Source organism: Actinomycetota bacterium, assembly GCA_040881665.1.
Taxonomy (GTDB): Bacteria; Actinomycetota; UBA4738; order UBA4738; family HRBIN12; genus JBBDWR01.
Genome location: JBBECT010000005.1, coordinates 115,343 through 230,685, shown reverse-complemented (window position 1 = coordinate 230,685; position 115,343 = coordinate 115,343). Strand labels below are relative to the sequence as shown.

The following is a 115,343-nucleotide window of genomic DNA, read 5'->3' as shown; positions in this document are numbered from 1 at the left end:
GCCGATGCAGGGGCCCCTGGTCCCTCCGACCGTCACGCCGGGAGGACCGCCGATCTGGATCGGAGGAACCGCGCCCGCCGCGATCCGGCTCGCCGCACGGGTCGCCGACGCCTGGAACGGATGGGGGTTGGACCTGGAGGGGTTCCGCGAGCGGGTGGACCGACTCCGGGCGGCCGGCGTTCAGGCCGGACGCGACGTCCCGCCGACGTGGGCGGGACTGGCCCTCGTCGGCCGCGACGACGACGAGCTGGCCCGGCTTGCGATCGAGCGCGAGGAGCGGGGTGCGCCGGGGCAAGGGGTCTGGAAGGGGACCGCGGAGGGATTCGGTGCGCATCTGCGCGGGATCGCCGAGACGGGGGCGACATGGGCCATCGTGATGGCGGCCGGTCCCGCGGACCGGGTTTCGGTGATCGCCGAGACCGCCCGAGCGGCGGGGGTGCTGGCCGGATGACCGATGTCGGCGCACCCGGATCGAACCCCACGGATCTGAAGAAGGAGAAGAAGCGGCTGCGCCGTGCGGTGCTCGAGCGACGCGACGGCGTATCGACCCTCGATCGCGATCTGGCGGCCGCGGAGATCTCCGGGCTGGTGCGCGAGATCCTCCACGACCGGGGGGCCCGGGTCGCGATGGCGTTCTGGGCGTTCGGCTCCGAACTCCCGACCGGACTCCTGATCGACGAGCTGCTCGCCGAGGGGGTGATGGTCTGCCTGCCGCTGATCGCAGAAGGGGAACTCGAAGCGAGGAGCTACCGTCCCGGTGACCCGGTGCTCGAGACCTCGTTCGGCGCCAGAGAGCCCGCGGAGGGCGCGCTCGTCGAGCCCGATCAGGTCGACGCCGCGCTCGTTCCCGCGGTCGCGTTCGACCGGCTCGGATACCGGATCGGGTACGGGGGCGGTTTCTACGATCGATTCCTCACGAAGGTGCGCGACGACACCCTGCTGATCGGCATCGGCCTTGCCGTCCAGCGCGTCGAGGAGGTTCCCCGGGGGCACTTGGACCTGCCGGTCGACCTGCTCGTGACCGAGGACGGCGTCGAGAACGTCGCTGCTCGGCGGGCCTCGACTTGAACCGTCAGTCAAATCCCTGGTAGAACCCCTCTGCACGTACCCGATCCGTTCCGTCCCGCAAGGAGGTCCACCCGCGATGGCCGACGAACACAAGTCCCCCCTCCACGCGATCCAGGAGTCGATGGGCGCCACGTTCGTGCCCGAAGGCGGGTGGCTGTGGACCGAGTCGTTCGGCGACACCGATGCCGAGTACCGCGCTCCACGCGAGAACGTCGGGATGTGGGATCTCGCACCTTTGAACAAGTGGGAATTCACCGGCAAGGACGCGACCACCGCGATCCAGCGGATCCACAGCAACGACATCGCCGGCATGTCGGTGGGACAGGTCAAATACGGAGCGTTCCTCGACATCGACGGTCTGATGGTCGACGACGGGACGGTCTACAAGTTCGCGGGCGACCACTACTGGGTGATGACCAACGGCATGGAGCGGCGCGAGTACTTCGCGGGGAACACGCAGGGCCTCGACGTGAACATCGAATACCGCTCGTTCGAGCTGCCGAACCTGCAGGTGCAGGGGCCGCGATCGCGCGACTTCCTCGCCGTGCTCACCGACGCCGACCTGTCGAGCCTGAAGTACTTCACGTTCCTGCCCGAACAGGTGAAGGTCGGGGGCGTGCCCGTCACGCTGTCGCGGACGGGCTTCTCGGGCGAGCTGGGCTTCGAGCTGTTCGTTGCGGCCGAGAACGCCGAGGACCTCTGGAAGGCCGTCCACGGCGCCGGCGCACAGCCGTACGGGGTCGGGGTGATCGAGCCGATACGCATCGAGACCGGCATGATCGTCACCGACTACGACTACGAGCAGAACACGCGAACGCCGTTCGACTTCAACATGGATCGGCTCGTGGCCACGGGGAAGGCGGACGCGGCGTTCAACGGCAAGGCGAAACTGTCCGAGATCGCCAAGAACCCCCCGAACCGCTTCAAGACCGTGAAGTGGGATGGTGACCTCACGCCCGAGTACGGCTCGAAGTTGACGTCGGGCGGAGCCGAGGTCGGCGTGCTGACGAGCCCGTGCCAGTCGCCGACGTTCGGCGGCATCGGGCTGGCGATCCTGGCAAGCGATGTCGCATCCGACGGGGAGAAGGTGGAGATCGCCCACGAGAGCGGTGCGATCCCCGGGACGGTCGACGTCCTCGCGATCTACGACCCGAACAAGACCAGACCCCGTAGCTGAACGGGGTCACCCGACCGAGGGGAGCAGCATGGCCGGATCGGTGAAGTCACCGCTGTACGACGTCCAAGCCGCCGCCGGCGCCGAGTTCGAGGACTTCGACGGGTTCTGGTGGACCGCGCATCTCGGCGACGTGATGGGCGAGTACGACGTGATCCGCAAGGGCGCCGGGCTCTGGGACGTCTACCCGCTCGTGAAATGGGACTTCTCCGGCCCCGACGCCCTCCGCGCCGCGCAGCGCGTGTTCACGAACGACGTGGTGAATCTGCAGATCGGTCAGGTGCGCTACGGAGCCTTCGTCGACGAGACCGGGAACATGGTCGACGACGGGACGATCTACCGGGTCGCCGACGACCACTGCTGGGTGATGACGAACATGCCCGGCTACGACGAGTACTTCGCGGGCGCGATGCAGGGTCTCGACGTTTCGATCGTCGACCGGACCGCCGAGATGCCCCTGATCTCGGTGCAGGGCCCGGAGTCGCGCACGGTGCTCTCGAAGGTGACGGATGCGGATCTCACCGGGCTCGGGTACTTCCGGTTCCTCCCCGAACGGGTGCAGGTCGCGGGGATCCCGGTGTGGCTGTTGCGCACGGGGTTCTCCGGCGAGCTGGGCTACGAGCTGATCCCGGACCGCGATCGCGCGGTCGATCTGTGGAACGCCCTCCAGGATGCCGGCGGCCGGCCGTTCGGAACACACGCGGTCGAGATCGCGCGGATCGAGGCGGGTCTGATCGTCGCGGGGGTCGAGTACGAGCCCGGCGCCCGTTCTCCCTACGACCTGTCCTTCGACCGGATGATCGCGATCGACACGCCGGAGTGCGACTTCCTCGGGAAGGACCGCCTGCGCGAGCAGGCCGCCGATCCGCCCAATCGCTTCAAGACCCTGCGGATCGCGGGAACGGCTGCTCCCGAGTACGGCACGCCGGTCCGTCGCGGCGGTGAAGAGGTCGGAACGCTCACGAGCGCGGCCGAGAGTCCTCTGTTCGGCGTGATCGGGCTCGCGGTGCTCCGCACCGACCAGGCGACGAACGGCACGGAGCTCGAAGTGGCCGTCGACGGCGGGACCGCGAAGGCCACGGTCGACGACCTTTCGATCTACGACCCGAACAAGCGCAAGCCGCGCGCCTGACCGACCCGCCCGGTCACAGCTGATCTGTTCGGTCGGGCGGCCGAACGCTCAGAAGAGGCCGACGGTCGTACCGTTCGCGTCGATGTCGACGTTCTTGAACGCGGGCGTCTTGCCGAGCCCCGGCATGCGCTGCATGTCGCCGCAGAGCACGACGACGAAGCCCGCGCCGGCGCTCGGCACCACCGAGCGGACCGGGAGCCGGAAACCCCGGGGGCGATTCAACATCTTGGGGTCGTGCGACAGCGACAGGTGGGTCTTCGCCATGCAGACGGGGAAGGTGCCAAACCCGAGGGCGTCCATGCGTTCGATGTCCTTCACCGCCTGGGGGAGGAAGTCCACGCCGTCCGCTCCGTAGAGCTGCGTGGCGATGGCCTCGACCTGCTCCTTGATCGGGGTTTCCGGGGGGGTGAGGTATCCGAAGGTGTTCGGTCGTTCGCACGCGGCTACGACCGCCTCGGCGAGCTCGATCGCTCCATCGCCTCCCTCGGCGAACGCGTTGTTCACGACGACGGTCTCGGCACCCGCCGCGGTCGCGAGCTCGGAGATCAGCGCGACCTCGTCCGCCGTGTCGGTGGGGAAGCGGTTGATCGACACGACGCACGGCAGCCCGTAGCGCTTCACGATCTCGATGTGGGCCGTCAGGTTGTCGATGCCGCCTCGGAGGGCGGTGAGGTCCTCCTCCCCGAGGTCCTCGAATCGCTTGCCTCCGTGCGACTTCGTGGCGCGGATCGTCGTGACGAGTACGGACGCGCTCGGAGCGAACCCGCCGGTTCGACAGACGATGTCGCAGAACTTCTGGAAACCGAGATCGGATGCGAAGCCGGCCTCGGTGATCACATAGTCGGCGAGCTTGAGCGCGATCCGGTCCTCGATGATCGAGTTGTTCGCGTGCGCGATGTTGCCGAACGGTCCCGCGTGCAACAGGGTCGGCTGGTGTTCGAGGGTCTGAACGAGGTTCGGCTTGATCGCCTCCCGCATCACGACGGTCATCGCACCCGCGACCTCGAGGTCCTCGGCGGTGACAGGCTTGCCGTCGTGGGTCTCGGCGACGACGATCCGTCCGAGCCGGTTGCGTAGGTCCCGCAGGTCGCTCGCGAGTGCGAACACGGCCATGACCTCCGAGGCCGCCGTGATCACGAAGGAGTTCTCCCGCGGCACGCCGTGCGCCCTGCCACCGAGTCCGACGACCGTGTAGCGGAGCTCGCGCTCGTTCATGTCCATCGTGCGGGGCCAGGTGATCGTCGCGGGATCGATGTCGAGCGGATTGCCGTGGTACAGCGAGGCGTCGAGCGCCGCGGCGAGCAGGTTGTGCGCGGTCGTGACCGCGTGGAAGTCGCCGTTGAAGTGGAGGTTGATCTCCTCCATCGGAACGACCTGCGCGTAGCCACCCCCGGTGCCGCCACCCTTGATGCCGAAGACCGGTCCCATGCTCGGCTCGCGGAGACAGAGCATCACGTCCTTGCCGATCTTGCCGAGCCCCTGTGTGAGGGAGACGGAGGTCGTCGTCTTCCCTTCGCCGGCCTTCGTCGGGGTGATCGCCGTGGTGATCACGAGCTTGCCGTCGGGTCGTCCTGCGAGACGCTCGAGGACCGACAGCCGGATCTTGCCGCGGTGAGCCCCGTAAGGCTCGATCTCGTCGGGCAGCAGGCCCGCGGCCTCCGCGACCTCGGTGATGGGGCGGAGCTCCGCCTCCTGTGCGATCTCCAGTCCGCTCTTCATGCTCGGGCGTCCCTTCCGTCTCCGGCGTCGTTCTCTGCGCGGCGCGGCGTCGTGCGCTCGGGTGGCCGCGCCTTGAATGCCCGTTCAACCCCACGTCGGACGATACAAGCCTGCCGGACGGCCTCCAAGCCCGACAGGCCTATCCTCGACCGACGGTCATGTCGCTCGAAGCGGTCGGAGGCCCGAGCGGCCCGGACACCGTGCTTGGATCGCGAGTCGATGGACCTTGGGCGCGGGCCGGTCCTACCCTGGGGGCATGACGACCACCGAACCCGTACGCAGGAACGTAGTCCGGCGACCGATCGTCGCGGTGAAGGGCGGCGAGCGCTCCGAGCGGCCCGACACTCTCGCCGCGGAGGAGCCGATGGAGATCCGGGTCGGGGGGCCGGGTCAGGAGGCGGGTTCGGTCGCGGTCACGATGAGGACGCCGGGAGGCGACTTCGAGCTCGCGGTCGGGTTCCTGGTCACGGAGGGGCTGATCGCCCCCTCCGGGGATCTGGAACGCGTCGCGTACTGCGAGGACGTCGGTCCCGACGACCAGCGATACAACATCGTGACGGTTCGTCTTACCCGCCCGTTCGACGCCGACCTCGTGCGCAGGAACTTCTACGCGACATCGAGCTGCGGCGTCTGCGGGAAGGCATCGATCGACGACGTGCAGGTCCACTGCGCGCCGGTCGCGTCGGGGCCTGTCGTCGAGGCATCAGTGATCGGGACTCTGCCGGATGCCCTCCGCCGCGCCCAGCGGGTATTCGATCGAACCGGGGGCTTGCATGCCGCCGGTCTGTTCGATCCGGAGGGCACGCTCATCAGCCTCCGCGAGGACGTGGGGCGCCACAACGCGGTCGACAAGGTGGTGGGGGAGCAGGTGCTCGTCGGTGGCCTTCCCCTCGCGGACCGGATCCTGCAGGTGTCGGGCCGCGTGAGCTTCGAGATCGTGCAGAAGGCCGCGGTGGCCGGTATCCCCGTGATCGCCGCGGTCGGCGCCCCGTCGAGCCTCGCGGTCGAGACGGCCGAGCGGTTCGAGATGACCGTGCTCGGGTTCGTCCGCGACGACCGGTTCAACATCTATTCGGGGGCGGAGCGGATCCGGTCCTGACCAGCGGTCGGCCGGTCGCTCCGGTCGGAGTTTGAACCGGGGTTTAGGATAGGGGCACGGCCGGACGATGCCGGTTGTACGCACCGTCGAAAGGAGCGCCGATGCCGAACGGGCTCGCGCGACTCACCGAGCCGATGGTTCGCGAGAACGGCGAGCTGCGGGTCGTTCCCTGGGAGGTGGCCCTCGATCGGGCCGCGCAGGGATTGACCGCGGCCACCGAGGCGAACGGCGGCGACGGGGTCGGCCTGTTCAGTTGCTCGAAGGCCACGAACGAGATGAACTTCGTCGCTCAGAAGTTCATCCGTCAGGTCCTTCACAGCAACAACATCGATAGCTGCAACCGAACCTGACACGCACCTTCGGTCGTCGGTCTGGCGACCGCGTTCGGGGCCGGTGGCGGTACAAGTTCATACGAGGAGGTCGAGAACACCGACCTCGTCATCATGTGGGGATCGAACGCGCGGGAGACGCATCCGATCTTCTTCCACCACGTCTTGAAGGGCATCCGCAACGGCGCGCGGATGTTCACGGTCGACCCGCGGCGTTCGACCACCGCGGAATGGGCCGACCTGTGGCTCGGTATCGACGTGGGCACCGACGTGGCCCTGTCGAACACGATGGCTCGGGAGATCATCGCGAACGATCTGCACGACAAGACGTTCATCGAGCGCGGGACCGAGGGGTTCGCCGACTACGCCGCGAGCGTGGAGCCGTGGACGCTCGAGCGCGGTGCGCGGGTGACCGGGGTGCCCGCCCCGGCGATCCGCGAGGCGGCGCTCGCGTTCGCGCGCGCGGATCGGGCGATGATCTGCTGGACCCTGGGGATCACCGAGCACCACAACGCGGTGGACAACGTCCTCGCGTTGATCAACCTCGGTCTGCTGACCGGCCACGTCGGGACCTACGGCAGCGGTCTGAACCCGCTGCGCGGGCAGAACAACGTCCAGGGCGGCGGCGACATGGGCGCGATCCCGAACAAGTTGCCGGGGTTCCAGGACATCGAGACCGATGCCGCCGCGCGCGAGAGGTTCGAGCGAGCCTGGGGCGTGCCGGTCCCCCCTCGGTACGGCTGGCATCTCACGCAGATGTTCGATGCGATGGAACGCGGCGACCTCACGGCCGTGTACGTGATCGGCGAGAACCCCGCGAGCTCCGAGGCCGACCTCCATCGGGCGCGCAAGCTGCTCGGGAACCTCCACACGCTGATCGTGCAGGATATCTTCATGACCAAGACCGCGGAGCTCGCCGACGTCGTCCTGCCGGCCAGCGCCTCGTGGGCCGAGACCGAGGGCACGGTGACCAACTCCGAGCGGCGTGTCCAGCGCGTGCGCAAGGCGCTGGAGCCACCGGGCCGGGCGCGCGACGACATCTGGATCATCGGCGAGATCGCGAACCGGATGGGCGCCCGATGGGGCGAGCTCACTCCCGAAGAGGCGTGGGACGAGCTCCGCGCGCTCAGCCCGATGCACGCCGGCATGAGCTACCGCCGTCTCGAAGAGCTGGGTGGTCTGCAGTGGCCCTGTCCCGACGAAGAGCACCCGGGAACGCGGTTCCTCCACGAGCGTCTGTGGTCGGAGGATCCCGAGGAGCGCGGCATGCCCGCTCCCTTCAGCATCACGCCGCAAGCCGATCCCGTCGACCGGCTGACCGACGAGTACCCGTTGCGGTTGACCACCGGGCGGCGGCTCACCGACTACAACACCGGGGTACAGACCGGCGGGTTCTCCTCGCCGCTGCGACGGGGCGAGTCGGTCGACGTCTCCCCGGAGGACGCGCGCGACCTCGGTGTCGCCGACGGTGAGATCGTCCGCGTGACCTCACGGCGTGGATCCCTGGAGGCGCCGATCCGGATCGACCCGACGCTGCGCCGGGGGCTGACGTTCATGACGTTCCACTTCCCGGAGGAAGTCGAGACGAACCGGCTCACGATCGACGCCACCGATCCCAAGTCCGGCACCGCCGAGTTCAAGGCCTCCGCGATCCGGATCGACAAGCTCTCGGTCGCAACAGCCGCGGGCGCCTGATGGAGGCTCGTTGGACCTCCAGCTGACCGAGGCGCGTCCCACAGATGAGGAACGCGCCGCCGTGGACGACCTGCTGGGCCCACCGCGCGGACGGTGGGACGGAGGCGAGCGCGGCACCGAGGACTCCCGCATCTCCCGCGCGGGCCACGAGGTGCGCGAACAGCGCCATCTCCTGCTGCCGGCGCTGCACGCGGTCCAGGACCGGATCGGGTGGATCAGCGAAGGTGCACTGAACTACGTCTCGATGCGGCTGACCGTGCCGCCCGCCGAGGCCTACGGCGTGGCGAGCTTCTACGCGCTGTTCGCGACCGAGGAGCGCCCGCCCACGGTCGTGCACGTCTGCGACGACATCGCCTGTCTGCCGGCAGGTGCCGAACGCCTCTGCGCGGAGATGGAACGGGTGATCGGGCCGGCCGGGACGCCGACGAGCGACGGCTCGACGACCTGGCAGCGGAGCCCGTGCCTGGGCATGTGCGAGCAAGCGCCGGCGGTGCTGCTCCAGCGCGCGGGACACGGCGCCCGGGACCGATCGATCGGCGGCGCGCGGGCCGAAGGCGTCCTGTCCGAGCTCGCGGGCGGTGGGGGATCGGAGGCGCCCGGCGCCGACGCGGGGACGGTCGCTCCTCAGACCGCGAGCGCCGAGGGACGTGCTGAGCTCCGGCTGCTGCGCCGGGTCGGGGTCGTCGATCCGGAGAGCCTCGACAGCTACCGGGCCGAAGGTGGATACGAGGCGCTGCGTCTCGCGGTGCAGATGGGACCGGCGGGTGTGATCCGCGAGCTGAAGGACGCGAAGCTCATGGGGCGTGGAGGAGCGGCGTTCCCGACCGGCGTGAAGTGGGAGGCGGTCGCCTCGCAAGGGACCCGGCCCCACTACTTCATCTGCAACGCCGATGAGTCCGAGCCCGGAACGTTCAAGGACCGCGTCGTGATGGAGCACGACCCGTTCGCACTGATCGAGGCGATGACGATCGCCGGGTACACGACCGCATCCGAACGTGGGTTCATCTACATCCGGGGTGAGTACCCCCTGGCGGAAGCCCGCCTGCGACACGCGATCGACGAGGCGCGGGACCGCGGGTTCCTCGGCGAGGACGTGATGGGGGAGGGGTTCTCCTTCGACATGGAGGTCCGTCGTGGCGCCGGCGCCTACATCTGCGGCGAGGAGACCGCGCTGCTCAACTCGCTCGAGGGTCAGCGCGGTGAGCCGCGGAGCAAGCCGCCGTTCCCCGTCGCGATCGGACTGCACGGCAAGCCGACGGGCATCAACAACGTGGAGACCTTGATCAACGTCCTCGAGATCCTGGCGATCGGCGGACCCTCCTACGCGGCGATCGGGACCGAGGGATCGACCGGTCCTCGACTGTTCTGTCTGTCGGGGGCGGTCGAGCGTCCCGGCCTGTACGAGGCGCCCTTCGGTCTCACGCTTCGCGAGCTCCTCGCATCGGCGGGCGGGGTGCGCGGCGGCGGACCGCCGAAGGCCGTGCTGCTCGGGGGCGCGGCGGGCGCATTCGTCGGACCGGGGGATCTCGATCTACGGCTCACCTTCGAGGACACACGGGAGGCGGGCGTCACGCTCGGGTCGGGCGTCGTGCTCGTGTTCGACGACGAGACCTCGTTGCCCGAGGTCCTCGTGCGGATCGCCGCCTTCTTCCGCGACGAGTCCTGCGGCCAGTGTGTGCCCTGTCGTATCGGGACCGTGCGCCAGGAAGAGGCGCTCCAGCGGCTGGTGCGCGAGCGCCCGATCGGCTCCCGGGAACAAGAGCTTGCGCTGCTCGACGAGATCGCCACCGTGATGCGCGATGCGTCGATCTGTGGGCTCGGCCAGACGGCCGCGGACGCGATCGCCTCGGCGATCTCCCGCCTCGAGGTGTTCGCGCCCCAGGGCGCGGCACAGACGGAGGTCCTCCCCACGCGGACCGAGGAACAGGAGTCCTGACACGATGGAACCGGTGATGCTCGCTCCGCCCAAACGCCTGATCGACGTGGAGATCGATGGCGAGACCGTTCGCGTCCCCGAGGGCGCCACGCTGCTCGACGCCCTGCGGGCGAAACGGGTCGACACTCCCACCCTCTGCTACTCGGAGAACCTCACCCCGGTGAACGCATGTCGCGTCTGTGTCGTCGAGCTCGAGGGCTCGCGCACGCTCGTGCCCTCGTGCGCCCGGAAGGCGGAGGGGGGGATGCAGGTCGCCACCGATTCCCAGCGGGTGCGCACGAGCCGGCGGATGGTGCTCGAGTTCCTGGCCTCGAGCGTGGATCTCTCCCTCGCGAACGACGACGTCCGCCGGTGGATCTCCGACTACGGGGTCGACGCGGAGCGCTACGGGGAGCAGGCGGCCCCGGCACCGCTCGGCGAGCGGGACACCCGGCACGCCGGACACCACCACGAACCCGACGGAACGCGGGCCGAGACGGTCGCCCAACCCGTCAAGGTCGACAACGACCTGTACGTGCGCGACTACGAGCGCTGCATCCTCTGCTACAAGTGCGTCGAGGCGTGCGGCGTCGACGCACAGAACACGTTCGCGATCGCGGTCGCCGGTCGCGGGTTCGATGCCCGCATCTCCACGGAGTTCGATGTGACACTCCCGGACTCCGCGTGCGTGTACTGCGGCAACTGCATCGGTGTGTGTCCGACGGGTGCCCTGATGTTCAAGTCCGAGCACGACATGCGAGAGGGTGGGACGTGGAACGAGGAGGCGCAGACGGTCACCGAGACGATCTGTCCCTACTGTGGCGTCGGATGCGATCTCGAGCTCCACGTGCAGGACAACGAGATCGTGAAGGTCTCGAGCCCGCTCGATAACTCGATCACGAGCGGGCACCTGTGCATCAAGGGGCGATTCGGTTTCCAGTTCGTGCAGAACCGCGGGCCGAAGGACGCCGACGCCGCCGCGCGAGGGCTCGGGATCGTCGAGGGCCCCGCCGACCGGATCGCACGCGACACGGGGGACCCCGACGCCTGATCTCGTCGCGACGGGGATCGTCCTCGCGGGAGGAGCATCCACTCGGTTCGGCTCGGACAAGCTCGCGGCGATCTACCGGGGGATGCCGCTGTTGCACCATCCGGTGTTGCGCCTGATCGAGGTCTGCAACGAGGTCGTCGTCGTCCTCTCCGCGGAAGGTCCCGAGCCGTCCTTGCCGCTCGGGGTCCCGGCCCGGTTCGCGCGCGACGCAGCCGAGGGATCCGGTGACCGGCAGGGGCCCTTGGCCGGCCTGCTCGCCGGTCTGAACGAGACGACGACCGATCTCGCTCTGGTCGTCGGCGGCGACATGCCGGAGCCGTCGACCCCCGTGCTCCTGGAGATGCTGGCCGTGGCGGGTGAAGCGGGGACGGACGCGGTCGCGCTGCAGGACGGCGATCTCTTCCGGCCGCTGCCGATGCTGGTGCGCGCCGATCGCGGCCGTCACGTCGCTCACGCGCTTCTCCACGACGGAGAGCGGAGGCTGCGCGGGTTCCTCGATGCGCTGCGCGTCGGGGTGATCGACGAGGCGACCTGGACGTCGCTCGATCCGCAGCGGCGGAGCCTTCACGACATCGATGTCCCCGGAGACCTCCAGATCTGACCGGTCACCGAGCCCGCGGTCGCCGAACCGGCAGCGGGTATCCTCGGACCCTTCCCGAGCTGGAGGAGGGATGCGGGTGGAGCGGGTCGTCGTGGCCCTCGGTGGGAACGCGCTGCTCAGACGCGGCGCCGACGACACCTTCGAGGAGCTGTATCGATCGGCCCGCAGCGCCGCGGAGAAGGTCGCCGATATCGCAGCCGCCGGCTGGGAGGTCGTGCTCACGCACGGGAACGGTCCCCAGGTCGGGCGGATCCTGTTGCAGCAGGAGGCGGCGCGCGGCTGGGTGCATCCGATGCCGCTCGATGTGTGCGGGGCCGAGAGCCAGGGCCAGATCGGCTATCTCCTTCAGGTCACGATCGGCGACGTGTTCTTCGAGCGGGCGATGGAACGTCCTGTGGTCACCGTGCTCACGCTGACGCGGGTGCGTGCCGACGACCCCGCGTTCGAGGATCCGACGAAGCCGATCGGCCCCTACTACGAGGAAGAGGAGGCGCAGAGGCTTGCGGACGAGCGAGGCTGGACGGTCAAACCCGACAGCCACGGCGGGTGGCGCCGCGTCGTTCCCTCGCCGGCGCCGTACTCGATCGTCGAGACCCCGGTGATCGCGAACCTGATCGGCGACGGTGCGATCGTGATCGCGTCGGGCGGCGGCGGCGTGCCGGTGATCGAAGACGGCCCCCGCCTCGTCGGGGTCGAAGGCGTGATCGACAAGGACCTCGCCGCCGGGATCCTGGCCACGGAGCTGCAGGCCTCGACCCTGCTGATCCTCACCGACGTCGCTGGGGTCCAGCGGGATTTCGGAACCGAGCACGCCGAGCAGATCCGCGACCTTCCCGTCGACGAGGCGCGACGGATGCTCGCAGCGGGGGAGTTCGGCGCGGGGTCGATGGGGCCGAAGGTGCGGGCGGCGGTGGAGTTCTCCGAGCGGGGGAACGACCGAACCGCCGTGATCGCCGACCTCGAGGACGCCTTGCCAGCGCTCCGGGGCGAGGTCGGTACGACGATCCACTGACAGCTCGCTGCGAAACGGCCACCCTCTCGGAGCCACCTCCCTCGCGATAGGCTCGCGTCGTGCGCTGCCGGGTCGTCGTCTACAACCTCAAGGGGTTCCGGCTCGGGCGGGAACCGATCGCCGAGGTGCTCCACGACCTCGCTCCCGATGTCCTGTTGGTGCAAGAGTCCGGTCCACGCCGGTACCTGCGCCGGCTGGGTGAGCGGCTGGGGATGGAGGTGGCTTCCGACCCCTGGTCGCCGCTCCGCCGCCGGGTGAAGAACGCCGTCCTGGTTCGGACGCCGCTCACCATCGCCGGCCACCGTCTCGATCGGTTCCCCGGGACCGAGCGCTTCTACCCGCGAGGAGCGTTGCTCGCCGACGTGCGCGCCTGGTCCGTGCGTCTGCGAGTGGTGTCGGCGCACTTGGGGCTGGTCCCGGCCGAGCGCGCCGCGCACGCTGAGATGCTCGCCGATCTCGCGCTCCCGCTCGACCCGCCGACGATCCTCGGGGCCGACCTGAACGAGCGGCCGGGTCGCGGCGCGGCGGCGCGTCTGGCCGAGGCCCTCCGGGATGTCCGGCCCCAGGATCCCCTCCCCGCCGACACCGGACACGATCAGGGTGCGACGTTCCCCTCGGACGATCCGTCGGCGAGGATCGACTACCTCCTGGTTTCTGAGGGTGTCGGGGTTGCCTCCGCCCGGGTCGCCGTCGAGGCGGGGATCGCGTCGGATCACCTTCCCCTGGTGGCAGACCTCGAGATCGGGTAGCTAGATCCGCCGGCGCCCGCCGCGGGCCGGGTTGCGGAACAGCTGGATCACGATGAAGACGCCGAAGAGCCCCGCCGCACCGACGAGGCCGACGAGCAGGATCGCGAAGAACCACTCCAGGAACCCGCTGATCGCAAGGATGGGCTGCATCGCGCGAGATGCTACCGCACGCCGCGGACCTCATTTCCCGCCCGCGCCCGGCCCGCGCCCGGCCCGCGCCCGGTCCGCGCCCGCCGCCCGGCCCTCGGCGCATAGGATGACGCGGTGCGACTGGGCCTGCTCACCGGCGGGGGCGACTGCCCCGGACTGAACGCGGTGATCCGCGCGGTCGTGCGCGACGCGGTCGGCCGGCGGGGGGACGAGGTGGTGGGGTTCGCCGACGGATGGCTGGGCGTCCTCGACGACGACGCCCGGACCCTCGATACGGCCGCGGTGCGGGGGATCATCCATCGGGGCGGGACGATCCTTGGGTCATCGGGTACGAACCCGTTCAACCACGATCGTGGGCCGGAGCGGATCGAAGAGACGCTCGCGCGTCACCGTCTCGACGGATTGATCGCGATCGGCGGAGAGGGAACGCTCACGGCTGCGACGCGTCTCGCGGATCTCGGTGTCCATGTCATCGGAGTGCCGAAGACGATCGACAACGATCTGTCGGCCAACGACTACACGATCGGGTTCCACACCGCGGTCGGCGTCGCGACCGAGGCCGTCGACCGGCTGCACAGCACCGCGGAGAGTCACAACCGCGTGATGGTCGTCGAGGTGATGGGCCGCCACGCGGGATGGATCGCGATCTCCGCGGGTATCGCGGGCGGAGCGGATGCGACTTTGATCCCCGAGCGGCCGTTCGATCTCGATGAGGTCTGTGCTCTGCTCCGTACGCGCCATATGCGCAGCGCCTCGTTCTCGATCGTCGTGGTGGCCGAGGGCGCTCTTCCGGTCGACCACTCGATGCCGCTGCCCGCCTACGAGGTCGATGAGAACGGGTTCCCGCGCCTCGGGGGGATCTCCGCGGTGCTCGGACCCCAGATCCAGGAGCGAACGGGCTACGACACCCGGGTGACGATCCTCGGCCACACCCAGCGCGGGGGCTCGCCCGTGCCGTTCGACCGGATCCTCGCGACGCGGCTGGGGGTGGCAGCCGTCGCCCTCGCCACCGCGGGCGGATGGGGCCGCATGGCCGCGTTGTCGGGTGGGGAGATCGTCGACGTTCCTCTGGCCGACGCGGTCGCCGAGCGCAAGGTGGTGCCGGACTCTCTGATCCGCACGGCCGAGGTCTTCACCGGCTGACCATATACTGACGCTTCTGTGCGCTATCGCGTCGACCTGCGTTCGGACACCGTCACGCGTCCTTCGGACGCGATGCGGCGCGCGATGGCCGACGCGGAAGTCGGTGATGCCTGGTACGGCGACGACCCGACGGTGAACGCGCTGCAGGAACGTGCCGCTGCCCTCGTCGGCACGGAGGCAGCCCTGTACGTGCCGACCGGCACGATGGCGAACCAGATCGCTCTGCGACTTCACGTCCGGGGCGGCGGACATCTCGTCGTGTGCGCGGAGGGCGCGCACGTCGCCTCGACCGAGGTCATGACCTCCGCGGTGCTGTCCGGGATCTCCTATCGCCAGATCGAAGGGCCGGACCGGGGCCACCTGACGGCCGAGGCGGTCGCCGACGGACTCGCGGAAGACTCCTACTACGACGTGGAGATCGTGGACCTCGTCGCCGTGGAGAACACTGCCGGATACGCCGGTGGAACATGTCTGCAGCTCGATCGGCTGCACGCGATCCGCGAGGCGGTGAGCGCCCGTAGCCTCCCGCTCCACCTGGACGGCGCGCGGCTGTTCAACGCGGCAGCGGCGACGGGGATCGATCCGGCCGAGTTCGGCGCGACCGTTGACACCCTGATGTTCTGCGTGTCCAAGGGTCTCGGCGCTCCGATCGGGTCGCTGCTGTGTGGGCCGATCGAGGTGATGGCCGAGGCACGGCGGCTGCAGATCCTGTTCGGCGGTGCCTGGCGGCAGGCGGGGATCATGGCTGCGGCCGGCCTGCTCGCCCTCGAGCGCGGGCCCGGGCGGCTCCACGAAGACCACGAGCGCGCGCAGCGACTGGCTCACGGTGTCGAGGCGGCGCTGCCCGGGACGGTGGATGTTGCGGCCGTCGAGACGAACATGGTGTTCGCCGACATCGCTCGGATCGGACTGGATCCGCTCGAGGTGATCGATCGCCTCCGTGACGCCGGGATCGGGGCGACGCCGACGAACGGTGTCGTGAGGATGGTCACGCACTGGGACGTGGACGACGACGGGATCGATGTCGCGCTCGAGGCATGGCGCGCGATCGCCTCCGCGTCGAGGCTCGCGACGACGTCCATCCGGGCGGAGGAGGCATGATGGGGTTGTTCTCGCAGAAGCTCTCTGATGAGGTCGCGGCCCGTGTGCCGCCGGGGCAGCGACTCGTGAAGACCTGGCCCGTGCTGCATGTCGGTTCGATCCCCGCGTTCGACCTCTCGACCTGGGATCTCCGGTTGTTCGGTGAGGTCGAGCAGGAGGTCGTCCTGACCTACGAGGAGTTGCGGGCCCTGCCGATCACCACGCTCACCGCCGACATGCACTGCGTGACCGGGTGGACGACCCTGGACAACGCGTGGACCGGGGTCTCGTTCCGTACCCTCGCCGAGCGCTGCCATCCCACGGGCGGGGCGAGATGGGTCGTGACGCACTGTGAGCAGGGCTACACGTCTGACCTGTCGATGCAGGCGATGGATGATGGCGACGTCCTCGTCGCGTGGGCGCACGCGGGCCACGATCTGACCCCCGAGCACGGATATCCGCTTCGGCTCGTCGTCCCGAAGCGGTACGCCTGGAAGAGCGCGAAATGGCTCCGGGGGCTCGAGTTCCGAACCGACAACAAGCGCGGCTTCTGGGAGGAGCGCGGCTACCACGTGCACGCGGATCCCTGGCCCGAGGAACGCTACAGCTATCAGGAGCACGGGCGGGCCGACCTCGAGCCCTGAGCCCCTCTCCTCGCCCGACGAGGGGCCGGGCGGGGGTAGCTGGGAGCAGCGGGGGAGCAGGTAGTAGCCTCCCCCGTTCAAGCCTGCCGGCGCCCCCGCCGATGGGCAGGTGGGGGTTCCCTTTCGTCCATGGCCGTGTCCACACTTCCTCGTTCCGCCCGGCGCCGCGCTCCCCGCGTGCTCGTCGCGGTGCTCGCGCTCTCCGCGATCGTTCCGGCCGCGGGCGTCTCGGCGGGCGAGAACGACGACCGTCTCGAGCAACGGCAGCGGCGCACCAAGGTCGAGATCGGCGACGTCGAGCAGCGCCTCGTCGAGCTGCGCGAAACGATCGCCGCCGAGCAGCGAGCGTCGACGACGCTCCAGGTGCAGATCGCCGAGGCGGCGCGGGCTCTGGGTGAGGCCCAGAGCGCGTTCGATGAGACCCAGCAGCAGCTGATGTCGCTTCGCAGCGAGCTCGTCGTGATCGAGGCGGAGCACGCGGAGATCCAGACCCGCCTCGCCGATCGCGCCCTCGTGGCCGTCGAGCTCGCCGAGGGACCGGCGGCGCTCGAGTTCGTCCTCGAGTCCCAGTCGCTCACCGAAGCCGGTGACCGGCTGGAATTCCTCAACCAGATGCAGGTCGCCGACGACGCCCTCGCCGACGAAGCCGCAGTCGCCGCCGAGATGCTGGATCGCAAGCGGCGGCTCGAACAGGCCGAACTCGCGCGGCAGGTGGAGCTCGTCGAGGTGCTCGACACCGAGGAGGAACGGCTCGCGGCCGCCCTCGTCGACCAGCAGTGGCGCCTGGACGCGATCGCCGACGCGAAGCAGGAGGCGCAGCGTCTCCTGTCGCAGCTCAGTGCCCATGCGGAAGAGCTCGCGGAGAGGGAGTTCTCGGTGCCGGCCGGCGGCGGGGCGACGTTCGGGACGTGGGCGAAGTCGTTCCTGCAGTACATCGACGCGCCGACCTGCTCGGATAACGTCGTGATCATGGTGACCTGGCAGGTGGCCGAGTTCACCGAGGCCCGCTGGAACCCACTGGCGACAACCCTCGACATGCCGAACGCGACCGTATTCAACTCACATGGGGTTCGCAACTACGTCTCGCTCGAGCAGGGCCTGGAGGCGACCCATCAGACGCTCCTCCGCGGGGCGGAGACCTACGGGTACGGCGCGGTGCTCCAGGGTTTGAAGAGGTGCGCCGACCGGATGGTCACCGCGAACGCGATCCGCGCGTCGTCGTGGTGCGCGGGCTGCGCGAGCGGCGCGTACGTGACCGGCCTGGTCCCGATCGTCGAGCGGTACTGGGAGCGATACGCGAACGAGAGCGCCTGGGACTGATCCGGCATCAGCCGATGAAGATCGTGATCGTGTCGCCGGCACGGACGATCGTCCCCGGTTTCGGATCCTGGCCGCGCACGACGGCTCCCTTCGCGTTGGGAACCCGCTGCACGTCGGCGGCGAGCCCCCGGGCCTGGATCGCCGCGACGGCCTGCACCTCGGTCATGCCCCGGTAGTCGGCGATCGCGAACCGCTCCGGGCCCTCGGAGACGGTGAGCGTGACGAAGGAATCGAACGCGCGCTCGGTTCCCGCCAGCGGGGACTGGCCCATGACGATCCCGATCCGAGCGCTGTTGCTGAACTCCTCGACGACCCGGACCTGGAACCCGCCTGCTTGCAGCGCCGCGGTGGCATCGTCGACCTCGCGACCGACGACGGCGAGTACGGCCCGCGGCGGAGGGCCCTTGCTGATCACGAGGCTGATCTCGCTGCCGAGAGGCGCTCGTGCGCTGCTCGGCCGCTGCCGGACGACCTGGCCCTCGTCGATCCGTTCGGAGAACGCCTGGGTCGTCCTCCCGACGACGAGCTCTGTATCTTCGATCGCCGCCACCGCCCGGGCTCGGGGCATCCCGACGACGTCGGGGACGTGAACTGGGGGAGGGCCGGCGGACGGCACGATGAGGACCTGCTCGCCTTCTTCGAGGCGCTCGCCGGCGGGAGGCTGCAGCTGCAGGACGCGACCGGCAGCGATGTCGTCGGAGTGGCTCGCTTCGCCGATCGCGACCGTGTAGCCGAGGGAGCTCAGACGGGAGCGCGCTCGATCGAGGTCGCTGCCGACGAGCCTCGGGATGTCGTGGTAGTGGGGGATCAGGTACTCCCACGCGCCGTACGCGGCGCCGCCGAGCAGACCGAGCAGCAGGACGAGGGCGACCACACGCTTGGGCCATCGACGTGCGCGGCGCTCGCCGCTCGCGGTCTCCCGTTCGATCGTCACGGTCTCGGCCCGCTCGGGGCCGGCCTCGGGGAGGATGAGCGGAGCCTCGGCCTCGACGATCCCGGCCAGCGCGGGCGCGACGGGAAGCATCGCGGACTCGCGTGACAGGTCGCGACGCATCTCCTCGGCCGACTCGGGTCGCAGCTCTCGGTCGCGCTCCGTAGCGGAGGTGACGAACCCGTCCATCCCGGCCGGCAGGCCCGGGATGATCCTCGAGGGCGCCGGGACACGGTTCGAGAGGTGCTTGTAGGCGATCGCCATCGCGGTCTCACCGGTGAACGGGAGCTTTCCGGTGAGCAGTTCGAAGCTCACGATGCCGAGCGAATACAGGTCGGTGCGGGGATCGGCGGGCTCGCCGCGGATCTGTTCGGGCGCGAGGTACTGCACCGTTCCGGTTACCGTGCCGGTGGAGGTCTGTCGGCCGTCGGCGTAGGCACGGGCAAGGCCGAAGTCCGCCACCTTCGCGATGCCCTCCGGCGTGACCATGATGTTCTCCGGCTTGATGTCGCGGTGCACGATGCCCTGTCGGTGCGCGTGGCCCAGCGCGGCGAGCACCTGGTCGAGGACCTCGGCCGCCTGCGCGGGCTCCAGGCGTCCGCGGGCGTTCAGGAGCTCCCGCAGACTCTGACCACGGATGTGCTCCATCACCATGAAGTAGATGCCGTCGACCGCGCCCCAGTCGTAGACGGCGACGATGTTCGGATGGTTGATGCCGGCTGCCGCGCGTGCCTCGCGACGGAACCGCTCGATGAATCCCGCGTCGCCCGCCAGCGACCGGTGGAGAACCTTGATCGCGACCTGGCGGTCGAGCACGGTGTCGTGGGCGCGGAACACCTCGCCCATCCCTCCGGCGGCGATCCGCTCGACGATCCGGTACCGGCCGTCGAGGGTGGTCAGGCGAACGCCTGTCGCGGCCGAGGCGGGCGCCGTGGCCGGGACGGGTTTGGCAGAAGCGCTTGATCGTGCCGTGATGCCGCCCTCCGCATGGTGGGGGCCGCGCGGTGGGTACCGGTCATTGTAGGGGGCCGAGCAGGCCGAATCCCGCAAGCGCGGGGGTCCCGGCGCTGTGCTATCATCCGCTCGACCAGGGGAGCTCGGGCGGAACCGGGCTGAGAGGCCGGCTGCAGGCAGCGTCGGCGACCCGACGAACCTGATCCAGGTAATGCTGGCGGAGGGACGCTCAACGCATGGAAGTGCACCCGGACGTCTACGTATTGACCTCGGACGGCCTCGTGCCCGGCCGGGGCCACCTCGACGTCGTGCGGGCGGCGATCGAGGGCGGCGCGACGATGCTCCAATTGCGGGCGCCCGATCTGCCCGATCCTGTGCTGCAGGTCACGGCGCGCGCGTTCGCGGAGCTGTGCCGGACCGCGGGGATCCCGGGGATCGTCAACGACCGCATCGACGTTGCGATCTCCAGTGGCGCGACGGGCGTGCATCTGGGGCAGGAGGACGGGCCGCACGGTGCGCGCCGGATGCTCGGTTCCGAACGGATCCTCGGGATCAGCGTCAGCGACGTCGCTCAGGCGCGGGAGGCCGAGGATTTTGACGCGGACTACCTCGGCGTCGTCGTCTGGTCGACGGGGACCAAACCGCAGGCCAAGCCGGTCGGGGTGGCCGGATTGCGGGCGATCGCGGCAGCAACGAAGCTGCCCGTGGTCGGGATCGGCGGGATCGATGCCACGAACGCCGGTGAGGTGCTCGGTGCCGGTGCCGCCGGGATCGCCGTCGTGTCGTCGGTCGGGGCGGCCTACGACCCGGTCGCCGCGACCCGCTCGCTCGTCCGGGTGGTCGCAGCGCGGTCGGGCGGCGGCGCCTCGCGCCCGGACGGCGCCGGCCCGGCGCCGTCCGGGGAGCAGGCGCGGACGTGATCGACGAACAACGCACGGGCAAGGCGACCGCCGAGCTGTTCGAGCAGGTGATCCTGCGCCGCCTCGGGGCCCTCGATCGGGACGTGCTCGTCGGACCACGTCACGGCGTCGACGTCGGTGTGGTGCGGGTCGCCGACGGCGTGGCGATGGCGATGACCGCGGACCCGATCTTCATCGTTCCGGCCTATGGGTGGGAACGCGCCGCATGGTTCGCCGTCCACATCCTCGCCTCGGACGCCTCGACGAGCGGTCTTCCGATCCGGTGGATGTCGGTCGACCTGAACCTGCCCCCGGAGGTGAGCGATACGGACCTGACCCTGCTATGGGACGCGTTCCACCGGACCTGCGAAGCGCTCGGTATCGCCGTCGTCACCGGCCATACCGCGCGCTACGACGGGTGTTCGTGGCCGATGGTCGGAGGAGCGACGTGCATGGCCATCGGGCCGGACGACGCGTTCGTCACGCCGACGATGGCCGTTCCCGGCGACATGGTCGTCGTCACGAAGGGGGCGGCGATCGAAGCGACCGCACTGTTCGCGGCGACGTTTCCCGACCGGGTCGCAAAGGGCGTCGGCCACGACATGATGCGAGCGGCCGACGCCTTGTTCGAGCAGATGACGGTCGTTCCCGAGGCGAGGGTCGCGGCGGCGTTCGGGCTCCGCCACCGGGGAGTGACCTCGATGCACGATGCGACCGAAGGCGGCGTGCTCGGGGGGCTCCTCGAGGTCGCCGACGCCGCGGGGGTCGGGATGCGGATCGACCGCTCGGCGATCCCGGTGCGGCCCGAGGTTCTCGCGGTCTGCGACCACGTCGGGATCGATCCGTACGTGTCGATCTCCGAGGGAACACTCCTGGCGACGGTCACGCCGGGGCGAGCGGACGCGTTCGTCGCTGCCCTCACCGGCGAGGGGATCGATGCCGCGGTCGTCGGGGAGATCACCGAGCCCGCCTCGGGGCGGGTGCTCGAGACCCCGCAGGGCGCCCAGCCGCTCCGTCACCCCGGCCTCGATCCCTTCTGGGGCGCGTTCGGAAGCTGGGCGGCCGAGGCGGCGGGAGGCGCCGGAGAGTCGACCGGAGCCTGAGAGCTCCTGCACCGCCGAACCGCCGAACGCCGAACCGCGTCAGACCATCGGCCTACGGAACTCGCTTGACCCTCCTCCCCATCTGTCCGTACCCTGGGGAGATGCGGCGGGTGCGGATACGGAGAGCATCGGTTCCGATCGCCTCGCTGTGCGTGGTGGCGTTGATGCTCGGGGGGTCTCCGGCGATCGGGCCGGCCGCCGCAGGCACGGGGTCGACGTGTCGGACGACTTCCGCCGGGTCGGCGAACGTCCAGGTCTGCCTCCTCGAACCATCGGACGGGGAGGCCTTGTCCGGTCTCGAGCGGGTGCGTGCGACGGTGTCGGTCTCGAACGACACGCCGGTGATTGGTCTGCAGGCGTCGATCGAGGGCGTCACGGTGATCGACGACGGCGAGGAGCCCTGGGAGTTCCAGATCCCCACCGACCGCTACGCAGACGGCTCCTATCGCCTCCGTGCCCGAGCGGTCATCGGCACGACGATGCACCCGGTGCTCTCGGGATGGACGCGCATCGGTGTGGGCTTCGACAACGGCAACGCAAGCACGCCGGGTCCGACCTCCGGGTTCGACCCGCCCACCGTCCACGGCTCGCGGATCGTCGTGGGGAGCGTGGGGGACGGAGCCGATGGAGGTTCGCGGGCCCAGCGCGTGATCGACCGCATCGCCACATGGGATCCGGACCTGTTCCTGTACACGGGCGATGTCTACGACGACGGGTCGCGTGAGGAATTCGCAAGCTGGTACGGATCGAACGGCCAGGCGTGGTCGGTCTTCCGGGACGTGACGGCCCCGACGCTCGGCAACCACGAGTACCTCACCGAGAACGCGCAACCGTATTTCGACTACTGGAACGGGGTTCCCCACGCCTATGCGTTCGACGCGGGAGCGTGGCGGGTGATCGTGCTCGACTCGACGAAGGACTTCGGACAGTACCTCCCCGGATCGCCGCAGTTCGAGTGGCTCCGCGCGGAACTCGAGGGCGGCACGCCGGCGTGCACCCTCGTCTCGGCCCATCATCCGCGGTACTCGGTGGGCAAGTACACGGGCTCACCGTGGCTCCAGTCGATCTGGTCGCTGCTGACCACCCACGGCGTCGACGTGCTCCTCACGGGCCACGATCACAACTATCAGCGTTGGAAGCCGCTGGGAAGCAACGGCACGCAGAGCAAGGACGGCGTCCGGCAGTTCATCGTCGGGACGGGTGGACACGAGACGTACGCGATCCAGCGCAACGATCCACGGACCGCCTTCGCGGTCGGGAACACCGACGGTGCGCTTAGGCTCGAGCTGCGGGCCGACCGCGCGTTGTATTCCTTCGTCAAACCGAACGGCACCGTGCTCGATTCCGGGAAGTTCCCGTGTTCGGTCTCGGACCAGTTGCCGCCCACGGCGCCGGCCGACGACGCTCTGATGGCCGAGAGCTCGCCCGGATCGGGGGGTCGTTGAACCGGGGTCGGACCGCGCCACCCCGGTCGCGCAGGCTCGTCACCGCGCTGGTGCTCGCGTTGGCGGCAGCCGGGATCCCCGCGGCGGCCCTCGGCGGACAGGCCGCGTGCCGCACGAGCGGTCCCGGCAACGGCGTCACCGTCGAGGTGTGTATCACCTCTCCCGAGTCCGAAGTCACGGTGTCGGGTGCCGTGCCGGTCCAGGTCACCGTGGACGTGTCGGACGGGGCCAACGTGGAACAGATCCGCGCGTTCCTCGGCGGACAGGCGATCATCATCGATCAGGTCGCACCGTACCGGTTCGTGCTGCCGACCGATCGCTATCCCGACGGGTCGAACGAACTCGGCGTGTCCGCCGACGTCGACACCTCCGGTTCGTTCACGAGCGCTCGCGCCCGCGTATCGCTGACCTTCGACAACGGGAACGCCGGTGACCCGGGCCCGTCGGTGACCTTCGAGGAACCGAGCGTCCCGCCGACCGGCGAGCCGGTGGTTCTCGCGGCTGTCGGCGACGGCGCCGGGAGCCAGACCGCCGCCCCCGCGGTGCTCTCGTTGATCGAGTCCTGGGATCCCGACGCGTTCCTCTACTTGGGGGACGTGTACGCGACGGGAACGCACGCGGAGTTCGCGAGCTGGTACGGGCCTCCCGGCAAGAACTTCGCCCGCCTGCACGACATCACGGCTCCGACTCCCGGCAACCACGAGTACCTGTCGAACGACGGAGAGCCCTACTTCGAATACTGGGGGGTCGAGCCCTTCTACGCGTTCGACGCAGGGGATTGGCGCGTGATCAGCCTCGACGCGAACAAGGACTTTCACGGCCACGAGGTCGGTTCCGCTCAGTACGAGTGGCTGCGGGACGAGTTGACGACGACCCGCCGCGCCTGCACCCTCGCGTTCTGGCACCAGCCGCGGTTCACGGTCGGGAAGTACACGCCCGGCGCCGACTGGATGCAGCCGATCTGGCAGCTGCTCGCCGAGCACGGCGTCGACGTCACGCTCCACGGCCACGATCACGGCTACCAGCGATGGCGCCCGATCGGTCCGAGCGGTGCGCTCGACGCCGACGGGATCCGCCAGTTCATCAGCGGAACCGGCGGGCACCCGACCTATGCGTTCCGACGCACCGATGCGCGTATGGCCTTCGGACTGGAACACACACGCGGCGCACTGCGGTTCGAGCTCGGCGCGACGGGAGCGGACTGGTCCTGGCGCCGCACGGACGGCACCGTCGCCGACTCGGGCAGCTTCGCGTGCTCACCGGTTCCCGACGAGGAGCCTCCGTCGTCGCCGGCGGATCTGACGGCGACCGCGTCGGGTCCGAGGTCCGTCCTGCTGGATTGGACGGCGTCGACCGATGACGTGGGCGTCACCGGCTACCGGATCTACCGCGACGGCGAGCAGATCGACGAGGTGCCGACCTGGCCGACCGCCGCGACCGACGCAGGCCTCGAGTCGGAGACGACGTACGCCTACCGGGTCCGTGCGCTTGATGCGGCCGGCAACCTGTCGCGGTCTTCGGACCGTGTCTCGGTGACGACGCCCACCGACGACGCACCTCCATCGATTCCCGGTGGCCTGCGGGTCTCGGTCGCCGACCGGTTCCATGCGGAGCTGGCGTGGAACGAGGCCACGGACGACATCGGGGTGGTGGGCTACGACATCGCCCGCAACGGCATCCTGCTCGGAACCGGGGCTGCCTCGTCGTTCGCCGACGAGACCGTGGTCCCGGGTGAGACGTACCTCTACACGGTCCGCGCGCGGGACACGGCCGGGCACACGTCGGCCTTCGGTGCACCGCTGGAGGTCTCGATCCCGGCCGCGCTCTTCGCCGACGGCTTCGAGAGTGGGGGGTTGGCGACATGGACATCGACGACCGGTGGCGTCGTCGTCGACGGTGGCGGCAGCCGAGGGACGCGTGCGGTGCGCTTCGATGTGAACGGCGCCGCCCGCGGCTACGCGTATCGCGATCTCTCGGCGCCGGAACCGGATCTGGTGACCGAGGCGACGTTCCGGCTTCTTGATCACGGGAGCAACGCCGTCGATCTCCTGGCCCTCCGCGCGGCGTCGGGCGGGGCGACCGGCGCAACCCTTTTCGTCACGCAGGCCGGCTACCTCGCCCTCACGGAGCAGGCGAACGGCAGCCAGACCGTTTCGCGCCGGCTGGTCGACGACGGGAACGCGCATGTGCTGCGCGTCCGAGCGAGGGTCGACGGCACGGTGAAGAAGCTCGTGACGAGGCTCGACGGCGTGAAGGTGGGAGCGCTCTCCGGCAAGAAGGCCCTGGGCCCCAGCGCGATCGGTCGGATCCGGATCGGCGACGGCACGATCGGGCGCGCCTACGACATGATCGTCGACGAGGTGGCCGCCTGGCGCGGCTAGGGACTCAGCGCAGCCAGGTCTGCAGGATCGCCTTGCCGAAGTGGTAGCCGTACTTCAGCGACTTCGGCTTCTTGGACTTGCCACCCTTGCGCGCCTCGATCGTCACGGGGACCTCGACGATCCTCGCTCGGTGCCGGAGTGCCTCGATCAGGACCTCGCTCGTCCAGAACTGATCTTGCTCGAGCACGAGCTTGCGGAGGAGGTCTGTCGTGGCCGCCCGGTAACCCGACGAGATGTCGGTGATCCGCTGGCCGGTGAGGATCGTGGTCAGCCACGAGAAGAAGTGCACGCCGATGTGTCGGATCGTGCTCTCGGACTCGAACTCTCCGAGCAGTCGTGAGCCGTTCACGTAGTCGGCCCGGCCCGCGAGGATCGGCTCGATCATCACGGGCAGCTCCTCGGGCATGTGCTGTCCGTCGGCGTCGACCGTCACGACGATGTCCGCTCCGAGCTCGATCGCGATGTCGTACCCCACGCGCAGGGCCAATCCACCACCTCGGCGGATCGGGTTGCTCGCGACGAGCGCCCCGCCGGCACGAGCGACCTCGACGGTGGCGTCCTCCGAACCGTCGTCGACGACGATCGAGATCACCTGATAGCCCTCCAGCTCCCGGGGGATCCGCCGGAGTACCTCACCGAGGTTCTCTTCCTCGTTGAACGCGGGGGAGACGGTCGCGATCTTCCTTCCGGGAAGGAGCGCTCGCGCCGCGTCCCAATCGAACTCCTTCTGGGCGAGGGCTTCGACGAGCAGACGGATGCTGCGTTCGTTCGAGTCGGCCTGGGCCTGGGTGCGAAGCAGGAGGGCGAACAACACGGCGACCGCGACGAGGAGTACGGCGTCCAGCCGTCGGCCGCTCCCCGGTTGGAAGTTGAAGGTGTCGAACAGCGGATTGAAGAGGTTCGGGTCGAGCGCGAGCAACACGACGCCCGTCGCGATGATCCAGCCGATCACGAGGCTGAGCCGGGAGATCTGGCGCCGGCGGTAGCGGACGACGGAGATGAAGAACAGAGCGACCGCGAGGATCGCACCGAGGATCCGGAGCGCGCTCATACGGTCACCGCCGACGGGCTGCGGGGCTCAGCCCGCAGGCTGTGCCTCGCGCGCCGGGGGCTTCCAACGGGTCCTCGGGTCGATCCGGTCGGGGATCACGCGCTCCTTGTAGGTCGCGAGCACGTCGAAGAGGTGTTCGATCAGGGTCTCCGACAACTTGTGCGGCTGCAGCCCCAGGTCGAGCAGCTTCGTGTGCACGGGGTTGTAGTAGTGCTCTTCGAGTTCGACGCGCGGGTTGGTGACGTGGTCGACCGTGACGTCGAGTCCGTGCAGCGTCCCCGCCTCGCGGACCAGCTCGGCGAGTTCGGCAACGGAGAACTGCTCGGTGAACTGGTTGAAGACCCGGAACTCGCCCGGCGCCGCCGGGGTTAGGGTCGCGAGTTCGACGCACTGGAGCGTGTCGACGATGTTGAGGTAGCCGCGGGTCTGGCCGCCCTTGCCGTACACGGTGAGCGGGTGGCCGATCACGGCCTGGAGGCAGAAGCGATTGAGCGCGGTGCCGAAGACCTCGTCGTAGTCGAAGCGCGTCAGCAGGCGCGGGTCGAGCTTCGTCTCCTCGGTTTCGATCCCGTAGACGACGCCCTGGTTCAGGTCGGTCGCGCGCAGCCCCCAGATCCGGCAGCCGAAGTGGATGTTGTGCGAGTCATGGACCTTCGACAGGTGGTACATCGAGCCGGGGAGCTTCGGGAAGGGAAGGGTGTCCTTCCGTCCATTGTGGTCGATCTCGATGTAGCCCTCTTCGATGTCGATGTTCGGCGTCCCGTACTCGCCCATCGTCCCGAGCTTCACGAGATGCGCGTCGGGGGCGAGATCCCGCATCGCCCAGAGGATGTTGAGCGTGTTGACGACGTTGTTCGTCTGCGTCGAGACCGCGTGCTCCCTGTCGATCATCGAATAGGGGGCGCTCGGCATCTCGCCGTAGTGGACGATCGTCTCCGGGCGGAACTCGGTGAACAGCCGCTCGACCACATCCCAGTCCGTAAGGTCACCCTCGGTGACGCCGATCTCGCGGCCGGTGACCTCTCTCCAGGCCGTGGCCCGCGCCGGGAGGGATGCCGCGATCGGGGTCAAGGACTCGGTGCCGGCCTCCTCGTGACCGCGCCGACGGAGGTAGTTGTCGACGACATGCACCTCGTGGCCACGGGCCGAGAAATGCATCGCCGTCGGCCAGCCCAGGTAACCGTCGCCGCCGAGGATCAGGATCCGCATGTCCAGGTCGTCCTTTCGCAGGGAGTTCCCGTGAGCCGCTCCGTGGGGAAGTCGCCGTATGGTAGCAACACATCATGGCTCGCTTCCTCCTTCGATGACCCGGATATCCCGGACGGGCGGTGGGGGTGCGATGGCGTTCGCCGGAGTGGACGGCGGAACCTCCTGACACACACGAAAGCCGCCCCACGGCACGGGACGGCTTTCGAGCGGACCGGTCAAGGGTCCGGCCAGGGAACGTCAGCGGCCGAAGCGGGTATCTCGTTGGCGGTCGCCCTCGACGACGCGATCCTCGCGGAACGGGTCGACGTCCCGGACGGGGTCTCGGGCGCGATCGACGAGGTATCGATCGGCTTTCCGGTGGTAACGCTCACCCCAGAGCCCGCCGAGGATGCCGCCGGTGAAGACAGCCACGATCGCGACGATCCCGCTGATCACCGCACCGGTCGTCACTTCGTCGGTGTTGAACCAGCGATCGAACCAGTTCGGCAAGTCTGCAGCGACCAAGACGTTGTACTCGACGGCTGCCCACGCGCCGAGAGCGGCCAGGATCGCGCCGAGCACGAGGAACCAGACCGCGGTCATCGCACCGTTGCGGATCCCGTCGTAGCGCGCGATGCGTCCGGCGACCCAGCCGCCGATCGTGAACGCTACGAACAGTACGAGGATGCCGACGATCACGGCGCCGATCGACAGCTCTTCGCCGTCCGCGTTCTCGAGCCCGGTCTCGAAGGCGATCCCTCCGATCGCCGCGCCGATGATCCCGCCGATCAAGAGTGTCGCGGCGATCGCGGCGAGCATGCCGGCGAGCGATCCGGCGAACGAGATGCCACCGAAGCGGTCACGCGCCTCAAGGCGGACGAGCCGCTCATCGCGCGCGTCGTCCGGCTCCCGGTACGCGCTGCGCGCCTGTGCGGGTGGCGTAGCATCCTCGCCGCGCCGCCCCACCGGCACGGGCGGCGGAGGAAGCATCGCGTCCTCGTCGATCGAACGGTGGCGAACGTCTCCCGTCACGGGATCGCGGTAGGTCTCGGTGCGCACGTCGTCGCGTGCCATCGCGGATCACTCCCCTCGGATCGTGAAGGTCGTGCGTATCGTCGGTCCCCCTCGAGAACCGACCGTGTCCATGTCTACCCACCGTTCCGGGGAGGGAAACGTCCCCATGGCCGCGTCGGTGGCGCATGTCACGGGTTCACTGGTCGATCAGGGGAGCGTGGCGAGTTCGTCGAGCACGCGATCGACCTCGTCGGGGGTCGAGTAGTGACAGAAGCCGATCCGTACCGCGCCACCGAGGTCCGGCTCGAGCCCGAGCCGCTCCATCAGTTCGAGTGCGTAGTAGTGGCCGTCCCAGGTGAAGATCCCGCGGTCGCCGAGGGCCCGGGTGGTCTCGATCGGTGGCTGTTCGCCGACGCGGACCGCGAACGTGGGCGTACGCTCGTCGAGGCGAGCTCGATCGCCGATCCCGAAGAGCCGGACGTGTTCGATGGCCTCGAGCCCGGAGAGGAACCGGTCGGACAGCTCGCGCTCCCACGCACCGATCGCGTCGAAGCCCCTGCGGATGCGCTGGCGCCGGTCGCCGACGTTCGCCTCGCGGGCCCCGAACGTGTCGCCGATCTCGGCCAGGTAGTCGACGGCGGCGACGAACCCGGCGAGTCCTTCGTGGTTCAGGGTGCCGGTCTCCCACCGGTCGGGGACCGCGTCGCTCGCGGGTCGGACCTTGTAGGGCTCCCACGAGGCGAGGAGCTCCTCGCGGGCCCACAGCATGCCCAGGTGAGGGCCGAAGAACTTGTAGGGCGAGCACACGGCGATGTCGGCGCCGATCGCCGCGACGTCGATCGAGCGGTGCTGGGCGGCATGGACGCCGTCGACGCACACGAGCGCTCCCGCCGCGTGCGCGCGGCGAGCGACCTCGGTCGCGGGGGCCACCGTGCCGACCGCGTTCGATGCGAGCGTCACCGCGACCAGACGGGTCCGGTCCGACAGCGCCGCGTCGAGCGAGTCGAGATCAAGGTTGACGTCGTCGTCGTGAACATCGACCCACCGCACGATCGCTCCCGCGTCCCGCGCGGCGAGCACCCACGGACGGATGTTCGCGTCGTGATCGAGGCGCGTCACGACGACCTCGTCTCCGCGTCCGAGCGTACGCCCGAACGATCTGCTCACGGCGAGCAGCAGCGACGTGGCGTTCTGCCCGAACACGATCTGATCGGGATCGGCACCGAGCAGATCGGCGCCCGCCACGCGTGCCCGGGCGATGAGTTCGTCGGTCTCCTCGCTCGTCACGAAGGTGCCGTGGGTGTTCGCGTTCGAGCCGACGAGATAGTCGCGCATCGCGTCGAGCACCGCCTCGGGCATCTGCGAACCGCCCGGTGCGTCCGCGAAGACGCACGGGCGTCCGTCCATGCGGCGCCCCAACGCCGGGAACCGGCTTCGCAGCACGGACAGGTCGGGAGCGGCCATCACCTCAGGGTGGCGCAGGGGTCGCGACCCTGACAACCGAACCCCCACGCCGGTCCTCCCGAGGCCCTAGGCTTGCGTGCCATGACCGACCATCCGGCGAGAGTCGCGGCACGCGGAGGCATCACCGGCCTCATCACTCGGGTCCGAGGCGAGGACAGCTACGCGCTCGTGCTGTTGATGACCGTGTTGACCATCGCGTTCCTCGCGGGTACCTCGGATCAGGGGTGGGAGTGGATCGTCGGCATCTCGCTGTTGTGCATCACGCTGCTCGTCGCGCTCCACACGTCGAACGTCCATAGGCGGACGTTCCGGCTCGCGCTGGTCCTGTGCGTGTTCGCCTTGCTCGGCGCCGCGGCGGGCAGCACGAGCGAAGGGACGGTCGCGACGACGGGCCTCGCGGTGATCGGCGCGGTCCTCGTGTTCGTGACGCCGATCGCGATGCTCCGACGGGTTACGCAGCACCTCACGATCAACGGACAGACGGTGTTCGCGGGGATCACGGTGTACCTGCTCGTGGGGCTGTTCTTCTCCTTCGTCTTCATGGTGATCGCGCGGGCCGATCCCCAGCCGTTCTTCGAGGCGACGTCGACCGGGGCGGCGAGCGACGGCGGGACGAGCGACTACCTGTTCTTCAGCTATGTCACGATGACCACCCTCGGCTACGGCAACCTCGTCCCCGAGCAGGACCTCCCGCGGATGCTCGCGGTGCTCGAGGCTCTGCTCGGACAGATCTATCTCGTGACCGTTGTCGCGATGATCGTGGCGGGATTCGCGACGACGGCGCAGGAGCGTCGTAGCGAGCGCTCCGAGGAACGCGACCGCCGGTAGCTTCAGGCCGAAGCGCTTGCAGGAACGACGGAACCGGGGGATGCTCGCCCGGATACACCGGCGGCACGCGCTCCCGGCGCGAGACCGAACGGCCGAGCCAAGCGGAGGGACGACCGTGGGAGGCATGCAGACCAAGGTCCGGATCGACGCGGCGCGCCTGTGGGCGGCAGGTGTTGCGACCTCGGTGATCGCCGCGCTCGCGGGTCTGGTCGTCTACCTGTTCGCCGAAGGCGTGTTCGACGTCGATCTCCGGGTCAAGGACCTCTCCGGCGGGGGCCTGACCGACCTCACGTGGGTGCCGGTCGTGGTGACGGCGTTCCTGGCGGGGATCGTGGCGACGGCGGTGCTCCATGCGTTGCTCACGCTCGTGCCGCGTCCGACGGTGTTCTTCGGATGGCTCGCCCTCCTCGCGACGGCGGCATCGTGCCTGGTGCCGCTCACGACCGACGTCGACGCAGAGGTGAAGTACTGGCTCCTGGGCCTCCACCTGGTCGTCGGCATCGTGGTGATCTCCCTCCTGCTCGCGATCGCCCGCTGGGTCTCGGTCGAGGAACCGGCCCGGACGACGGACGCCTCGCCGCCCCCGCCCCCTCCGACGCAGCCCATCGGCTGAGCCCCGACCGGCGCACGAGGGTGTTCGCACCGGGGTACGGAGCGCACTAGGCTCGTCCCGTACCAGCACGGCCGAGGTGGCCGGTGCGATGGGCCGGCCCGCGCGGCGGCACACGAACGGAGGGAGCGACGGATGCAGACTGCCGACCAGGCACCCGAGGGGGCACCCCCCGCAGAGTTCCGGCGGGCGATGGCCGAGGCGGCCGACCGGTGGTGGCTGTTCCTAGTCACGGGGATCGCATGGGTGATCTTCGGTTTCATCGTGTTCCAGTTCGACCTTGATTCGGTCGCCGCGATCGCGATCTTCACCGGCGTGGCGTTCATCGTTGCGGGGTTCAACGAGTTCCTGATGATCCCGATGGTCGAAGGATGGAAGTGGCTGCACGCGGTGATGGGTGTGATCTTCATCGGGGCGGGGATCATGGCCCTGGTCTGGCCCGATCGCACGTTCTTCATCCTCGCGTCGATCGTCGGATGGTTCCTGGCGTTCAAGGGGATCTTCGACATCATCCTGTCGATCGGCACCAGGGAGGATTTCGAACTGTGGTGGCTGCGCCTGATCGCGGGCGTGATCGAGCTCCTGATCGGCCTGTGGGCCGTCGCCTACCCCGGTCGCTCGATCGTGCTGCTGATCGTGTGGGTCGGGGTGGCCGCGTTGATGCGCGGGATCACCGAGATCATCTTCGCGTTCGAGCTGAAGGGCGCGAAGGACCGCAACCGTCGGGGCGGTGGCTCCGTGTCGCCTGCCACCGTCTGAACCTCCTCACGTGCGGTTCGGGCTCGATACCGCCCAACACCAACTGACGTGGGACGAGCTCCTCGGCCGGGTGCGCCTGGCCGAGGAGCTCGGCTTCGACGGCGCGTGGGTGTTCGACCACTTCAAGCCCTTGTACGCCGACCCCAACGGGCCATGCCTCGAAGCGTGGACCCTCCTGGCGGCGCTCGCGGCCGCGACCGAACGGATCCGCCTCGGGCCGTTGGTCACCGGGATGACCTACCGCCACCCGTCGATCCTCGCGGCCGAGGCTCTGACGGTCGACCACGTTTCCGGCGGACGTTTGGAGCTCGCGGTGGGAGCGGCGTGGTGCGAACAGGAACACCTCGAGCTCGGCATCCCGTTCCCTCCGACCGGTGAGCGCATCGAACGGCTCGGGGAGGGCGTTCAGGTGCTTCGCCAGTTGCTCACCGAAGACGAGGTGAGCTTCGACGGCCGCTACTACCGATTGCGCGGCGCCACGCTGCACCCGCGCCCCGTGCAGCGGCCGCATCCACCGATCTGGATCGGCGGAACGGGCCGGAGGCGGATGCTCCCCCTCGTGGGCAGGTACGCCGACGTGTGGCACGGCTTCGGTGATCCCGCCGAGCTGCGTGAGCTCGGGTCGATCGTCGATGCCGCGGCCCGGGAAGCCGGACGAGACCCGAGCGAGATCGTGCGCTCGACGGATCTGTCGATCGAGGACCTGGATGCCGCCGCGCGCCGGACGGCCGAGCTCGAGGCGATCGGATTCTCCTACCTCACGGTCGGCTGGCCCTCCCAGGGCCGGTCTCGGGTCGAGGAGTTCGCGGCCCGCTTCCTGGGCTGACGGTGTGCCCCGGAGGGGGTCCGTCCCCCAACGGAACCTCTACGGGTTCTCGCGCGTCGGGAAGCGTGAAGAGAACCGAACCCCCATCGGACAAGAACGATGAAAGGCCCGCGCCCGCGGGCCCGGTTCGCGATCGAGCCGGGAGGGCTTCGAGCTTGACGACGACCTACTACGTGCGCAGGCAGGGAGAGGACTGGCATCTCGAGCTGGAGGATCGACGCCTGGAGGTGGCGGGAACGCGCGCGAGCGTTCTGCGAGCCGCACGCACGCTGGCGTTGCTGAACGCCGGCCGGGTGGTCGTCGAGCAGGACGACGGCTCGTGGGAGGACCACGAGGTTTCGCCGTTCCAGTGACCTCCTGAGGAGGCGACGCGTACCTCGCGACCGCCGGGCAGGTTGTGAGCAGCCGGGTGTTCATTCCGACCTCCGAAGCTTCGCGCGCGGGAGTTGGTCGACTTCGAACGCGAACAGTGGATCGGTCACAACGCTGGACGGATCCTCGCGGTTGGTGAGCGCGATCGCCTTCGTGAACAGCGGGTGGTCGGCTCGATCCACGCCCGGTCCTCGATCCGCGGCGGCGCTCCCTGACCGGGCCACCCCCGTGGCGGACGTGCGATGGCGCATCCGCCAGAGAACCTTTTTCATCCCTCGCGGCAATACAGGGGGACGAGCGGCTTCAGCGAGCCCCTGTGGACGAGCCCCTGTGGAGAGGAGCGAGGGAGTGGTGGTGCGAGAGCGGGCGACGATCTATGTGCGGGTGGAAGGGCGGAAGTGGCGCCTGCACGACCATGAAGGCAAGTCCCAAGGGGTGTTCGGCAACCTCGATGCGGCCCTGACGGCAGCGCGGTACATCGCGCGGGATCACATGCCGAGCTGCGTCAAGGCCCAGGACGCCAACGGTGCGTGGATGGTCTTCGAGAGCTTCGAGGGTCCCGAGACGGCCGAAGACCAGGCCGTCTCGACCCTCAACGGCCGCCGGCGCCGGAAGTGGTTCGTGTGAGGCCCGATCGGCCCCCGGACACCGGCCCGGTCATCGTGGATGGGTCGGGCGTCCCGACCGTGTTGCTCGTCGGTGAGCACGCGCTCGATCAGGCCCCGGCGTTCCTCCGGCTGGGAGCGGTCGTCGTGGTTGCTCCCGATCGCGGATCGCTGGATCGGTGGCAGTGCGAGCAGGGGGGCGGCGATGGGCGTGCCCGTGTCACCGCCGCCGACGACTCGATCGTCGTCGATCTGCGCAAGCACTCGATCGAGTGGCGCGACGTGGCGCTCGACATCACCGAGCTGGAGTTCCGGGTGCTTGCCGCGCTCGCCTCCGAGCCCGACCGGGCGTGGTCGTTCCCGGACCTGCGGGCGACGGGCTGGGGGCCGGCCACTCCGACGCGCGACGATCTGGTGACCGTCCGGTCGGTCGTCCAGCGTCTTCGGAACAAGCTCCGTGTGGCCGGCGTCCTCGCTCGGATCGAAACCGTTCGCGGGTTCGGGTTCCGTCTCACGATGCAACCCCCGGCACCGCGCAGTGTCCCCGACCTGCGACGTTCCGGATCGGTGACAACCTGATGAGAACCTGCACTCGACCCCCTGCCGATCGCACCCGTACCTTCCGCCCCGGCGTGTCCCCCCCAATCGACTACGCACGCCGGAGGAGAGACCGATGAGCAAGCGACGCACGGGTGTCGCGACGGCAGCACTCCTGGCTGTCGCGGTGATGTGGACGGTGCCGGCGACGGCGGACGACGAACCGACGGAAACCGAGCAGCACTGTGCGGTGATGCTCGATCGCTCGATCGACGATCCGCAGACGAACCCGGTCGAGACCGAGTCGGTCGACCTCGGATGTTTCGACACCCTGACGCAGGCGGTCTCGGTCGGAACGAACGGAGCCGTCGCTCCCGTGTCGGGCCACATCGTGAAGCGTGTGAGCTTCCGGGAGGCGATGCGCCAGCTGATGACCGAGGAGGACCCGGAGAAGACGTTCCTGATCGGCATCGAATGGACCCTCGTAAATCACGACGGGGGAAGTCGCTCGTACTACTTCGACCGCGCCTGCAACAGCAACCCGATCGAAGTCAACATCGGTGCGACGTGGAACGACAAGTTCGAATCGGGGAAGGGATTCAGCGGCTGTGGGAACAACAGGAAGTTCGAACACGTGAACCAACAAGGCGACGTGAAGATCTGTTCGCCCAACTGCTCCAGCTACCATGCACTCAACAACAACGTGTCCTCATTGCGCTGGAAGGAATAGCGCAAACGGCGGACTATCTCCCGGACGCTGACTCGATGCAGGATGGCAAGCGTGGCACGGCGAAGCGACGCGGATCTGATCGCGGAGTCCCTTCAGGATCCCGCTCGCTTCTCCGCGGTGTTCGAGCGGCACTTCGTCTCCGTGCATCGCTACTTGTCTCGCCGTGCCGGGACGGATGTTGGAGATGAACTGGCCGCTGAGACGTTCGCGCAGGCTTTCGCCTCTCGCTCCGGATTCGACAGGGCGCGCACCGATGCACGTCCCTGGCTCTTTGGAATCGCGACGAATCTGCTCAGGCATCACCGCAGAGCGGAGCGTGCACAGCTGGATGCCTACTCGCGTCAGGCGGGTCGCGAGGAGAGGCGTGTCGAGCCCGCATTCGATGAGAGGGCAAGCATGGCATTGGCTGTGCCTCATGTGGCGAGAGCCCTCCGCTCGCTTCGTGTCGAGGACCGAGATGTGCTGTTGCTTGTCGGCTGGGTGGATCTCAGTTACGGGGAGACGTCAGAGGCCCTTGGGATTCCGATCGGAACGGTCCGATCACGGCTGCGGCGAGCCCGAGTCCAGATGCGCGAGGAGCTTGAGTCTGTCGCAGAGATCCGAGGTATCGGCGTGACGTGGGCTCCGGAAGAGGAGGGATCCCCATGAAGGCTCTAGACCTAGTTCGCCTGGTCGGCACCGATGTTCCCGAGGCAACACAGACTGCGCGAGGCCGCGCCGAGGCGCGACTGCTCGAGATGATCGAGGCGGAATCGAACGGAGGGGGGAAGCGTTCGCCGGAACGGCGTGGTCGAACGCTCGCTCGGCGAGCCCTGCTTCCTGTTGCGGCCGTCCTGGTGGCGACGCTGGTGGTTGTAGTCGTCCTTCCGCGAGGTGGTTCCCCGGCGTCGGCACAGCAGTTCCTACGCGACATGGGTGTCGTAACCGGCCAGCAGCCCTCCTCTGCGCTCGGCTCAAGCGAGTTCGTCTACACGCGCCAGTTGGAGGTATTCAGACAGGGGACGCGCGCCGAAGGGGAACAAGGGACGTCGGAACTGGTCGAACAGACTCGTGAGCAGTGGATCTCACCGAACGGGGCAGGACGGATCGTCGACGTCAACGGTGACGAAGGGTATCCGCGAGGCTATCTGACGTTCCTCGACCCTTCACAGTTGCCGACCGATCCGGTGGCCCTGGCGCAGACCCTCCGTGAGGAAGAGTCATTCGGGAAGGTGAACACCGATGCGCAACTCCTGAAAAAGGTCGGATCGCTTCTCGGCGGGACGCTGGCCCCTTCGGGTGTCCGCGAGGCGCTGTACGAAGTCGCTGCTCAGGTTCCTGGGATCCAGTTGATCCCCGATGTCATCGACCCTGCCGGACGAGAGGGGACGGCTGTAGTTCTGGACGACGGCGACGTGCGGGTGAGGCTCGTCATCGATCCATCGAACGCTCAGATGCTGTCGCGCTCCGAAAGCACTCGGAGTCCCGACTCGGGCGACCAGGTCCTCGACCACGAGATCACCTACCTCGCCGTGGGAGTCGTGGACTCGGTCGATGAGCGACCGCGAGGATCGGCTCCATCCGTCAGTTCGTAGTCAGGGTGCCTTCCATGCCGCCGTGGAGGGTGCAGGCGAACCCCGTCGCGGCATCGATCGCCGGGACCGTCACCGTGACGACGTCGCCCGGGGCGACGGCGCCCGTGCTCACGTCGAGGTCTTCGATCGTGAAGTCGTGAACGGAGTTGCCACCGTTCGTGAGTTCGATCGTGACCTCCTCGCCCGCCGGAACCGCGACTTCGGCCGGTGCGAACGTGTTGTCCTGCATCTCGATCCGTGCGGCGTCTCCGTCGGCGGGACCCTCTTGGATGTCTCCGGAGCGGGCGGCGCCGGAGCAGGCGGCCAGCGTCAGCGCGAGGGCGGCGACCGAGAGCACCAGCCATCGTGCCCGGGTGCGGGCGACGCCGGGGGATCGACGCGCGGGCATCCTTTTCTCCGTTTCGGTCGGGGGAGCGCCGAGTCCTCCCGGCGCGGCAGATCGATGGTCGCAGCGATCGCGACCGGCGCCAACCCCGAGCGCGGCGAGCGGGGATGCTCTCGACCAGATCCTGACTCTGGCGATCCTCCCCGAAGCTCCGTCAGGCCCGGTCACGGACGAAGAAGCGGGCTCCGGTCTCCAGCGGCTCGGCGTCCAGGACGGCGTCGGACAACGCGGGGGCAAGTTCCGGTGCGACGTAGACGTCGACGTTCTTCGCCTCGGTAGAGGCGTCTTCGATCCCGGGGCCCTCGACGGGTTGGAGTGAGATCGAGGTCTGGCCGTTCTCGGCGGGCTGGGGCGTCAGGCGGATCGCGTTCCCTTCGACCCCCTCGCTCGCGAGGATGTCGCGGAACACGGCCGCGGCGGTGTCGGTGACCTGCAGCATGAAGATCCCTCCTCAGGATCGGGTTCCGAGCCGATACCCGCGGCAACAGGGTCCGAAACCGCCGGCCGCCGTGCGACGTGCCCCATGGGCGGGTGTGACGCCCTCAGGCTGCGAGCAGGCCGATCCCCAAGGTGATCACGCCCACCGCGAGGGAGATCGCGCCGATCCACAGCAGGAGGATGAACCCGTTGGGTCGTTCGGCGCCCTTGGCCATCGACGAGAAGAAGAACCCCATCGGCATCAGGATCGCGGCGACCGGGATCGCCGACGATGCGAGCGCGCGGGGAAACCCGCTGAGCGTGGTCGCCTCGACGAACAGGAGCGCCACGAGCGACAGGAACAGGATCCCCGGCGAGCGAGCGTGCGCCGTCGGAGAGTTGCAAGGTTGTTTCCATCGTGGCCTCCCCCGTAGGTGCCGATCCCGATCGTCGGGAGCGTACTCCCGGTCAGCCGCCCTCGTTCTGCTGGAGGAACCGTTCGATCTCGGCCGCGATCTCGTCGCCCGACGGAACACGCTCCTCGTCGTCGGCGACCGTCTCGAGCTGGGCGACGTAGTCCTTCGTCTCGGGCCGGTCGGCGAGCAGTTCGTCGAGCCGGGAACGCTCGGAAGAGGCTTCGTCAGCGAGCTCGCCGAGGTCGATCGGCACGTCGAGGTGGGACGCGAGCTTGTCGAGCAGCGTGATCGTCGCCGCCGTGAACTCGCCCCCGATGTAGTGGGGAACCTGGGCGAAGAACCCGACCGTCGGGATCCCGCTCCCGGCGACCGTCATCTCGACCACCGAGAGCGCGGCGGCCGGAACCCGCAACAACCCCTCGGTCCGTTGCTCGCCGTCGGCGAGCAAGCCGTCCTGGGACTCGGTCGCGATCAGGCCGGTGGGGCGCGTGTGGGGGACGGCCTGCGGGATGGCCCCGATCGAGATCCACTGCGAGACGCCGAGACGCACGCAGAGCTCGAGGACCGCGTCGGCGATCGACCGCCAGCGGTAGTCGGGCTCGGCTCCGGCGAGCACGAGGATGTCACGCCCTGCGAGGGTGACCCGCCGCACGACCAGTTCCGGCCACGTGAGCTCGTGCAGTCGCCCGTCGACGATGTCGAGCACCGGCCGCCGGGAGCGGAAGTCGTAGAGAACGTCCGGATCGAACCGCGCGACGAACTCGCCCTCGCCCGCCAGATGCGCCGCCGCGGCGGTGGCCGCCCCTGCCGCGTCCACCCAGCCGTCGAAGGCCGCGATCAGCACGGGGGCCGCGAGCGGACGCTCGGAGGTGAGCTCGTAGAGAGGTGCCATGCGGCCCAGCTTAGTCGGGCCCGCGCGGAGCGCCGAGGCGTGCCCGCGATCGCGGGATCGTTCAGGCGCGAGCCTCGTCGAGCACCGTGTCGACGCGCGCCAGGCCCTCCATCGTGTGGTCGATGTCGTACCCGAAACCGAAACGGATCCCATCGCCGATCCCGAACACCTCGCCGGGAACGAGGAGCACGCTCTGGTCCTCGCGGATCCGGTCGATCAGCTCGCCGCTCGGGATCGGCAGGTCGTACTCGGCGTAGGCGATCGCTCCAGCCTTCGGTCGTGCGTACCGGAACACGTCGTCTCGGGCGAGTACCCACTCCTCGAGCCGCGGGAGCTGGCGTCGGATGATCCTCCGCGTTCGCGCTAGGATCGCATCGCGCTTGGAGGGCTCCATCGCGAGGGCGCACAGGCGGTCGCTCAGCATGCTCGGCGTGAGGGTCGTGTAGTCGTGGCGCACCCAGAAGTCGTGGACGAACGCCTCGGACCCGACGGCCCAGCCGATCCGCAGCCCGGGCATGCCGAAGGCCTTCGAGAGGCCGCCGGTGATCACGACCTTCTCGGTGCGGCCCCAGAAGGTCGGCGACACCTCGTCCGTGTCGACCTCGGCGCCGCGATAGATCTCGTCCGCGACGATCCAGGCGTCCACCCGCTCGGCGGCCGCGACGATCGCGTCCATCTCGGCCTCGGTCAGCACGTGCCCGGTGGGATTGTTCGGGTTGCAGACCATCACGACGCGCGTGGCGTCGGTGATCGAGGCCTGCAGTTGGTCGGCGTCGAGCTCCCAATGCCCGCCGTGGAGCCGGAGAGAGAACGTGTCGGTTCCGTCGCCGAACGCGCGTCCGAGCCCCCAGCCCTCCATGTAGTTCGGGACCATGAACGCCAACCGGGTTCCCGGTTCGAGCAGGGTCCAGCACGTGAGGAAGTTCGCCTCGGATCCTCCGTTCACGACCGTCACGTTCTCGGTCGTGGCGCCCGGGTACCACGCTGCGATCCGCTCCCGGGTCTCGGCCGATCCCTCGGACAGCGGGTAGCCGAGCGCCGTCGAGAGGAAGCCCTCCGACGAGAGCGCGGTGCCGTCGAGGAGCTCGTCGATGCGCAGCGGCTGGACACCCGACTCCGACAGGTCGTAGTCGACCTGATGCCAATAGAGCGACTGCATCCGCTCCATCTCGAACAGATCGATGTGCATGGGCGGATCAGTCCTGGTCGACCTCGAGGTCGCCGGCGCCGAGATCCTCGAAGAGGGCCCGCGCCTCGGCCTCGCGGTCGGCCGGCACCCACAGCTGGATCGCTCCGACCGGGTACATCTGGCCCAGCTCCTTCGCGATCACGGGGATGCCCTCGGCCTCGAGCCGGCTCTTGGCGACGTCGCCGAGGGGTTGCGTGGAAGCGTCGAAGACGTGGACGAAATCGGTGTCGGGTTCGTGTTCGTCACTCATGTGGGCATCCTCGCACGCCCGCCCGCCGGCCGTCAGCGGGTGAGCTCGGCGACCAGTTCGCCGTAGGCGCCGACGTAGCGGTCGATGTCTTGATCGGTGCCGGCGGCGCTGACGGTCGGACCGGCGCCGGCGATCGCCTCCCACACACCACGATTGGCCAGCCAGCGCCGGAACAGCTTCGTGAGCGTGGGGTCACCCATCGCGCGCGCGTCTTCCGCATCGCGGGGCATGCGCGGACCGAACGTGGTCCCGCTGCGCGCCCAGAGCCGGTGGACCGTCCACTCGAGCCCGGCATCGCGAACGACCTGCTCGATCCCGTCGGCGAGACGAGCGCCGAGAACCGCGGTGCGCTCGTAGGTATCCTCGGTGAGGATCTCGGTGAGCGCCGCCTTGGCGGCCGCCATCTGGAGCGGATTGCCGAAAAGCGTCCCGCCGGTCGCGAGGTCGTGTCGTTGCGGATCGAAGAGCTCCGCGAGCTCTGCGGTCATGCCGTAGGTGCCCATCGGGATGCCCGCGGCCACCGACTTGCCGGCCGTGACGATGTCGGGCTGCAGCGCCCACCTCTCGATGAGCCCTCCCGGGCCGGTCACGAGCGTGTGCGTCTCGTCGAAGCACAGCAGGGTGCCCGCATCACGTGTGAGTGAGCGAAGGGCGTCGTGGAACCCCGGTGCGGGAACGAGGAGACCGATCGTGTTCGTCAGCGCGGGTTCGGTGAGGACCAGCGCCACGTCTCCCGGTGCGAGCGCTCGCTCGAGCGCGTCCGGATCGTTCCAGGGGACGATCCGGACGCGATCGGGGTTGTGGCGGGGCAAGCCCTCCTGTTCGTTGACGACCCGGTCGCCCTCGAGCGTGACGAGAGCATCGTCGAAGTGCCCGTGGTACTTCCCATCGAACCACACGACCTTGTCGCGGCCGGTCGCCACGCGCGCGAGGCGGATCGCCTCGACGTTGGCCTGGGATGCAGACAGCGTGAACTGCCACTGGGGGAGCGGCCAGCGCCGGGCGAGCTCGGTCGCGACATCGATCGCGTCGGGGGAGGGGAGCAGGAACTGGACGCCCTTCGCCACCCGGTCGGACACCGCCCGGACGATGGGCTCGGGCGCATAACCGCAGAACATGCTCATGTCGGCGACGTTGAAGTCCACGTACTCGTGCCCGTCGACATCGCGGAACCGGCTGCCGCGGCCTTCGGCGACGTAGATCGGCGGGTCGTTGTCGGTCGCGTGCCACGACATCGGCACGCCGTTCGGCATCACGGCGCGACCCAGCCCGAGCAGGCGCATCGTCTCCGGGCGCTCGGCGACGTACCGCGCGTCCTCTTCGCTAAGGAGCTTCTCCACGCGCTGAGGATCGATGCCTGAGAACGATGTCATGCGCCGATGTTCCCGGTCCGCGCGAGGACCGTCAAGGATCAGACCGGGAATGAAGAACGGCCCCGGGATGTTGACCCCGGGGCCGTTCGATGCGACGGCGTCGTTCTCAGACGGCGCTCGAACGCATGTCGTTCTGCAGGGTTGCCACGTCCAGGTTCTCCTTGCGCACGCGCAGATCGAGGTACATCACGATCAGCACGAGAGCGGTGAACGGCAGGACGATGATCTGTGCGACCGAAGCTCCCAGCCCGGCGAGGAACCAGTTGTCGCCGAAGATCGCGGTGATGATGCCTGTGACGATCCCGGCGAGGATGTAGGTCACGATCAGGATGCCGAAGACCTGCCATCCGTACCCTTTCGTGAGGTTCCACGAACGGGACATGGCTTCGGTCCCTCGCTTGTTCTCCACGACGAGGGCCTGCACCGTTACCGAGAGCTTCACCCAGATGTAGATCCCCGGGATGATCAGCAGGATGAATCCGCCGAGGGTCGCGAGCCCGACGAGGATGCTGATCCAGATGATCGGACCGAGTCTGGCGAGTCCGAACTTGTAGACAGCCTCGGTCGAGATCGACTCGCCGATCGCTGTTCCCGCCGCGGCGCGCGCGATCGCTCCGTTCAGGATCGACTGAACGATGACTCCGATCAGGACCGAAACGCCCAGAACGGCCCACCATTCGCCCCATCCTGTCGTGGTGATCGTGCCGGACTCCAGATCCAGAACGGCGTCCTTGACCAGCACTTCGTTCGTGAGGAAGTACTGGAGCAGCGTCAGGGGGATCACGACGATCGCAACCAGTCCGATCAGCTTCGTGAAGTTCTCCTTGTACAGCTCGAACGCCGCGCTGAAGATCTCCCCGAAAGTACGGCTGGGGATCCCTCCCGAGCCCGGCGCCGCGCCGCCACCAGGTGGTGGCGGCGGAGGTGGCGGTGTGGCCATACGACCTCCCTCTTTCCATCCGCTCGGATGGGCCCGCTCCGGACCCGGTCATTCGTTCCGAACCCTAGACCCGCTGCTGGGACGTTTCCAGCACCGTCGCCGCTGGTGGCAACCGCTGGGCTAGGCTGCAGCGGATGCCGCGCGAGGTGCTTCTGTTGCGCCGTGAGGAGGTCGGTCGGGTCCTCGACATGGCTTCGTGCATCGATGCGGTCGAGGCCGCGTTCGCCGCGTATTCGCAGGGCCGGGCCGAGCTCCCCTCGGTGATCCACCTGGACGTTCCCGAGCATCAGGGAGAGATCCACGTCAAGGCCGGGCACCTGCACGGCGTTCCCCACTATGCGGTGAAGGTCGCCTCCGGGTTCTATGAAGCCGACCTTCCCGCGATCGACGGGCTGGTCCTGGTCTTCGATGCGACGACGGGGGCCCCCGAAGCGTTCCTGCTCGACGACGGGTTGATCACCGACGTCCGCACCGGTGCCGCGGGTGGAGTCGCCGCCCGGTACCTCGCGCCGTCGACCGTGGGCCGGGTCGCGATCGCGGGTACCGGACAGCAGGCGCGCCAGCAGCTCGAGGCACTCGCCTGCGTTCGCCCCGGATTCGGATCGGTCGCCGTCTGGGGACGGAACCCGGAGCGGGTGCAGTCCTGCGTCGAGGACCTGCGGGTTCGTTCCTGGCTCCCGGAGGGATGTCTCGTCGAGGGCGCGGAGACGGTGCAGGCGGCACTCGAGGGTGCGGACGTGGTCCTGACATGCACCGCGAGCAGGGAACCTCTGGTCCGCGCGGAGTGGCTGGCCCCCAGCGTGCACGTGACGGCGATCGGGTCGGATGGCGCCGACAAGCAGGAGTTGGATGTCGGGGTGCTCGGTGGCGCCGACCTCGTCGTCGTCGACGGCCGCACCCAGGCGACCGCGATAGGGGAGCTGCATCACGCGGTGAACGCGGGCCGGCTGTTGCCCGAGGACACCGTCGAGCTCGGTGAGATCGTGGCGGGGGAACGCGTGGGCCGCACCGACGATCACCAGCGCACGGTCTGCGACCTCACCGGGATCGGCGTCCAGGACGTCGCCGCAGCGGCCGTGGTGCTCGAACGTGCTCGATCGCTCGGACTCGGCGAGACGCTTCGGCTCTGAGTCGAGTGGCTCGACCGGAGCGTCAAGGGCCTGACAGTCCGGTCCCAGGGGTTGTCGGAAGGGGTCTCACCATGTGAGACGGCGTCTCGATAGATGGACCCTCGAGAGGACCTTCCCGGCCTCAGGGCTGTCAGGCAGCCGACCCGCCCCCGTGTCCGTCTTGACGTGTGTCACACCCCCGGCGTACCGTGACTCCCCTCACATCGAACACATGTTCGAGCGGCGGGATCCGCCCGCCCGGTCCGAGGCTTCCGGGGAAGGGGTCACGGACCGGGCCGGCGACCCTCGCCGCGGGACTCCCTCGAGAGGAGCATCGCGCGACGAGGCAGGCCGAGATGTCGAAGCGGTACGACGAACAGGTTCTGGTCGAGCGCGATGCGGGCATGCCCTCGGTCTTCGTCTGGCGCGACCGGCGCTACGAGGTGATCGACGTGATCGGCCGCTGGCGGATCGAGGGCCGCTGGTGGGACGACGGTCGCGATCGCGAGTACTGGCGTGTCGAGGCACGCGGTGGCGCCGTCTGGGATCTCTACCACGATCGTGCCCACGACCGGTGGCACATGGAGCGCCTCTGGGACTGAGCTCGCGGTTTCGTTGAGGTGCCCCTCACCCCGTGGAACAATCCGAACGTCCGCGGCCCGCGCGGGCGCGGGGATGAGAGGGCCCACGGTCTTGCCACGCTTCCAGGGGCACGTACAGGTGCGCGCACGGGTGCGGGCGCCTGGCGTGCCGGCGCCGGCGCCAGCGCCAGCGCCCGACGACGTCCCGCCGGCGTCACGGCGCGATCGCCCGTCCTCCGGCAGCGCGCGTACCGTTCTGATCGTCGCGTTGCCGGCGCTCGCGGTCGCCGTGCTGTTCCTCGCGCCCTATCTGCTGCACGACCACGTCGTTCCCGTGGGCAGTGACACCGCGCAGGGGATCTGGCGAGCACGGGTCGTGACCGAGCTGGGGTTGGACGGGCTCCCACCCTCGGGGCCGGCTCTGCTCGATGCCAGCACCGAACGTCCGGGGTTGCCCGTCACGATGGCGCTGCTGCATGCGGCGACCGGGCTCGATCCGTTCGAGCAGTCGTTCGTGCTCCCCGCCGTCGTCGCGGCCGCGATCGCGCTCGCAGCCGGAGCGCTGGCCGTCGCCGCGTTCAGCGAGCCACGGTGGTCCTTCCCCGTGTACGCGCTGCTCGTCGGCGCCTCGCTCAACGTGGAGCTGATGGCGGCCGGCTACTTCGACAACCTCTTCGCGGCGACGGCCGTCCTCGCCGCATGCCTCACTGTGCTCCTCGCCGTCGACGGGAGGCGGGGGATCGTCCTGTCGATCGTGCTCTTGGGGGGCGCGGTGCTGTTCCATTGGATGTTCGCGATGCTGTTCGCGGGCCTGCTCGCGCTGCTGTGGATCGGGCTGCTGCCTTCGAGCCTCCGCTCCCGGAGCGCGGGAACCGGAGCGCTCGGCACGCCGGCTGGACGGCTCGCAGCGATCCTGGGTGGCGCCGCGCTGGTGGGTGGGGCCGGACTCGTGGCGGCGCCGAACGCCCTGACGCTGTCGTCCGGGCCGCCGCGGTCGGAGGTCCTCGACAAGCTCGGCCGCCTGCTTCCGGTGGGTGCGTTCGTTCCCGCGGGGATCATGGCGGCGGTCGGCGGGTGGTTCCTCGAAGGCACGTCGCGCCGGCGGTGGGGGCGGGTGTTGCTCGTGCTGTGGACCGCGTCGGCCGTGGTGGCGGGGATCGCGGTCGTGCTCGGCGTGCGGGTTCCGGCGCATCGGATCGCCGCGTTCGCGCTCGGATTCCCGGTCCTGGTGGCCGCGGGCGTCGTCGGACTCGGGCGCCTGGGCGCCTGCAGGTTCGGCTCATCGCGGCGCCGAGGGCTCGGCGTCGCGGCCGCCGCCGTCATGGTGGCGGCGGGGATGGCCCTCACCGCGGCGTCGTGGTCCGCGCGACCTCCGTTCGTGAACGCCGTGCGGCTCGCACAGGTCGAGGAGATCGCTCGGATCGTCGATGGTGTCGAGCCGGGAACGCCCGTTGTCGTGGTGGCGGACGCGCCGTCGCTCCCGGGCTACGGCGCGACGCCGGCGATCCGGAGGATCCGCGCCGTGCTGGATCCGTCGAGGGTCGGTGACGTCCACGCGTTCCTCGGCGAACCGGACGACCTGCTCGCGGGACGTCCCACGGTGCGCATCGGGGACCCGGCGTTCACGAAGGCCTCCCGGGAGTTGTGGGCGGCGACCGGTCCGGCGATCGCGGCCGCTCCGGTGATCGTGCTCTCGCGCCTGTACTACAAGGACTTCGATGCGACCGCACTCGCGCATCCCGAGGCCGCGGTCGGTGACGGGCTGCTCGTGCTCGGCTCGCCGCTCCCGCCGGCAGCCATCACCGCGCGTTCCGCCCCGTCGGTTGCGTTCCTGGCGTTCGCAACACTCGGTTTGGCGCTGGTGATCGGGATCGCGGGGATCGGATGGAGCTGGACCCTGCTCGCGGCTCGCGCCGCGGACCGGATCGCGCTCGCGCCGGCGGTCGGACTCGCCGTCCTCGCGATCTCGGGGCTCGTGGCGGATCGGGTCGGTATCGCGATCGGGTCCGTCGGCGGTATCGCGATCGTCGTGGTCGCCGCGGTCGCGGGGTGGGTCCCGCTCGTCGGAAGGCGGTTGCGGTAAACGCGATCGCGATCCTGCTGGTCGTCGTCCTGGTCGCGGTTCCGGGGTTCGGGATCTCCCTCGCGTTCGCGGGCCCGTCGGCTCTGCCGCTGCTGTCGCGGATCGCCCTCGCCCTGCCGCTCGGTTTCTGTCTCGTCGGGATGGTCAGTCTCCTGCTGGCGATCGTCGGGATGCATCGCCCGGCCCTGCTCGCACCGATCCTGCTTGCACTCGCGGTGGGGGCGTGGGCGTTCGGACTCCGGCGGCACGGCCTCAAGGCGTTCAGCTCGGCGTGGCGCGCGGAACTAACTCGGTTGCGGTGGACCTACCTGGTGCTCGGCGTGCTCGTCGTCGGGTTCGCGATCGTCCGCTCGACCTACGGTCCAGAGGGCCAGGTCGCCCCGACGGCCTTGCGGTATTGGGCGGACGGCCTCGAGATCGCCGACGCGCACGGGATCCCCGAACAGACCCTGCACTGGAACGCGCTCGTGCCGCCGACGGTGAGCAAGGTCGTGCTCAACAGCTTCCACGCCACGGTCAGTCTCGTCCTCGGTCGCGATCCGCTCCGCGCGCTTTCTACGATGCTCGCGGTCGTCTCGGTCGGGTTGTTCGTCGCGCTGTTCGCCGTCGCGCGCAAGCTCGGTCTCCGTCGCACCGCGGGGCTCGTCGCGGTGTTCTTGCTCGGGAACCTGCTGATCGGTGGCTCGGACCTGACCGCGGACCTGAACCACTACCACGCCGAGAACTGGGGACGGCTCGTCGTGCTCGGTGGGGTCCTGCTCGCCGTCCGCGCGATGCGATCGGAGGTCCGGGCGTGGCACCTGAGCGAGTCAGCGGCCGCCGCCCGGCCGTTGCGGGAGGAGCGCAGCGGCGAACACCGGACCGCCGCGCGCAACGCCGCCGTCGCCGGGGTGATGTTCGGCGTCGCGGCGGGAACCCACCTCGTCGCGTTCGCCGTGGGCGCGCTGTTCCTCGTCTGCTACGGCATCGCCGTCGCGATGGCGGACCCGGGGTTCCGCCGGCGTCCGCTGAGGATCGGCGCGACGCTGTTCGCGTGTGCCGTGGTGATCGGTGTGCTCGTGCTGTTCCTCCCGCGCGGCGACATCGGGTTCCAGGGCGCGGCGGGGCGCGAGGTCTACGCGTCGGCGCTGGAGCAGATCGAGCTGCCCTCCCGCTTCGATCCCACGCTGTACCTGGCGACGGGGGAGTTGGAACAACCGGAGCACGAGCCGGTCCTCGGGTTCTACGACCCGCCGGGTGACGAGTACGGATTGCTCGTGTCCGCGATGCTCGGGCTGCCGAATGTTCCTGCGCACGGCGCGGCCCTCATGATCGGGCCGGGGCTGTTGCTCGCCGCCGCCGTGCTCATGGTCTTCGGGACCCGGATCCTTCGTGCGCTCGCGGTGGCGAGCTTGCTCCTGGCGGCGGGACTGCTCACCACCGGACTGCTGTTCCTGTGGCGCTACGATCTGTATGCGCTCGCCCATTTCGGCAAACGCCGTTTGTTCGACTACGCGGCGATCCCGATGGTCCTGATGTTCGCCGGAACGTTCGAGCTCGGCTTCGCACGCTTGCAGGAACGCTGGGCTTCCCGGCCACGGTTCGTCCCGGCGATGGCGGCGGCGGTGACCGTCGTCGTTGCGGCGGTCGTGCTGCCGTCGGCGGTCGAGGCCGATCGTCCCGGCGACGCGACGTCGATCGAAGGCCTCTCCTGGATACGGGAGAACACATCGTGCGACGGACGGATCCTGGCCGACCGCCGCACCCTCGCGACCTTCGAGACGATGACGGGCCGCGCGGCGGTGCTCGAGGGGATGGGTCCGCATGTACGGCCGGGGCTGCTCGCGATCGCGGTCCAGGAGATGCTGCAGGCGCGACAGTTCCTGCTCTATCCGCGACTGCATGAGGAGTACCTGCGCAGCCGCGGGATCGAGACGGTGGTCGTCACGCAGAATGCGAACCGGCTCGGCGGCTGGTACAAGGTCGCGCCGGAGGTGCGGCCCCCGCGTTTCCCGATCGATGCGCAGACCACGTCCGGGTCGGGCATCTCCCCGGCCTTCGAGGGCCTGCTGCAGACCCCGTTCCTGGAGCTGGTGCACTCGACGCCGTCGCTGGCGGTGTTCCGCGTGGAAGACTTCGATCCGTCGACCGTTCCGGGACCCGACGCCGGATCCCTGCCCGGCTTCGCGTGCGAGGAGGGGACCCAAGCGCTCGCGGACCGTCCCGGGAAACAGCCTCTCGACAGGGACACGCTCTCCGCCTAAGCTTCGAACGTATGTTCGATACCTTCCGCACCGATCCCTCATTCGTGCACCTTGACGTGCGCTCCTTCTTCTCTTTGAAAGAGGGGGCGTTCTCTCCCGAGCAGCTCGTCCGGGCCGCCGCCGGGCTGGGGATGCCGGCGGTGGCCCTCACGGACCGGGACGGGCTCTACGGAGCGGCCCGTTTCGTGGCCGCGTGTGAGCGTGAGGGGGTTCGGCCGATCCTCGGGGCATCGTTCACGCTGGCGGACTCGACAGGAGCTCCCGGACGGAGCGCCGGGTCGCTCGTGTTGCTGGCGACCGACGACACCGGGTACGCGAACCTGTGCCGGCTCGTGACCGACGCGCACATGACCGGGGAGCGTGGTGCCCCGTCCTTGGAGCCTGCACAGCTCTGCGCCCACGCAGGAGGTCTGCTCGCTCTCGCCGGTCCCGCCTCTCCTGCCGGCCGTTTCGCGATCGCCGGCCGCTCCGGGGCGGCGCGACGGTGGCTCGATCCGTTGCGTGAGGCGTTCGGTCGCGAGCGGCTGTTCGTCGGGATCGAGCACCGGCTCGAGCGCGGGTCCGACACCGAGATCCGTACGTTGCTGCAGCTCGCCGAGACGGCCGGGGTGCGAGCGGTCGCGACGAACCCGGTGCGCTACCTCACGGCGGAGGACGCGTTCCTGACCGATGTACTCGAGTGCATGCGCGAGATCGTGCCGCTGGCCGCGCACCACGTCTCGCGCCGCAACGCCGAGGGTTGGTTGAAGCCGGCCGCGGTGATGTGCGAGCTGTTCGCACAGCGCCCCGATCTCTGTGATGCGACGCTCGAGATCTCCGAGCGGTGCCGGTTCGATCTCGGGCTGCGGCGTCTGCACTTCCCGTCGTTCCCGGTCCCGGCCGGGGGCAGCGCCGACGCGATCCTCGCCGAGCGGTGCCACCGAGGGTTCGACGACCGCGGCGTTCCCCGCACCCGAGAGGCCACCGACCGACTCGCGCACGAGCTGTCGATGATCCGCCGGATGGGCTACGCGTCGTATTTCCTCACGGTCGCCGATATCGTCGCGGACGTTCGTGCGATGGGGATCGGATGCGCGTGCAGGGGATCGGCAGCGGGCTCGTTCGTCTGTTACCTGCTGCGGATCTCCGACGTCGACGCGTTGCGGCACGACCTCGTGTTCGAACGGTTCCTGAACCCGCTGCGCGACGAGCTGCCCGACGTCGACATCGACGTCGAGTCCGCTCGCCGCGGGGACGTCTACGACATGGTGCTCGCGCGCCACGGCGAGGAGCGCACCGCGTGTGTCGCGATGATCGACACCTATCGCGCTCGGTCGGCGCTGCGCGAGGTCGGCAAGGCGCTCGGGCTGCCGGAGGTCGAGGTCGGCACGATCGCGAAGGCGTTCCCGCACATCTCGGCACGGAACCTGTCCCGCGCGATCGCCGAGCTCCCCGAGCTCGTGGGGGAGAACGTGAAGGTGCCGCAGCTCGAGCTGCTGTTCCGCGTCGCGGAGCGGCTCGACGGGTTCCCGCGCCACATCGCGTTGCACCCGTGCGGGATCGTGCTGTCCGACGACGCGCTGATGGACCGGGTGCCGATCGAGCGGAGCTTCCGGGGCTATCGGACCGTGCAGGCCGACAAGGACGACGTCGAGCTGCTCGGCTACCTCAAGCTCGACGTGCTCGGTGTACGGATGCTCTCGTCGATGCGGCATGCCCTCGGGGAGATCGCACGCACCGAGGGGGTCAAGGTCGATCTCGACGAGATCCCGTACGACGACGAGGCGACCTTCGAGCTGATCCGCGCCTCGGACACGATCGGGTGCTTCCAGATCGAGAGCCCGGGCCAGCGCGAGCTGTTGCAGCGGTTGCAGCCGATCGTGTTCGACGACCTGATCGTCGACATCTCGCTGTTCCGTCCCGGCCCGGTGAAGTCGGACATGATCCGGCCGTTCCTGCGCCGGCGGCATGGGGAGGAGCCGCCTCGCTACGACCATCCTTCGCTCGAGCCGGCGCTCTGCGAAACCTGGGGGGTGATCGTCTACCACGAGCAGGTGATGCGCACGATCGCAGCTCTCGCGGGCTACGACCTGTCCGAGGCCGATCGGATCCGCCGCCAGCTCGGCGTCGAGGAGTTGCTCCCGGTGCTGGGGGAGGAGTTCCTCGCGCGGACCGACGCTCGCGGTATCGACCGTGCGGTGGCCGAGCGGGTCTGGGACGACCTCAGTCAGTTCGCGAGCTTCGGGTTCTGCAAGGCGCACGCGGCGGCGTTCGCGGTGCCGACCTACCGCAGCTCGTGGCTGAAGGCGCACTACCCGGCGCACCTGCTCGCCGGGATCCTCACCCACGACCCGGGGATGTACCCGCGCCGGCTGATCGTCGAGGATGCCCGCCAGCGCGGGATCGAGATCCTGCCCTTGGATGTGAACGTTTCCGAGCCCGACTACGTGGTCGAGGAGGTGGGTACCACGCCCGGGCGGCGGTGGGGGATCCGGCTCGCGCTCCAGGATGTCCACGGGATCTCCGAGGCCGAGATCGGCTCGATCATGGCGGCGCGGGTCGATCGTGCGTTCCGCGACGTCCCCGACTTCCTGCGGCGCACCTCCGTCGCTCGGCCGATCGTCGAGGCGATCGCACACGCGGGCGGGTTCGACGCCCTGCGGGTCGAGACGGGGACGCGCCGCAACCGCTTGTTCGAGGCGATCACCACGCCGGCCGAACGCGAGGGCGATCAGCTCGATCTGTTCTCGGCGGGGCACGCAGCCCTCGCGGGCGAGGCGCCGCTGCGCGACTACACCGACGCCGAGGTCGTCCGTGCCGAGCTCGAGGTGCTCGGGGTCGACGCGACCCGCCACCTGATGAGCTTCTACGAACCGCTGCTGATCGATCTCGGAGCCGTCCGCGCCGCCGACCTGTGGAAACGTCGTGGAGGCCGGATGCTCGTCGCGGGGGTGAAGGTCGCCTCGCAGACCCCCGCGGTGCGCAGCGGGCAACGGATCATCTTCCTCACGCTCGACGACGCGACCGGACCGGTGGACATCACGGTGTTCGAGTCGGTGCAACCGAAGGTCGCCCGGACCGTGTTCCACGGCTCCCTGCTCGCCGTCTGGGGTCAGCTCCGGCGATCCGGTGTGAAGGGCGTCAGTATCATCGCCGAAGAGGTGTGGGACCTCACCGATCTGGCCCGCGCCCGCGGGGAGGGACGCCTCGAGGAGGCGATCCGCTCCCCGCGGCGCACCGGCACGACCACGACCGGATCACCGGGGCCGAGCCTTTCACGCCTGCGGCACGCGAGCGGGGGATCGGCCGGGTGATCGCGGTTCCGGAGCGAGCGGCCGGGGATCGGCACGGCATCGGATGTACCGGAGAGGAGGGCGATGGGGGGTCGCGACGAACGCCGCGCTCCCGGACCCGACCCGGGAGAGGAGCCCCGGCGCCTCGACGAGAGGGGTCTCGTCGAGGAGGGACTGCTCGATCCGTCGATCCTGCACGGCCCGGCTCTGCCGCCGCACGTGCTCACGATCCGCCCGTTCCTGTGGATCGTGGTCGGATGGACGGTCGCCCACACCGCGTTCTGGGCCTACTTCGGCACGCTGTTCGCCGACGCTGCGTTCGGCTACGACGCGTCGGCCGCGCAGATGGCGCTGCTTCTCGGCACGTTCTCGCTGCCGTTCGTCGTGGTCACCCCGTTGCTCGGGATGCTCGTCGACCGGTGGAGCCCGAAGTGGCTGCTGCTGATCGGTTTCGCCGTACTCGCTGCCGCGATCCCGGTCGCGGCGCTCGCGACCTCGCTCGTCTGGCTCGGAGCCTCGATCGCGGTCGTCGGGATCGCGGCAGCGGCGATCGACCCCGCTCGCTCGTCCCTCACCGGCCTCCTGGTGCCGAAGGACCAGCTCGTCCAGGCGAACGGGATGATGTCGGCGTCGACGCATTCGGCGTTGCTCGTCGGGACGATCGGCAGCGGGCTCCTGCTGGGTGCGACCGGCAACGCCGACGTCGTCTACACGGTGGCTGCGATCGTCGCGGTGGCCGGACTGCCGTTCTTCTTGCTGATCCCCGACCTTCGGCAGTCGGGGGAGCGGCCGGCGATGAGCTTTCGCGACCTCGGCCAGGGCGTGGTCACGTCGTGGCGCCACCCCGAGCTCCGGCTGCTGCTGTTCCTGGCGCTGCTCGGCTACGTGATCATGAATCTGCTGTTCTCGCTCGAACCGATCCTGATCCGAGACGTGATCGGGGGTGGACAAGAGGGCGTGCAGTTCCTCTGGGCCGCGAACGGGTTCGGGGCGATGGTCGGCGCTCTGCTCGTGTCGCGGATCCGCGAGGGTGTCGGGCTCGAGCTGTTGCTGATCGCGGGCGGGTTCGTCCTGGCCGGGCTCGGGATGATGGTGTACGCGGGCCTGGCGATCTACGCGGTCGCGGTCGTGGCCACGATGCTGATCGGCGCCGGATTCTCGCTGTTCTTCTCGGCGGCGCTGGCCCTGGTGCAGCGAGCGGCCGGTGAGGAGGAGATGGGTCGGGTGACGGCGGTGCTCGGCGTGCTCTCGGAGGGGACGGGATTGCTGTCCTCGATCGTTCTCGCCGGTGTCGGCACGTTCGTCGCGGTGCAGCCGGTCCTGGTGGGCTCGGGGATCGTCCTGGCGCTCGGTGGGCTCGGGGGTCTCCGACGGCTCCGGCGTCTGCAGGCGGCGGGGCTCGCCGAACCCGCGCCACCGGGTGCTCCGATCGCCGGGATCGGCGCCGGACGCCGCCGCCGGGAGCCCTGAGGAGGGATCGGGCCCATGTCCGCAGACGACTCGGTCCCCGGCGGTTCGGCCCCGGACGCGAACACCCCCGCGGGCACGCGACCTTCCGAGCCGATCCTGCACGTGGATCTCGACGCGTTCTACGCGGGGGTGGAGGTGTTGAAGGATCCGTCGCTCGTCGGCAAACCCGTGGTCGTGGGCGGCGTCGGGAACCGCGGGGTCGTTGCCTCCGCCTCGTACGAAGCTCGCGCGTTCGGGGTACGTTCGGCGATGCCGATGGTCCGTGCGCGGCGGCTGTGTCCCGATGCGGTCGTGCTGCCGAGCGACTTCACCGCGTATCGCGCGCATTCGAACCGGTTCCGCGAGGTGCTCCTCGGCTTCACCCCGGCGGTGGAGCCGCTCTCGCTGGACGAAGCGTTCCTCGATGTGGGCGGGGCGACGCGCCTGTTCGGGTCGCCCTCGGAGATCGGGCGAGCGATCCGTGCCGAGGTCGCTCGGGAGGTGGGGGTGACCTGCTCGGTGGGGGTCGCGCCGACGAAGTTCGTCGCGAAGCTCGCTTCGGACGAGCGCAAGCCCGACGGCATGCACCTCGTTCCCGTCGGTGGGGTGCGCGCCTACCTGGAACCGCTGCCCGCCGAGCGTCTCTGGGGAGTGGGCGCCAAGACCCTGGAGCAACTGCACCGGATCGGGGTGCGCACGATCGGCGAGATCGCCGCGACCCCTCGGACGATCCTCGCTCGCCTGCTCGGCGACGCGCAGGCGTCCCACCTGACCGAGCTGTCGCACGGCCGGGACGATCGGGACGTCGTGCCTTACGAGGCGCCGAAGTCGGTGAGCCACGAGGAGACCTTCGAGCGCGACCTCGACGCCGAGCAGGATATCCTCCGCGAAGCGCTCCACCTGGCCGGTCGGGTCGGTCACCGGTTGCGTACCGAGGGCTTCCGGGCGCGGACCGTCACCTTGAAGGTGCGCCTCGCGACGTTCCAGACCCTGAGCCGGTCACGCACGCTTCCGGACGCAACTGATATCGCGGCCGACCTGTACCGGGTTGCGTGCGAGCTGTATCGGGCTCTACCCGGGCAGCGACGCCGGGTGCGCCTGCTCGGGGTTGCCGCGACGGGGCTCGAGTCCGCGGGAGCCGAGCAGCTCGCCCTGCTCCACGGCGACCGGTGGGGGGATGTCGAGCGCGCGCTCGATCGGATCGAGTCGCGATTCGGCACCGGGAGCGCGATGCCGGCTGCGTTGCTCGATCGCGGCCGCGACCTGCGCTGAGGCCCGCCCCTTCCCGAACAGGCACGCCTCCCTATACTGTGACCAGACGGCGCCCGGCCGTGTCGGGATCCCACCGGGTGGAGGCCATGCCACTCTCCGACCACGAACAGCGCATCCTCGAGGAGATCGAACGGCGCCTCGTCGAAGACGATCCCCGTCTGGCGGAACAGGTCTCGACGACCTCGCTCTATACCCACCTCTCGCGCCGGATCCGGTGGGTCTCGCTCGCGTTCCTCGCGGGGTTCGTGCTGCTGTTGTGTTTCGCGCTGTCGCTGGAGCTCGCGGTGGCGGGCTTCGCGATCATGCTGGTGTCGGCGCTGCTCGCGTACCGCTATCTCCGTCAGATGGGACACGACCAGCTGCGAGCGCTGCAGGAGGGTGACCGCTTCTCGTTCGCGTCGTTCCTCGCGCGGATGTCCGGCCGGTTCCGCGACGGCCGCCGTTCGCCCGAGGACTAGTCATCGTTCGATCCCCGCGGGCACCGACGATGACGTGTGCGCTTGTCATGGTCGCTCGGCCTGCGGTACAAACAGCGTCTCTTCTCCAAGGGTGCATGACCGTCGACGCGAACGTGGCCTTCCCCCCTCAGGCGCGATGACGAAGGTGCACCCGCTGGCAGACAGTTCGGGGATCGGTCGAGGGGGAGCGTTTGTCGACGGAAGGATTCACCGCGCACCAGGCGTGCAAGTTCACCGGGTGCTCGCCCCGGCAACTTCGGTACTGGGATCAGATCGGACTCGTGGAACCGTCGGTCCAGGCCACTGGTGGTCGGCCGGGCGTCGCGCGGTTGTATTCGTTCCGCGATCTGGTCGCTCTCAAGGTCGTCCGGTCATTGTTGGATGGCGGGATGTCGTTGCAGCGCGTGCGAAGGGCGTGGACCTACCTCAACAAGACCGCGGGTCTCGAGGAGCATCTGTCCGAGGTCAAGCTCGTGACCGACGGTGTGAGCGTGTTCAAGGTGTGCCGTCGTGACGGCGAGGTGCTCGACGCCTTGCGGGAGGGCCAACTCGCCTTCTTCGTCGCGATCGACGAGATCGTGACCGGGGTCGAGGCCGACGTGGCACAGTTCCGCGACGACCGGAGCCGGTTCATCCGGGCCCTCCGCGACGCGGCCGCGGACGTCTACGCCACGCCCTGAGCTAGGCACGCCTGGCCGACCGACCGGTTCAGAGGCCGCGCCTCCACACCGATCCCAGGTGACGCAGGCGACCCCGACGTTTCCGCAGGTCGTGGAGGGCGCTCCGGGCGCTCCGCCGAGCGTGACGAGCCTCCTGCGGTTGGACGGGACCCGCGCCGAACGCAGCCCGTTCGGCGAGCGTCGTGAGGCTGCGCAGTCCGAGGTCGTCGGAGGCGTTTGCGCGGCGCGGGCCTCCCGTCGGTGCCGCCGCGAGCCGGACGCGCGCACCGAACTCCTCGAAGGTCTCGTTCGGCTGCCGCCGCAGACCGAGATCTCCTGCCCGCGCCGCGAAGACGTCGTAGGTGGCCAGGACGAGCTCGCGCGGATCCTTCGTCCTCGCGCGGGCGAGCCGGACCTGTCGGCGGAGCGCCTTGGCCGGGGGAACCAGGGCCAGCCCGATCGCGAGGAACAGGGCCACGAGGCCGAGCGTGGGCGCCACGTACCGTCGCCAGCTGGGCTCGGGAAGGGGCGCGGGTGGCAGAGGGGCGTCGTTGGCGATCCGGTCGGCGCGCGGTCTCGCCCGGTCGCCCGTGCCGCCGGCTCCGCTGCGCGTGCCGCGGTCGCCCCGGCGGGGCCCCGTCTCGCAGTTGCGCCCGGTGCACGGGGTGAGGGTCGTCGGCGCCAGGTAGCTGGCCGCCGCGAGATTGTCGCGGCTCGGCGTCGGCTCGAACGCGAGCCACCCGTAGTTGGGGAAGAAGACCTCGACCCAGGCGTGCGCGTTATCGGTGCTGACCTCGTAGCGACCCACCCCGATCGCCACGCCCGTCGTGAACCCGACGGCGACGCGTGCGGGGATCCCGATGCTTCGTAGCATCACCGCCATCGTTCCGGCGAACTGCTGGCAGAACCCCCGCTTGCTCTGGCTGAGGAAGTCCACGAGCGGGTCCCGGCCGTCGGGCGTTTCGTACCCGTCGTCGTAGCGGAAGCCGCTCGTGGGGCTCCGGAGTCGTTCCTGGATCTCGAACGCTCGCTCGTAGTCGGTGGACAGGCCCTGGGTCCAGGCCGCCGCGGTGTTCTCCACCACCGTGGGGACGTCCGAGGGAAGCGCCACGTAACGCTGCTCCAAGCCAGGATCGGCCCCCGGCTCCAACTTCAGCTCCTCGGGAGAGGGCGCGGGCAGAAGGGATGCGGCCGTGTACTCGGTGCCGCCCGCGAGCGGCTCAGGCGCGACGATCGTGCCGAGGTCGGGGTCGAACTTGAACGAGGTTCCCCCCAGGTCCAGGGAGGTCGTGGGGTAGGCGGCCGGTACCCACGTGAATCCGAGATCGTCGATCACGGTGAAGGATTGACGCGACGGCGTCGCACCGGCCGGGGGGTTGACGGGCAGCGCCGAGCCCGACTGCAGGTCCATCCCGTCGAAGGCCTGGAGATCGTCCGCTCGCCAGGTGGTTCCGTCGAAGGTGTCCAGTGAGAGCAGGCGCCAGTAGGTGGGTTCGTCCGATTCGACCCGGAACAGTTTCACGGGCGTCTCCCGGTTGAGGCTGTCGCCGATCGACACGAGCGGGTCGAGGTTCGGATCGCCCGACGCGGAGCTGCGGACGGCGATCAGACCTTCCCCTCCGTACCCGGGGAGCAGTCCCGGCGCGAGGACGGCGATTGCCAGCGTCAGCGCGGCCGCTCCGCCCGCGCGCCGAGCGAGCGCCCCCGCGCTCCGCGCTCGGGGACCCGCATCGATCGTGTCCTGCGGGTCTGCGTCGTGGGGGTCCGGTGTCCCGCGCGTGTGGACCGGCCCCCATTCCCGGATCCGGCGGACGCCGTCGGCCAACAGCAGCAGCACCGCCCCCCCCAGGAACAACGCGGCGAACGGCAGTGTCCCCTCGCCCCGGAGCGCGGCATCTGCGAAGGCGATCAGCGCGACCGAAGGAGCCAGCGCGAGCGCAGGGCTCGCCGCCCGGACGGCGAGCGCGTGCGCGGAGAACGCGGCCGCGGAGACCGCGGTGATCGAGGCCAGCAGCAGCGGCGCGATCGGCGCGGTCGGGGAGACCTGCCGACGCGCCTGGGGACCCACCTGAGCGAGCGCCTTGCCCGCGCGTCCGAAAGTCTCGCTCGTGGGCAGCCCGAACCACAGCGTGTCGGGGAACACGAACCAGGCGATCGACAGGATGAGGATGCCGCCGGCCGCCACCGTGGCGAGCCAGAGCCCTCGCCGCTCGAGGAGCACCCCGACCGCGATCGCGAGCCAGGCGGCGAAAACGAGCTTGAGCGCGGCGCCCTGCGTGAACACACGGGAGAACGCGAGCGCGGTCGCACCCGTGATCGTCGCCAGAGCGACTACCGCGAGGAGACGCCCGCCGAGCGGGGTGTGTCGTTCGTCGTCCATACGTCCTGCAACCTCATGGTCGGAGTGAGCACCACCGTGTCCCAGCCGGAGCGTGTCAGTGCCGTGTGCGCCTGCGATGCACGTGTCTCGAGCTGGGTCCGTCGATCGGCAGGCAGCGATGCGGGCTCGACCGGGTGAACGAGCACCGCGAGCTTCGGGCCGAAGCCGGCCCCGGTGCGGAGCAGTGAGGGAAGTTCCCCGGGCACCGGGGGAGCGGTAACGATCACGAGCGTGGAGTCGGAGGCCGCCGCCGCACGCACCCGTGTCAATGCCGACTGCGGAGATCGCGTGGGGTCGTCCCCGACGTCGGCGAGTGCGTCGAGGAGCGCCTCCTCGTTGACGAGCCTGGGAGCGAGCGCAACCGTGGCGAGCCGGACGCCGAAACCGGTCCGGCACAGGAGCACGCCGACCGACGCGGCGCTGCTCACGCAGCGCTCGAAGGATGCATCGCGACTGCGTCCCACGGTCGCCTGCCGCGTGTCGAGCAGCAGCACGGCCTGACCCCGCCGCGTCGACTCGTCCTGACGGATCATCAACTCACCGGTACGCGCCGTACTGCGCCAGTGGATCCGGCGCAGGTCGTCGCCCGTCTGGTATTGACGCATCGTGAAGAACTCGTCCCCCGTCCGCAGCAAGCTGCGGGTGCGCGAGGACCCCGCGCCGTGGCCGAAGGCGGCTCCGGCGCGCCCTGTGAGGTCCTCCACCTCGGGCATGACGACGAGCTCGTCGAGATCGTCGACCTCGAGGCGTCGGCGGGTGAGGGCGAACGGGTCGGAGAGATCGGCCGTGATCGGTCCGATCCGGAACCGTCCGCGGGCGGTGGCGGCGATCGAGTACCGAACCCGCTGTCGCGAGTGCGCGTGCACGCCGGGGAGCACGAGCCGTGCGCTCGGCCCGAGTGCCGAAGGCATCCGGTCCTCCAGCAGGACGAGTGAGCTCGAGACCGCGGAATCGTTCGTCACGTCGATCTCCACGCCGACGCGCCGGCCGGGCTGCACGCGGACCTCGGTCAGGTGGCGGCGGACCTGCAACCGGTGCCGGGTACCGCGACCGAGGAGCGCGGTGATGATCGGAAGGGCGAGGACACCGATCGCGATCACGTGCACCGAGGGTGATCCGAGGAGGACCGCGAGCACCCAGAGGCCGATGCCGCAGGCGCCGACGAGGAGTCCGCGGCTCGACGGCATCAGGGGTCTCCGGACATCCGGTCTCAGCGCCCGGTCACGGGTACGGGCACGTCTGCGAGCAGCCCCGTGAGGATCGCCGCGGCCGAACGTCCACCCATCACGGCGTCGGCGCCGACGATCAACCGGTGGGCGAGTACCGGGACGGCCAGCTCCTTCACGTCGTCGGGAACGACGTAGTCGCGGGCCTGAGCCGCAGCGAGGGCGCGCGACGCACGGAGCACGTGGATCGATGCGCGCGGGCTCGCGCCGAGGTACAGGTCCTGGTGCTGGCGGGTCGCCTCCACGAGGTCGACGATGTACCGGCGCACCGACGGAGCGACGTGCACGGCACCGGCGAGCCCCACCATCTCGGCGACGCCGCGTGCATCAGCGACGGGAGAGATCTCCTGGAGCATGGAACCCGTTCCGTGTGTGGCTCCATGCGAGGCGAGGATGTCGGCCTCGACCTCGGGCGCGGGATAGCCGATCGCGAGCCGCAGCATGAACCGATCGAGCTGCGCCTCGGGCAGGGGATAGGTGCCCTCGTGCTCGATCGGGTTCTGAGTCGCGATCACCATGAACGGCGTACCGAGTTCGTAGGTCTCGGCATCGACGGTCACCTGGCGCTCTTCCATCGACTCCAGCAGCGCGGACTGGGTCTTCGGGCTCGCGCGGTTGATCTCGTCGGCGAGCACGATGTTCGCGAAGATCGCACCCGGCCGGAACTCGAAATCGGCTCGTTCCTGATTGAACACGTTCACGCCGGTGACATCGGTGGGCAACAGGTCGGGCGTGAACTGGATCCTGCGGAAGCTGCAGTCGACCGATCGGGCGATCGCCTTGGCGAGCATCGTCTTGCCGACACCCGGAACGTCCTCGATCAACAGGTGTCCTTCGGCCATCAGACACACGAGCGCGAGACGGATCTCCCGATGCTTGCCCTGGACGACGCGTTCTACGTTGGCTTCGATCTGCTGGAAACGCTCGGAGAACGCTTGCCACTCTCGAGGATCGTTGTCCGCTTGCACCGTGCCTCCGAGCTCCGTCGGGGTGTGAGGACCACAATCGTAGCGTGGGTCCGCGAAAGGGGAACCCGTCGGAGGAACGAAGAGGAACGACGGAACGCCGGGTCGAGAACGAACCTCGGACGCCCCGCGCGGCCCCTTTTCGCTACTCCAGGCGTTCGATGCCGTTCCGGCCCGACGATCCGCCGTTCCTGAGGCGGATTACACCGTTGTGATACGGCCGATGCAAGCACCTTCGTGAACCCGTCTCGCGCCTGGGGCGTTGTATGCTCGCTGCACCCGGGCGTCTCCCCGGGCCCGGCCCATGGGAAGATCGCTCGTTCTGAACGTCTCGAACCAGCCCCTCGCGGTGGTCACAGCGCAGAGGGCGGTTGTGCTCGTCCTCAAGGACAAGGCCGAGGCGGTCGCACAGAACGGAGCGATCTTCCGGTCGGAGCGCTACGCGATCGAGGCCCCCTCCGTGGTGCGTCTCCGGTACTTCGTGAGGGTTCCCTTCCGCCCCCGCGCCCCGCTGACGCGCCGAGCTGTGTTCGCTCGCGACGGACACTCGTGCCAGTACTGCGGGGCGCCGGCCGAGAACCTCGATCACGTCGTCCCGCGTTCCAAGGGTGGACCCCATAGCTGGGAGAACGTGGTGGCCAGCTGTCGGCGCTGCAACTCCAAGAAGGAGAACCGGATGCCCGAGGACATCGGGTACCGGCTGCGCCGCCAGCCGTTCGTTCCCTCGGATGGGTTCCGTCTGTCGCTCGGGCGTGTCGAACCCGAGTGGGAGGCCTACCTGATCTAGGCTCGGCCGGCCCGGACCGTCCCTCTCTGCTGCGTCGTCGACCCCTCTCCCTTCCATCCGGTCCCCTGCGGCGCTCCCGTTCTCCAACTGTCGTGACTTTCACAGCTGTAACTAGCTGCATGTTCTTGACCAGGTGGAGTGCAGGTGGCATAAAGGTGGCCCAAAGTGGAGGAGCTGGGAAGCGCGTCGTTCGCGCCTCCCAGGAGGAGAGGGGGGCGCGCCGTTCGCGCCTCCCAGGAGGAACGGGTGGGCGCCGCGTGCGCCTCCCAGGAGCAGAAGGGGAGGACGCGTGGCCGAGCTCCTCGGCACGCATAGCTACAACCTCGACCCGAAGGGGCGGATCTCACTGCCCGCGCGGTTCAGGGAGGCGTTCGGGGATGGTGCCTTCTTGACGCTCGGACAGGACGGCTGCCTCTTCTGCTTCCCCAGGGTCGAGTGGGAACAGCGTGCCGACGAGGTGCGCTCCGCCCCTCTCTCCGACACCGAGGGCCGGGCCTATGCCCGGATGTTCTTCGGGAACGCCGAGGCCGTGGAGCTCGATTCCCAGGGCCGACTCGTCGTGCCGAACCGCCTGCGACAGCAGGTCGGCATCGCGAAGGAGGTCGTGGTGGTCGGCGTCATGGATCGGATGGAGATCTGGGATCGGGGGGCCCACGAGCGCTACACAGAAGCGTTCGGTGGTTCCTACCAGGCGGGAACGCTGTACCCGTCTCGGTCCTGACCGACGGAGGGAGACGCATCAATGGAGCCACCCAACGTGCCCGACCCACGCCAGATCGCTCGCGAGCTGCGCGAGAGCCTGTCCCTGTTCGGGTTCCTCGTTCTCGCATTGATCGTGCCGGCCGTGGCAGGCCTGGCGCTCACGGTCGCCTGAGACCGATGTCGGACCGACGTCACGTTCCGGTGATGGTCGACGAGGTGGTGCGGTTCCTTGGGGACCGCGGCACCGTGCTCGATCTGACGCTCGGGCTCGGCGGTCACGCTGAGGCGCTCCTCGAGGCGGGGGTCGGTTCCGTCGTCGGCGTCGACCGAGATCCCGCCGCGATCGCGGCGGCGACCGAACGGCTCACGCCGTTCGGGGAGCGGTTCCGTGCGGTCCGGGGGCGCTTCTCGCAGGCCGATCCGGGAGCGCAGGTCGACGGCGTTCTGATGGACCTCGGCGTCTCGTCGATGCAGCTGGACGATGCCGATCGAGGGTTCGGGTTCCGAACGGACGGACCGCTCGACATGCGGATGGGCGGCGAGGGCGAGGAAGGGACGCGATCCGCGCTCGAGCTCGTGAACGAGCTGTCCGAGAGCGAGCTCGCCGACCTGATCTACCTGTACGGAGAGGAACGACGCGCGCGTCGCGTCGCGTCGGCGATCGTGCGGGCGCGCTCCCGCAGCCCGATCGAGACGACCGATGAGCTCGCGCGCGTGGTCGCGGGTGCGCTGGGGAAGCGTCCGGGGGGCCCCCACCCCGCACGCAGGACCTTCCAAGCGCTCCGCATCGCGGTCAACCGGGAGCTCGAGGAGCTCGCCGCCTCCCTGCCTCAGGCGGTCGGGTTCCTCGCTCCCGGTGGCCGCATCGTAGCGATCGCCTACCACTCTCTGGAGGATCGCGAGATCAAACACTTCTTCCGCGACAGCGAGCAGCTCCGCGTGCTGACGAAGAAGCCCCTGCGTCCGACCGAGTCCGAGACCGTCGCGAACCCTCGGGCACGCGCCGCCAAGCTGCGTGCCGCCCAGCGGGAGGCCGCGTGAGTGTCCCCGCCCGCGTCCAGTCCGGGGCGATGCGCGTTCCGGCGACCCGGAACCACACCGCCCCCGTCCCGGCGACGCGACCGATCCGTCGTCGCACGCCGGCGCCGGTCGTTCGCCGCCGCGTGCGCCACCACGTGGGGTTCACGGTGTTCGCGTCGCTGATGGTCGGTGCGACGGTGATCGGTCTGGTCGCGTTGAACGCGATGCTCGCGCAGACCTCGTTCAGCATCGACGACCTGCGGTCGAAGGCGGACGGCCTGGCGGACCGGCACACCACCTTGACGCGCCAGGTCGCCGATAGATCCTCCCCCGGTCGGATCGCCGACTGGGCTGTCCGGCACGGTATGCGTCTCCCCGACGACATCCACATCCTCCACGTGCCGGAGGGCAGCATCGGTCGGCCGGATCCGGCCGGGGGACGGACCCTCGACACCGCCGGGCCCGAGCTCGAACCCGTCGCGGACGGGATCGTGCGGTGAGCTCGGTCGCCCGCCGGGGAACGGTACCGCCGATCACCGCGCGGCGCCGGTCGGTGGCGCTGGGTGGCGCCCTGTTGGTCGCGATCCTGCTGCTGGCCGCCCGCCTCGCTCAGCTGCAGATCGGCGAGCACGCGGAGTTCAGTGCCCTGGGCGAGGCGCAGCGTGTCGCGACGATCGAACTGCCCGCCTCCCGCGGACAGATCCTTGATCGGACGGGCGTGCCGCTGGCGATGTCGCTGGAGGCGAAGGACATCTACGCCGATCCTCGCTACGTCGAGGACCCGGCCGCGACAGCGGCCACGTTGTCGGAGGCCCTCGGGCTGGAGGCTGCGGCCGAAGGCGCTCTCGCCCGCGACCTCTCCGAGGAGGGATCGAGCTTCGCGTACGTCTCCCGGCAGGTGGGCGCGGCCCTTGCGACGAAGGTGGAGCGCCTCGAACTCGCGGGCATCGGGATGTTGCCGACGACCAAGCGGACCTATCCCGCCGACGATCTGGCCCCGCAGGTGTTGGGCGCGGTCGGGTTCGGCGACGACGACCTGCCGAGGGGACTCGCGGGGCTCGAGCTGCAGTACGACGATCTGCTGTCGGGATCTCCCGGAGAACGGGTCCTGGAGGTCGCGCGTGACGGCCGTCCGATCGTCTCGGGTGAATCGACCGAGCGCACGCCCGTGCCGGGCAGCGATCTCGTCACCACGATCGACCGTCAGTTGCAGTACGGGGTGCAGGCCTCGCTCGCCCAAGCCGTGGCCCGCAACCACGCGAAGGGCGGAACGGTGATCGTGTTGGAGCCCGACACGGGAGACGTGCTCGCGATGGCCACCGCTCCGTGGTTCGATCCGAACCGATTGGACCGCGCGACCGAGGCGCAGATGCGAAACCGCGCTGCCCTCGATGCGTTCGAGCCCGGGTCGGTGAACAAGGTGATCACGACCGCCGCCGCGGTCGAGGAAGGAGCGGTCGGCCTCGAGGAGCGGTTGATGGTCGCCGATCGGATCTACGTCGGCGACGAGCTGATCCGCGACTCGCATCCGCATCCGACCGAGCAGATGACGATCGGCGACATCATCGCGCAATCGAGCAACGTCGGAACGATCCAGGTCGCGGATCGACTCGGATCGGGTCCGCTCGCGACCTACCTGGCGAGGTTCGGACTCGGTCGTCCGACCGGGATCGACTTCCCGGGCGAAGCCTCCGGGTCGTTGCTGACGCTGTCCCAATGGAACGAGACGAGCCGAGCCACGATGTCCTACGGTCAGGGGATCTCCGCGACCCCGCTGCAGATGGCGGCGGTGTACGCGACGATCGCGAACGGCGGCGAGTGGGTCGCCCCCCGGCTCGGAAGGGCGACCGTCGGCGCGGACGGAGAGCTCACCGAGGCGGCGGACTCGCCACGCCGGCGCGTCGTCTCCGAGCGGACCGCAGAGCTCGTGGCGCGGATGCTCGCGTACGCCGTCGACGAGGGGACGGGCTCGGCGGCGAGGATCCGCGGCTATCAGGTCGCCGGCAAGACCGGGACCGCTCGCAAGCCGTACGAGGATCGCGCGGGGTACTCGAAGCGGTACGTGGCCTCGTTCATGGGATTCCTCCCGGCGTCCGACCCGCAGGTGGTGATCGTCGCGATCCTGGACGAGCCCGCCACGGTCTACGGCGGGATCGCATCGGCCCCCCTGTTCCAGGAAGTCGCCCGGTACGCGATCCAGCGACTGGGCATCGCGCCCGGACGGCAGGTTCCGTTGCCGCCGAACGAGCTCGCGACGGACTGAGGTTCACCGCGAGCGCACGCCGAGGGGGAGACGGCTTGAGGCCAAGGACGATCGAGGGGAGCGGGGACCCCGGGATCCGCGCGTCCGCCGATGGCGGAGGAACCGGCGGCGGGGCTACCGCCGGGTCGCACCACGACCCGGCGGTAGGCTCTGTGGCGCCCGTGGCTGCGAAGACCCCCCCTGCCCGGCCCCTCAGTGATCTGGTTGCCCGTCTCGCCGCGTACGGAGGCGCCGGGCACGAGATCCGCGGCGATGCCGTCCACGTCGTCGATGTCGCCGACCGATCCGACCGCGTCCTGCCCGGCGCGCTGTTCTTCTGCGTTCCGGGCGCGACGGCCGACGGCCACGCGTTCGCGCCGGAGGCCGTGGCGCGCGGGGCGTCGAGCCTCGTCGTGGAGCGGTGGCTCGAGGACCTTCCCGTGACCCAGGTTCTCGTCGGATCGGTCCGCGCCGCGATGGGCCCGATGTCGGCTGCGTTCTTCGGGTCGCCCTCGGCACGGATCTCGCTCGTCGGCATCACCGGGACGAACGGCAAGACGACGACCACCTACCTGCTGGAATCGATCTTCGCGACCGCCGGACGCATCGCCGGATTGATCGGGACCACCGGCGCCCGCGTGGCGGGAGCCCCGGTTCGGTTCGAGCGCACGACCCCCGAGGCGCCGGCGCTGCAGCGGGTGCTGTGGGAGATGGCCGAAACGGGCGTCAACGCGGCCGCGATGGAGGTCTCATCCCACGGCCTCGAGCAGCATCGGGTGGACGGCACACGCTTCGCGATCGCCGTATTCACGAACCTCAGCCAAGACCATCTCGACTACCACGGATCGATGGAGTCCTACTTCACGGCGAAGGCCCGGCTGTTCACGCCGTCGTTCGCCGACCGGGCCGCGATCGATGTCGACGATCCGTACGGGCGGCGCCTGGTGGAGACCTCGGTCCCCGCACGAACCTTCGGCACGATCGAGGAGGCGGAGCTGCGAGCGACCGACATCCGAGTGGAAGTCGGTGGCATCCGGTTCCGGGTGGACGGGATCGACATGCATTCACCGCTGCGCGGCGCCTTCAACGTCGGGAACTGCCTCGCGGCGATCGCCGCGGCGCGGGAGTTGGGGATCGACGACGCCGCGATCGCGCGCGGCATCGCGACGATGCCCGGTGTTCCGGGTCGGGTCGACCCGGTCGACGAAGGGCAGGACTTCCTCGTGCTCGTCGACTACGCGCACACACCCGATGGCGTCGAGAACGTCCTGCGGGCGGCGCGTTCGCTCGCCGACGGCCGCGTCGTGATCGTCGTGGGGTGCGGCGGGGACCGAGACCGTGAGAAGCGCCCCCTGATGGGTCGCGCGGCGACGAGCCTGGCCGACCTGACGATCCTCACCAGCGACAACCCCCGATCTGAGGACCCTCTCGCGATCCTGGCGGAGATCGAACCCGGTGCGAAGGCCGGGGGAGGCGCGTACGAGGTGGAGCCCGACCGACGCGCGGCGATCCGGCGCGCCGTTCGCTCTGCATCCACCGGAGATGTCCTCGTGGTCGCGGGCAAGGGACACGAGACCGGCCAGGAATTCGCCGACCGAACCGTTCCGTTCGACGATCGATCGGTCGCCGCCGAAGAGCTCCGCGCGCGCCTCGACCCTCGGGGAGAGCCGAGGTGAAGGCGCGTGCGCTCTCGCAGATCGCGGAGCTCGTCCATGGCACGCTGGAAGGGCCCGACGTCATGGTCGATGCGGTGACGACCGATAGCAGGACGGCCTCGGAAGGGGCGCTCTTCGTCGCGATCCGTGGCGAGACACACGACGGCCATGCGTTCGTCGGTGCCGCCCTCACCGGCGGGGCTGCCGCCGCGCTCGTCGATGCCGACCCGGGGCCGATCGGTGCCGGGGCCTCCCTCGTGCGGGTTGCCGACACGGGGCGGGCGCTGCTCGACCTGGCCGCCGCCCGGCGCGGGGAGCTCGACGCCCGCGTGGTCGGCGTGACGGGTGCGAACGGGAAGACCTCGACGAAGGACTTCGTGACGGCTGTTCTGGCCACGCGGCTGCGCATTCATGCCAGCCCGCGGTCGTTCAACACCGAAGTCGGCGTGCCCCTCACCGTGCTCGACGCCCCGGACGATACCCAGGCGCTCGTCCTGGAGCTGGGCGCGCGACGCCGGGGCGACGTGCGTCTGCTGTGCGAGATCGCCCGTCCCGACGTGGTGATCGTCACGAACGTCGGTGTTGCGCACATGGAGATCTTCGGGTCGTGGGAGGCGATCGTCGAGGCATCGGCCGAACCGATCGAGGCGCTGGGTGAAGCGGCGACCGCGATCCTCGCCGCGGACGATCGGGTCGTACGGGGCTTCGAGAGGCGGACACGCGCCCGCGTGCTGACCTTCGGGCGCGCGCCCGGCGCAGACGTTCGGGCGGTCGATGTTGAACTGGATCGCCTCGGGCGAGCGAGCTTCACGGTCGAGGCGGGGTCCGATCGCGGTCGGACGCGGCTCGCCGTCCCCGGGGAGCACATGGTCCAGAACGCGCTCGCCGCGATCGCAGCCGGGCGGGCCCTCGGGATCCCGCTCGCCGACGCTCTGGTCGCCCTCGAGCATGCGCACGTGTCGGCGTGGCGTATGGAGACGTTCGAAACCCGCGACGGTGTCGTCGTGGTCAACGACGCCTACAACGCCAACCCGGAGTCGATGGCGGCGGGCCTGAAGGCTGCCCGATGGATCGCCCGCGAGAAGCGACTGATCGCCGTCCTCGGGCACATGGCCGAGCTGGGCCCGATCTCCCTCGAGGAGCACGAACGCCTGGGCGACCTCGCCACGCGCTTGCGCGTCGACGTGCTGATCGCCGTCGGCGACGGGGCTCGGCCGATCGCGATAGCGGCCGTCCGCGAAGGTCTGGAGCCCGGCGACGTCCACGTCGTCGGATCACCGGAGGAGGCAGCGACCCTGCTGTCGGGGATCCTGCAACCCGGGGACGTGGTCTTCCTCAAGGGTTCGCGCGTCGCGGGTCTCGAGCGGCTCGCGACCGCGTTGCGCGAGGGGGTGCCTGCATGACCTCGATCCTGATCGCGGCGGCGATCGGTCTGTTCGTGACGCTGCTCGGCACGCCGCTCGCGATCCGCTTCTTCCGGGTCCACGGCTGGGGCCAGCGGATCCGGGAGGACGGTCCGCACACGCATCTGGAGAAGATGGGGACCCCCACGATGGGGGGAACGGTGATCGTCGCCGGTATCGTCGCGGCGTACCTGGCGACCCGGGTCTTCCGCGGCTTCACGTGGGAGGGGCTGGCTGTGCTGGTCGCTCCCGTGGGGTTCGGGATCGTGGGGTTCGTCGACGACTACATCAAGGTTCGCCGACGTCGCTCGCTCGGCCTCTCCAAGCTCGGGAAGATCGCCGGGCAGGCGATCGTCGCGGTCGCGTTCACGTGGATCGCGGTCGCCCTCGCCGACACCTCGACGGAGCTGTCGTTCATCCGCGGGACCGGGGTCGACCTCGGCGTCCTGTTCTTCCTGTGGGCCTTCCTGATGCTGATCGCGACGACGAACGCGGTGAACCTGACCGACGGGCTGGACGGGCTCGCCTCCGGATCGGGGATCCTCGTGCTCGCCGCGTACGTCTTCATCGCGTTCTGGCAGTTCCGTCACCCGTGCAGCAGCGGGTTGCCGGCCTGCTACCCCGTCGACCTGAACGGGGCGCTCGACACCGCGATCGTCGCGGCCGGCGGAATGGGTGCAGCCGCCGGGTTCCTCTGGTGGAACGCGGCACCCGCGCGGATCTTCATGGGCGACACCGGCTCGCTCGCCCTCGGAGGCCTGCTCGGGGCGCTCGCGATCGTGACGAACAGTCAGATACTGCTCATCATCTTGGGCGGGCTGTTCGTCCTCGAGGCGTTGTCGGTCATCATCCAGGTCGTCGCCTTCCGGATGTTCCATCGGCGTGTCTTCCGCATGGCGCCGATCCATCACCACTTCGAGTTGCTCGGCTGGCCGGAGTTCACGGTGATCGTGCGCTTCTGGATCGTGAATGGGCTCGCGGTCGCGTTCGCCCTCGGACTGTTCTACGCGGACTTCCTCGCACGCGGGGGGATCGGATGAACGCCTTCGCGGGGGAGAGGGCTGTGGTGGTCGGCGCCGGAACGAGCGGGCGGGCGGCCGCGCGGGCGCTCGCGGAGGAGGGCGCCCGAGTCCTGGTCACCGAACGCGGATCGATAGCCGACGACGACGCCTTGAGGGCGCTCGGCGTCGAGATGGCAACGGGAGGGCATCGCCCGGAGCACCTGGACGGCGCGAGCCTCGTGGTCACGAGTCCCGGGGTTGCCCAGAGCGCCGAGGTCCTCGGATGGGCGCGCGAGCGCGGGCTGGCGATCTGGAGCGAGCTCGAGCTCGGGGCCCGGTTGTGCACGGTGCCGTACGTGGGGATCACCGGAACGAACGGCAAGACGACGACGACCGAGATCGTTGCCGCATCGCTGCGTGCGACGGGGCTGGACGCGATCGCCTGCGGCAACATCGGACATCCGTTCTCCCTCGCGGCGCGCGAGGCGCGGGACGCGCTCGCCGTCGAGGCGTCGTCGTTCCAACTGCACTTCTCTCAGACCTTCCGCCCTCGCGTTTCCGCGCTGCTGAACGTTGCGGACGATCATCTCGACTGGCACGGTTCCCGCCGCGCCTACGTCGAGGCGAAGGCGCGGATCTTCGAACTGCAGGCCGGGGACGACGTCCATGTGGGCAACGCCGACGACGAGGAGGCCGCGTGCGTCTCGCGAGCCGCGCGGTGCCGCGTCGTTTGGTTCCGGCTCGGCCCTCCGGCCGACCAGGAGGTCGGCTTCGTCGACGGTGATCTCGTCTCGCGCCTCGGAGGCGAACCGGAGGTCCATATCGGTCGGCCGGCCTCGGAGACGGGGGGATTCCGAGCCGACGCCGCGGCCGCGACCGCCGTCGCCCTGTCGTACGGGGTGCCGGCCGAGGCGATCCGCGAAGCTCTGCTCCAGGTACGGCCGCTCCCACACCGCGGCTCGACCGTCGCGACGGTGGACGGCGTCCGGTTCGTCGACGATTCGAAGGCGACGAACCCACACGCTGCTCTTGCGGCGCTCGACGGACTCCGCGACGTCGTCTTGATCGCCGGCGGACGGTCGAAGGGTGTCGATCTCTCGCCGCTCGGCGAGGCTGCCGGACGGCTCTCCGGCGTCGTGGCGATCGGCGAGGCGGCGGGCGAGATCGCCGAGATCTTCGCGGGTCGCGTCCCGGCCGTTCACCGGGCGGGATCGATCGAAGAGGCCGTCCGCGCGGCGGCCGATCAGGCCGTGTCCGGGGGCACCGTGCTGCTGGCCCCCGCGTGCGCGAGTCAGGACATGTTCACCGACTATCGCGAGCGCGGCGATCGGTTCGCCGCGGCCGCGCGATCCCTGCAGGAGGAGCGTTCCGTTGGTTAGCAGAGTGGAGACCTTCCCCACCCGGCGATTGCGCCTGGTGACCCCGTGGCCCGTGAAGGAGAAGCGCGCGCGTTCGGCCACGGTCGCTCGCGCGCGGGCGGCGGCGCGCAACGACATCGTCCTGCTCCTCGTGCCGACGGCGGTCCTGGTCGCGATCGGGCTCGTGATGGTGCTCTCGGCCAGCTCGGTGTCCGCGGCGCTCGAGTTCGGCTCGAGCTTCCACTACTTCTTCAAGCAGTCGCTGTTCGCCGTGCTCGGGGTCGCGCTGCTCGTCGCCTGCTCGCGGGTCTCCTACGGGGCGTGGCGGGCACTGGCTCTGCCGGTGTTGATCGCCGCTGCGGCGTTGCTGCTGCTGGTCCTCCATCCCTCCTTCGGGATCACCGGCGGAGGGTCGGCGCGGTGGTTGCAGTTCGGGCCGGTCACCGTCCAGCCTTCGGAGATCGCGAAGCTCGGTCTGATCGCGTTCGCTGCGATGATCCTGGAACGCAAGGCCCGCCATCTGGATGATCCGCTCCATCTCGCGCTACCGCTGTTGCCCGTCGTGCTCGTCATCGCGGTGTTGGTGATGCTGCAGCCGGACCTCGGGACGACCCTGCTGCTCGCGGGGAGCGTGCTCGTCGTCATGTTCCTCGCCGGCGTGCGGCTGCGGCTGCTCGCGGCGGTGGCGGCGATCGGCGCGCTCCTCGGGTACGCGCTGATCATGGGGGAGAGCTACCGGCGTTCGCGGTTCCTGTCCTTCCTCGACCCGTGGTCGGATCCGCAGAACACGGGCTACCACCTGAAACAATCGTTGATCGCGCTCGGTTCGGGAGGCTGGACCGGCCTCGGGCTCGGCGCGAGCCGGCAGAAATGGCTCTACCTCCCCAATGCCGAGACCGACTTCATCTTCTCGATCCTCGGCGAGGAACTCGGTCTGTTCGCGGCCTTCGGTGTGCTCGCGTTGTTCGCGGCCTTGTTCGTCGCGGGGATCCGCATCGCGATGCGCGCCCCGGATCCGTTCGGACGGATGCTGGCCGGGGGGATCACCGGGTGGCTCGGCATCCAGACGATCGTGAACCTCGGAGCGGTGACGGGCTTGCTCCCGATCACCGGCGTCCCGCTGCCGCTGCTGTCCTACGGCGGTTCGAACCTCGTCGTGACCCTCGCGGCGATCGGCATCCTCTGGAGCGTCGCGCGGGCCGCGGCGTCCTCGGCCCGGGGATCCTCGGGTCGTGCGCGCTCGGCGCAGAAGGCGAAGGGGTCCCAGAGGAAGTCGAAGAGCTCGCCGAAGCGCGCGACGAACCGCGTGTCCGCAGGGCCGCGATCGAGACCCCGCGCGAGCAGATGAAGGTCGTGATCGCGGGCGGGGGCACTGCGGGTCATGTCTTCCCGGCGCTCGCCCTCGCCGGGGCGCTCGAGCGCGGCTACGACGCCGAGATCTCGTTCCTCGGGACCGCGACCGGACTCGAAGGACGGCTCGTCCCGGAAGCGGGGTACCCGTTCACGCCGGTACGCGCCGCACCGCTGCGCCGCACGCCGTCGGTCGCGATGTTTCGGGCGCCGTTCACCGCGCTCGGCTCGGTTGCCGATTGCGGGCCCGAGGTCGCCGACGCCGATGCGGTCGTCGGGGTCGGCGGGTACGTGAGCGTCCCGGCCGTGCTCGCCGGCGTGCGGGCGCGCCGCCCGGTGGCGTTGCACGAGCAGAACGCGATCCCGGGGCTCGCGAACCGCCTGCTCGCTCGGTTCGCCACGGTCGTGGCGCTCTCGTTCGAGGAGGCCCGCGGGATGTTGTCGAAACGGCCGCACGTGGTCGTGACCGGCAACCCGGTGCGCGAGACGGTCCTGTCGGTTCCCGCGAACCGGAGCGATCTCGCGGCCCGAGCCCGGGAGCGATTCGGGCTCGATCCCGATCGCATGACGGTCCTCGTGTTCGGTGGAAGCCAGGGAGCACTGCGGATCGACCACGCGATCGCCGACGCGATCGAGCACCTCCAGGATCGGAACGATCTGCAGCTGCTCGTGCTCACCGGACGCGGGCACCTGGGCGTCGTCTCCGAGCCCGCCGAGCACGCGGGATCGCTGCGCGTGATCGCCCTCGAGTTCTGCGACGAGATGGAGCTGGCCTACGCTGCGGCGGACGTCGTGGTGGCGCGCGCCGGCGCGACGACGATCGCAGAGGTGACCGTGTGCGGGCTGCCCTCCCTGCTGATCCCCTACCCCCACGCAACGGGGAACCATCAAGCCGCGAACGCCCTCGCCGTCCAGCGCGCGGGGGCGGCGGCGATCCTGCACGACGACGATCTCTCCGGACCCCTGCTGACGACGCGCCTTCGCGAGCTGCTCGACGACGACGACCGCTTGTCGGCAATGGCGCACGCAGCGACGGGGTTCGGGCGACCGGACGCCGCCGGGGCGCTGGCGGCCGAGGTCGCGACGATCGCCAGGAGCCGGACGTGAGCGAGCGCCGGGACCTGCCGCCCCTGTACGCGCGGGCCGGCTATGCGCCCCCCGCCGGAAGCATCCCGACGATGGCGGTTCCGATCCTGGCGAAGGTCCGGCAAGCTCACCTGATCGGCGTCGGTGGTGCCGGCATGAGTGGGATCGCTCGGTTGCTCGTGGCCCGCGGTATCGAGGTGACCGGATCGGACCTGAAGGACGGCCGCGGACTCGACGAGTTGCGCATGGCGGGCGCGCGGATCCATATCGGCCACGATGCGGCGGCGCTCGGCGACCCGGACGTCGTGGTGATCTCGTCGGCGATCCCCGAGCGGAACCCCGAACTGGTGGCGGCACGCGAGCGCGGGATCCCCCTGCTCGCACGCGCACAGGCGCTCGCCGCCCTCGCGAGCGGATACAGGACGGTGGCGATCGCGGGCACCCACGGGAAGACCACGACGACGTCGATGCTCGCCGTGATCCTGGAGCGGTGCGGGGTGGATCCGACGTTCGTGATCGGCGGCCACCTCAACGAAAGTGGATCTGGAGCCCGTCACGGCGCCGGGGATGTCTTCGTGGCGGAGGCCGACGAGAGCGACGGTTCGTTCCTGTTGCTGTCGCCCGACGTCGGCATCGTCACGAACGTCGAGGCGGATCATCTGGACTTCTATAGCGGCGGCTTCGAGGAGATCGAGGCGGCGTTCGCGGCGTTCGTGCTGGGCTCGAAGCTCGCGGTCGTATGCGGTGACGACCCCGGCGTCCGCGGCGTGCTCGCACGCATCGAGCGGTCCGGCGGCACCGTCGGGACCACGCTGACCTACGGGCTCCAGGAGGGGAACGACGTCCTGATCGCGCCCGGAGAACACAGCGCGGAGGGCATCTCGGGCGAGGTCGTGGCGCGCGACGGGAGGCGAGCGAGGCTGGTCCTTCGCCGGCCGGGCGTGCACACGCTGCTGAACGGCGCTGCCGCCGTGCTCGCGGCGACCGCCGTCGGGGTGCCGCTCGAGCGGGCCGCGGAGGCGGTCGGGACCTTCACGGGCGTGCACCGGCGCTTCGAGCATCGCGGTAGCGCGCGCGGCGCGACCTTCATCGATGACTACGCGCACCACCCGACCGAGCTCGTCGCGACGCTCGCGGCGGCGCAGGAGGCCGACGCCGGGCGGATCGTGGCGGTGTTCCAGCCACATCGGTACAGCCGGACGCAGCAGCTGTGGCGATCGATGGGTGCATCGCTCGCGGGTGCGGACGTCGCGGTCATCACCGACGTCTACGCGGCCGGGGAAGAGCCGATCCCGGGGGTGACAGGCAAGTTGCTCGTCGACTCCCTGGCCGAGCACGACCGAGCGACGCGCATCGTCTACTTGCCCCACCGAGCCGACGTCGCCCCGTTCCTCGCGTCGGAAGTGCGGGCCGGCGATCTCGTCCTGACCCTCGGGGCCGGCGACGTGACGATGGTCACGGACGAGGTCCTGGATCGGCTCGAGGAGACCGGGTGAATCCTCGAGAGGTTCGGGGGGCGGTCGAGCGAGCCGCGGAGATCCTGCGTGCCTCGGTGGGCGACCGGCTCCGGCCCGGGTTCGTCCTGGCGCCCCTGACGACGCTGCGGATCGGGGGCCCCGCGGACCTGTTCCTAGAGCCGCAGTCGGAGGAGGACCTGAGAACGGTCGCCCGCGCGCACCGCGAGACGGCGCTCCCGGTCACGACGATCGGCAAGGGCTCGAACGTGCTGATCGGTGACGGGGGGATCCGCGGAATCGTCCTGCGTCTTGGGAAGGGGTTCCGCTTCGCCGCGCGGGACGGCAACCGGCTGACCGGCGGAGGGTCGATGCCTCTTCCAGCCCTGGCCGGTGTCGCCCTGTCCCATGCGCTCGCGGGGCTGGAGTTCGGGGTGGCGATCCCGGCCACGCTCGGAGGCGCGGTGCGGATGAACGCGGGGGCGCATGGTCACGAGATGCAGGAGGTGATCGAACGGATCGATGTCTTCGATCTGGAGGCGTCGACCGTGGTGCCGGTTCCCGCTGCCGAGGCGGGATTCGCCTACCGGACGGCGGAGCTCCCGGTAAGCGGCGTGATCGTCGGCGCGGTGGCCCGCCTGGGGTCGGGTGACCCCACCCAGATCCGGGCGCACATGGACGAGGCTCGCGACTGGCGACGGCGCACCCAGCCACTCGCCGAGCCGAACTGCGGGAGCGTGTTCAAGAACCCCCCCGGCGACCATGCGGCACGCCTCGTGGAGGAGGCCGGCGGAAAGGGCGTGAAGGTCGGGGGCGCCAGCGTCTCGCGCAAGCACGCCAATTTCATCGTGGCGGAACCGGGAACCCGGGCACGGGACGTGCTCGAGCTGATCCGGTCGATCCAGGACCTCGTCGCGGCCCACAGCGGAGTCACCCTGGAAACGGAGGTTCATCGTGTCGGAGATCTCGATCCCGCGACCGGCTGATGCCGGAGCCGCGAAGCGATCGCGCCCCGCAACCCGCCGGCGACGCGCGGGGGCGCATCGTGCCGCACGTCACCCGTCAGGATCCCAAGCCGCTGCCGGGCGTCGCGGATCGACCGCTCGGCGGGTGGTCCTCACGGCGGTGATCCTGCTCGCGGTCGGGGCGGTGATGATCGGAGCGACCTTCACGCCCCTGTTCGAGGCTCGGCGGATCGGGGTCTCGGGGGCCGGGCAGGTGACCCGGGAACGGATCCTCGGTCTGGCGGGGGTCGAGGGCGCGAACGTCGCTCACCTCGACACCACGGCGGTCGAACGTGCGTTGGAGGCGGACCCCTGGATCGCGCGAGCAACCGTCGGGCGGGAGCTGCCCTCGACGATCGAGGTGTCGATCGCGGAGCGGTCGCCGGTCGCCGGGATCGGCGACGAGACAGGGCGGGTCGTGGCCGCGGACGGCACGGAGCTGCCGGGCGCCGACCCCACGGGACTGCCGGTGATCGATGTCCTCACGGCAACGGACGTGCAGACCGCGGCCGCGGTCCTCGGTGCGATCCCCGAGTCGACGCTTGAGAAGGTCGAGCGGGTGACCGCCGACGTCGACGGGTCGCTCGCGCTGCAGATCCGAGGAGGCATCGTGGCGAGCTACGGCCCCGCCGAGGAGCTCGTCGCGAAGGGGGCGGCGCTGGCGGCGGTACTGCGTTGGCTCGAGAGCGAAGGGACGTCGTCGTCGGCGATCGACGTCAGTACGCCGACCGCGCCGACCGCGGTCCTCGGTGCGCGGAGCACCTCGCGCGACGTGACACGAGTAAGCACAACCGGCGGGGGACAGGTGCCTGGAAACGCTTGACGGACCAGCACCCCACTAGTAGTGTCTCGCCATCAACGTAACGTAGATATAACAATAAGCCTCAGCTTTAGGCTTAGAGTTACGCTCGGCACGTACGGCTCTTTCCCCAGGTAGCGGAGGTTGTTGCGACATGGACGCACCTCAGAACTACCTCGCCGTGATCAAGGTGGTTGGCATCGGCGGGGGCGGCGTGAACGCCGTGAACCGGATGATCGAGGCAGGCCTCCGGGGCGTGGAGTTCATCGCCGTCAACACCGACGCGCAGACCTTGCTGATGTCCGATGCCGAGGTGAAGCTCGACATCGGACGCGAGACGACCCGCGGACTGGGCGCCGGCTCCGATCCGGACGTCGGACGCGCCGCCGCCGAGGAGCACGCCGACGAGATCGAGGAGATCCTGAAGGGCGCCGACATGGTGTTCATCACGGCGGGCGAGGGCGGGGGAACGGGCACCGGAGGAGCACCCGTTGTCGCGGAACTCGCGCGCAGCATGGGCACCCTCACGATCGGCGTCGTCACGCGGCCCTTCGGATTCGAAGGGCGCAAGCGCGCGACCGCCGCCGACATGGGGATCACCGACCTGAAGAAGGCGGTCGACACGTTGATCGTCGTCCCCAACGACCGGCTGCTCCAAGTCGCCGACCAGAACATGCCGATGGTCGACGCGTTCCGGATGGCCGATCAGGTCCTGTATCAGGGCGTCGACGGGATCACCTCCCTCATCACCACACCGGGGCTCATCAACCTCGACTTCGCCGACGTGAAGGCCGTCATGACCGGGGCCGGGTCTGCGCTGATGGGGATCGGCCGCGGTTCGGGCGAGGACCGGGCTGCCGAGGCGGCGAAGGCCGCGATCTCCTCTCCGCTGCTCGAGTCCTCGATCGACGGCGCCAAAGGTGTGCTCCTGTCGATCGCGGGCCCGACCGATCTGACCTTGCACGAGGTGAACCAGGCAGCCGACGCGATCACCCGCGTCGCACACGCCGACGCCAACATCATCTTCGGCGCCGTGGTGGACGACGCGCTCGGCGAGGAGGTCCGGGTTACCGTCGTTGCGGCTGGCTTCGACAAGATCGCCACCGCCCAGGGGCAACCCGCTCGGGTCGAGGGGCGCCTCGCGGCGCTGCTCGAGGAGCCCGAACCGGTCCGGAGCGCCGCGTCCTCCAAGCGAGGCGCCGGCGCGCCCTCGGATCCCGCGCAGCGGCCCGAGGCGCCCGTGCCCTCCTTCCTCGAGGACGAGGACGACGTGTTCCGCAGCGAACCCGCTGAGAACGTGGCCTTCGACGCCGAGGAGGATCTGGACATCCCGGACTTCCTCAAGAGCTAGCGAAGGTCATCCGCCCCGCGCGGCCCCACGTGGAGGCGGGGAGGTCCACAGGAGAGGCGCCCTTCCCCCGCCTCTCACCGGGACCTCTCCGCCTCCGTCCTCGTTCCGGCCCCGGGTGCGTAGGCTGCGGGGATGACCGTGTTCGAACGACGCGACCTCGGATCGGGGTCGCACGCGCTGGTCGCCACACCTCTGGTCGAGATCGGCGTGCTCGCGGCGTTCACCGAGCGCGGTGGTGGGGTCAGCGCTCCGCCGTTCGACGGCTTGAACGTGTCGTTCTCGGTCGGTGACGACCCTGCGTCGGTCCGCGAGAACCGTGATCGGATCGTCCGGGGCCTGGAGATCGATCGGTTCGCGATCGCCGGCCTCGTGCACGGCGGGAAGATCACGCGCATCGGCCCGAAACGCGGGGGAGCGGGCTACCTGGATCCGGTCGAGGCGGTCGCGGCGACCGACGGCCTCGCGACCGCCTCGAAGGGTGTGCCGACGGCGGTGACGACGGCCGACTGCGTCCCGTTGATCTACGCATCGACGTCGGTGTCGACCATCACGGTGGTGCACGCCGGCTGGCGCGGGTTCGCGGCCGGGATCGTGGACACGGCGATGCGGACCTACGAGGATCCCGAGGCGGTCCGAGTCGCGATCGGTCCTGCGATCGGTCCCTGCCACTACGAGGTTGCCTCCGACGTCGCCCTGGCGGTGGCGGCTGGATCGGAGGCCGGTGCCGTCACCTCCGGCGACGGGAACGATCTGCGGCTCGATCTCGTCGCCACCGCGAAGCAGGTGCTCGGCGCCGCGGGCGCCGGACTCGTGATCGACACCGGTCTGTGCACCGCATGCGAGGCCGAACGCTTCTTCTCCCACCGGCGTGACGGAACCACCGGTCGGCAGGTGGCGATCGGCACACGCACCTCCATCTGAGACCTATGCTCGCGCGCATGGAACCCGACGGCCGCACCTTCGATCGCACGACGATCCTCGGGAACCTCGAGCGGATCCGGGCCGGGATCGCCGCTGCGTGCGAACGGTCGGGACGCGACCCCGGCGCGGTCCGCATCGTCGCCGCCGCGAAGACGGTGCCCCCCGAGCCGATCCACTGGGTGGTGCAAGCGGGTGCGATCGACGTAGGCGAGAACTACGTGGGGGAGCTGAGCGCGAAGCACGACGCGGTACCGGGAGCTCGGTGGCATTTCATCGGCACGCTGCAATCAGGCACTGCCCACAAGGTGGCCGAGCTGGCAGAGGTGGTCGAGACCCTTTCGGCGCCGCGGGCGACCGCCCGGCTCGCCCGGCGCGCCGCCGAGGGCGGGCGACGGATCAAGGCGCTCTTGGAGATCGACTTCACCGGAGCCCGGTCGGGCCTGGCCCCGTCCGACGCGGCGTCCGCGGCGGACGCAGCCGCCGCCGCTTCGGGGATCGAGCTCGTCGGCCTCATGACCCTCCCGCCGTTCGATCCGGACCCCGAGCATGCGCGCAGGTACTTCGCCCGGCTGGCCGAGCTCGCCGCGGACCTGCGCAGGGATCACTCCGGCCTGCGGGAACTCTCGATGGGGATGTCGCTGGATTACGAGGTCGCGGTCGAGGAAGGCGCTACGATGGTCCGCATCGGCACGACCCTGTTCGGCGATCGTCCGCACCGGCACTGATCCCCAGGCCGGCCAGGGCGGAGCCGGCACCCGGCGACGGGTGCGGGACGGGGCGAAGAGAGGAGCGTCTAGCCGTGTGGAAGAAGACGATGCAGTACCTCGGCCTGGTCGAGGAAGACGAGTTCGAACAGGTCGACGAGCTGCCCGACTCCCAGCCCGCGGAGGTCCGTCGGATCCAGCGGCCGCAGGCGGTTCGTGAGGCCCAGGCGGGAGCCGCGTCCGAAGGGGTCGTACGCACGATCCCGTCTCCGCGTTCGGCTGCGAGCGGGGCGATCCACAAGTCCGAGCCGCGTCGCTTCAACGAAGCTCGAGAGGTGGCCGACCGGTTCAAGGACGGCACCGCGGTGATCATGAATCTCCAGAGCACCGACGATCAGATCGCCCGGCGCCTCGTCGATTTCGCCTCCGGCCTCGTGTACGGACTCGATGGGAAGATCGAGATGGTGGCGAACCGCGTGTACCTCTTGACGCCGGCCGACGTCGAGGTGTCGGCCGAGGACCGGGAGCGGATCGCCGGCGGCGCCTTCTACAACCAGTTCTGATCTCCGGCGTGGACGCTCATCTCGCGCAGGTCACCGAGGTCAACCCGGTGGTGCGGCTGCTCTGCGTCGCGATCACGGTCTACACCCTGATCCTCTTCGCGAAGGTGATCCTCAGCTGGGTGGCGATGTTCGGGACGCGGATACCCTCGACGGGTCCGCTCCGAGCGATCGTCGATCTGATCGATGACGTCACAGAACCCGTACTCCGCCCCCTGCGCGGTTTGATCCCACCGGTCAGCATTGGAGCGGTCGGGCTGGATCTATCGATCATCCTGCTCTTCGTGTTCCTCGTGGTAGCGCGCCAGGCGCTCGGCTGTTAGGGCTGCGAGCCGGGGCGCCGAGAGGCCGTCCGCTGCGCTAGGCTGGGGCATCGTTCGCGAGGGGGATGACTGATGCGGAAGAAGAAGGCCGAGGGCGCCGACGCCCAGGAGGCGACGCTCGACCAAGCGGCGGCGCAGGCATCCTCGAAAGCTGCCGCTGCGGCCGCCTCGCCGCGCACCGACGGACGCCTCACGCCGCTCGATATCCAGCAGGTGGAGTTCCGGCGGAAGACCCGTGGCTACGATGAACGCGAAGTGGACGAGTTCCTCGACCGCTTGACCGAGGACTTCGCGGCTGCCGTCGAGGAGAACCAGCGCCTGCGTCAGCGGACGGATTCCGGCCTGGGTGCCGTCGGGGCGGCCGACCCCGCAGCCGCGTCCCGGCAGGCGGACGAGATCGTCCATCGTGCACGGGCCGACGCGGCTCGCATCATCCGAGAGGCCGAGACCCGCGCGGGGTCGATCGCTTCGGGAGCAGGAGCGGTCGCCTCGGGTGACCCCGGTGCGATCTCCGCGTTCATCGCGAAGGAACGGGTCTTCCTCCAGCAGCTCGCCTCACTGGTGCAGGACCACGCCGAGGGAGTCAAGCAGATGGTGCGTTCCTCCTCGGCGGCCGCCCCCCCGCGCGCCACCTCGGCCGCGCCGGCCTCCTCTCCCGCCGAACCCGCTCCTTCCTCGGCTGCACCGGCCTCGGTGGGTGGGCCCGCACCCGTTCCACCGACCTCCCCAGCCGCCGAGTCGGCACGGAAGACGCCCCCTGCCGCCGCTCCAAAGCCGGAGCCGGAGCGCTCGACACCGTCGCCGGCGAAGACCCAGCCGACCGAAGCGATGGAACCCGTGGTGGACGAACGGCCGCGCGACCGACCGGCGCCGCCCACCTCACCCTCGCCCGATGATTCCGAGCCGATCTCGGTCCCCGAACCCGAGCCGAAGCCACGCCCGGCGATCGCGCGGAGTGCTCCGTCGGACGAAGGCACCCCGTCGGACGACGAGCGCTCGCTCCGCGAACTGTTCTGGGGCGACGAGTAGCTGGGCCCCGCGGGGGGAGCCACCGGACGCTTCACCCTCGCGCTCGTTCTCGGGTTGCTCGCGACCGCCGCCCTGTTCGCCGGCTCGGGTGAGTTTGGCCGGGCTGCTCGCGGGCGTCCCGTCCTCAGACGCGCCGGAGGGTGACGACCACCGGCTCCTCCTCGATCATGCCCTCGTGTCGGGGCGCGCCCGCGAGGGCCCGAGGTTCGATGCCCGTCGCCAGGGTCTCGGCGGCGACCACCTCTCCGTAGTCGTCGAGGGCGGCCGAGAGCCGCGGGCCGGCCTCGACCCCGATCGCGATCCGATCGCTCACCTGCAGATCGGTGGCCTTGCGAGCGTCCTGCACGATCCGGATGAGCTCGCGCGCGACGCCTTCGTTCCGCAGCGCGTCGTCGAGCTCGAGCTCGAGTGCGACGGTCAGTCCTGCGTCTGCGGCGACGCCCCAGCCCTCCCGCGTCTGTTGCGTGAGATCGACGTCACCGGGAGCCAAGAGCACGGGCCCGTCGCGGGCCGGGACCTCGGTCGCGGTTCCGCCCGCCAGGATGCTCGCGAGCGTCCCGTCGTCGTGGGCGAGCGCGTCGGCGACCTGCTTGACACGTCCGCCGAGCCGGGGACCCAGCACCGAGAAGTTCGGCTTCGCCCGCCAGGTTCCGAGCTCGTCCGCCGACTCGGCGAACGCGACGTCCTTCACGTTGAGTTCGTCGGCGATCAGCCCGAAGAGCCCGGCAAGCGGCTCTCGGTCGCCGCGATGGTGCACGACCGCTCCGGCCAGCGGTTGACGGGTACGGACCTTGGACTCGACCCGGATGCGCCGGCCGAGCTCCACGATCTCGCGGGCGACGCGCATCGCGTCGTCGAGGGGCGCGTCGATCCGTTCGACATCGGGTTCGGGGTAGTCGGCGAGGTGCACGGAACCGGGTTGGTCGCCGCGCCCGGCGGCGAGCGTGCCCCAGAGCTCATCGGCGACGAAGGGGGTGAAGGGGGCCAGCAGGGTGGCCGTGGTCACCAGGCACTCGTGCAGCGTCTGGAAGGCCGCCCGTGTGTCGTCACCCCCTTCACCGCCGGGGTTCCAGAACCGCCTGCGGGCCCGGCGGACGTACCAGTTCGACAGGTCGTCGACGAACGCCTGGATCCGCCGTCCCGCCCCGGTTGCGTCGTAGCTCTCGAGGCCCGTGCGTGCGGCCTGAACCGTGGCCGCAAGCTGGGAGAGGATCCACCGGTCAAGCACCGGGCGTTCGGCGGCGCGAACGGTTCCGTGCTCGGAGGGGTCGAACCCGTCGGCGTTCGCGTACGTGACGAAGAACGCGTACACGTTCCAGAGCGTCAGCAGGAACTGGCGGACGACCTCGTCGAGCAGCTCCATCGACACCCGCCGCGACGCCCACGGCGACCCGCTCGTCAGCAGGTACCAGCGCAAGGCGTCGGCACCCTGGCGATCCATCACCTCCATCGGGTCGATCACGTTGCCGAGCGACTTGGACATCTTGCGTCCCTGCGCGTCGACGATGTGGCCGAGGCAGACGACGTTGCGGTATGCGGTCGAGTCGAAGTGCAGCACGCCCTCGGCCATCAACGTGTAGAACCATCCTCGGGTTTGATCGATCGCCTCGGAGATGAAGTCCGCGGGGAACGCGTTCGCGAACTCCTGCTCGCCGCGCCCGAGCTCCGGGTGATAGCTCCACTGGGCGAAGGGCATCGCGCCGGAGTCGTACCAGGTGTCGATCACCTCCGGGACTCGGGTCGCGGTCTCGCCGCAGTCCGGGCAGGGGAAGGTCACATCGTCGATCCAGGGTCGGTGGGGATCGACGTCCTCGACGTTCCGGTCCGCGCGCTCACCGAGCTCGCGCAGCGAGCCGATCGGTGTCGCGTGCCCCTCGGCGCAGCGCCAGATCGGCAGGGGCGTCCCCCAGTACCGGTCGCGGGAGAGTGCCCAGTCGACGTTGTTGCGCAGCCAGTCGCCGTAACGTCCGTCCTTGATGTGCTCGGGGTACCACCCGACGTCCTCGTTCACCTCGAGGAGGCGCTGCTTCACCGCCGTCGTTCCCGCGTACCACGAGGTGCGGGCGTAGTTGAGGAGCGGCGTCCCGCAGCGCCAGCAGAAGGGGTAGCTGTGCTCGTAGGTTCCGGCCCGGAGCACGAGCCCGCGTTCGGTCAGGTCGTCGACGATCAGCTCGTCGGCGTCCTTGACGAAGCGGCCTCGCAGGAACAGCGGTACGCGGTCGTCGAAGGTGCCGTCGTCGCGCACGGGTTTGTACGCCGGCCAGCCCTCGCGCAACCCGATCTCGAGGTCGTCGGCGCCGAAGGAGGGTGCGATGTGGACGATGCCGGTGCCGTCGTCCATCGAGACGAAGTCGGCAGCGACCACGTGGTGCGCCGTGCCCTCCGGGACGTTCGTGTAGGGCGCCTCGTAGCGGACGCCGACGAGCGCGGAACCCGGCATCCGGTCGATCGGCTGCCAGCCCTCGCCGAGGACGCGCTCGCGCAGCTCCCGGGCGATGACGATCCGCTCGCCCTCGCGCTCGACGAGCTCGTAGGGCTGGTCGGCCGCGACGGCGAGCCCGAGGTTCGAGAGCAGGGTCCACGGCGTCGTGGTCCACACGGCGATCCGCGCGTCGATCAGGTCGGGGTCGTCCGCCTCGGTGATCGGCAGCTTCAGGAAGAGCGAGGGGTCCTCGGTCTGCCGGTAGCCGAGGGCAACCTCGTGATCGGACAGCGCCGTGCCGCACCGAGGGCAGTACGGCGTGACCTTGTCCGCCTCGAACAGCAGGCCGCGCTCGTAGAGAGACTTCAGCGACCACCAGACGCTCTCGATGTAGGAGGTCGACATCGTCCAGTACGCGTCCGACAGGTCGATCCACATCCCGACCCGTTCGGTCATCCGCTCCCAGTCGGCGACGTATCTCGTCACCGAGGAGCGGCAGAGGCGATTGAACTCCGCGACACCGAACGCCTCGATGTCGCGCTTGCCGGTGGTGCCGATCTCCTTCTCCACCTCGAGCTCGACGGGAAGGCCGTGACAGTCCCATCCCGCCTTGCGGGGAACGCGGTAGCCGGTCATCGTCCGGAATCGCGGGTAGACGTCCTTGAACGTCCGGGACTCGACGTGGTGGATCCCAGGCCGGCCGTTCGCGGTCGGCGGGCCCTCGTAGAAGATCCACTCGGGGGCTCCTTCGCGCCGGCGCAGGCTCTCGGCGAAGACGTCGTCGGCGCGCCAGCGCGCCAACACGCGCTCCTCGAGCTCGGGGAAGCGCACCTTCGGATCAACGGGGTCGAACGCTGCCATCTGTCCTCGGCTCCTGACCTCTCGCCGGACCCTCCGGCCTCGTCGCGCCCCACCGGTGCCCGAACGCGAAAGCGCCCCGTCCCGGTCAGGGACGAGGCGCGAACCCCGCGGTACCACCCTGGTTGCCGCGCTCCTCGCGGAGCGCGACCGCTCACGGCCGCCGACACGACCTTCCGCGATCACGGGCGGAACCCGCCTGCGCCTACAGGCGGGGGACCGCCATTCGGGCAGGGGCTCGGGGACGATGTCCGCGAGGGCCCACCACCGGGCTCGCACCATCCCCGGCTCGCTCGTGGTCGGTGATCCTCGCGACGCGGTTCCCGTCGTCGCCTCTGCGGGGCATGCTACACCACCCCTCCCGGCTCGTTGTCGGAGGTAGGGGCGGGTGCTACCGTCCCCGTTCCATGGTCGCCACGAAGTCCTCGCTGAACGCGAAGGAGCTCGGCGAGCTCAAGAATCGCCTGCTGGAAGAGCGGGAAGAGCTCCGGTCCCAGCTCCAGACGATCGAGGAAGCCGTCTTCTCGGCTTCCCAGTCCGACCTGACCGGTGAGGCCGACGACGAGAGCGCCGACGCGGGTACCGCGACCTTCGAGCGCGAGCGCGACCTCTCGATCGAGAACAACGTTCGTGACCTGCTCCGCAAAGTGGAGGACGCCCTGGACCGGATCGCGAAGAAGACCTACGGGATCTGCATCCGTTGCGGCAAGGCGATCGAGAAGACCCGGATCAAGGCCCTCCCGTACGCCGATCTCTGCATCAAGGACGCGCAGGCCGAATCCCGGTCGCGCTAGATCCGTGGCCGATGCCCCCACCCGGCGCGGTCGTCTCGCGCTGTTGTTGTACGCCACCGCCGGTTTCGTCTACCTGATCGACCGGCTGAGCAAGGTCTGGGCCGAGAACGACCTGCAGGGGGAGGCGCCGATCGAGGTCGTCGGCACGTTCGTCTGGCTGCACTACACGACGAATTCGGGAGGCGCCTTCGGCATCGGAGAGAGCGCGTCGCTCGTGTTCGTCGGCGCGACGGTGATCGTCGTCGGCATCATCGTGTGGACCTCGATGCGTCTGCCGCGCGCCGGGGTCGCGATGGGCCTCGGCCTCGTTCTGGGCGGGGCTCTCGGGAACCTGACCGACCGGGCGGTCCGCGGCTCGGGGTTCCGCGGGGGGGTCGTCGACTTCGTCGACGTTGGTGCCTGGCCGGTCTTCAACGTCGCCGATGCCGCGATCGTCGTCGGCGCTATCGTGCTGTTGCTCGGGACCTTGGATCGGGCTCGCCGCCAGGGTGCGGACGGCGAGACCCCCGATGAGTCGCTCCCCGAGGACCCGGGGGAGCAGCACCCCGGGGACCGCGGGCGCGCGTGAGCACGAACGAACGCTTCGAGGCGTCCTCCGGACGGCTCGACGCGGTCCTGGCCGGGCTCCTGGAGGTTCCCCGGACCGAGGCCCAGCGTGCGATCGCCGAGGGGGCGGTCCTGGTGGACGGGCGAGCTCGCGCCAAGTCGTTCCGGCTCGAGGGCGGGGAGACGATCGAGGTGACGCGCGCCGACGGCCCGGCCCTCGTCGCGGAAGGCCCGCCCGTTCCGATCCGCTACGAGGACCGCCATCTCCTCGTCGTTGCGAAACCGGCCGGGCTCGTGACCCACCCCACCGCGACCAAGCGGTCCGGAACGCTCGTGAACCGCCTGCTCGGGATGGGCGTGCCGCTCTCCGGCGCCGGCGGGGACGTGCTTCGACCGGGCATCGTCCACCGCCTGGATGCGGGGACCAGCGGGCTCTTGATCGTCGCCAAAGACGACCCGACGCACGAGGCCTTCGGAACGATGCTGAAGCATCACGAGATCGAGCGCACGTATCGGACCCTCGTGCGCGGACGCGTCGAGCACGACCGCTTCTCGGTGGATGCTCCTCTCGGCCGGCACGGGGCGCGAGTGACCGTTCGCGCGATCACCGGGCGAGAGGCGGAGACGGCGTTCGACGTGCGGGATCGCTTCGTGCGTTCGACGTTCCTCGATGCGGCGCCGAAGACCGGCCGGACGCACCAGATCCGCGTGCACCTGTCCGCGATCGGTCACCCGATCCTCGGCGATCTCCGCTACGGAGGCGGTGGCGATGACGCGAAGGCGCTCGGCTTGACGCGGCCGTTCCTCCACGCGTGGCGGCTGCGGTTCACCCATCCGGTCAGCGGTGAGTTCGTTGAGGTACAGGAGCCGCTCCCCGAGGACCTCCAGGTCGCGCTGCGCCGGGCCCGCGCCGTCGCGCCGTCGTGACCGTCGATCGCCTTGGCCCGCGCCGCGTTCAGCGGCGGGACTTCGACGGCTCCTTCAGCCAGAGGGCGTGTTGGGTGCGGACCTCCTCGCGCGAGGCGAGGACGGCGTCCTCGACGTCGGGAGGGAGCCGGCGAGACTCGATCAGCTCTTGGATCTTCGCGGGGTCGACCGACAACACCCGGTCCCATAGCCCGAGGGGCTCGAGGATCTCGCGCATGCCCGCCTCGTCGGGTGCGGTGACGTGCTGTACGCGGCGGTCGACCGCGGCGCCGTCGGTTCCGAACAATCGGCGGTATCCGTGTTCGTCGGCGAACGCGTTGATCAGACCTGCGAGCTCGTCGATCCGCTTGTAGACGCGGCGGCCCTGCCGCTTGAGGTCGATCCACTCGTCGACGATGCCGGTCATGTTCGGGGCGGGATCGCCTCCTTCCTGCTCGGCGCGATGGCGGAAGATCGGGCACACCGCCTGGAAGTCACACCAGTTGCAGAGCGGGTTCTCGCGCGGTTCGAACTTGCCGGCGTCGATACGCTCGGCGACGATCGCGATCCGGCGGCGGAGCTCGTCGGCGTCCTTGGCGGTCCGGGTCGTCGACATCCGCTGGCCGGGAAGCAGGTAGTAGAGCGTCAGGCGCTCGGGCTCGATGCCCCAGACCTGCTTGGCGGCGAGGAAGTAGATCGACAGCTGCAGGTCCTCGTCGATGCGCTTCTGGGGCGGGAGGCGGCGGTTCGTCTTGTAGTCGATGATCTCGTACCCACCCCCGGGGATCCGGTCCATGCGGTCGAGCACTCCGGTGAGCTGAACGCCTTCGACCTCGATCGAGAAACGGTGCTCGAGTGCGGCGGGGATCGCGAACGATGCCGCGTTCTCCGCGTGATACTGGGACAGGACCGAACGGCCGTGGTCGTAGTAGGTCCGCTCTTCGCTCTCGTCCGCGAACCCGTCGCGCACCCAGACGCCCTCGAGGGACTCGAGGAGCTCATCGAGGGACGGGGCGACGGGGACCGGCCGGTTGTGGAAGCGGTAGAGGGCCTGATGCAAGGAGTCCCCGAAGCTCAAGGCGGGGGAGGGCTGGGTGGGCAGGCGCTGCTCGTGCTGGAACCGCCACTTGGCCGGGCACGTTTCATAGGTATTGATCGAGGAGTACGAAAGGCGCATCGCGACCTGGCCCCTTGCCTGAACCGGTCCGCCGAGTGTACCTTCGACCTCTCGCGAATCACAAGGGTGTAAGTTCTCCACAGGTCTCCACAGTGCGCGCGCGGGCTGTGGAGAACCCCCGAGGCGCGCACGAGCAGGGGGCTCCGGAACAACGAAATGAGCGACGGCGGCTTCGTCCATCTCCACGTTCACACCGAGTACTCGCTGCTCGACGGCGCCTCCCGGATCGACGACCTGTTCGCCAACGCGGAGCGGCTCGGCATGCCCGCCGTGGCGATGACCGACCACGGCTCGATGTTCGGGGCGCTGGAGTTCTACGCGGCCGGACGCGAGCGGGGGATCACTCCGATCCTCGGCGTCGAAGCGTACGTCGCGCCGGGGTCTCGTTTCGATCGCACTCCCGGCGAGGACGAGCAGAAGTACCACCACCTGACCTTGCTCGCCCGAGACCAGACCGGCTACCGCAACCTGCTCAAGCTCGTCAGCTACGCGCATCTCGAGGGCTTCTACCACCGGCCGCGTGTCGACAAGCAGCTGATGGCTGAGCACCACGAGGGGATCATCGCGTTGTCGGGCTGCCTCTCCTCGGAGGTGGGCGTGGCGCTGAAGAACGGGCAGGACGCGAAGGCGCGCGAGGTGGCGGGCACCTATCTCGACATCTTCGGACGTGACGGCTACTTCATCGAGGTGCAGGATCACGGGATCCCCGATCAGCGGCGGATCCTCCCGAAGCAGTTCGAGCTGGCCCGCCACCTCGGTGTGCCCCCGGTCGCCGCCAACGATCTGCACTACACCCACAAAGAGGACGCGAAACCGCACGATGTCCTGCTCTGCATCCAGCAGCAGAAGGTGCAGACCGATCTTCAGCGGCTGAAGTTCGACTCCGAGGACTTCTACCTGAAGTCGGCGGACGAGATGCGACTGGTGTTCGCCGATCACCCCGAGGCGATCTCCTCCACCCTCGAGATCGCCGAGCAGGTGCAGCCGATCCCCGAGCTCGAGCGATCGCTCGTGCAAGGCGACATCACCTACCGGCTGCCGCGGTTCGAGACCCCCGGAGACATACCGCTCGAGGGCTACCTTCGCCAGCTCGTGGACGAAGGGCTCCGGGAACGCTACGGCGAGCCTTCCGCCGAGATCCGCGAGCGCGTCGACACCGAGCTCGGCGTGATCTGCAACATGGGCTTCGCCGGGTACTTCCTGATCGTGTGGGACCTGATCAGGTTCGCCCGGGAGCGAGGGATCCGTGTGGGCCCGGGCCGTGGATCGGCGGCGGGGTCGGTCGTCTCCTTCGCGCTGCAGATCACCGATCTCGACCCGCTGCGGTACGGCCTGTTGTTCGAGCGGTTCCTCAACCCCGAACGGATCCAGATGCCGGACATCGACATGGACTTCGACGAGCGGCGCCGCGATGAGGTGATCCGGTACGTCGCGGACTCTTACGGTCACGACCACGTGGCGCAGATCATCACCTTCCAGACGATCAAGGGGAAGCAAGGCATCCGCGACGCGTCGCGGGTTCTCGGATTCCCGGCGTCGGTGGGCGACCGGCTCTGCAAGATGTACCCGCCGTCGGTCATGGGCCGCGACTATCCGATCGAGAAAGCCCTGGAGCTTTCCCCCGAGTTGAAGGAGGCCTACGAAGGCGAGCCCGAGGCGAAGGAGATCGTCGAAACGGCCCGGGCCCTCGAGGGACTCCGGCGGGAGGACTCGGTCCACGCGGCCGGGGTCGTGATCGGCGACGCGCCCCTCGTGAACTACCTGCCCCTGAAGCTCGCGAAGGACTCCCGAGACGACAGCAAGCGGATCGTGACGCAGTTCGACATGCACGGCGTCGAGAAGTTGGGCCTGCTGAAGATGGACTTCCTCGGCTTGCGGAACCTGTCGGTGATCGAGGACACGGTCCGCACCCTGCGGATCCGAGAGGTCGAGATCGACATCGACCACGTCGCTCTCGACGACCGTGAGACCTACGCGATGCTCTGCCGCGCCGACACGACAGGTGTGTTCCAGATGGAGTCTCCGGGGATGCGCGCGCTGATCCGCGCGCTGGCGCCCGACCGCTTCGAGGACCTGATGGCCCTCGTGGCGCTCTATCGCCCCGGGCCGCTCAACATGGGCATGCACAACGAGTACGCGGAGCGCAAGCACGGCCGGCGGAAGGTGACCTACCCCCACGACGATCTCGAGGACGTGCTCGGATCGACCTACGGGGTCCTCGTCTACCAGGAACAGGTGATGCAGATCGCGGTGCGCATCGCCGGCTACTCGATGGGTGGCGCGGATTCGTTGCGCAAGGCGATCGGGAAGAAGAAGCCCGCCGAACTGGCCAAGCACAAGGAGCGGTTCTTCGAAGGTGGCCTGGGCAACGGGTACGACCAGCGCCTGCTGACCTCCCTGTGGGATCTGATCGAACCGTTCGGCGACTACGGGTTCAACGCGTCACATGCCTGCTGCTACGGGTACGTGGCCTACCAGACCGCGTACCTGAAGGCGCACTATCCGGTGGAGTACATGTCGGCGATCCTCACGAGCGTGAAGGACGACAAGGACAAGAAGCCCTTCTACCTGAACGCGTGCCGGATGATGGAGATCGAGGTGCTGCCGCCGGACGTCAACACCTCGGAGATGGACTTCGCTCCGGCGCCCGACGAGCGGGAGGCCGTTCGGTACGGGCTGTCGGCGGTGCGCAACGTCGGGCAGGGCGTCGTCGAGCAGATCCTCGCCGCGCGGCGCGAGAAGGGTGCGTTCGAGTCGTTCTCCGATTTCTGCCGCAAGGTCGATCCTTCGGTCCTGACCAAGCGCGTGCTCGAGAGCATGATCCAGGCCGGTTCGTTCGACTCGTTCGGCTACACGCGACGTGGATTGCTCGAGAACCAGGACAAGGTCTCGGCGCCGATCTCGGCCGAGCGCAAGGCGGAGGCGGCGGGACAGTTCTCCCTGTTCGGCGGCGAGGACGGCGCCGCGCAAGAGATCGACGAGTCGGTCCTGGAGGGCGAGGAGTTCGAGAAGCAGCAGCTGCTGCGTCACGAGAAGGAGATGCTCGGTCAGTTCGTCACCGATCACCCACTGCTGGGGATCCGCGATCAGCTCGCGGCGCAGTGCAACCATGAGATCACCGAGCTGTCGAACCTGGGCGACGGCGACATGGTCACGATCGGCGGCATCGTCGGAGCCGTGCGGCGCCGCTACACGAAGCGTGGGGAACCGTACGCGCAGTTCCGGGTCGAGGATCTCGCGGGTGGCGTCGACGCGATCGCGTTCCCGAACGTCTACGAGGCGGTGCCCGAGTTGATCCGCGTCGATCGCATCGTGCTCGTGAAAGGTCGGATCGATCTGCGCGGCCGCGAGTTGCAGATCCGCGCCGTCGAGGTCTTCGAGCCCGAGCTGGAAGGGGTCGAGGCCCCGGTGCTCGCGGGTGAGCTGGTGGTCGACCTGCCCGCGCAGGCGTGCACGAACGCGGTGATCTCCAAGGTGAAGGATCTCCTCGACGACGCGCCCGGACGCACGCCGGTCCGGGTTCGGTTCATCTCCTCACAGGGGGTCACGCCGTTGAAGATCGGCAGCTTCCGCGTTGATCCGCACGCGGGATTGCTCTCGGAGCTGCGGGGGCTGCTCGGGCCCGAGTCGGTCCACGTCGAACAGCGCGACCCCGTCGGCGTGTGACGATCCCTCGAGGGACGGCCGTGCCTCCGTGACGGAGCGGCAGCGGGGTAGGCTCAAACGCATGACCTTCGACGTGCTCCCCGCGATCGACGTGGCCCGCGGGCGTCTCGCGCGGTTCGGACCCGACGGCCCCGTGACGGTTCTCGAGCACGGGGGGGATCCCGTCGCTGCCGCGGCCTCGTTCGTCGAAGCGGGTGCGCGGTGGCTGCATGTCGTCGACATGGATCTCGCCTACGAGGGCGTCGCCCGGAACATCGGGGTCATCGCGGAGATCGCCAAGCTCGAGGTTCCGATCCAGGCGAGTGGCGGCGTCGTGACCGAAGGCGACGTCGACCGTCTCCTGGGATCGGGCGCCTCGCGTGCCGTGCTCGGATCCGGCGCGCTCGGGGACCGGCCCCTCGTGGCGCGCGTCGTGGACACCTACCGAGAACGGATCGCCGTCGGCGTCGAGGTGGACGACGAACGGATCACGCCACGGGGGCGTTCGGCCGACAGCGAGCTGCCGCTGGACGTGACGTTGGCCTTCCTGGCGGGAGTGGGCGCGGCGCGCTTCGTCGTCACAAGCGTCGATCGCGTGGGGACGCTGGGAGGACCAGACCTGCGTGGCCTCCAGCGCGTGGTGCAGGCGACGACGTGCCCCGTGATCGCCGCCGGAGGGATCTCGACCCGCGACGATCTCGATGCCGTCGCGCAGGTTCCCGGTGTCGAGGGGGCGATCGTCGGGCGTGCCGCGCTCGAGGGTGGACTCAGCGTCGCCGAGGCCCTCGCCGCCGGCGCACCGGACGTCCCCGAGCACTCCTGACCTGGGCGGCCGGGCCGGTGGCCACGGTAGTCACGGACCCACACGTGAGCGCGTTCGGTCTCGTAGGTGCGCGAGAGGGCACTGCTACGATGCCGGGTCCCATGGGTTTCCTCACCGACCTCGTGACGCGCGTCCGCGCCGATCTCGAGCGCTCCCCGCTCGACGATGGCTCCCTGATGGCGCGCTGCCTCGCGTCGCCCCCGCCCCGGGACTTCGTGGGCGCGCTCCGGGCTGCGGCGCGTCCGGCCGTGATCGCCGAGGTGAAGCGTTCGTCGCCGTCGGTCGGCCACATCGGCGAGGCGGATCCAGGAGGCCTGGCGCGGGCGTACGAGTCGGCGGGAGCGAGCGCGATCTCGGTGCTGACCGAGCCGCGCCACTTCGACGGGGCACTGTCCGATCTGCGCGCCGCGCGGATCGCGGTCGAGCTTCCCGTGCTGCGCAAGGACTTCCTGGTGCATCCGTCCCAGTTGATCGAGTCGCGGGCCGAGGGCGCAGACGCGGTCCTGTTGATCGCGGCCGTGCTCGGTGATGCCGAACTCGCTGCCGCCCTGTCGATCTGCGCGGACCTGGGACTGGGGGTGCTTCTCGAGACCCATTCGGAGCGTGACCTCGAACGGGCGCTCGCGACGGATACGGCGGTGATCGGCGTCAACGCGCGGGACCTCGAATCCCTCGAGGTGGGCGTCGACCGGGCGATCGACGCGCTCCGGGCGATCCCTCGCGACCGGATCGCGGTCCTCGAGTCGGGCATCACCGGCCCGTCGCACGTGCGGACGGCGGTCGAGGCGGGTGCGTCTGCCATCCTGGTGGGGGAGGCGTTGATGCGCGCCCCCGACCCCGCAGCGAAGTTGCGCCAGCTGCATGAGGCGGGCACGAGGACCGCCGGCGAACGGAGCGAGTCGATATGAGCAGCACCGCGCAGCGGAGCCCCAGGGAGGTCCCGGACGAACGCGGACGGTTCGGCACGTTCGGCGGGCGCTACGTTCCTGAGGTATTGATCCCCGCCCTCGAGGAGCTCGACGCCGCGTGGCGGCAGCTTCGATCCGACCCCGTCTTCCGGGGTGAGCTCGACGCGCTCCTGCGCGACTACGTCGGGCGGCCCACGCCCCTGACCTTCGCTCCCAGGCTCTCCGAGGAGACGGGCGTGCGTCTGTACCTGAAACGAGAGGACCTCGCGCACACGGGCGCGCACAAGATCAACAACACGATCGGTCAGGTCTTGGTCGCCAAGCGGCTCGGCAAGAGCCGTGTGATCGCCGAGACCGGTGCCGGACAGCACGGCGTGGCGACGGCGACGGCGGCGGCCATGTTCGGTCTCCCGTGCGTCGTCTACATGGGAGAGGAAGACACCCACCGTCAGCGGCCGAACGTCGAACGGATGGAACTGCTCGGCGCGGAGGTCGTTCCGGTTACCGCCGGCCAGCGTACCTTGAAGGAAGCGATCAACGAGGCGATGCGCGACTGGGCCTCGACCGTGCAGGACACCCATTACGTCTTCGGGACCGCGGCAGGGCCGCATCCGTTCCCCGGGATGGTCCGCGACCTCCAGCGGGTGATCGGCGACGAGGCGCGGGCACAGTTCCGCGAGCGCGAGGGGACCGATCCCGATCACGTCGTGGCATGCGTCGGCGGCGGATCGAACGCGATCGGGATGTTCACCGCGTTCGTCGGCTTGCCGGACACCTCTCTGTGGGGGATCGAGGCCGGCGGAACGGGTGAGGGGGTCGGGGCGAACTGTCGGTCGCTCACGATGGGCGAGCCGGGGATCCTCCACGGTGCGCTCTCCTACCTCTTGCAGGATGCGGACGGGCAGGTGGCCCTGACCCATTCGATCTCGGCCGGGCTCGACTACCCGGGCGTCGGGCCGGAGCATTCCTGGCTGAAGGACGAGGGACTGGCCCGGTACGCGAGCGCGACCGACGCCGAAGCGCTCGCGGGGTTCGGAGCCCTCGCGCGCACCGAGGGGATCCTGCCCGCGCTCGAACCCGCGCACGCGATCGGGTGGCTGCTCGCGCGGCCGTTGCCGGAAGGTTCCACCGTGGCCCTGTGTCTGTCGGGCCGAGGGGACAAGGATCTCGACAACGTGCGGCGCGCCCTCGGGACCGGGGACCGATGACGGCGGGCGTCGGGCTCGAGAGCGCTCTGCGCGCCCGGCGGGATCGTGGTGGGCGAGCACTCGTTCCCTACGTGACCGCAGGCCTTCCCGGTGTCGACGCGGCACTGCTCCGAGAGCTCGAGGGCGCGGGGGCCGATGCGATCGAGATCGGGATCCCGTTCTCGGATCCCGTGATGGACGGCGGGGTGATCCAGCAGGCGTCGCAGCTCGCGCTCGAGGCAGGAACGCACCCACGAGATGCGTTCGCGCTCGCCGCCGAGGCCTCGCTCGGCATCCCGATCGCCGTGATGACCTACGTGAACCCGGTCTTCCGGATCGGGTACGAGGCGTTCCTGCGAGAGGCCGTTGGCTCCGGCATCCGCGCCACGATCGTGCCCGACCTACCCGTCGACGAGGCCGAGACCTGGGTGCGGGCGAGCGAGGCGGCGGGATCCGAGCCGGTGTTCCTCGCGGCCCCGGGAGAACCGGCGGAACGCTTGAAGCGCACGGTCGAGCTCGCTAGGGGGTTCGTGTATTGCGTGTCCTCCTACGGCGTCACGGGTGCGCGATCGGACCTGTCGGACACCGCCCGCGAGGTCGTCGAGGGGTTGCGTCCACTGACCGATCTGCCGTTGCTCGTAGGTGTGGGCATCACCACCCCCGGCCATGCGCGGCAGGCAGGCGGTTTCTCGGACGGTGTCATCGTCGGGAGCGCGATCGTCCGGCGGCTCGTCGAGGGTGACCGCGAGGGCGCCGTCGCCCTCGCCCGCGAGTTACGCGCGGCGCTCCCGACCGGGTGAGTCTCGTGCCGGGAGAGGGGGTCGAACCCTCACGGGCCGAAGCCCACGGGATTTTGAGTCCCGCGCGTCTGCCAGTTCCGCCATCCCGGCGCGGAGCCGCACCAAGCCTACAAGCCGCCGTCCGGCGGACCGCCCCGTCGTGGCGGGTGGTGATCGCCCTCGTCGTCGCCGTCCTCTCCGCCTGTACCTCGGCGGGGAACGGACCCGGCGGTGGGCCCTCGATCCCGACGGCGGTCGCGGACGAGCCGGTCCGACTCGTGTTCCTCGCCGATCTGCCCCCGTCGATCTCCCGATCGCTCGACATGCCGGCGTTCGACGGTATGGAACTGGCGGCCGAACAGCGGAGCGGGCGTGGCGGGCTTCCGACGGTCGAGACGGAGCTGATCGATCTCACCGAGGATCCCGAGCTGGCCCTCGCGGCCGTTCAGGATGCTGTGGCCGATCCGGCCGTCGTAGGAGCTGTGATCGGTCCGTTCGCCGACCCGTCCGGTGCGGTGTTGACCGCGATGGCGGCCGCGCATATGCCGGTGGCGGTGCTGGCGCCGGGCGTCTCGCTTCCCGATGACGGCACATGGCGCCGGCTCGTCCCCCCGGCCGGGGCACAGGCCCGTGCGCTCGCGAAGTGGGTCCGGGAGCGTGCCCGGGGCGGCCCAGTGTGTGTCGCCGGTCCGTCGGGAGGCGGCCGCTTGATGCCCGAGCTGTACACGTCGCTGCGCGGGGCCGGAGTGCGGACCGGTGTGGACCTGCCTGCCGACGACGAGGTCCCGGAGCCCGACGCGCTCGAACCGGTGGTGCAGACGCTTCGCTCCTCCGGGTGTCGGGTCGCGGTATGGACCGGGGGACCCGTCGTGGGGGGAACCCTCCGCTCGCTCCTCGCCGAGCGCGGCCTTCGCAGGGTGATCGTGGCCACCACCGACGCCGCCAGGACCGACGCCTACATCGAGACGGCCGGGGGGGCCGCAGAGAGGAGCATGGGCACCTGCGCCTGCATCGACCTGCTGACGAGCACATCGATCGACGCGCAGCGGTTCGTCAACGACTTCCAGTTCGACGCGGGTGTAGCCCCCGGTCCGTACGCCGTCGAGGGCTTCGACGCCACGAACCTGCTGGTCGATGCGATGGCCGCGGCGGTTGCCGAGGGGGATCGATCGGCCGAGCAGCTCCGGGCAGCCGTCGCGGCGGAGCTTGCCGCGCTGGGGCCGCGCGTCGGGCTCGGAGGTCGCTACGCCTTCACCTCGGACGGCCGACGTCTTCCCTCCACACAGGCCCTGATCCAGCGGTCGCGCGTGATCGGTGGTCGGTGGGCGCCCGCCGGTCGATCCGGCGGTTGACCAGCGGTTCAGGTCCCGGAGCCGACGCCCGGACCTCGCGGACCCCATTGCGTTGCTCAGCGGCGGGGGCACTCCTATAGTGCTCGTAGTGCTCGGCAGGCGCGGTGTTGCGTCGGACGCGGACGGCTTCGAAGGGGGAACGATGCGTAGAGGGCGATGGATCTGGCTCGTAGCGCTGTTCGCAGCGCTCACGTTGGTCGCGGCGGCGTGCGGGGGCGACGACGATGACCCGGGCACCACCGATAGCACCGAGACCAGCGGCGGCGAAGCGGACGATCTCCTCGCCAAGGTCAAGGCCGACGGTGTGCTCCGCGTCTCCACCGACCCGCAGTACCCGCCCCAGTCTTCCTACGACGAGGCGACCGGCCAGTGGGAGGGCTTCGACATCGACGCGGCCACCGAGATCGCGAACCGGCTCGGCGTCGAGATCGAGTGGAAGACCCCGTCGTGGAACGTCCTCACGAGCGGGAACTGGCAGGACCGTTGGGACCTGTCGGTCGGGTCGATGACCGTGACCCCGGAGCGGGCGGAGGTTCTGAACTTCAGCGAGCCCTACTACTACACGCCGGCGGCGGTCGCCGTGCACGAGGACTCCTCGGTCACCTCCGTCGAGGAGCTGTCGGGGATGAAGATCGGCGTATGCCAGGCGTGCACCTACGACGTGTGGCTCCAGGGGAAGCTCGTGATCCCCGGCGAGGACATCACGTTCCCGGTCGAGAACCCGCAGATCGTGACGTACTCGACGGACTCGCTCGCGATCAAGGACCTGGAGCTCGGCGACGGCGTGAGGCTGGACGCCGCCAGCTCGGCCCTGCCGACGATCCAGGGAGCGATCGACCAGGGAGCGCCGATCAAGGTCCTGGGCGAGCCCGTGTTCTACGAGCCGCTGGCGGCCGCGACCGACAAGGGCTCCTCGCTCGACACGACGAGCTTCGACGAGGAGGTCTCGAGCATCATCGCGGAGATGCACTCGGACGGGACGCTCTCGGAGCTGTCGGACAAGTGGTACGGCGAGGACCTGACGAAGAAGGTCGATTCCTGATCACCACGGACACGGCCGGATGAGCACCGACGCGTCGACGGGGGTCGGGCCGGGAGGCCCGCCCCCGCCGGCCGCGTCCGAGCACGACTTCACCACCCGCAGGACGACGCGGATCCCGTTCCGCATCAAGGTCGCGGTCGTCTGGGTGGGGATCTTCGTGCTGCTGGGTGTCGGGTTCCTCCTCGCCGGGTTCGACACAACCTGGATGTCGGACAACTGGCAGTTCATCGCCAAGGGCATCTGGATCACGATCCTCATCACGATCATCTCGATCATCCTCGCGATCGTCCTCGCCCTCCTCGGAGCGCTCGGGCGATTGTCGAAGAACGCGATCGCTTACGGGATCAGCGGGTTCTATACATCGTTCTTCCGTGGCACGCCGTTGATCGTGCAGATCTTCCTGATCTACTACGCACTTCCGCAGATCGGAGTGAATCTCCTCGACCGCGAACTGATCACCAGCGATACGTACCAACTCCTCGTGATCAGCCCGGTGCTCGGGGGGATCCTCGCACTCGGGTTGAACTACGGCGCGTACATGACCGAGATCTTCCGCGCCGGGATCCAGTCGGTCAGCCACGGGCAAGGCGAGGCGGCCGAGGCGCTCGGGATGACCTACCGCCAGCGGATGCGTCGAGTGGTTTTGCCCCAGGCGGTCCGCGTGATCATCCCGCCGACCGGGAACGAGTTCATCGCGATGATCAAGGACACGGCGCTCGTGAGCTTCATCGCCTCGACGATCGGGTGGTACGAGATCTTCAAGCGCGCCCAGGTCGTCGGCACCCAGGACTTTCGGAACATGGAAGCGTTCCTATTGGTCGCAGGGATGTACTGGATCCTCACGATCATCTTCACGTTCTTCCAGGCTCGGCTGGAGCGACGGATGAGCAAGGGCTACGTCCGTGAGGAGATCGAGAAGGTCAAGGCCGCCGGTCACGGCGCGACCACCGTTCCCGGCCCGGCGGCCGTCGACGAGGGCGCGCTTCGGATCGAAGGGGGAGGCCGGACGTGAGCCACCGGCCCAACGGGCAGGCGGTCGTGCGGGTGGAGGACCTCCACAAGCGCTTCGGCGACCTCGAGGTCCTCCGGGGGATCGACATGGAGGTGGACGAGGGTGAGGTCGTCGTGATCTTCGGGAGATCGGGCTCGGGAAAGTCGACGCTGCTGCGATGTGTCAACTTCCTCGAGGACCCCACTTCGGGGACGGTCGAGGTCGACGGGATCCGGCTGCAGGGCGGGCACCGCAACCGGGAGAAGCGCGAGCGGATCCGCCAACTCCGGGTCCGGACCGGCATGGTCTTCCAGCAGTTCAATCTGTTCCCCCACATGACGGCTCTCCAGAACGTGATGGAAGGTCCGGTCACCGTGAAGGGGATCGCCGAACCGGACGCCGAGGCGATCGCGCGGGAGCTGCTCGACAAGGTGGGCCTCGGTGACAAGGCGGACCAGCACCCGATCCGGCTCTCCGGGGGGCAGCAGCAGCGGGTGGCGATCGCCCGGGCCCTGGCGATGGAACCGAAGGTCATGCTGTTCGACGAACCGACCTCGGCGCTCGACCCGGAGCTGATCGGGGAGGTCCTCGCGGTGATGCGCTCGCTGACGACGGACATGCACATGACGATGATGGTGGTTACCCACGAGATGGGATTCGCTCGCGAGGTCGCGAATCGGATGCTGTTCTTCCACGAGGGCATGGTCCTCGAAGAGGGAACACCCGACGCGTTGATCAATCACACCCAGCAGCCGGAGACGAAGCGGTTCCTCGACGCCGTCTTGTAGCGTCGATCGTTCCCGGGTGGTGTCTTTCGGAGGGTTCGCGACGCGGTGCTCTCACCGAGGGAGAAGAAAGACGGGCCGGAGGACCTTTGGAGCCGCTCACGCCTTCCCCATACGCGAGCGTTGTCTACTCGGTCACTCCGACCCGTCAAGCGGGGCCCGGGCTTCGGCGCTCTCCCGTGTCGCGAACGCCGCCTCAGCGACCGTCCGGCTCCCTCAGAGGCGAACCCCGTCGTGTGCCGATGACCGTCGTCGTGACGCCGACTTCACGTCTCGGGTTCCCGTTTCCGCCCGGGACCGGAGCGAACACTAGCCAGCGGCACAAGGTGTGTCAACTTGATGTCATGCCGTGTCCTGCAACGTGAAAGAGCCCAAACTGCAGCTAGCGCTCGTCTCCGTGTCGCGAGAGAAAGAGTGACATGAACGACGTGTCCGAAGAGCAGTCGTCACGTCTTCACGATGTTGGATCGAGTGTGTGTTGGTCGCTCTCGGGTGACGAGCGGAACGGGAAGAACGTCGGAACGTCGGTGAGCGCGACTTGAACCGTCGCGTCCTCCACGAGTTCGGGATGTGAACCCATCAGTCGCGCCTCGATCGTCGTGCCGTTGGCCAGACGCGCGCGCACCATCTGATCGTGACCGTAGAATTCGACACGTGCAACGCGCGCATCCCCGAGTGGATCCGGCTCGAGCACCACGGTCTCGGGGCGCAGCAGCACCCGCGTCGGACCGTCGGGCTGTCCGGGTGCGGGTACCGGGCCGAGAACGGTCGCGGCGACGCCCCCGGACACGGTCGCTTCCAAGACGTTCGACTGACCGATCAGGGCGGCCACGCTCTCGTCCATCGGGGCCGCGTAGATCTGGTGGGGGGATCCGGTCTGAAGCACCCTTCCGTCGGCCATGATCGCGATCCGATCCGAGAGGGAGAGCGCCTCCTCTTGGTCGTGGGTGACGTAGATCGCTGTGGTGCCGGTCTGGCGGTGGAGATCACGGATCTCTCCCCGGAGCTCGGCCCGTAGCTGCGCGTCCAGGTTCGAGAAGGGCTCGTCGAGCAGCAGCACCTCCGGGGAAGGAGCGAGAGCTCGGGCCAGGGCCACACGCTGCTGCTGGCCGCCCGAGAGCTCGTCGGGCATCCGATCCTCGAGTCCCTGCAGGCGCACGAGGGCGAGCACCTCATCGACGCGCGCGTCGGCGTCGGCGCCCCGCTTGAGCCCGAAAGCGATGTTGCGACGCACGTCCAGGTGCGGGAACAGCGCCCAATCCTGGAAGACCATCCCGATCCGGCGACGTTCGGGCGGGACCCAGGAGCGACCCGCGACCGTGCGGCCTCCCACGTCGATCGAACCGCCGTCGGGTCGCTCGAGTCCGGCGATCAAGCGCAACGCGGTGGACTTGCCGCACCCGCTGGGACCCAACAGGACGAGGAGCTCCCCTAGACGCACCTCCAGATCGAACCCGTCGAGGGCGATCGTGCCACCGAACCGCTTCCGGACCAGTCGACAGGCGACGGCCGGCGTCTCGATCGAACTCATCCCGTCCGCACCTCCTCGACCTCGATCCGTCCCGCCAACAGGAACAGCGGCACAGCGGAGATGGCAAGGAGCAGCAGGGCCGGTGCCGCCGCACGCGAGTAGAGGCCGGCGGACGCGCCGGTCCAGATCCTGGTCGCGAGGGTCTCGAAGCCGGTGGGCCGCAGCAGCAGGGTCGCGGGGAGTTCCTTCATCGCGGTCAGGAACACCAGGGCGATCCCCGCGAACGCCGGGCGAGCCGCGAGGGGAAGGACCACACGGCGCAGCACGCCGCCCCTGGACAGTCCCAGGGTGCGGGCGGCGTCCTCCAGGGACGGATCGATCTGCAGCATCGCTCCGCGGAGCGGCTCGCTCACCTGTGGGAGGAACAGGACCACGTAGGCTCCGATCACCAACGGGAGGCTCTGGTAGATCGCGGGCGTGTAGTTGGCCGCGAAGAACACCAGAGACAAGGCAACGACGAGTCCCGGTAAGGCATAGCCAGCATACGAAACGCGTTCGATCCCCCGAGCGAGCCGTCCGGGGAACCGACCCGCCAGGATCGCGACGGGCACGGCCATGGCGAACGCCACGAGTGCCCCACCCCCCGACACCAGGATCGAGTTGCCGGCCGCTCCGAGGGTGAGGTTGAGCGGCGTCCCGGCGTCGAGTCCGCGGACGAGCCAGTAGACGAGCACGGCGACCGGCAGGATCAGCGCCAGGGACACGAGCACCCCCGAGAACGCCAACGCGGGGAGCCGCCATCGGCCCAGCGGTGCGGGACGCAAGCGCCGCAGCGCCCCCGGACCCGACCGGTAGTAGCGCGCGCGCCCGCGAGCGCGCTGCTCCATCACGAGCACGATCAGTGCCAGTCCCACCAGCATCAACGAGAGGATCGCCGCCGGGGTGCGATCGAACGCGGCCCGGTACTGCAGGAAGATCGCCTGCGTGAAGGTCTGGTAGCGCATCAGCGAGACCGCCCCGAAGTCATGGAGCGTGTACAGGGCCACGAGCAACCCCCCGGCGGCGATCGCCGGGCGGAGCAGCGGCAGCGTCACGCGGCGGAACACACGCCAGCGATCGTGTCCGAGCATCCTGGCGGATTCCTCGAGGGTCGGATCGAGCCCTCGGATCGCAGCCGCGGTCGTCAGGTACACGTACGGATAGGTGAACAGGGTCAACGCGAGGAACGCTCCCGGGAACCCCCCGATGTCCGGCAGGCGGTCGACTCCGAACGGCCCCGCGAGGAGCTGCTGGGCGAGTCCGCGGGGTCCCAGCGCGGACAGCAAGGCGAACGCCCCGACGTAGCTCGGGAACACGAGCGGGAGCGCGAAGAGCACGGCCCACGCACGACGCAGCGGCAGGTCGGTCCGCACCACGAGCCACGCGGCCGTCACACCCAACAGACCGGTGGCTGCCGTCACCGCGACCGCGAGGCCGAGCGTGCGGACGGTCAGCCAGACGGTTCGCATGCGGAGGATCAGATCCCAGCTCTGCGCAGTGGCCTCGGTCGCACGCAACCCGAGATAGAGCAAGGGAAGGGCCAAAACGATCGCCACGGCGCCGGCCGCCAGGACGAGCAGCGGAGGGAGGGGACGCCGGGCCCTTTCGGCCCGGCGTCCGGTTCCGTCGCTCGCGGCGATCTCGCTCACCTCGGCGCCGGCTTGCCCGGGGGGTGGAGGTCGGTCCGAGCGCACGCGGTCACAGCATCCCGACCTCTGCGAGCAGGTTGAGCGTCGGCTGCAGCTGCGCGCCCAGATCCGACAGATCGATGTCGGGACCGCGGAAACGCTCGAGAGGGATCAGACCCTCCACCGGCTCGACCCCGCTGCCGGGAACCGTCGGGTACTCCCACGTGCGAGTCGCGAAGTACTCCTGCCCGGCGGGGGAGGTGAGGTAGTCCACGAACGCCTCGGCCTCCGAGAGCGCATCAGATGACACAAGCACCCCGACGCCGGCCGTGTTGATCATCGCTCCCGGGTCTCCTGCTTCGAAGTAGTGGTTCTCGATCGGCAGCTTGCCGTCCTCGGCCTGCACCTCGTACTTGTAGTAGTGGTTCACGAGGCCGGCGTCGACCTCCCCGGCCGCGACGGCACGGGTCGTGGCACCGTTGTCCTCGTAGAACGTCGGGTCGTTGGCCATGATCTGCTCGAGCCATCTGCGAGTCGTCTCCTCACCCTCGGTGAGGGTCATCGCCGAGACGAAGGCCTGGAACGACGAGTTGGTCGGGGCGATGCCGAGCCGGCCCTTCCACTCGGGATCGGCGAACCCGAAGATCGAATCCGGCAGGTCCTTCGGATCGACCGTCTCGGTGTTGTACACGGCCACGCGGCCGCGTCCCGACGTTCCCACCCAATCGCCGTCGTCCGCGCGGAACCGTGGGTCGACCCGGTCGAGGATCTCGGTGGGAAGCAGATCCAGGAGTCCAGCCTCGTCGACGGCTCCGAGCGGGCCGGCGTCCTGGGAGAAGAAGACATCGGCCGGTGAGGCGTCTCCTTCTTCGACCAGCGTCGCCGCGAGCTCGGCCGAGTCCCCGTACCGGACCTCCGTCTCGATCCCCGTCTCCTCGGTGAACTCGTCGAACAGGTCGGCGACGAACTCCTCCTCCCGACCGGTGTAGACGGTGAGGGTCGGACGTTCGTCCCGTGTGTCAGCGCCTGCGTCGGGGCGGTCGTCGGACCCATCCGAACAGCCGGCGATGACGAGCGCCGACAGGCAGACTGCGAGGAGCAGGCGTTTGGCGGTACCGGACATGTTCGGCCCCTTCCGTACGGGTGAGAGACCTGCTTTGTCAGGCCACCCGAACGCCAACCGTTCAGGGCACCGAAATCCTACTGATCAGATCGGATTCGTGGCAACCCCAGACGTGTGACCCGCAGATCGGGAGTGTGGCTAGCGCTCGACCCAGAGGTTGTCGGACAGGTGTGAGCCGAGCGCGACGGGCGCGCCGGCGACCTGGAGGGACATCGTCCCGTCGGGCGCCACCGATCGCACCTCGATCGTGGCGCCGGGCATCAGACCGGACTCCTCGAAGAAGCGCATCACCTCGAGCTCGAGCTCGAGGTCCTCGGTCAGGCGGCGGAGGGTCGCGGTGTCGCCGCTCGGAACGTCCTTCAGTGCGACGAGGTTCTCGTAGTCGACTTCGTTGGCCGATCCCGGGATCGGGTTGCCGTGCGGACACGCTCCGGGATCGTTCAGCAATTCGACCATCCGCGCTTCGACGTCGTCGGAGATGACCCGTTCCCAGCGCTCGGCCTCCTCGTGCGCCTTGTGCCACGGGAGCCCGATGATCCGGATCAGGAAATGCTCGGCGAGACGGTGCCGGCGAACGAGCACGCGCGCGAGCGCCTCTCCCTCGGGCGTGAACGTGAGTTCGCGCCCGTTCGTCGCCACGAGTCCGTCGCGGGTCAACCGCTTGACGGCCTCGGACACGGAGGCTCGGGACACGCCCATCCAGTCGGCGAGGCGGGCCTGCACGGTGGGGATGCTCTCCTCGGCCATCTCGTACAGCGCCTCGAGGTATTCCGCGGCGGCGTGGGGATGCGAGTCCTTCTGCATCCGCACATCGTAGCCAGGATGCGCAGCGCCGCCCCCGGCCGGTGCTCGAGGTCGTCGCAGGCTCCCCGTCCCGCCGGTAGGGTTCGGGTACCGGGAGGTCGATCGAGGAAGGTCCGATGAACATGAGTGAGCGGCGGCCAGAGGACGCCCCGCGCCCGTCGGGTGCGAACGGGCCGGCGGTCCGTGGTTTCTCGGATGCGCTGGCGGACGAGCTGCTCGAGCTCGTGCCGACACCGGTCATCCTCACCCGGGTCTCCGACGGTCGATACGTCGCGGTGAACGAGGCCTTCTGCTCCCTCGTCGGCTTCCCACGGGAGGAGGTGCTCGCGCGGAACTCCACCGACGATGCGTGGGCGGATCCCGAGGACCGGGCCGCGATCATCGAGCAGCTTCGTGCGACAGGGTTCGTCCGTAACTATCCGGTGCGGGCGCGCGACGCGGTAGGCAACGACAAGCTCGGCCTCGCATCGATGCGGCTGCTGCATCTGCCCGACGGCCCGCACATCCTCGCCGTGCTCCACGACGCGACCGAGCTGGAAGCAGATCGGCAACACCGTCTCCAACAGGAGGCCGACATCGCGCGCGCCCAGAGCATCGCCCACGTCGGCAGCTGGACCTGGGACCTCGCTACCGACGAACTGTGGTGGTCCGACGAGCTGTACCGGTTGTTCTTCTACGACCCGGAAACCTTCAGCGGGAACGTGGCCGACGCGTTCGCGCGAACGCATCCCGACGACATGGGGCTGCTCGAGGCGGCGAACGCCAGAGCCCTCGCGGGGGAGTCGGGCTCGTTGGACTACCGGATCCTCGGTCCCGAGGGCGAGGTGCGGTACGTCCATGCGGAGGGCCGACCGGAGCGAGACGAGGACGGGACGATCCGCCGTATCGTCGGGTTCACGCAGGATGTCACCGAACAGGTACTGCTTCGCGAAGAGCGGCAGCAGTTCCTCGAACGCCTCGTCGAAGTGCAAGAGGAGGAGCGTCGGCGGATCGCGGCCGACATCCACGACGATTCGCTCCAGGTGATGACCGCGGTGGGGATCCGCCTCGGTACCTTCGCCGGTCACGCACAAGATCGGGCGCATCGCGAGGAGCTCGAACGACTCGCGACGTCGGTCCAGCAGGCGATCGATCGGCTCCGCCGGTTGCTGTTCGAGCTGCGGCCCCACGCGTTGGAGCAGGGTGGCATCGGGTCCGCGCTCCAGGAGTATCTCGAGCGGACCGACGATGAAGACGGGTGGAGCTTCGAGGTGCGCGACGAACTCGGGAGTCCCGCCCCGCCGACCGATGTCCTCGCCGTCGCGTATCGGATCGCACAGGAGGCCCTCACGAACGCGCGCCGGCACGCTGATGCACGACACGTGGAGGTAGCGATCGGCTGGCGGGACGGCGAGGTCGAACTCCAGGTGCGCGACGACGGACGCGGGTTCGACCCGAGATCGGACGTCGCGGTTCGCCCGGGACACATCGGTTTGATCGCGATGCGCGAGCGCGCAGAGCAGGCGGGCGGACGGCTGGAGATCGAGTCCTCCCCCGGTCGCGGATGCAGGGTGCGGGCGAGGCTGCCCGTCCCCGCTACCGACCCGCCGCGCTCCGAGGGCCGCGGCGGTGTGGCGGCGGACGGCTAGTATCGATCGTGTGAGCTCCTCCTCCGCCTCCGGCACGATCGCCGGCGCCGACGAGCCGCAGCGACTCTTCCTCCTCGACGGCCACAGCCTGGCCTACCGCGCGTTCTTCGCGCTCCCCACGACGCTCGCGACGAGCACCGGGCAGATCACGAACGCGGTGTACGGGTTCACATCGATGCTGATCAAGCTGCTCACCGAGGAACGGCCCGATCTGATCGCGGTGGCGTTCGACCGCGGCGCACCCACCGTTCGCCTCGAGAAGTACGCGGACTACAAGGCTGGACGCGCGGAGACGCCGAACGAGTTCCGCGAGCAGCTCGGCTTGATCGACGAGGTGCTCGAAACGCTGGCGGTCCCGGTCATCGGGTCGGACGACGGTCACGAAGCCGACGACACGATCGGCTCGCTCGCCTTACGGGCGGTCGAGCAAGGGATCGACGTCACGATCGTCACCGCGGATCGGGACTTCTTCCAGCTCGTCCGACCCGGTCTCAACGTGATGTTCAATCGGAAGGGGATCAGCGACATCGTGCGGTACGACGAAGCCGCGGTCGACGAGCGCTACGGGCTGCCGCCCTCGAAGTACCTGGACTTCGTCGCCTTGAAGGGGGACCCGAGCGACAACATCATCGGAGTGCCCGGCGTGGGTGACAAGACGGCCTCCAAGCTGATCCAGACCTTCGGGTCGGTGGAGGAGCTCGCCGGTCGCACGGTCGAGCTCAAGGGGAAGCAGAAGGAGAACGTCGAAGCGTCGCTCGATCGGCTCACGCTCAACAAGGACCTCGCCCGGATCGTCACCGACCTCGACCTCGAGCTCGAACCGGGCGACTGCCGCATGGGGGAGTGGGACCTCGACGAGGTTCGCAGGCTCTTCACCTCTCTGGAGTTCCGTTCCCTCCTCGAGCGGCTCGAAGAGATCGGACACGGCGCGAAGCCCAAGGTCGAAGTCGCGGAGCTCGACCTTCGGCACGCGGGCGCGGACGAGGTCGCGACGCTGCTCGAGGCGATGCAGCCGAAGGCGGTGAAGATCGACGGATCGGGGCCGAACCTGCTCGGTATCGCCGTCTCGGTCGGTGGTGGGCAGGCCGCATACAGCGCGCAGGACGACCTCGGTCGTTCCGGCGCCGCGCTCGGTGACGCGAGCTCGGCGAAATGGCTCCACGATGCGAAACAGGCGGAGACGACGATCCTCGCGTCCGGGGGAACCCTCGGCGGCGTGGCGTTCGACACGATGTTGGCGGGGTACCTGCTGGATCCGGCCGAGGGGACCTATCCGCTCGCGTTGATGACCGAGCGGTACCTCGGGACCGATCTGCTCTCGCCGATCGACGACGACGGAGGCCCGGGAGCGAGCGGCCAGCTCTTCTCCGAGGACGGGTGGCGAAGACCCGCCGCCGAGGCAGCGGCGATCGCGCTGCTCGCACCGGAGATGGAGCAGCGGGTCGAGCGTGCCGGTCTTCGACCCTTGCTCGTCGACGTCGAACTCCCCCTCTCGACCGTCCTGGCGCGGATGCAGGCGCGGGGGGTCAAGCTCGACGTGCCCTATCTCGAGGAGATGGCCGAGGGGGTACGCGACCGCATGGCAACCCTCCGGGCGGAGGTCTTCGAACACGCGGGACGAGAGTTCAATCTGAACTCACCGCCCCAGCTGCGCGAGGTGCTCTACGACGAGCTCGGTCTGCAGCCGGGGAAGAAGACCCCGAAGGGGCAACTCTCGACCGACGCCAGCGTTCTCGAGAAGCTGCGCGACGAGCATCCGATCGTCGACGCCCTGTTGCAGTGGCGCGAGCTCGACAAGCTCAACTCCACCTACCTCGAGGCGCTGCCGCGCGAGGTCGACCCGCGCGACGGACGCGTGCACACGATCTTCAATCAGACCGGGGCCGCGACCGGCCGGCTGTCCTCGTCGGATCCCAACCTGCAGAACATCCCCGTTCGATCCGAGCTCGGCCGCCAGATCCGCCGAGCGTTCGTTCCGGGCGAGCCGGGGCAGGTGCTGCTCGTCGCGGACTACTCACAGATCGAGCTGCGGATCCTCGCGCACCTGACCGGCGACGAGGGGCTGCGCAGCGCGTTCGAGAGCGACGCGGACATCCATACCGCGACCGCGGCGCGCGTCTTCGATCTCCCCGAGGACGCCGTGGACCCGTCGTTGCGCTCGCGGGCGAAGATGGTCAACTACGGCCTCGCCTACGGGATGAACGCATGGGGACTCGCGTCCCGGCTCGGGATCACGCCGGACGAGGCGACCGAGATCATGGACGCGTACTTCGCCAGCTTCCCCTCGATCAAGGAGTACCTCGACAAGCAGGTGACCAGGGCAGCGGCCGACGGCTACACCGAGACGATGCTCGGCCGCAGGCGCTACATCCCCGAGCTCCAAGCCGCGAACCCTCGTCTGCGCGACCTCGGTCGGCGGATGGCCCTCAACGCCCCGATCCAGGGCGGAGCGAGCGACGTGTTCAAGCTCGCGATGATCCGGGTCGACCGCGCCCTCGAGTCGAGGGACGATCTCGATGTGCGCATGCTTCTGACGGTGCACGACGAGCTCGTCTTCGAGGTCGGCGCCGACGAGGTCGAGGAGGCCGCCGCGCTCGTGAAGCGGGAGATGGAGGCTGCCACCGACCTGAACGTCCCCCTTCGCGCGGACATCGGATGGGGGCCGACCTGGGAGGAAGCTGCTCCCGCGGGGCACTGAAGACGGTCCGGGAGCACGCGGGACTTCGTGCGAACGGTGGGGCACGAGCGCGCCCCCGCGTCCGATCGGGGAGCGACCGCCGTTGACCTGCGGTTTCGGCTCCCACGCGCGTTGACGGCGCTTCCGGCGCCCGACTACCATCTCTGAGCCGCACGACCACCTCGCCCTCTCCGTTGCGGCTCCACACCTGCCGAGGGGGCGAGACCGTGTGTGCAGGAAGGGGCTGATCGGACATCGAGGGACAGGAACCAGGCACGCCGGCAATGCAGGCGCCGGCGGTACCGGAGGATCGCGACTACACACCCGAAGAGCTCATCCAGGCGATGGAAGCGAGCTTCCGGGACTTCAAGGACGGGGACATCGTCGACGGCGTCGTCGTCAAGATCGACCGTGACGAGGTCTTGCTCGACATCGGCTACAAGTCCGAGGGGGTCATCCCCTCCAAGGAGTTGTCGATCCGTCACGACGTCGACCCGAACGAGGTCGTCAAGGTCGGGGACGAGATCGAGGCCCTCGTGCTCCAGAAGGAGGACAAAGAGGGCCGCCTGATCCTCTCGAAGAAACGTGCCCAGTACGAACGCGCATGGGGCAGGATCGAAGCGGTCATGAAGTCCGGCGAGACGATCACCGGCCCGGTGATCGAGGTGGTCAAGGGCGGCCTGATCCTCGACATCGGTCTGCGCGGGTTCCTTCCCGCGTCGCTCGTGGACCTTCGCCGCGTGCGTGACCTGCATCCGTTCGTCGGTACCGAGCTCGAGTGCAAGATCATCGAGCTCGATCGCAACCGCAACAACGTCGTCCTGTCGCGCCGCGCCTTCCTCGAGGAGTCGCAGAGCGAGGGGCGCAAGAAGTTCCTCGAGTCCCTCCAGAAGAACGAACGTCGGAAGGGAACGGTGAGCTCGATCGTGAACTTCGGTGCGTTCGTCGATCTCGGCGGCGTCGACGGGCTCGTCCACGTCTCCGAGCTGTCCTGGAAGCACGTGGACCATCCCAGCGAGGTTGTCCAGGTTGGCGAGGAGGTCGAGGTCGAGGTCCTGGACGTCGATCTCGATCGCGAGCGGGTCTCCCTCTCGCTCAAGGCCACCCAGGAGGACCCCTGGAAGGAGTTCGAACGGACGAACGAGGCCGGGGAGATCATCGACGGTCAGGTCACCAAGCTCGTGCCCTTCGGCGCGTTCATCCGCGTCGCGAACGGGATCGAAGGTCTGGTGCACATCTCCGAACTCGCGGAGGGCCACGTCGAGTCTCCAGAGGCGGTTCTGTCGGTCGGCGACCAGGTCCGGGTCAAGGTGATCGATGTCGACGTACAGCGCCGGCGCGTGAGTCTGTCGATGCGCCAGGTCGGCGGCCAGCCGGTCGCGGTCGCGGAGACCGAGATCGAGGAGGAGACCGGCGACCCGGCCGGTGAGCCCTCTCCGGCTGCCACCGAGACCGACACCGACACCGCCATCGACGACACGGAAGCCGCGACCGACGGGGCGGCGGACGAGAGCCCCTCGGCCGAGGAGAGTTCGCCGGAGGAAAGCGCCTCGGCTCCAGCACCCGCGGAACCCACCGCACCCCCCGCGGAACCCACCGCACCCCCCGCGAAGCCGGAGGCGCCCCCAGCGTCGGAGCCGGCCACCAAACCCCCCGACTCGCGTCCCGAGCCGAGCCCCACCGAGGCCGACGTCTCCCTGGAGTCGATCCTCCAAGATCTGAAGCGGCGCGAAGGCCGCTCCGACTGACGACGGGCCACCACGATGTTGCTCGTCGGCCTTACCGGCGGGATCGGTTCCGGGAAGTCGACCGTTGCCCGCATGCTCGTCGAGCGGGGCGCGGTGGTCCTGGACGCGGACGCGTTCTCCCGCGAGGCACTCGCGCCGGGAACCCCGGGGTTCGACCAGGTGCTCGAGCGCTTCGGGGAGGGGCTGCGGACCGCGGACGGCAGCCTCGATCGTGCCGGACTCGCCGCGCAGGTGTTCTCCGACCCGGTCAGGCTGCGCGAGTTGGAGAGTATCGTGCATCCCGTGGTTCGGGAGGCGATCGCCTCGGGGGCAGCGGCCCATCGCGACTCCGACGCGATCGTGGTGATCGACTCGCCGCTGCTGATCGAGATGGAGCAGCACGACGACGTCGATCTGCTCGTCGTCGTGACGGCACCTGACCAGATCCAGGTGCGGCGCATGGTCGAGTCACGCGGGTTCGCCGAGGAGGACGTCCGACGGCGACTGGCAGTGCAGCTCCCGCTCGAGGACAAGGCCGAACAGGCCGACGTCGTGCTGGACAACGGCGGCACGCTCCACGAACTCGAGCGACAGGTCGAGCGCCTCTGGCGGGACCTGCAGGTACGAGCCGCGACCGAGGTGTGACGCTTCCGCCGCTATCATCGCTTCGTGACCTACCGAGCGGTGTTCTTCGACGCGGGCGAGACCCTGGTGCACCCGCATCCGTCGTTCCCGGACCTGTTCGCGAGTGTCCTGCGGAGCGAGGGGATCGAGGTCTCCGAGCGACAGGTGCACGACAACGTCCACGTGATCGTCGACCGCTTCGCGGCGGCGGCCGCGGACAACGATTTGTGGACCACCACGGCCGGCCGCTCCCGTGCGTTCTGGCACTCGGTGTACGAGGCGTTCCTCGACCAGCTCGGTATCCCGGCCGCGAACGGCCTCCACGACACCTTGTATCGAGAGTTCACCGACCTGTCGAATTACGCGTTGTTCGACGACGTGGTGCCGATCCTCGAACGGTTGCGGCCCACCGGGATCGTGTTGGGGGTCATCTCGAACTTCGAGGAGTGGCTCGAGCGGCTGCTGGAGATGCTCGGGGTGGCGGGGTTCTTCGACGTGCGCGTGATCTCCGGGATCGAAGGTGTGGAGAAGCCGGACCCCGCGATCTTCCGGCTCGCGCTCGAGCGAGCCGGGGTCCGGCCGGAGGAGACGGTCTACGTCGGAGACAGCCCGGCCTTCGACGTGGAGCCGGCGCGCGAGCTCGGCATGTTCCCGGTCTTGATCGACCGGCGCGGCCGCTACCCCGATGCCGCTTCGGCGCGGATCGCGTCGATGGCCGATCTGCCGCTCGCGATCGGGCTCGCATGAGCGAGCGGCTGTTCACCCCCGACGAGGCGAACGCCGCGATCGACGATCTTCGGCCTCGGCTCGAGCGGATCAAGGCGGCGCGAACGGTCGTGATCGAACACGGAGAGCTGGTGCGCGAACGCGTCGCCGGAGACGGCGGAGGGACCGAGGGCAGCGCGTTCTACGAGGCGATCACGACGCTGCGACGTGAGGTCGAGCACCTCGCGGCCGAGGGTGTGCTGCTCCGGGATCCGGAGAACGGTCTCGTTGACTTCCCGGCCGAGGTGCAGGGTCGCGCCGGGTTCCTGTGCTGGCGCTCCGACGAGCAGCGCGTCGGCTTCTGGCATCCGCCGGAGTCCGGGTACCGGGGACGACGACCCCTGTGAGCGAGGCCGGCGAGGGGTCCCACCGGACGATCCTGGTGGCCGGGGTCACCGAGGACGACCCGGCACCCGGTCTCGAGACGGTCGCCGAGCGGGTTCGGCTCGTACCCGCTGCCGAGGCGGATGACGTCGCCTCCCTGATCGCCGAGGCCGACGCCGTGTTCGCTTGGCGCGCTGAAGCGGCCTTGCTCGAGGGCGCGTGGCCGAACGCCCGACGCGTGCGGTGGATCCAGTCGGCATCGACCGGTGTGGACGCGCTGCTGTTCCCCGCACTGGTCGAGAGCGACGTCGAGGTGACGAACACGCGAGGGGTCTTCGACGAGGGGATGGCCGAGTACACGCTCGGGCTGCTGCTCGCGTTCGCCAAGGACCTGATCGGCACGATCGACCATCAGCGCGAGGGGATCTGGGCGTACCGCCACTCGGAGCTGCTCGCCGGTACGCGGCTCCTCGTCGTGGGTGCCGGTTCGATCGGTTCCGCGGTGGGGAGACTCGGTCGTGCCTGTGGGATGCGTGTCGAGGGCATCGCACGAACCCCGCGCGAGGCCGACCCGGTGTTCGAGCGGATCGGGGGTCGGGACGAGTTGCTCGAACGGCTCGGCGAGGCCGACTGGGTCGTCGACGTGCTGCCCGGGGCGTCGAACACCGATCGGCTGTTCGACGCTCGAGCGTTCGCGGCGATGCGTCGCAGCGCGCGGTTCATCAACATCGGAAGGGGAACGACCGTCGACGAGAACGCGCTCGTGGAGGCCCTCGACGCCGGTCGGATCGCGGGGGCCGCGCTCGACGTGTTCGCGGATGAGCCGCTTCCCGACGGCAGCCCGCTGTGGGCGATGCGCAACGTGATCGTCTCGCCGCACATGTCGGGCGACGTCGTGGGCTGGGAGCGAGCCGTGGTCGGCGTCTTCCTCGACAACCTCGACCGTTGGCTCTCGGACGAACCCCTGCACAACGTCGTCGACAAGCGCCTCGGCTACGCCCCACGCGCCGCGTTGCCTCGCCCGGACGACGCCGGTAGCGTCGGGCGGCGATGAGCCGAAGCGCCGACGCCGCCGCAGGTCCGACGATCGTCGTCCGAGATCTGCGCAAGACCTACGGGGAGCTCGACGCGGTCGGAGGGATCTCGTTCGAGGTCGCGCGGGGGGAGGTCTTCGCCCTGCTCGGGCCGAACGGAGCGGGCAAGACCACCACGACGGAGATCCTCGAGGGGTTCCGTCCGCGGACCGCCGGTGAGATCGAGGTGCTCGGCCGCGACCCCGGACGAGCGGATGCGGAGCTCAAGTCTCGGATCGGGATCGTGCTGCAATCCACCGGTGTCGACGCCTTCCTCACCGTGCGCGAGACGGTGGAGTTCTACCGTGGCTTGTACCCCGCGCCACGCGATGGCGACGAAGTGATCCGCCTCGTGGGTCTCACCGAGAAGCGCGATGTGAAGGTGACGAAACTGTCCGGCGGGCAGAAGCGACGGCTCGACGTCGCGATCGCTCTCGCCGGCGATCCAGAGCTGCTGTTCCTGGACGAGCCGACGACGGGCTTCGATCCGAGCGCGCGCCGCAACGCGTGGGAGATCGTGAAGAGCCTCGCCGAGCTGGGTAAGACCGTGTTCCTCACGACCCACTTCATGGACGAGGCGCAGTACCTCGCCGACCGTGTCGCGATCATCGCCCGAGGCTCGATCGTGGCCGAAGGCACGCCCGACACGCTGGGAGGCCGCGACACGGCGAAGACCCACATCCGGTTCCGGCTCCCGGCGGGGATCGCGGCCGCGGGACTCCCGCAGATCGGACAGCGGACCGCACCCGACGGTGCCTTCCTCGCCGAGGTCGAGGATCCCGTCGGTCCGCTCCATCAACTGACCGGGTGGGCGAGCGAGCATCGGGTTCGGTTCGAGGTGCTCGAGGTGTCGCGACCCAGTCTCGAGGACGTGTACCTGGCGATCACCGGCGGGGACGAGGTGACGGAGTCGTGACCGGAGCGCGTTTCGCCCTCCGGCAGGCCGTGTACACGAACAAGGCCTTCTGGCGGAACCCGGCATCGGCGTTCTTCACCTTCGCGTTCCCCCTGATGTTCCTGGTGATCTTCACGACGCTGTTCGGGAACAGCGAGGTGCGGGTGGGCGGGGAGATGATCTCGACCTCCACGTTCTACATCCCGAGCATGGCGACGTTCTCGGTGATCTCGGCCTGCTACACGAATATCGCGATCAGCGCCACGTTCGCCCGGGACGAAGGGATCTTGAAACGGACGCGCGGCACACCGATGCCCGGCTGGTCCTATCTCCTGGGTCGGATCCTGCACGCGGTCCTCGTGGCGCTGATCCTGGTGGGGATCGTCGCGGCCTTCGGCAGCCTCGTCTACGACGCGCAGCTCCCGGGCGGTGGGGACCTCCTGCGGTTCGCTGCCTCGTTGCTGGTCGGGTCCGCCGCGTTCGCCGCCCTGGGGCTGGCGATCACCTGCATCGTTCCGAACGCGGACGCTGCGCCGGCGATCATCAACGCGTCGATCCTTCCATTGCTGTTCGTCTCCGACGTGTTCATCCCGCTCCAGGATCCTCCCGCCTGGATCGACTGGGTCGGTAAGGCCTTCCCGGTACGTCCCTTCGCGGCCGCGATGCAGGCGGCGTTCCTGGGAACCCCCTTCTCCTGGACCGATCTGCTGGTCGTCGCGGCCTGGGGGATCGGAGGGGTCGTGATCGCCTCCCTATTCTTCCGCTGGGAGCCGAACCGCTGACCGAGCGAGGCGGACCGATACGTCCACTGCATCCCTGCTGACCTGCGGCTGCGTACGAAAGGGCGTGTGCTACGCTCCGGCCTCGAACCGGCCGAGAACGCGTCGGGT

The 115,343-nt window shown here is 69.4% G+C and carries 104 protein-coding genes, 1 tRNA gene and 1 riboswitch (1 of these 106 cut by a window edge); of the genes, 79 read left to right on the top strand and 26 right to left on the bottom strand.

The features are described from left to right. The 4 genes from WEF05_06805 to WEF05_06790 form a co-directional block, all read left to right on the top strand. Positions 1-451: the final stretch of an LLM class flavin-dependent oxidoreductase gene (locus WEF05_06805; protein ID MEX1101595.1), read on the top strand. 458 nt of this gene lie to the left of the window's left edge; the window shows 451 of its 909 coding nt (coding positions 459-909); the start codon falls outside the window, past its left edge; the stop codon is at positions 449-451. Further along, positions 448-1,068 (top strand): 5-formyltetrahydrofolate cyclo-ligase, encoded by a 621-nt coding sequence (locus tag WEF05_06800; GenBank protein ID MEX1101594.1) that lies wholly within the window; start codon positions 448-450, stop codon positions 1,066-1,068. The genes WEF05_06805 and WEF05_06800 overlap by 4 nt, the downstream gene beginning before the upstream one ends. A 76-nt stretch (positions 1,069-1,144) precedes the next feature. Next, the gene (locus WEF05_06795) at positions 1,145-2,245 is read left to right on the top strand and encodes an aminomethyltransferase family protein (protein ID MEX1101593.1); all 1,101 of its coding nucleotides are present in this window, start codon (positions 1,145-1,147) and stop codon (positions 2,243-2,245) included. Between the two features lie 28 nt (positions 2,246-2,273). Continuing rightward, complete coding sequence (locus WEF05_06790; GenBank protein MEX1101592.1) at positions 2,274-3,374, top strand: aminomethyltransferase family protein; 1,101 nt, start codon at positions 2,274-2,276, stop codon at positions 3,372-3,374. 48 nt (positions 3,375-3,422) lie between these two features. Here the strand turns inward: WEF05_06790 and WEF05_06785 are convergent, their stop codons facing one another. Continuing rightward, positions 3,423-5,093 (bottom strand): formate--tetrahydrofolate ligase, encoded by a 1,671-nt coding sequence (locus WEF05_06785; protein ID MEX1101591.1) that lies wholly within the window; start codon positions 5,091-5,093, stop codon positions 3,423-3,425. A gap of 256 nt (positions 5,094-5,349) precedes the next feature. Here WEF05_06785 and fdhD point away from each other — a divergent pair, with 256 nt between their 5' ends. From fdhD to WEF05_06750, 7 genes are all read left to right on the top strand, one after another. After that, positions 5,350-6,192 carry a formate dehydrogenase accessory sulfurtransferase FdhD gene (fdhD, locus tag WEF05_06780; GenBank protein MEX1101590.1) on the top strand — a complete coding sequence of 281 codons (843 nt, stop codon included), beginning with the start codon at positions 5,350-5,352 and terminating at the stop codon, positions 6,190-6,192. 101 nt (positions 6,193-6,293) lie between these two features. Continuing rightward, positions 6,294-8,216, top strand: coding sequence for a molybdopterin-dependent oxidoreductase (locus tag WEF05_06775; GenBank protein MEX1101589.1), 1,923 nt, complete (start codon positions 6,294-6,296; stop codon positions 8,214-8,216). 10 nt (positions 8,217-8,226) lie between these two features. Beyond that, on the top strand, positions 8,227-10,152 hold the full coding sequence (locus WEF05_06770) for an NAD(P)H-dependent oxidoreductase subunit E (GenBank protein MEX1101588.1): 1,926 nt from the start codon (positions 8,227-8,229) through the stop codon (positions 10,150-10,152). Between the two features lie 16 nt (positions 10,153-10,168). Further along, entirely contained in the window at positions 10,169-11,182 is a 1,014-nt protein-coding gene (locus tag WEF05_06765) for a 2Fe-2S iron-sulfur cluster-binding protein (GenBank protein MEX1101587.1), read from the top strand. Between the two features lie 16 nt (positions 11,183-11,198). After that, positions 11,199-11,783: a molybdenum cofactor guanylyltransferase gene (locus WEF05_06760; protein ID MEX1101586.1), complete on the top strand. Its 585-nt coding sequence runs from the start codon at positions 11,199-11,201 to the stop codon at positions 11,781-11,783. A 70-nt stretch (positions 11,784-11,853) separates the two neighbouring features. Further along, positions 11,854-12,795, top strand: coding sequence for a carbamate kinase (arcC, locus tag WEF05_06755; GenBank protein MEX1101585.1), 942 nt, complete (start codon positions 11,854-11,856; stop codon positions 12,793-12,795). Between the two features lie 59 nt (positions 12,796-12,854). Then, on the top strand, positions 12,855-13,544 hold the full coding sequence (locus WEF05_06750; protein MEX1101584.1) for an endonuclease/exonuclease/phosphatase family protein: 690 nt from the start codon (positions 12,855-12,857) through the stop codon (positions 13,542-13,544). On the opposite strand, the gene WEF05_06745 is transcribed toward WEF05_06750, so the two are convergent. Continuing rightward, positions 13,545-13,694 (bottom strand): hypothetical protein, encoded by a 150-nt coding sequence (locus WEF05_06745; GenBank protein MEX1101583.1) that lies wholly within the window; start codon positions 13,692-13,694, stop codon positions 13,545-13,547. Between the two features lie 114 nt (positions 13,695-13,808). Here WEF05_06745 and WEF05_06740 point away from each other — a divergent pair, with 114 nt between their 5' ends. The 4 genes from WEF05_06740 to WEF05_06725 all read left to right on the top strand — a co-directional run bounded on the left by WEF05_06740 (position 13,809) and on the right by WEF05_06725 (position 17,881). Further along, entirely contained in the window at positions 13,809-14,837 is a 1,029-nt protein-coding gene (locus tag WEF05_06740) for an ATP-dependent 6-phosphofructokinase (protein ID MEX1101582.1), read from the top strand. Between the two features lie 18 nt (positions 14,838-14,855). Further along, the gene (locus tag WEF05_06735) at positions 14,856-15,938 is read left to right on the top strand and encodes a GntG family PLP-dependent aldolase (protein ID MEX1101581.1); all 1,083 of its coding nucleotides are present in this window, start codon (positions 14,856-14,858) and stop codon (positions 15,936-15,938) included. Next, a complete protein-coding gene (locus WEF05_06730) occupies positions 15,935-16,561 on the top strand; it encodes a sulfite oxidase-like oxidoreductase (GenBank protein MEX1101580.1) in 627 nt (208 codons plus the stop codon). Before WEF05_06735 ends, WEF05_06730 begins: the two co-directional genes overlap by 4 nt. 129 nt (positions 16,562-16,690) lie before the next feature. After that, complete coding sequence (locus WEF05_06725) at positions 16,691-17,881, top strand: hypothetical protein (GenBank protein MEX1101579.1); 1,191 nt, start codon at positions 16,691-16,693, stop codon at positions 17,879-17,881. A 7-nt stretch (positions 17,882-17,888) separates the two neighbouring features. Here the strand turns inward: WEF05_06725 and pknB are convergent, their stop codons facing one another. Continuing rightward, positions 17,889-19,862 carry a Stk1 family PASTA domain-containing Ser/Thr kinase gene (gene pknB, locus WEF05_06720; protein ID MEX1101578.1) on the bottom strand — a complete coding sequence of 658 codons (1,974 nt, stop codon included), beginning with the start codon at positions 19,860-19,862 and terminating at the stop codon, positions 17,889-17,891. Positions 19,863-19,891: 29 nt separating this feature from the next. Next, positions 19,892-20,010: riboswitch (TPP riboswitch) on the top strand. Here pknB and thiE point away from each other — a divergent pair. From thiE to WEF05_06700, 4 genes are all read left to right on the top strand, one after another. Further along, positions 20,003-20,686 (top strand): thiamine phosphate synthase, encoded by a 684-nt coding sequence (gene thiE / locus WEF05_06715; GenBank protein ID MEX1101577.1) that lies wholly within the window; start codon positions 20,003-20,005, stop codon positions 20,684-20,686. (Overlaps the previous riboswitch by 8 nt.) Next, positions 20,683-21,768 (top strand): AIR synthase family protein, encoded by a 1,086-nt coding sequence (locus tag WEF05_06710; protein ID MEX1101576.1) that lies wholly within the window; start codon positions 20,683-20,685, stop codon positions 21,766-21,768. Before thiE ends, WEF05_06710 begins: the two co-directional genes overlap by 4 nt. A 101-nt stretch (positions 21,769-21,869) precedes the next feature. Further along, positions 21,870-23,213 (top strand): metallophosphoesterase, encoded by a 1,344-nt coding sequence (locus tag WEF05_06705; GenBank protein MEX1101575.1) that lies wholly within the window; start codon positions 21,870-21,872, stop codon positions 23,211-23,213. Then, positions 23,210-25,594: an Ig-like domain-containing protein gene (locus WEF05_06700; protein ID MEX1101574.1), complete on the top strand. Its 2,385-nt coding sequence runs from the start codon at positions 23,210-23,212 to the stop codon at positions 25,592-25,594. The genes WEF05_06705 and WEF05_06700 overlap by 4 nt, the downstream gene beginning before the upstream one ends. Positions 25,595-25,598: 4 nt before the next feature. Here WEF05_06700 and WEF05_06695 read toward each other — a convergent pair whose 3' ends face one another. The 4 genes from WEF05_06695 to WEF05_06680 all read right to left on the bottom strand — a co-directional run bounded on the left by WEF05_06695 (position 25,599) and on the right by WEF05_06680 (position 30,311). Then, complete coding sequence (locus WEF05_06695; GenBank protein ID MEX1101573.1) at positions 25,599-26,645, bottom strand: glycosyltransferase family 2 protein; 1,047 nt, start codon at positions 26,643-26,645, stop codon at positions 25,599-25,601. Between the two features lie 27 nt (positions 26,646-26,672). Next, on the bottom strand, positions 26,673-27,854 hold the full coding sequence (locus WEF05_06690) for an NAD-dependent epimerase/dehydratase family protein (protein MEX1101572.1): 1,182 nt from the start codon (positions 27,852-27,854) through the stop codon (positions 26,673-26,675). A 237-nt stretch (positions 27,855-28,091) separates the two neighbouring features. Further along, the gene (locus WEF05_06685; GenBank protein MEX1101571.1) at positions 28,092-28,907 is read right to left on the bottom strand and encodes a hypothetical protein; all 816 of its coding nucleotides are present in this window, start codon (positions 28,905-28,907) and stop codon (positions 28,092-28,094) included. A gap of 147 nt (positions 28,908-29,054) precedes the next feature. Continuing rightward, the gene (locus tag WEF05_06680) at positions 29,055-30,311 is read right to left on the bottom strand and encodes a cysteine desulfurase-like protein (protein ID MEX1101570.1); all 1,257 of its coding nucleotides are present in this window, start codon (positions 30,309-30,311) and stop codon (positions 29,055-29,057) included. 81 nt (positions 30,312-30,392) lie between these two features. On the opposite strand from WEF05_06680, the gene WEF05_06675 reads away from it, so the two are divergent. The 5 genes from WEF05_06675 to WEF05_06655 all read left to right on the top strand — a co-directional run bounded on the left by WEF05_06675 (position 30,393) and on the right by WEF05_06655 (position 33,687). Then, entirely contained in the window at positions 30,393-31,139 is a 747-nt protein-coding gene (locus WEF05_06675; GenBank protein MEX1101569.1) for a potassium channel family protein, read from the top strand. 124 nt (positions 31,140-31,263) lie between these two features. Then, positions 31,264-31,752, top strand: a complete 489-nt coding sequence (locus WEF05_06670; GenBank protein MEX1101568.1) for a DUF6069 family protein — start codon at positions 31,264-31,266, stop codon at positions 31,750-31,752. A 132-nt stretch (positions 31,753-31,884) separates the two neighbouring features. Beyond that, on the top strand, positions 31,885-32,508 hold the full coding sequence (locus tag WEF05_06665) for a DUF308 domain-containing protein (GenBank protein ID MEX1101567.1): 624 nt from the start codon (positions 31,885-31,887) through the stop codon (positions 32,506-32,508). 10 nt (positions 32,509-32,518) lie between these two features. Then, the gene (locus tag WEF05_06660; protein ID MEX1101566.1) at positions 32,519-33,334 is read left to right on the top strand and encodes a TIGR03560 family F420-dependent LLM class oxidoreductase; all 816 of its coding nucleotides are present in this window, start codon (positions 32,519-32,521) and stop codon (positions 33,332-33,334) included. Positions 33,335-33,489: 155 nt separating this feature from the next. Next, the gene (locus tag WEF05_06655) at positions 33,490-33,687 is read left to right on the top strand and encodes a hypothetical protein (GenBank protein ID MEX1101565.1); all 198 of its coding nucleotides are present in this window, start codon (positions 33,490-33,492) and stop codon (positions 33,685-33,687) included. Positions 33,688-33,747: 60 nt separating this feature from the next. Here the strand turns inward: WEF05_06655 and WEF05_06650 are convergent, their stop codons facing one another. Beyond that, a complete protein-coding gene (locus tag WEF05_06650; protein ID MEX1101564.1) occupies positions 33,748-33,888 on the bottom strand; it encodes a hypothetical protein in 141 nt (46 codons plus the stop codon). Between the two features lie 166 nt (positions 33,889-34,054). Between WEF05_06650 and WEF05_06645 the strand changes: the two genes are divergently transcribed. The 5 genes from WEF05_06645 (at position 34,055) to WEF05_06625 (ending at position 37,152) form a co-directional block, all read left to right on the top strand. After that, on the top strand, positions 34,055-34,333 hold the full coding sequence (locus WEF05_06645; protein ID MEX1101563.1) for a hypothetical protein: 279 nt from the start codon (positions 34,055-34,057) through the stop codon (positions 34,331-34,333). Further along, entirely contained in the window at positions 34,330-34,890 is a 561-nt protein-coding gene (locus tag WEF05_06640; protein MEX1101562.1) for a winged helix-turn-helix domain-containing protein, read from the top strand. The genes WEF05_06645 and WEF05_06640 overlap by 4 nt, the downstream gene beginning before the upstream one ends. Positions 34,891-34,984: 94 nt before the next feature. Continuing rightward, positions 34,985-35,578, top strand: a complete 594-nt coding sequence (locus tag WEF05_06635) for a hypothetical protein (protein MEX1101561.1) — start codon at positions 34,985-34,987, stop codon at positions 35,576-35,578. A gap of 51 nt (positions 35,579-35,629) precedes the next feature. Next, positions 35,630-36,226, top strand: coding sequence for an RNA polymerase sigma factor (locus tag WEF05_06630; protein ID MEX1101560.1), 597 nt, complete (start codon positions 35,630-35,632; stop codon positions 36,224-36,226). After that, positions 36,223-37,152, top strand: coding sequence for a CU044_5270 family protein (locus tag WEF05_06625; protein ID MEX1101559.1), 930 nt, complete (start codon positions 36,223-36,225; stop codon positions 37,150-37,152). The genes WEF05_06630 and WEF05_06625 overlap by 4 nt, the downstream gene beginning before the upstream one ends. Here WEF05_06625 and WEF05_06620 read toward each other — a convergent pair. The 8 genes from WEF05_06620 to WEF05_06585 all read right to left on the bottom strand — a co-directional run bounded on the left by WEF05_06620 (position 37,142) and on the right by WEF05_06585 (position 43,014). After that, entirely contained in the window at positions 37,142-37,540 is a 399-nt protein-coding gene (locus WEF05_06620; GenBank protein MEX1101558.1) for a cupredoxin domain-containing protein, read from the bottom strand. The genes WEF05_06625 and WEF05_06620 overlap by 11 nt on opposite strands. Before the next feature lie 151 nt (positions 37,541-37,691). Further along, positions 37,692-37,976, bottom strand: coding sequence for a hypothetical protein (locus WEF05_06615; protein ID MEX1101557.1), 285 nt, complete (start codon positions 37,974-37,976; stop codon positions 37,692-37,694). A gap of 103 nt (positions 37,977-38,079) precedes the next feature. Then, positions 38,080-38,304: a hypothetical protein gene (locus WEF05_06610; GenBank protein MEX1101556.1), complete on the bottom strand. Its 225-nt coding sequence runs from the start codon at positions 38,302-38,304 to the stop codon at positions 38,080-38,082. A 118-nt stretch (positions 38,305-38,422) separates the two neighbouring features. After that, positions 38,423-39,262, bottom strand: a complete 840-nt coding sequence (locus WEF05_06605) for a PAC2 family protein (protein ID MEX1101555.1) — start codon at positions 39,260-39,262, stop codon at positions 38,423-38,425. A 61-nt stretch (positions 39,263-39,323) separates the two neighbouring features. Further along, on the bottom strand, positions 39,324-40,451 hold the full coding sequence (locus WEF05_06600) for an aminotransferase class I/II-fold pyridoxal phosphate-dependent enzyme (GenBank protein MEX1101554.1): 1,128 nt from the start codon (positions 40,449-40,451) through the stop codon (positions 39,324-39,326). Positions 40,452-40,458: 7 nt separating this feature from the next. Next, the gene (locus WEF05_06595; GenBank protein MEX1101553.1) at positions 40,459-40,701 is read right to left on the bottom strand and encodes a hypothetical protein; all 243 of its coding nucleotides are present in this window, start codon (positions 40,699-40,701) and stop codon (positions 40,459-40,461) included. 32 nt (positions 40,702-40,733) lie between these two features. Next, complete coding sequence (locus WEF05_06590; protein ID MEX1101552.1) at positions 40,734-42,041, bottom strand: aminotransferase class III-fold pyridoxal phosphate-dependent enzyme; 1,308 nt, start codon at positions 42,039-42,041, stop codon at positions 40,734-40,736. Positions 42,042-42,180: 139 nt separating this feature from the next. Beyond that, positions 42,181-43,014, bottom strand: coding sequence for a hypothetical protein (locus tag WEF05_06585; protein MEX1101551.1), 834 nt, complete (start codon positions 43,012-43,014; stop codon positions 42,181-42,183). Positions 43,015-43,148: 134 nt separating this feature from the next. Here WEF05_06585 and WEF05_06580 point away from each other — a divergent pair, with 134 nt between their 5' ends. The 9 genes from WEF05_06580 (at position 43,149) to WEF05_06540 (ending at position 56,161) form a co-directional block, all read left to right on the top strand. After that, the gene (locus WEF05_06580; GenBank protein ID MEX1101550.1) at positions 43,149-44,144 is read left to right on the top strand and encodes an ornithine cyclodeaminase family protein; all 996 of its coding nucleotides are present in this window, start codon (positions 43,149-43,151) and stop codon (positions 44,142-44,144) included. Between the two features lie 335 nt (positions 44,145-44,479). Further along, complete coding sequence (locus tag WEF05_06575) at positions 44,480-44,725, top strand: DUF6504 family protein (GenBank protein MEX1101549.1); 246 nt, start codon at positions 44,480-44,482, stop codon at positions 44,723-44,725. 247 nt (positions 44,726-44,972) lie between these two features. Beyond that, on the top strand, positions 44,973-46,787 hold the full coding sequence (locus tag WEF05_06570; protein ID MEX1101548.1) for a hypothetical protein: 1,815 nt from the start codon (positions 44,973-44,975) through the stop codon (positions 46,785-46,787). After that, the gene (locus WEF05_06565; GenBank protein MEX1101547.1) at positions 46,754-49,030 is read left to right on the top strand and encodes a hypothetical protein; all 2,277 of its coding nucleotides are present in this window, start codon (positions 46,754-46,756) and stop codon (positions 49,028-49,030) included. The genes WEF05_06570 and WEF05_06565 overlap by 34 nt, the downstream gene beginning before the upstream one ends. A gap of 11 nt (positions 49,031-49,041) precedes the next feature. After that, positions 49,042-52,323, top strand: a complete 3,282-nt coding sequence (locus WEF05_06560) for a DNA polymerase III subunit alpha (GenBank protein MEX1101546.1) — start codon at positions 49,042-49,044, stop codon at positions 52,321-52,323. Between the two features lie 63 nt (positions 52,324-52,386). After that, positions 52,387-53,772: an MFS transporter gene (locus tag WEF05_06555; protein ID MEX1101545.1), complete on the top strand. Its 1,386-nt coding sequence runs from the start codon at positions 52,387-52,389 to the stop codon at positions 53,770-53,772. Between the two features lie 15 nt (positions 53,773-53,787). Then, positions 53,788-55,023 (top strand): DNA polymerase IV, encoded by a 1,236-nt coding sequence (dinB, locus tag WEF05_06550; protein MEX1101544.1) that lies wholly within the window; start codon positions 53,788-53,790, stop codon positions 55,021-55,023. Positions 55,024-55,109: 86 nt separating this feature from the next. After that, a complete protein-coding gene (locus tag WEF05_06545) occupies positions 55,110-55,481 on the top strand; it encodes a DUF3040 domain-containing protein (protein ID MEX1101543.1) in 372 nt (123 codons plus the stop codon). Positions 55,482-55,672: 191 nt separating this feature from the next. Beyond that, entirely contained in the window at positions 55,673-56,161 is a 489-nt protein-coding gene (locus tag WEF05_06540) for a MerR family transcriptional regulator (protein MEX1101542.1), read from the top strand. A gap of 28 nt (positions 56,162-56,189) precedes the next feature. Here the strand turns inward: WEF05_06540 and WEF05_06535 are convergent, their stop codons facing one another. Genes WEF05_06535 through WEF05_06525 form a run of 3 tightly spaced genes read right to left on the bottom strand, consistent with a single transcriptional unit; the run spans position 56,190 to position 60,714 of the window. Next, positions 56,190-58,520, bottom strand: a complete 2,331-nt coding sequence (locus WEF05_06535) for a DUF3488 and transglutaminase-like domain-containing protein (GenBank protein ID MEX1101541.1) — start codon at positions 58,518-58,520, stop codon at positions 56,190-56,192. Beyond that, positions 58,472-59,707 (bottom strand): DUF58 domain-containing protein, encoded by a 1,236-nt coding sequence (locus WEF05_06530; protein ID MEX1101540.1) that lies wholly within the window; start codon positions 59,705-59,707, stop codon positions 58,472-58,474. Before WEF05_06530 ends, WEF05_06535 begins: the two co-directional genes overlap by 49 nt. A gap of 23 nt (positions 59,708-59,730) precedes the next feature. Continuing rightward, the gene (locus tag WEF05_06525) at positions 59,731-60,714 is read right to left on the bottom strand and encodes a MoxR family ATPase (GenBank protein MEX1101539.1); all 984 of its coding nucleotides are present in this window, start codon (positions 60,712-60,714) and stop codon (positions 59,731-59,733) included. Between the two features lie 346 nt (positions 60,715-61,060). Between WEF05_06525 and WEF05_06520 the strand changes: the two genes are divergently transcribed. The 20 genes from WEF05_06520 to WEF05_06425 all read left to right on the top strand — a co-directional run bounded on the left by WEF05_06520 (position 61,061) and on the right by WEF05_06425 (position 81,460). Then, on the top strand, positions 61,061-61,498 hold the full coding sequence (locus tag WEF05_06520; protein MEX1101538.1) for an HNH endonuclease: 438 nt from the start codon (positions 61,061-61,063) through the stop codon (positions 61,496-61,498). A gap of 289 nt (positions 61,499-61,787) precedes the next feature. Further along, a complete protein-coding gene (gene mraZ / locus WEF05_06515; protein ID MEX1101537.1) occupies positions 61,788-62,219 on the top strand; it encodes a division/cell wall cluster transcriptional repressor MraZ in 432 nt (143 codons plus the stop codon). Between the two features lie 158 nt (positions 62,220-62,377). Next, positions 62,378-63,241: a 16S rRNA (cytosine(1402)-N(4))-methyltransferase RsmH gene (gene rsmH / locus WEF05_06510; GenBank protein ID MEX1101536.1), complete on the top strand. Its 864-nt coding sequence runs from the start codon at positions 62,378-62,380 to the stop codon at positions 63,239-63,241. Continuing rightward, positions 63,238-63,720: a hypothetical protein gene (locus tag WEF05_06505; protein MEX1101535.1), complete on the top strand. Its 483-nt coding sequence runs from the start codon at positions 63,238-63,240 to the stop codon at positions 63,718-63,720. Before rsmH ends, WEF05_06505 begins: the two co-directional genes overlap by 4 nt. Further along, the gene (locus WEF05_06500; GenBank protein MEX1101534.1) at positions 63,717-65,483 is read left to right on the top strand and encodes a penicillin-binding protein 2; all 1,767 of its coding nucleotides are present in this window, start codon (positions 63,717-63,719) and stop codon (positions 65,481-65,483) included. Before WEF05_06505 ends, WEF05_06500 begins: the two co-directional genes overlap by 4 nt. A gap of 161 nt (positions 65,484-65,644) precedes the next feature. Beyond that, on the top strand, positions 65,645-67,138 hold the full coding sequence (locus WEF05_06495; protein ID MEX1101533.1) for a UDP-N-acetylmuramoyl-L-alanyl-D-glutamate--2,6-diaminopimelate ligase: 1,494 nt from the start codon (positions 65,645-65,647) through the stop codon (positions 67,136-67,138). After that, on the top strand, positions 67,135-68,520 hold the full coding sequence (gene murF / locus WEF05_06490) for a UDP-N-acetylmuramoyl-tripeptide--D-alanyl-D-alanine ligase (GenBank protein MEX1101532.1): 1,386 nt from the start codon (positions 67,135-67,137) through the stop codon (positions 68,518-68,520). Before WEF05_06495 ends, murF begins: the two co-directional genes overlap by 4 nt. After that, the gene (gene mraY, locus WEF05_06485) at positions 68,517-69,560 is read left to right on the top strand and encodes a phospho-N-acetylmuramoyl-pentapeptide-transferase (protein MEX1101531.1); all 1,044 of its coding nucleotides are present in this window, start codon (positions 68,517-68,519) and stop codon (positions 69,558-69,560) included. Before murF ends, mraY begins: the two co-directional genes overlap by 4 nt. A 26-nt stretch (positions 69,561-69,586) precedes the next feature. Then, positions 69,587-70,900, top strand: a complete 1,314-nt coding sequence (murD, locus tag WEF05_06480; protein ID MEX1101530.1) for a UDP-N-acetylmuramoyl-L-alanine--D-glutamate ligase — start codon at positions 69,587-69,589, stop codon at positions 70,898-70,900. Then, complete coding sequence (gene ftsW / locus WEF05_06475; GenBank protein ID MEX1101529.1) at positions 70,893-72,227, top strand: putative lipid II flippase FtsW; 1,335 nt, start codon at positions 70,893-70,895, stop codon at positions 72,225-72,227. Before murD ends, ftsW begins: the two co-directional genes overlap by 8 nt. Further along, positions 72,224-73,336: an undecaprenyldiphospho-muramoylpentapeptide beta-N-acetylglucosaminyltransferase gene (gene murG / locus WEF05_06470; GenBank protein ID MEX1101528.1), complete on the top strand. Its 1,113-nt coding sequence runs from the start codon at positions 72,224-72,226 to the stop codon at positions 73,334-73,336. Before ftsW ends, murG begins: the two co-directional genes overlap by 4 nt. Continuing rightward, complete coding sequence (murC, locus tag WEF05_06465) at positions 73,333-74,811, top strand: UDP-N-acetylmuramate--L-alanine ligase (GenBank protein MEX1101527.1); 1,479 nt, start codon at positions 73,333-73,335, stop codon at positions 74,809-74,811. The genes murG and murC overlap by 4 nt, the downstream gene beginning before the upstream one ends. Beyond that, on the top strand, positions 74,808-75,755 hold the full coding sequence (gene murB, locus WEF05_06460) for a UDP-N-acetylmuramate dehydrogenase (GenBank protein ID MEX1101526.1): 948 nt from the start codon (positions 74,808-74,810) through the stop codon (positions 75,753-75,755). Before murC ends, murB begins: the two co-directional genes overlap by 4 nt. Before the next feature lie 124 nt (positions 75,756-75,879). Further along, positions 75,880-76,596, top strand: a complete 717-nt coding sequence (locus WEF05_06455) for an FtsQ-type POTRA domain-containing protein (GenBank protein ID MEX1101525.1) — start codon at positions 75,880-75,882, stop codon at positions 76,594-76,596. Positions 76,597-76,726: 130 nt separating this feature from the next. Then, positions 76,727-77,923 (top strand): cell division protein FtsZ, encoded by a 1,197-nt coding sequence (gene ftsZ / locus WEF05_06450; protein ID MEX1101524.1) that lies wholly within the window; start codon positions 76,727-76,729, stop codon positions 77,921-77,923. A 132-nt stretch (positions 77,924-78,055) separates the two neighbouring features. After that, complete coding sequence (locus tag WEF05_06445) at positions 78,056-78,844, top strand: polyphenol oxidase family protein (GenBank protein MEX1101523.1); 789 nt, start codon at positions 78,056-78,058, stop codon at positions 78,842-78,844. 17 nt (positions 78,845-78,861) lie between these two features. Beyond that, positions 78,862-79,569 (top strand): YggS family pyridoxal phosphate-dependent enzyme, encoded by a 708-nt coding sequence (locus tag WEF05_06440; protein ID MEX1101522.1) that lies wholly within the window; start codon positions 78,862-78,864, stop codon positions 79,567-79,569. A gap of 74 nt (positions 79,570-79,643) precedes the next feature. Continuing rightward, on the top strand, positions 79,644-80,111 hold the full coding sequence (gene sepF, locus WEF05_06435) for a cell division protein SepF (GenBank protein MEX1101521.1): 468 nt from the start codon (positions 79,644-79,646) through the stop codon (positions 80,109-80,111). A gap of 8 nt (positions 80,112-80,119) precedes the next feature. Next, complete coding sequence (locus WEF05_06430; GenBank protein ID MEX1101520.1) at positions 80,120-80,431, top strand: YggT family protein; 312 nt, start codon at positions 80,120-80,122, stop codon at positions 80,429-80,431. Between the two features lie 72 nt (positions 80,432-80,503). Next, positions 80,504-81,460 carry a DivIVA domain-containing protein gene (locus WEF05_06425; GenBank protein ID MEX1101519.1) on the top strand — a complete coding sequence of 319 codons (957 nt, stop codon included), beginning with the start codon at positions 80,504-80,506 and terminating at the stop codon, positions 81,458-81,460. A gap of 124 nt (positions 81,461-81,584) precedes the next feature. Here WEF05_06425 and ileS read toward each other — a convergent pair whose 3' ends face one another. Continuing rightward, complete coding sequence (gene ileS / locus WEF05_06420; GenBank protein MEX1101518.1) at positions 81,585-84,743, bottom strand: isoleucine--tRNA ligase; 3,159 nt, start codon at positions 84,741-84,743, stop codon at positions 81,585-81,587. Between the two features lie 404 nt (positions 84,744-85,147). Between ileS and WEF05_06415 the strand changes: the two genes are divergently transcribed. The 3 genes from WEF05_06415 to WEF05_06405 are packed head-to-tail and all read left to right on the top strand — an operon-like array spanning position 85,148 to position 87,007. Then, positions 85,148-85,534 (top strand): TraR/DksA C4-type zinc finger protein, encoded by a 387-nt coding sequence (locus tag WEF05_06415; GenBank protein ID MEX1101517.1) that lies wholly within the window; start codon positions 85,148-85,150, stop codon positions 85,532-85,534. A 4-nt stretch (positions 85,535-85,538) separates the two neighbouring features. Next, positions 85,539-86,102 carry a signal peptidase II gene (gene lspA / locus WEF05_06410; protein MEX1101516.1) on the top strand — a complete coding sequence of 188 codons (564 nt, stop codon included), beginning with the start codon at positions 85,539-85,541 and terminating at the stop codon, positions 86,100-86,102. Further along, positions 86,099-87,007, top strand: a complete 909-nt coding sequence (locus WEF05_06405; GenBank protein ID MEX1101515.1) for an RluA family pseudouridine synthase — start codon at positions 86,099-86,101, stop codon at positions 87,005-87,007. Before lspA ends, WEF05_06405 begins: the two co-directional genes overlap by 4 nt. A gap of 28 nt (positions 87,008-87,035) precedes the next feature. Here the strand turns inward: WEF05_06405 and WEF05_06400 are convergent, their stop codons facing one another. Continuing rightward, the gene (locus tag WEF05_06400; protein MEX1101514.1) at positions 87,036-88,163 is read right to left on the bottom strand and encodes a PD-(D/E)XK nuclease family protein; all 1,128 of its coding nucleotides are present in this window, start codon (positions 88,161-88,163) and stop codon (positions 87,036-87,038) included. A 156-nt stretch (positions 88,164-88,319) separates the two neighbouring features. Here WEF05_06400 and dnaE point away from each other — a divergent pair, with 156 nt between their 5' ends. From dnaE to trpA, 5 genes are all read left to right on the top strand, one after another. Further along, a complete protein-coding gene (dnaE, locus tag WEF05_06395) occupies positions 88,320-91,829 on the top strand; it encodes a DNA polymerase III subunit alpha (GenBank protein MEX1101513.1) in 3,510 nt (1,169 codons plus the stop codon). 61 nt (positions 91,830-91,890) lie between these two features. Then, entirely contained in the window at positions 91,891-92,631 is a 741-nt protein-coding gene (locus WEF05_06390) for a HisA/HisF-related TIM barrel protein (protein MEX1101512.1), read from the top strand. 101 nt (positions 92,632-92,732) lie between these two features. Continuing rightward, complete coding sequence (locus WEF05_06385; protein ID MEX1101511.1) at positions 92,733-93,539, top strand: indole-3-glycerol phosphate synthase TrpC; 807 nt, start codon at positions 92,733-92,735, stop codon at positions 93,537-93,539. Further along, entirely contained in the window at positions 93,536-94,747 is a 1,212-nt protein-coding gene (gene trpB / locus WEF05_06380; GenBank protein MEX1101510.1) for a tryptophan synthase subunit beta, read from the top strand. The genes WEF05_06385 and trpB overlap by 4 nt, the downstream gene beginning before the upstream one ends. Further along, on the top strand, positions 94,744-95,526 hold the full coding sequence (gene trpA / locus WEF05_06375) for a tryptophan synthase subunit alpha (GenBank protein ID MEX1101509.1): 783 nt from the start codon (positions 94,744-94,746) through the stop codon (positions 95,524-95,526). The genes trpB and trpA overlap by 4 nt, the downstream gene beginning before the upstream one ends. A 6-nt stretch (positions 95,527-95,532) precedes the next feature. On the opposite strand, the gene WEF05_06370 is transcribed toward trpA, so the two are convergent. Next, a tRNA-Leu gene (locus tag WEF05_06370) sits at positions 95,533-95,616 on the bottom strand. A 56-nt stretch (positions 95,617-95,672) separates the two neighbouring features. Here WEF05_06370 and WEF05_06365 point away from each other — a divergent pair. The 4 genes from WEF05_06365 to WEF05_06350 all read left to right on the top strand — a co-directional run bounded on the left by WEF05_06365 (position 95,673) and on the right by WEF05_06350 (position 99,678). Further along, positions 95,673-96,857 carry an ABC transporter substrate-binding protein gene (locus WEF05_06365; protein MEX1101508.1) on the top strand — a complete coding sequence of 395 codons (1,185 nt, stop codon included), beginning with the start codon at positions 95,673-95,675 and terminating at the stop codon, positions 96,855-96,857. A gap of 142 nt (positions 96,858-96,999) precedes the next feature. Continuing rightward, the gene (locus WEF05_06360) at positions 97,000-97,899 is read left to right on the top strand and encodes a transporter substrate-binding domain-containing protein (GenBank protein ID MEX1101507.1); all 900 of its coding nucleotides are present in this window, start codon (positions 97,000-97,002) and stop codon (positions 97,897-97,899) included. 19 nt (positions 97,900-97,918) lie between these two features. Further along, positions 97,919-98,911, top strand: coding sequence for an amino acid ABC transporter permease (locus tag WEF05_06355; protein ID MEX1101506.1), 993 nt, complete (start codon positions 97,919-97,921; stop codon positions 98,909-98,911). Next, the gene (locus WEF05_06350) at positions 98,908-99,678 is read left to right on the top strand and encodes an amino acid ABC transporter ATP-binding protein (protein MEX1101505.1); all 771 of its coding nucleotides are present in this window, start codon (positions 98,908-98,910) and stop codon (positions 99,676-99,678) included. Before WEF05_06355 ends, WEF05_06350 begins: the two co-directional genes overlap by 4 nt. A gap of 451 nt (positions 99,679-100,129) precedes the next feature. Here WEF05_06350 and WEF05_06345 read toward each other — a convergent pair whose 3' ends face one another. The 4 genes from WEF05_06345 to WEF05_06330 all read right to left on the bottom strand — a co-directional run bounded on the left by WEF05_06345 (position 100,130) and on the right by WEF05_06330 (position 104,740). Further along, a complete protein-coding gene (locus WEF05_06345; protein ID MEX1101504.1) occupies positions 100,130-101,206 on the bottom strand; it encodes an ABC transporter ATP-binding protein in 1,077 nt (358 codons plus the stop codon). Then, the gene (locus WEF05_06340) at positions 101,203-102,834 is read right to left on the bottom strand and encodes an iron ABC transporter permease (GenBank protein MEX1101503.1); all 1,632 of its coding nucleotides are present in this window, start codon (positions 102,832-102,834) and stop codon (positions 101,203-101,205) included. The genes WEF05_06345 and WEF05_06340 overlap by 4 nt, the downstream gene beginning before the upstream one ends. Positions 102,835-102,883: 49 nt before the next feature. Continuing rightward, positions 102,884-103,936, bottom strand: coding sequence for an iron ABC transporter substrate-binding protein (locus tag WEF05_06335; protein MEX1101502.1), 1,053 nt, complete (start codon positions 103,934-103,936; stop codon positions 102,884-102,886). Between the two features lie 138 nt (positions 103,937-104,074). Beyond that, complete coding sequence (locus tag WEF05_06330) at positions 104,075-104,740, bottom strand: metal-dependent transcriptional regulator (protein ID MEX1101501.1); 666 nt, start codon at positions 104,738-104,740, stop codon at positions 104,075-104,077. 122 nt (positions 104,741-104,862) lie between these two features. Here WEF05_06330 and WEF05_06325 point away from each other — a divergent pair, with 122 nt between their 5' ends. The 9 genes from WEF05_06325 (at position 104,863) to WEF05_06285 (ending at position 115,235) form a co-directional block, all read left to right on the top strand. Next, complete coding sequence (locus tag WEF05_06325; protein ID MEX1101500.1) at positions 104,863-106,368, top strand: PAS domain-containing protein; 1,506 nt, start codon at positions 104,863-104,865, stop codon at positions 106,366-106,368. 10 nt (positions 106,369-106,378) lie between these two features. Then, on the top strand, positions 106,379-109,066 hold the full coding sequence (gene polA / locus WEF05_06320; GenBank protein ID MEX1101499.1) for a DNA polymerase I: 2,688 nt from the start codon (positions 106,379-106,381) through the stop codon (positions 109,064-109,066). 263 nt (positions 109,067-109,329) lie between these two features. Continuing rightward, entirely contained in the window at positions 109,330-110,793 is a 1,464-nt protein-coding gene (gene rpsA / locus WEF05_06315; GenBank protein ID MEX1101498.1) for a 30S ribosomal protein S1, read from the top strand. A 15-nt stretch (positions 110,794-110,808) separates the two neighbouring features. After that, positions 110,809-111,417, top strand: coding sequence for a dephospho-CoA kinase (coaE, locus tag WEF05_06310; GenBank protein MEX1101497.1), 609 nt, complete (start codon positions 110,809-110,811; stop codon positions 111,415-111,417). Positions 111,418-111,441: 24 nt separating this feature from the next. Then, positions 111,442-112,143: an HAD-IA family hydrolase gene (locus tag WEF05_06305; protein MEX1101496.1), complete on the top strand. Its 702-nt coding sequence runs from the start codon at positions 111,442-111,444 to the stop codon at positions 112,141-112,143. Continuing rightward, on the top strand, positions 112,140-112,508 hold the full coding sequence (locus WEF05_06300) for a DUF2203 domain-containing protein (protein ID MEX1101495.1): 369 nt from the start codon (positions 112,140-112,142) through the stop codon (positions 112,506-112,508). Before WEF05_06305 ends, WEF05_06300 begins: the two co-directional genes overlap by 4 nt. After that, complete coding sequence (locus WEF05_06295; protein ID MEX1101494.1) at positions 112,505-113,539, top strand: D-2-hydroxyacid dehydrogenase; 1,035 nt, start codon at positions 112,505-112,507, stop codon at positions 113,537-113,539. The genes WEF05_06300 and WEF05_06295 overlap by 4 nt, the downstream gene beginning before the upstream one ends. Beyond that, positions 113,536-114,474 (top strand): ABC transporter ATP-binding protein, encoded by a 939-nt coding sequence (locus WEF05_06290; GenBank protein ID MEX1101493.1) that lies wholly within the window; start codon positions 113,536-113,538, stop codon positions 114,472-114,474. Before WEF05_06295 ends, WEF05_06290 begins: the two co-directional genes overlap by 4 nt. Next, entirely contained in the window at positions 114,471-115,235 is a 765-nt protein-coding gene (locus WEF05_06285; protein ID MEX1101492.1) for an ABC transporter permease, read from the top strand. Before WEF05_06290 ends, WEF05_06285 begins: the two co-directional genes overlap by 4 nt. Positions 115,236-115,343: the final 108 nt, after the last annotated feature.

Excerpts from the sequence above, each read along its gene's own strand:
- fdhD (MEX1101590.1), top strand. The coding sequence starts at position 5,350 with ATGACGACCACCGAACCCGTACGCAGGAACGTAGTCCGGCGACCGATC.
- ileS (MEX1101518.1), bottom strand. The coding sequence starts at position 84,743 with ATGGCAGCGTTCGACCCCGTTGATCCGAAGGTGCGCTTCCCCGAGCTC.
- WEF05_06545 (MEX1101543.1), top strand. The coding sequence starts at position 55,110 with ATGCCACTCTCCGACCACGAACAGCGCATCCTCGAGGAGATCGAACGG.
- WEF05_06580 (MEX1101550.1), top strand. The coding sequence starts at position 43,149 with ATGCCGCGCGAGGTGCTTCTGTTGCGCCGTGAGGAGGTCGGTCGGGTC.
- WEF05_06555 (MEX1101545.1), top strand. The coding sequence starts at position 52,387 with ATGGGGGGTCGCGACGAACGCCGCGCTCCCGGACCCGACCCGGGAGAG.
- mraY (MEX1101531.1), top strand. The coding sequence starts at position 68,517 with ATGACCTCGATCCTGATCGCGGCGGCGATCGGTCTGTTCGTGACGCTG.
- WEF05_06400 (MEX1101514.1), bottom strand. The coding sequence starts at position 88,163 with ATGCGCCTTTCGTACTCCTCGATCAATACCTATGAAACGTGCCCGGCC.
- WEF05_06625 (MEX1101559.1), top strand. The coding sequence starts at position 36,223 with ATGAAGGCTCTAGACCTAGTTCGCCTGGTCGGCACCGATGTTCCCGAG.
- rpsA (MEX1101498.1), top strand. The coding sequence starts at position 109,330 with ATGCAGGCGCCGGCGGTACCGGAGGATCGCGACTACACACCCGAAGAG.
- WEF05_06635 (MEX1101561.1), top strand. The coding sequence starts at position 34,985 with ATGAGCAAGCGACGCACGGGTGTCGCGACGGCAGCACTCCTGGCTGTC.
- WEF05_06585 (MEX1101551.1), bottom strand. The coding sequence starts at position 43,014 with ATGGCCACACCGCCACCTCCGCCGCCACCACCTGGTGGCGGCGCGGCG.
- WEF05_06440 (MEX1101522.1), top strand. The coding sequence starts at position 78,862 with ATGGAACCCGACGGCCGCACCTTCGATCGCACGACGATCCTCGGGAAC.
- dinB (MEX1101544.1), top strand. The coding sequence starts at position 53,788 with ATGTCCGCAGACGACTCGGTCCCCGGCGGTTCGGCCCCGGACGCGAAC.
- WEF05_06530 (MEX1101540.1), bottom strand. The coding sequence starts at position 59,707 with ATGCCGTCGAGCCGCGGACTCCTCGTCGGCGCCTGCGGCATCGGCCTC.
- WEF05_06800 (MEX1101594.1), top strand. The coding sequence starts at position 448 with ATGACCGATGTCGGCGCACCCGGATCGAACCCCACGGATCTGAAGAAG.
- WEF05_06665 (MEX1101567.1), top strand. The coding sequence starts at position 31,885 with ATGCAGACTGCCGACCAGGCACCCGAGGGGGCACCCCCCGCAGAGTTC.
- WEF05_06670 (MEX1101568.1), top strand. The coding sequence starts at position 31,264 with ATGCAGACCAAGGTCCGGATCGACGCGGCGCGCCTGTGGGCGGCAGGT.
- WEF05_06600 (MEX1101554.1), bottom strand. The coding sequence starts at position 40,451 with ATGCACATCGATCTGTTCGAGATGGAGCGGATGCAGTCGCTCTATTGG.
- WEF05_06730 (MEX1101580.1), top strand. The coding sequence starts at position 15,935 with ATGATGGGGTTGTTCTCGCAGAAGCTCTCTGATGAGGTCGCGGCCCGT.
- trpA (MEX1101509.1), top strand. The coding sequence starts at position 94,744 with ATGACGGCGGGCGTCGGGCTCGAGAGCGCTCTGCGCGCCCGGCGGGAT.
- WEF05_06685 (MEX1101571.1), bottom strand. The coding sequence starts at position 28,907 with ATGGCACGCGACGACGTGCGCACCGAGACCTACCGCGATCCCGTGACG.
- thiE (MEX1101577.1), top strand. The coding sequence starts at position 20,003 with ATGGAAGTGCACCCGGACGTCTACGTATTGACCTCGGACGGCCTCGTG.
- WEF05_06595 (MEX1101553.1), bottom strand. The coding sequence starts at position 40,701 with ATGAGTGACGAACACGAACCCGACACCGATTTCGTCCACGTCTTCGAC.
- WEF05_06335 (MEX1101502.1), bottom strand. The coding sequence starts at position 103,936 with ATGTCCGGTACCGCCAAACGCCTGCTCCTCGCAGTCTGCCTGTCGGCG.
- WEF05_06355 (MEX1101506.1), top strand. The coding sequence starts at position 97,919 with ATGAGCACCGACGCGTCGACGGGGGTCGGGCCGGGAGGCCCGCCCCCG.
- trpB (MEX1101510.1), top strand. The coding sequence starts at position 93,536 with ATGAGCAGCACCGCGCAGCGGAGCCCCAGGGAGGTCCCGGACGAACGC.
- WEF05_06795 (MEX1101593.1), top strand. The coding sequence starts at position 1,145 with ATGGCCGACGAACACAAGTCCCCCCTCCACGCGATCCAGGAGTCGATG.
- WEF05_06325 (MEX1101500.1), top strand. The coding sequence starts at position 104,863 with ATGAGTGAGCGGCGGCCAGAGGACGCCCCGCGCCCGTCGGGTGCGAAC.
- WEF05_06790 (MEX1101592.1), top strand. The coding sequence starts at position 2,274 with ATGGCCGGATCGGTGAAGTCACCGCTGTACGACGTCCAAGCCGCCGCC.
- rsmH (MEX1101536.1), top strand. The coding sequence starts at position 62,378 with ATGTCGGACCGACGTCACGTTCCGGTGATGGTCGACGAGGTGGTGCGG.
- WEF05_06690 (MEX1101572.1), bottom strand. The coding sequence starts at position 27,854 with ATGCGGATCCTGATCCTCGGCGGCGACGGTTACCTGGGCTGGCCGACG.
- WEF05_06415 (MEX1101517.1), top strand. The coding sequence starts at position 85,148 with ATGGTCGCCACGAAGTCCTCGCTGAACGCGAAGGAGCTCGGCGAGCTC.
- murG (MEX1101528.1), top strand. The coding sequence starts at position 72,224 with ATGAAGGTCGTGATCGCGGGCGGGGGCACTGCGGGTCATGTCTTCCCG.
- coaE (MEX1101497.1), top strand. The coding sequence starts at position 110,809 with ATGTTGCTCGTCGGCCTTACCGGCGGGATCGGTTCCGGGAAGTCGACC.
- WEF05_06390 (MEX1101512.1), top strand. The coding sequence starts at position 91,891 with ATGACCTTCGACGTGCTCCCCGCGATCGACGTGGCCCGCGGGCGTCTC.
- WEF05_06560 (MEX1101546.1), top strand. The coding sequence starts at position 49,042 with ATGTTCGATACCTTCCGCACCGATCCCTCATTCGTGCACCTTGACGTG.
- WEF05_06785 (MEX1101591.1), bottom strand. The coding sequence starts at position 5,093 with ATGAAGAGCGGACTGGAGATCGCACAGGAGGCGGAGCTCCGCCCCATC.
- WEF05_06680 (MEX1101570.1), bottom strand. The coding sequence starts at position 30,311 with ATGGCCGCTCCCGACCTGTCCGTGCTGCGAAGCCGGTTCCCGGCGTTG.
- dnaE (MEX1101513.1), top strand. The coding sequence starts at position 88,320 with ATGAGCGACGGCGGCTTCGTCCATCTCCACGTTCACACCGAGTACTCG.
- ftsZ (MEX1101524.1), top strand. The coding sequence starts at position 76,727 with ATGGACGCACCTCAGAACTACCTCGCCGTGATCAAGGTGGTTGGCATC.
- WEF05_06695 (MEX1101573.1), bottom strand. The coding sequence starts at position 26,645 with ATGAGCGCGCTCCGGATCCTCGGTGCGATCCTCGCGGTCGCTCTGTTC.
- WEF05_06725 (MEX1101579.1), top strand. The coding sequence starts at position 16,691 with ATGGCCGTGTCCACACTTCCTCGTTCCGCCCGGCGCCGCGCTCCCCGC.
- WEF05_06290 (MEX1101493.1), top strand. The coding sequence starts at position 113,536 with ATGAGCCGAAGCGCCGACGCCGCCGCAGGTCCGACGATCGTCGTCCGA.
- WEF05_06575 (MEX1101549.1), top strand. The coding sequence starts at position 44,480 with ATGTCGAAGCGGTACGACGAACAGGTTCTGGTCGAGCGCGATGCGGGC.
- WEF05_06300 (MEX1101495.1), top strand. The coding sequence starts at position 112,140 with ATGAGCGAGCGGCTGTTCACCCCCGACGAGGCGAACGCCGCGATCGAC.
- WEF05_06345 (MEX1101504.1), bottom strand. The coding sequence starts at position 101,206 with ATGAGTTCGATCGAGACGCCGGCCGTCGCCTGTCGACTGGTCCGGAAG.
- WEF05_06360 (MEX1101507.1), top strand. The coding sequence starts at position 97,000 with ATGCGTAGAGGGCGATGGATCTGGCTCGTAGCGCTGTTCGCAGCGCTC.
- WEF05_06605 (MEX1101555.1), bottom strand. The coding sequence starts at position 39,262 with ATGGCACCTCTCTACGAGCTCACCTCCGAGCGTCCGCTCGCGGCCCCC.
- WEF05_06675 (MEX1101569.1), top strand. The coding sequence starts at position 30,393 with ATGACCGACCATCCGGCGAGAGTCGCGGCACGCGGAGGCATCACCGGC.
- WEF05_06445 (MEX1101523.1), top strand. The coding sequence starts at position 78,056 with ATGACCGTGTTCGAACGACGCGACCTCGGATCGGGGTCGCACGCGCTG.
- WEF05_06615 (MEX1101557.1), bottom strand. The coding sequence starts at position 37,976 with ATGCTGCAGGTCACCGACACCGCCGCGGCCGTGTTCCGCGACATCCTC.
- WEF05_06705 (MEX1101575.1), top strand. The coding sequence starts at position 21,870 with ATGCGGCGGGTGCGGATACGGAGAGCATCGGTTCCGATCGCCTCGCTG.
- WEF05_06330 (MEX1101501.1), bottom strand. The coding sequence starts at position 104,740 with ATGCAGAAGGACTCGCATCCCCACGCCGCCGCGGAATACCTCGAGGCG.
- WEF05_06765 (MEX1101587.1), top strand. The coding sequence starts at position 10,169 with ATGCTCGCTCCGCCCAAACGCCTGATCGACGTGGAGATCGATGGCGAG.
- WEF05_06535 (MEX1101541.1), bottom strand. The coding sequence starts at position 58,520 with ATGGACGACGAACGACACACCCCGCTCGGCGGGCGTCTCCTCGCGGTA.
- WEF05_06745 (MEX1101583.1), bottom strand. The coding sequence starts at position 13,694 with ATGCAGCCCATCCTTGCGATCAGCGGGTTCCTGGAGTGGTTCTTCGCG.
- WEF05_06385 (MEX1101511.1), top strand. The coding sequence starts at position 92,733 with ATGGGTTTCCTCACCGACCTCGTGACGCGCGTCCGCGCCGATCTCGAG.
- WEF05_06425 (MEX1101519.1), top strand. The coding sequence starts at position 80,504 with ATGCGGAAGAAGAAGGCCGAGGGCGCCGACGCCCAGGAGGCGACGCTC.
- arcC (MEX1101585.1), top strand. The coding sequence starts at position 11,854 with ATGCGGGTGGAGCGGGTCGTCGTGGCCCTCGGTGGGAACGCGCTGCTC.
- WEF05_06620 (MEX1101558.1), bottom strand. The coding sequence starts at position 37,540 with ATGCCCGCGCGTCGATCCCCCGGCGTCGCCCGCACCCGGGCACGATGG.